The organism is Pseudomonas sp. GW823-FHT02C05 (assembly GCF_058797595.1).
The window spans coordinates 722,459-810,251 of the sequence record NZ_JBXAJU010000004.1; the positions used below are offsets into that span (position 1 = coordinate 722,459).

The 87,793-nt window shown below is 63.2% G+C and carries 90 protein-coding genes (1 of these 90 only partly in view); 43 read left to right on the forward strand and 47 right to left on the reverse strand.

Going from position 1 to position 87,793, the window contains the following annotated elements; genetic code table 11:
* Nucleotides 1-61: the start of a choline-sulfatase gene (gene betC, locus AC1RGE_RS24755; protein ID WP_011058420.1), read on the reverse strand. The gene continues 1,454 nt to the left of window position 1, outside the view; only the first 61 of its 1,515 coding nucleotides appear in the window; the start codon lies at nt 59-61; its stop codon lies beyond the left edge, outside the window.
* Between the two features lie 114 nt (nt 62-175).
* Between betC and AC1RGE_RS24760 the strand changes: the two genes are divergently transcribed.
* A complete protein-coding gene (locus tag AC1RGE_RS24760; protein ID WP_183001281.1) occupies nt 176-1,126 on the forward strand; it encodes a choline sulfate utilization transcriptional regulator in 951 nt (316 codons plus the stop codon).
* Here the strand turns inward: AC1RGE_RS24760 and AC1RGE_RS24765 are convergent.
* A complete protein-coding gene (locus AC1RGE_RS24765) occupies nt 1,123-1,788 on the reverse strand; it encodes an NAD(P)-dependent oxidoreductase (RefSeq protein ID WP_041774015.1) in 666 nt (221 codons plus the stop codon). The genes AC1RGE_RS24760 and AC1RGE_RS24765 overlap by 4 nt on opposite strands.
* Before the next feature lie 82 nt (nt 1,789-1,870).
* Here AC1RGE_RS24765 and AC1RGE_RS24770 point away from each other — a divergent pair, with 82 nt between their 5' ends.
* The gene (locus tag AC1RGE_RS24770; RefSeq protein WP_011058423.1) at nt 1,871-2,197 is read left to right on the forward strand and encodes a DOPA 4,5-dioxygenase family protein; all 327 of its coding nucleotides are present in this window, start codon (nt 1,871-1,873) and stop codon (nt 2,195-2,197) included.
* 55 nt (nt 2,198-2,252) lie between these two features.
* Here AC1RGE_RS24770 and AC1RGE_RS24775 read toward each other — a convergent pair whose 3' ends face one another.
* The 3 genes from AC1RGE_RS24775 to trpB form a co-directional block, all read right to left on the reverse strand.
* On the reverse strand, nt 2,253-2,696 hold the full coding sequence (locus AC1RGE_RS24775; protein ID WP_065364968.1) for an anti-virulence regulator CigR family protein: 444 nt from the start codon (nt 2,694-2,696) through the stop codon (nt 2,253-2,255).
* A gap of 121 nt (nt 2,697-2,817) precedes the next feature.
* On the reverse strand, nt 2,818-3,630 hold the full coding sequence (gene trpA / locus AC1RGE_RS24780; protein ID WP_047290185.1) for a tryptophan synthase subunit alpha: 813 nt from the start codon (nt 3,628-3,630) through the stop codon (nt 2,818-2,820).
* On the reverse strand, nt 3,630-4,850 hold the full coding sequence (gene trpB, locus AC1RGE_RS24785; RefSeq protein WP_011058426.1) for a tryptophan synthase subunit beta: 1,221 nt from the start codon (nt 4,848-4,850) through the stop codon (nt 3,630-3,632). Before trpB ends, trpA begins: the two co-directional genes overlap by 1 nt.
* Before the next feature lie 147 nt (nt 4,851-4,997).
* On the opposite strand from trpB, the gene AC1RGE_RS24790 reads away from it, so the two are divergent.
* A complete protein-coding gene (locus AC1RGE_RS24790) occupies nt 4,998-5,891 on the forward strand; it encodes a LysR family transcriptional regulator (RefSeq protein WP_011058427.1) in 894 nt (297 codons plus the stop codon).
* Here the strand turns inward: AC1RGE_RS24790 and AC1RGE_RS24795 are convergent.
* Nucleotides 5,888-6,214 (reverse strand): ElaB/YgaM/YqjD family protein, encoded by a 327-nt coding sequence (locus tag AC1RGE_RS24795; protein WP_011058428.1) that lies wholly within the window; start codon nt 6,212-6,214, stop codon nt 5,888-5,890. The genes AC1RGE_RS24790 and AC1RGE_RS24795 overlap by 4 nt on opposite strands.
* 158 nt (nt 6,215-6,372) lie before the next feature.
* Between AC1RGE_RS24795 and AC1RGE_RS24800 the strand changes: the two genes are divergently transcribed.
* Entirely contained in the window at nt 6,373-6,588 is a 216-nt protein-coding gene (locus AC1RGE_RS24800; RefSeq protein WP_011058429.1) for a dodecin, read from the forward strand.
* 134 nt (nt 6,589-6,722) lie between these two features.
* Entirely contained in the window at nt 6,723-6,947 is a 225-nt protein-coding gene (locus AC1RGE_RS24805) for a DUF1161 domain-containing protein (RefSeq protein WP_011058430.1), read from the forward strand.
* A gap of 60 nt (nt 6,948-7,007) precedes the next feature.
* Here the strand turns inward: AC1RGE_RS24805 and AC1RGE_RS24810 are convergent, their stop codons facing one another.
* Nucleotides 7,008-8,009 carry an LLM class flavin-dependent oxidoreductase gene (locus tag AC1RGE_RS24810; protein WP_492585184.1) on the reverse strand — a complete coding sequence of 334 codons (1,002 nt, stop codon included), beginning with the start codon at nt 8,007-8,009 and terminating at the stop codon, nt 7,008-7,010.
* Between the two features lie 240 nt (nt 8,010-8,249).
* Between AC1RGE_RS24810 and AC1RGE_RS24815 the strand changes: the two genes are divergently transcribed.
* Together AC1RGE_RS24815 and AC1RGE_RS24820 are read left to right on the forward strand one after the other, a co-directional pair.
* Nucleotides 8,250-8,681: an OsmC family protein gene (locus AC1RGE_RS24815; RefSeq protein ID WP_011058432.1), complete on the forward strand. Its 432-nt coding sequence runs from the start codon at nt 8,250-8,252 to the stop codon at nt 8,679-8,681.
* 156 nt (nt 8,682-8,837) lie between these two features.
* Nucleotides 8,838-9,071 carry a DUF1161 domain-containing protein gene (locus tag AC1RGE_RS24820; protein ID WP_011058433.1) on the forward strand — a complete coding sequence of 78 codons (234 nt, stop codon included), beginning with the start codon at nt 8,838-8,840 and terminating at the stop codon, nt 9,069-9,071.
* A gap of 6 nt (nt 9,072-9,077) precedes the next feature.
* Here the strand turns inward: AC1RGE_RS24820 and AC1RGE_RS24825 are convergent, their stop codons facing one another.
* Nucleotides 9,078-9,497, reverse strand: a complete 420-nt coding sequence (locus AC1RGE_RS24825; protein ID WP_492585186.1) for a PA0061/PA0062 family lipoprotein — start codon at nt 9,495-9,497, stop codon at nt 9,078-9,080.
* A 42-nt stretch (nt 9,498-9,539) separates the two neighbouring features.
* On the reverse strand, nt 9,540-9,953 hold the full coding sequence (locus AC1RGE_RS24830) for a PA0061/PA0062 family lipoprotein (RefSeq protein WP_011058435.1): 414 nt from the start codon (nt 9,951-9,953) through the stop codon (nt 9,540-9,542).
* Between the two features lie 59 nt (nt 9,954-10,012).
* On the opposite strand from AC1RGE_RS24830, the gene AC1RGE_RS24835 reads away from it, so the two are divergent.
* Nucleotides 10,013-11,122 carry an aminopeptidase gene (locus AC1RGE_RS24835; RefSeq protein ID WP_492585188.1) on the forward strand — a complete coding sequence of 370 codons (1,110 nt, stop codon included), beginning with the start codon at nt 10,013-10,015 and terminating at the stop codon, nt 11,120-11,122.
* 28 nt (nt 11,123-11,150) lie between these two features.
* On the opposite strand, the gene AC1RGE_RS24840 is transcribed toward AC1RGE_RS24835, so the two are convergent.
* Both AC1RGE_RS24840 and AC1RGE_RS24845 read right to left on the reverse strand, forming a co-directional pair.
* Nucleotides 11,151-11,801 (reverse strand): HAD family hydrolase, encoded by a 651-nt coding sequence (locus tag AC1RGE_RS24840; RefSeq protein WP_011058437.1) that lies wholly within the window; start codon nt 11,799-11,801, stop codon nt 11,151-11,153.
* Between the two features lie 27 nt (nt 11,802-11,828).
* The gene (locus AC1RGE_RS24845) at nt 11,829-12,374 is read right to left on the reverse strand and encodes a gamma carbonic anhydrase family protein (protein WP_019095603.1); all 546 of its coding nucleotides are present in this window, start codon (nt 12,372-12,374) and stop codon (nt 11,829-11,831) included.
* A 75-nt stretch (nt 12,375-12,449) separates the two neighbouring features.
* Here AC1RGE_RS24845 and prlC point away from each other — a divergent pair, with 75 nt between their 5' ends.
* Together prlC and AC1RGE_RS24855 are read left to right on the forward strand one after the other, a co-directional pair.
* A complete protein-coding gene (prlC, locus tag AC1RGE_RS24850) occupies nt 12,450-14,528 on the forward strand; it encodes an oligopeptidase A (protein ID WP_019095604.1) in 2,079 nt (692 codons plus the stop codon).
* A complete protein-coding gene (locus AC1RGE_RS24855) occupies nt 14,525-14,803 on the forward strand; it encodes a YheV family putative zinc ribbon protein (protein ID WP_011058440.1) in 279 nt (92 codons plus the stop codon). Before prlC ends, AC1RGE_RS24855 begins: the two co-directional genes overlap by 4 nt.
* A 119-nt stretch (nt 14,804-14,922) precedes the next feature.
* Here AC1RGE_RS24855 and AC1RGE_RS24860 read toward each other — a convergent pair whose 3' ends face one another.
* Nucleotides 14,923-15,582, reverse strand: a complete 660-nt coding sequence (locus AC1RGE_RS24860; protein ID WP_019095605.1) for a phosphatase domain-containing protein — start codon at nt 15,580-15,582, stop codon at nt 14,923-14,925.
* A 292-nt stretch (nt 15,583-15,874) separates the two neighbouring features.
* Between AC1RGE_RS24860 and AC1RGE_RS24865 the strand changes: the two genes are divergently transcribed.
* Genes AC1RGE_RS24865 through AC1RGE_RS24875 form a run of 3 tightly spaced genes read left to right on the forward strand, consistent with a single transcriptional unit; the run spans nt 15,875 to nt 19,734 of the window.
* The gene (locus AC1RGE_RS24865; RefSeq protein WP_019095606.1) at nt 15,875-16,630 is read left to right on the forward strand and encodes a gluconate 2-dehydrogenase subunit 3 family protein; all 756 of its coding nucleotides are present in this window, start codon (nt 15,875-15,877) and stop codon (nt 16,628-16,630) included.
* Between the two features lie 2 nt (nt 16,631-16,632).
* Nucleotides 16,633-18,417: a GMC family oxidoreductase gene (locus AC1RGE_RS24870; protein WP_019095987.1), complete on the forward strand. Its 1,785-nt coding sequence runs from the start codon at nt 16,633-16,635 to the stop codon at nt 18,415-18,417.
* A 12-nt stretch (nt 18,418-18,429) separates the two neighbouring features.
* Entirely contained in the window at nt 18,430-19,734 is a 1,305-nt protein-coding gene (locus tag AC1RGE_RS24875; protein ID WP_015633638.1) for a cytochrome c, read from the forward strand.
* Between the two features lie 45 nt (nt 19,735-19,779).
* Here the strand turns inward: AC1RGE_RS24875 and AC1RGE_RS24880 are convergent, their stop codons facing one another.
* A complete protein-coding gene (locus AC1RGE_RS24880) occupies nt 19,780-20,136 on the reverse strand; it encodes a hypothetical protein (protein ID WP_015633639.1) in 357 nt (118 codons plus the stop codon).
* A 199-nt stretch (nt 20,137-20,335) separates the two neighbouring features.
* On the opposite strand from AC1RGE_RS24880, the gene AC1RGE_RS24885 reads away from it, so the two are divergent.
* The 3 genes from AC1RGE_RS24885 (at nt 20,336) to AC1RGE_RS24895 (ending at nt 23,999) form a co-directional block, all read left to right on the forward strand.
* The gene (locus AC1RGE_RS24885) at nt 20,336-21,394 is read left to right on the forward strand and encodes a PA0069 family radical SAM protein (RefSeq protein ID WP_011058445.1); all 1,059 of its coding nucleotides are present in this window, start codon (nt 20,336-20,338) and stop codon (nt 21,392-21,394) included.
* Nucleotides 21,395-21,637: 243 nt separating this feature from the next.
* Nucleotides 21,638-22,372, forward strand: coding sequence for a carbonic anhydrase (locus AC1RGE_RS24890; protein ID WP_011058446.1), 735 nt, complete (start codon nt 21,638-21,640; stop codon nt 22,370-22,372).
* A gap of 91 nt (nt 22,373-22,463) precedes the next feature.
* Complete coding sequence (locus AC1RGE_RS24895) at nt 22,464-23,999, forward strand: SulP family inorganic anion transporter (protein ID WP_011058447.1); 1,536 nt, start codon at nt 22,464-22,466, stop codon at nt 23,997-23,999.
* Nucleotides 24,000-24,082: 83 nt separating this feature from the next.
* On the opposite strand, the gene AC1RGE_RS24900 is transcribed toward AC1RGE_RS24895, so the two are convergent.
* A complete protein-coding gene (locus tag AC1RGE_RS24900; RefSeq protein WP_041774019.1) occupies nt 24,083-24,733 on the reverse strand; it encodes a hypothetical protein in 651 nt (216 codons plus the stop codon).
* Nucleotides 24,734-25,106: 373 nt separating this feature from the next.
* Between AC1RGE_RS24900 and coxB the strand changes: the two genes are divergently transcribed.
* The 4 genes from coxB (at nt 25,107) to AC1RGE_RS24920 (ending at nt 29,490) form a co-directional block, all read left to right on the forward strand.
* On the forward strand, nt 25,107-26,234 hold the full coding sequence (coxB, locus tag AC1RGE_RS24905) for a cytochrome c oxidase subunit II (RefSeq protein ID WP_011058449.1): 1,128 nt from the start codon (nt 25,107-25,109) through the stop codon (nt 26,232-26,234).
* Nucleotides 26,235-26,316: 82 nt separating this feature from the next.
* On the forward strand, nt 26,317-27,912 hold the full coding sequence (gene ctaD, locus AC1RGE_RS24910; protein ID WP_011058450.1) for a cytochrome c oxidase subunit I: 1,596 nt from the start codon (nt 26,317-26,319) through the stop codon (nt 27,910-27,912).
* Nucleotides 27,913-28,011: 99 nt separating this feature from the next.
* On the forward strand, nt 28,012-28,569 hold the full coding sequence (locus tag AC1RGE_RS24915) for a cytochrome c oxidase assembly protein (RefSeq protein WP_011058451.1): 558 nt from the start codon (nt 28,012-28,014) through the stop codon (nt 28,567-28,569).
* Between the two features lie 33 nt (nt 28,570-28,602).
* Nucleotides 28,603-29,490 (forward strand): cytochrome c oxidase subunit 3, encoded by an 888-nt coding sequence (locus tag AC1RGE_RS24920; RefSeq protein ID WP_011058452.1) that lies wholly within the window; start codon nt 28,603-28,605, stop codon nt 29,488-29,490.
* A gap of 6 nt (nt 29,491-29,496) precedes the next feature.
* Here AC1RGE_RS24920 and AC1RGE_RS24925 read toward each other — a convergent pair whose 3' ends face one another.
* Nucleotides 29,497-29,700 (reverse strand): twin transmembrane helix small protein, encoded by a 204-nt coding sequence (locus AC1RGE_RS24925; protein ID WP_011058453.1) that lies wholly within the window; start codon nt 29,698-29,700, stop codon nt 29,497-29,499.
* Nucleotides 29,701-29,770: 70 nt separating this feature from the next.
* On the opposite strand from AC1RGE_RS24925, the gene AC1RGE_RS24930 reads away from it, so the two are divergent.
* Genes AC1RGE_RS24930 through AC1RGE_RS24950 form a run of 5 tightly spaced genes read left to right on the forward strand, consistent with a single transcriptional unit; the run spans nt 29,771 to nt 33,679 of the window.
* A complete protein-coding gene (locus tag AC1RGE_RS24930) occupies nt 29,771-30,511 on the forward strand; it encodes an SURF1 family protein (RefSeq protein ID WP_065364960.1) in 741 nt (246 codons plus the stop codon).
* The gene (locus tag AC1RGE_RS24935; protein WP_015633644.1) at nt 30,477-31,067 is read left to right on the forward strand and encodes a PA_0111/PP_0108 family redox-active disulfide protein; all 591 of its coding nucleotides are present in this window, start codon (nt 30,477-30,479) and stop codon (nt 31,065-31,067) included. Before AC1RGE_RS24930 ends, AC1RGE_RS24935 begins: the two co-directional genes overlap by 35 nt.
* Nucleotides 31,068-31,077: 10 nt before the next feature.
* Entirely contained in the window at nt 31,078-32,157 is a 1,080-nt protein-coding gene (locus tag AC1RGE_RS24940) for a COX15/CtaA family protein (RefSeq protein ID WP_011058456.1), read from the forward strand.
* Entirely contained in the window at nt 32,145-33,047 is a 903-nt protein-coding gene (gene cyoE / locus AC1RGE_RS24945; protein ID WP_019095616.1) for a heme o synthase, read from the forward strand. Before AC1RGE_RS24940 ends, cyoE begins: the two co-directional genes overlap by 13 nt.
* Complete coding sequence (locus AC1RGE_RS24950; protein ID WP_015633647.1) at nt 33,044-33,679, forward strand: SCO family protein; 636 nt, start codon at nt 33,044-33,046, stop codon at nt 33,677-33,679. The genes cyoE and AC1RGE_RS24950 overlap by 4 nt, the downstream gene beginning before the upstream one ends.
* A gap of 199 nt (nt 33,680-33,878) precedes the next feature.
* Here AC1RGE_RS24950 and AC1RGE_RS24955 read toward each other — a convergent pair whose 3' ends face one another.
* From AC1RGE_RS24955 to AC1RGE_RS24965, 3 genes are read right to left on the reverse strand one after another with little or no spacing between them, the layout of a single operon-like run.
* Nucleotides 33,879-34,652, reverse strand: coding sequence for a MetQ/NlpA family ABC transporter substrate-binding protein (locus AC1RGE_RS24955; protein WP_258611335.1), 774 nt, complete (start codon nt 34,650-34,652; stop codon nt 33,879-33,881).
* Nucleotides 34,653-34,711: 59 nt separating this feature from the next.
* Nucleotides 34,712-35,377, reverse strand: coding sequence for a methionine ABC transporter permease (locus tag AC1RGE_RS24960; RefSeq protein ID WP_011058460.1), 666 nt, complete (start codon nt 35,375-35,377; stop codon nt 34,712-34,714).
* Complete coding sequence (locus AC1RGE_RS24965; protein ID WP_011058461.1) at nt 35,377-36,384, reverse strand: methionine ABC transporter ATP-binding protein; 1,008 nt, start codon at nt 36,382-36,384, stop codon at nt 35,377-35,379. Before AC1RGE_RS24965 ends, AC1RGE_RS24960 begins: the two co-directional genes overlap by 1 nt.
* 215 nt (nt 36,385-36,599) lie before the next feature.
* Here AC1RGE_RS24965 and katE point away from each other — a divergent pair, with 215 nt between their 5' ends.
* Nucleotides 36,600-38,792: a catalase HPII gene (katE, locus tag AC1RGE_RS24970; RefSeq protein WP_258538613.1), complete on the forward strand. Its 2,193-nt coding sequence runs from the start codon at nt 36,600-36,602 to the stop codon at nt 38,790-38,792.
* A 56-nt stretch (nt 38,793-38,848) separates the two neighbouring features.
* Here the strand turns inward: katE and AC1RGE_RS24975 are convergent, their stop codons facing one another.
* From AC1RGE_RS24975 to zur, 4 genes are read right to left on the reverse strand one after another with little or no spacing between them, the layout of a single operon-like run.
* Entirely contained in the window at nt 38,849-39,568 is a 720-nt protein-coding gene (locus tag AC1RGE_RS24975) for a PA5502 family lipoprotein (protein WP_041114991.1), read from the reverse strand.
* A gap of 37 nt (nt 39,569-39,605) precedes the next feature.
* Nucleotides 39,606-40,394, reverse strand: a complete 789-nt coding sequence (znuB, locus tag AC1RGE_RS24980; protein ID WP_011058464.1) for a zinc ABC transporter permease subunit ZnuB — start codon at nt 40,392-40,394, stop codon at nt 39,606-39,608.
* The gene (znuC, locus tag AC1RGE_RS24985; protein ID WP_011058465.1) at nt 40,387-41,172 is read right to left on the reverse strand and encodes a zinc ABC transporter ATP-binding protein ZnuC; all 786 of its coding nucleotides are present in this window, start codon (nt 41,170-41,172) and stop codon (nt 40,387-40,389) included. Before znuC ends, znuB begins: the two co-directional genes overlap by 8 nt.
* Entirely contained in the window at nt 41,172-41,654 is a 483-nt protein-coding gene (zur, locus tag AC1RGE_RS24990) for a zinc uptake transcriptional repressor Zur (protein ID WP_011058466.1), read from the reverse strand. The genes znuC and zur overlap by 1 nt, the downstream gene beginning before the upstream one ends.
* 66 nt (nt 41,655-41,720) lie before the next feature.
* Between zur and AC1RGE_RS24995 the strand changes: the two genes are divergently transcribed.
* Nucleotides 41,721-42,641 (forward strand): zinc ABC transporter substrate-binding protein, encoded by a 921-nt coding sequence (locus tag AC1RGE_RS24995; RefSeq protein WP_204378529.1) that lies wholly within the window; start codon nt 41,721-41,723, stop codon nt 42,639-42,641.
* Between the two features lie 91 nt (nt 42,642-42,732).
* On the opposite strand, the gene AC1RGE_RS25000 is transcribed toward AC1RGE_RS24995, so the two are convergent.
* Together AC1RGE_RS25000 and AC1RGE_RS25005 are read right to left on the reverse strand one after the other, a co-directional pair.
* On the reverse strand, nt 42,733-43,683 hold the full coding sequence (locus AC1RGE_RS25000; RefSeq protein ID WP_011058468.1) for a homoserine kinase: 951 nt from the start codon (nt 43,681-43,683) through the stop codon (nt 42,733-42,735).
* A gap of 65 nt (nt 43,684-43,748) precedes the next feature.
* Nucleotides 43,749-44,036: a DUF2782 domain-containing protein gene (locus tag AC1RGE_RS25005; RefSeq protein ID WP_011058469.1), complete on the reverse strand. Its 288-nt coding sequence runs from the start codon at nt 44,034-44,036 to the stop codon at nt 43,749-43,751.
* A 74-nt stretch (nt 44,037-44,110) separates the two neighbouring features.
* Here AC1RGE_RS25005 and polA point away from each other — a divergent pair, with 74 nt between their 5' ends.
* A complete protein-coding gene (gene polA, locus AC1RGE_RS25010; RefSeq protein ID WP_072443327.1) occupies nt 44,111-46,903 on the forward strand; it encodes a DNA polymerase I in 2,793 nt (930 codons plus the stop codon).
* A gap of 415 nt (nt 46,904-47,318) precedes the next feature.
* Here the strand turns inward: polA and yihA are convergent, their stop codons facing one another.
* Nucleotides 47,319-47,960: a ribosome biogenesis GTP-binding protein YihA/YsxC gene (gene yihA / locus AC1RGE_RS25015; protein ID WP_492585190.1), complete on the reverse strand. Its 642-nt coding sequence runs from the start codon at nt 47,958-47,960 to the stop codon at nt 47,319-47,321.
* Nucleotides 47,961-48,151: 191 nt separating this feature from the next.
* Between yihA and AC1RGE_RS25020 the strand changes: the two genes are divergently transcribed.
* The 7 genes from AC1RGE_RS25020 to AC1RGE_RS25050 all read left to right on the forward strand — a co-directional run bounded on the left by AC1RGE_RS25020 (nt 48,152) and on the right by AC1RGE_RS25050 (nt 55,568).
* Nucleotides 48,152-48,442: a c-type cytochrome gene (locus AC1RGE_RS25020; protein WP_015633654.1), complete on the forward strand. Its 291-nt coding sequence runs from the start codon at nt 48,152-48,154 to the stop codon at nt 48,440-48,442.
* A gap of 45 nt (nt 48,443-48,487) precedes the next feature.
* Nucleotides 48,488-49,093, forward strand: a complete 606-nt coding sequence (locus AC1RGE_RS25025; protein ID WP_011058472.1) for a c-type cytochrome — start codon at nt 48,488-48,490, stop codon at nt 49,091-49,093.
* 197 nt (nt 49,094-49,290) lie between these two features.
* Nucleotides 49,291-49,920 (forward strand): thiol:disulfide interchange protein DsbA/DsbL, encoded by a 630-nt coding sequence (locus AC1RGE_RS25030; RefSeq protein WP_011058473.1) that lies wholly within the window; start codon nt 49,291-49,293, stop codon nt 49,918-49,920.
* A gap of 12 nt (nt 49,921-49,932) precedes the next feature.
* A complete protein-coding gene (locus tag AC1RGE_RS25035) occupies nt 49,933-50,811 on the forward strand; it encodes an endonuclease/exonuclease/phosphatase family protein (protein ID WP_011058474.1) in 879 nt (292 codons plus the stop codon).
* Nucleotides 50,808-52,991 carry a GGDEF domain-containing protein gene (locus AC1RGE_RS25040; RefSeq protein WP_492585192.1) on the forward strand — a complete coding sequence of 728 codons (2,184 nt, stop codon included), beginning with the start codon at nt 50,808-50,810 and terminating at the stop codon, nt 52,989-52,991. The genes AC1RGE_RS25035 and AC1RGE_RS25040 overlap by 4 nt, the downstream gene beginning before the upstream one ends.
* A 101-nt stretch (nt 52,992-53,092) precedes the next feature.
* Nucleotides 53,093-53,872 carry an N-acetylmuramoyl-L-alanine amidase gene (locus AC1RGE_RS25045; protein WP_011058476.1) on the forward strand — a complete coding sequence of 260 codons (780 nt, stop codon included), beginning with the start codon at nt 53,093-53,095 and terminating at the stop codon, nt 53,870-53,872.
* A gap of 73 nt (nt 53,873-53,945) precedes the next feature.
* Nucleotides 53,946-55,568 carry an EAL domain-containing protein gene (locus tag AC1RGE_RS25050; protein ID WP_492585193.1) on the forward strand — a complete coding sequence of 541 codons (1,623 nt, stop codon included), beginning with the start codon at nt 53,946-53,948 and terminating at the stop codon, nt 55,566-55,568.
* A gap of 4 nt (nt 55,569-55,572) precedes the next feature.
* Here AC1RGE_RS25050 and AC1RGE_RS25055 read toward each other — a convergent pair whose 3' ends face one another.
* Nucleotides 55,573-57,357, reverse strand: coding sequence for a KinB sensor domain-containing domain (locus AC1RGE_RS25055; RefSeq protein ID WP_210482916.1), 1,785 nt, complete (start codon nt 57,355-57,357; stop codon nt 55,573-55,575).
* Between the two features lie 10 nt (nt 57,358-57,367).
* The gene (gene algB, locus AC1RGE_RS25060; RefSeq protein ID WP_011058479.1) at nt 57,368-58,714 is read right to left on the reverse strand and encodes a sigma-54-dependent response regulator transcription factor AlgB; all 1,347 of its coding nucleotides are present in this window, start codon (nt 58,712-58,714) and stop codon (nt 57,368-57,370) included.
* 441 nt (nt 58,715-59,155) lie between these two features.
* Here algB and AC1RGE_RS25065 point away from each other — a divergent pair, with 441 nt between their 5' ends.
* The 5 genes from AC1RGE_RS25065 (at nt 59,156) to AC1RGE_RS25085 (ending at nt 63,639) form a co-directional block, all read left to right on the forward strand.
* Nucleotides 59,156-59,440 (forward strand): hypothetical protein, encoded by a 285-nt coding sequence (locus AC1RGE_RS25065; RefSeq protein ID WP_015633659.1) that lies wholly within the window; start codon nt 59,156-59,158, stop codon nt 59,438-59,440.
* Between the two features lie 81 nt (nt 59,441-59,521).
* Nucleotides 59,522-59,686: a DUF1328 domain-containing protein gene (locus AC1RGE_RS25070; RefSeq protein WP_003170804.1), complete on the forward strand. Its 165-nt coding sequence runs from the start codon at nt 59,522-59,524 to the stop codon at nt 59,684-59,686.
* 2 nt (nt 59,687-59,688) lie between these two features.
* Complete coding sequence (locus tag AC1RGE_RS25075; protein ID WP_019095623.1) at nt 59,689-60,156, forward strand: inhibitor of vertebrate lysozyme family protein; 468 nt, start codon at nt 59,689-59,691, stop codon at nt 60,154-60,156.
* 745 nt (nt 60,157-60,901) lie between these two features.
* Entirely contained in the window at nt 60,902-62,233 is a 1,332-nt protein-coding gene (gltP, locus tag AC1RGE_RS25080; RefSeq protein WP_011058482.1) for a glutamate/aspartate:proton symporter GltP, read from the forward strand.
* Nucleotides 62,234-62,409: 176 nt separating this feature from the next.
* On the forward strand, nt 62,410-63,639 hold the full coding sequence (locus AC1RGE_RS25085; RefSeq protein ID WP_019095624.1) for a nucleoside recognition domain-containing protein: 1,230 nt from the start codon (nt 62,410-62,412) through the stop codon (nt 63,637-63,639).
* Between the two features lie 72 nt (nt 63,640-63,711).
* Here the strand turns inward: AC1RGE_RS25085 and AC1RGE_RS25090 are convergent, their stop codons facing one another.
* From AC1RGE_RS25090 to AC1RGE_RS25130, 9 genes are all read right to left on the reverse strand, one after another.
* Complete coding sequence (locus tag AC1RGE_RS25090) at nt 63,712-64,341, reverse strand: ABC-type transport auxiliary lipoprotein family protein (protein WP_072451954.1); 630 nt, start codon at nt 64,339-64,341, stop codon at nt 63,712-63,714.
* Nucleotides 64,338-65,276: an MlaD family protein gene (locus AC1RGE_RS25095; protein ID WP_011058485.1), complete on the reverse strand. Its 939-nt coding sequence runs from the start codon at nt 65,274-65,276 to the stop codon at nt 64,338-64,340. Before AC1RGE_RS25095 ends, AC1RGE_RS25090 begins: the two co-directional genes overlap by 4 nt.
* Nucleotide 65,277: 1 nt before the next feature.
* Complete coding sequence (locus AC1RGE_RS25100; RefSeq protein WP_011058486.1) at nt 65,278-66,081, reverse strand: ABC transporter ATP-binding protein; 804 nt, start codon at nt 66,079-66,081, stop codon at nt 65,278-65,280.
* A complete protein-coding gene (locus tag AC1RGE_RS25105) occupies nt 66,078-67,226 on the reverse strand; it encodes an ABC transporter permease (RefSeq protein ID WP_011058487.1) in 1,149 nt (382 codons plus the stop codon). The genes AC1RGE_RS25100 and AC1RGE_RS25105 overlap by 4 nt, the downstream gene beginning before the upstream one ends.
* Before the next feature lie 54 nt (nt 67,227-67,280).
* Complete coding sequence (locus AC1RGE_RS25110) at nt 67,281-68,324, reverse strand: DUF5924 family protein (protein WP_015633662.1); 1,044 nt, start codon at nt 68,322-68,324, stop codon at nt 67,281-67,283.
* 179 nt (nt 68,325-68,503) lie between these two features.
* On the reverse strand, nt 68,504-69,886 hold the full coding sequence (locus AC1RGE_RS25115; protein WP_015633663.1) for a M16 family metallopeptidase: 1,383 nt from the start codon (nt 69,884-69,886) through the stop codon (nt 68,504-68,506).
* Nucleotides 69,887-69,942: 56 nt separating this feature from the next.
* Nucleotides 69,943-71,601 carry a Na/Pi cotransporter family protein gene (locus AC1RGE_RS25120; RefSeq protein WP_011058490.1) on the reverse strand — a complete coding sequence of 553 codons (1,659 nt, stop codon included), beginning with the start codon at nt 71,599-71,601 and terminating at the stop codon, nt 69,943-69,945.
* A gap of 216 nt (nt 71,602-71,817) precedes the next feature.
* On the reverse strand, nt 71,818-72,585 hold the full coding sequence (locus tag AC1RGE_RS25125) for a TerC family protein (RefSeq protein ID WP_011058491.1): 768 nt from the start codon (nt 72,583-72,585) through the stop codon (nt 71,818-71,820).
* A 67-nt stretch (nt 72,586-72,652) separates the two neighbouring features.
* Nucleotides 72,653-73,960: a CitMHS family transporter gene (locus tag AC1RGE_RS25130; RefSeq protein ID WP_011058492.1), complete on the reverse strand. Its 1,308-nt coding sequence runs from the start codon at nt 73,958-73,960 to the stop codon at nt 72,653-72,655.
* A 319-nt stretch (nt 73,961-74,279) separates the two neighbouring features.
* Between AC1RGE_RS25130 and AC1RGE_RS25135 the strand changes: the two genes are divergently transcribed.
* Nucleotides 74,280-74,681, forward strand: coding sequence for a GFA family protein (locus AC1RGE_RS25135; protein WP_011058493.1), 402 nt, complete (start codon nt 74,280-74,282; stop codon nt 74,679-74,681).
* A gap of 111 nt (nt 74,682-74,792) precedes the next feature.
* On the opposite strand, the gene AC1RGE_RS25140 is transcribed toward AC1RGE_RS25135, so the two are convergent.
* The 11 genes from AC1RGE_RS25140 to AC1RGE_RS25190 form a co-directional block, all read right to left on the reverse strand.
* Nucleotides 74,793-76,754, reverse strand: a complete 1,962-nt coding sequence (locus tag AC1RGE_RS25140; protein WP_258611342.1) for a DUF7844 domain-containing protein — start codon at nt 76,752-76,754, stop codon at nt 74,793-74,795.
* Nucleotides 76,751-77,071, reverse strand: a complete 321-nt coding sequence (locus AC1RGE_RS25145; RefSeq protein ID WP_011058495.1) for a DUF2388 domain-containing protein — start codon at nt 77,069-77,071, stop codon at nt 76,751-76,753. The genes AC1RGE_RS25140 and AC1RGE_RS25145 overlap by 4 nt, the downstream gene beginning before the upstream one ends.
* Nucleotides 77,072-77,098: 27 nt before the next feature.
* Nucleotides 77,099-77,407: a DUF2388 domain-containing protein gene (locus AC1RGE_RS25150; protein ID WP_011058496.1), complete on the reverse strand. Its 309-nt coding sequence runs from the start codon at nt 77,405-77,407 to the stop codon at nt 77,099-77,101.
* Between the two features lie 103 nt (nt 77,408-77,510).
* Nucleotides 77,511-77,828 carry a DUF2388 domain-containing protein gene (locus AC1RGE_RS25155; protein ID WP_011058497.1) on the reverse strand — a complete coding sequence of 106 codons (318 nt, stop codon included), beginning with the start codon at nt 77,826-77,828 and terminating at the stop codon, nt 77,511-77,513.
* 167 nt (nt 77,829-77,995) lie between these two features.
* Nucleotides 77,996-78,199 carry a DUF1127 domain-containing protein gene (locus AC1RGE_RS25160; protein WP_072451960.1) on the reverse strand — a complete coding sequence of 68 codons (204 nt, stop codon included), beginning with the start codon at nt 78,197-78,199 and terminating at the stop codon, nt 77,996-77,998.
* Nucleotides 78,200-78,467: 268 nt separating this feature from the next.
* Nucleotides 78,468-78,683, reverse strand: coding sequence for a DUF1127 domain-containing protein (locus AC1RGE_RS25165; protein ID WP_011058498.1), 216 nt, complete (start codon nt 78,681-78,683; stop codon nt 78,468-78,470).
* 319 nt (nt 78,684-79,002) lie between these two features.
* On the reverse strand, nt 79,003-80,496 hold the full coding sequence (gene scpC / locus AC1RGE_RS25170; RefSeq protein ID WP_011058499.1) for a succinyl-CoA:acetate CoA-transferase ScpC: 1,494 nt from the start codon (nt 80,494-80,496) through the stop codon (nt 79,003-79,005).
* 179 nt (nt 80,497-80,675) lie between these two features.
* Entirely contained in the window at nt 80,676-82,112 is a 1,437-nt protein-coding gene (locus tag AC1RGE_RS25175; RefSeq protein ID WP_492585195.1) for an NAD(P)(+) transhydrogenase (Re/Si-specific) subunit beta, read from the reverse strand.
* Nucleotides 82,112-82,435, reverse strand: coding sequence for an NAD(P) transhydrogenase subunit alpha part 2 (locus AC1RGE_RS25180; RefSeq protein ID WP_005783507.1), 324 nt, complete (start codon nt 82,433-82,435; stop codon nt 82,112-82,114). Before AC1RGE_RS25180 ends, AC1RGE_RS25175 begins: the two co-directional genes overlap by 1 nt.
* A gap of 15 nt (nt 82,436-82,450) precedes the next feature.
* Complete coding sequence (locus AC1RGE_RS25185) at nt 82,451-83,572, reverse strand: Re/Si-specific NAD(P)(+) transhydrogenase subunit alpha (protein WP_492585197.1); 1,122 nt, start codon at nt 83,570-83,572, stop codon at nt 82,451-82,453.
* Nucleotides 83,573-84,023: 451 nt separating this feature from the next.
* Nucleotides 84,024-84,923, reverse strand: a complete 900-nt coding sequence (locus AC1RGE_RS25190; RefSeq protein WP_011058502.1) for a LysR family transcriptional regulator — start codon at nt 84,921-84,923, stop codon at nt 84,024-84,026.
* Between the two features lie 159 nt (nt 84,924-85,082).
* Here AC1RGE_RS25190 and AC1RGE_RS25195 point away from each other — a divergent pair, with 159 nt between their 5' ends.
* Both AC1RGE_RS25195 and AC1RGE_RS25200 read left to right on the forward strand, forming a co-directional pair.
* A complete protein-coding gene (locus tag AC1RGE_RS25195; protein ID WP_011058503.1) occupies nt 85,083-86,264 on the forward strand; it encodes an acyl-CoA dehydrogenase in 1,182 nt (393 codons plus the stop codon).
* Nucleotides 86,265-86,277: 13 nt separating this feature from the next.
* Nucleotides 86,278-87,498 carry a CaiB/BaiF CoA transferase family protein gene (locus tag AC1RGE_RS25200; protein WP_492585199.1) on the forward strand — a complete coding sequence of 407 codons (1,221 nt, stop codon included), beginning with the start codon at nt 86,278-86,280 and terminating at the stop codon, nt 87,496-87,498.
* The last annotated feature ends 295 nt before the right edge of the window (nt 87,499-87,793 follow it).

Here is an 87,793-nt window from a genome sequence, read left to right on the forward strand (position 1 = left end):
ACGGCAGCAAGGGGGCGGCCATCTGATCGGCCATGATGAAAAGAATGTTCTTGCGCTTCATGGATTCGCGGCATTCCATATTCGATGGTTATGCGAAAGTGCTGCAACCGAGCATGGATCCCATGCCGTTGGTGGTAAAGCCCATGTACAGCAATGACTAGGATAAGCACAGCTTATGTATGAAGCCCTTGGCGACCTGTCCCTGGACCTGCTCCGGGTGTTCGAAGCAGCCGCGCGCCTGCGCAGCTTCACCGCCGCGGCGGTGGAACTGGGCACCACCCAGCCGGCTATCAGTCAGCAGATCAAGCGCCTGGAGGAACAGCTGGGGGTGCGCCTGTTCGACCGCATCTACCGGGGCATCGAGCTCACCGAGTCTGCAGCCTTGTTGCTGGATCAGGTCCAGGCCGGCCTGCAGAGCATCGATGCCGGCCTCAGCGCCCTCAGCCAGCAGCATCAGCATGAGGTGTTGCAGGTGGCCACGGATTTCGCTTTCGCCGCCTATTGGCTGATGCCCCGCCTGCATCGCTTTCATGAGGCCAACCCCCAGGTGGATGTGAGCCTGGTCACCAGCGAGCGCAGCCACAGCATGCTGCGCAGCGATATCGACGTGGCGGTGCTGTTCGGCGACGGGCGCTTCAGGCAGGGGGAAAGCCACTGGCTGTTCAGCGAAGAAGTGTTTCCGGTGTGCAGCCCGCTGCTGCTCAAGGACCGTGCTGCGCCGCTGCCCGCCCCTTCCCTGCTGGAACTGCCGCTGCTGCACCTGCGGGGTGAAGGCAGCAACCACTGGTTCGACTGGAGCGGGGTATTTCGCGAGCTGGGCCTTGCGGGTGCGCCGGCCCCAGGGCAATTGCGCTTCGACAATTACACCCTGCTGATCCAGGCAGCCATCGGCGGCCAGGGCGTGGCCATCGGCTGGCGTCACCTGGTGGATGACCTGCTGGAGCAGGGCCTGCTGTGCCGGCCCATCGCCGAGAGCGCGCTGTCCGCCTACGGCTATTACGTGGTGCTGCCCCAGCGCAAGCGCCGCGGCCCGCTGATCCAGCGTTTCGTCGACTGGCTGATGAGCGAGCAGGCCGGCAGCGCCCAGAGCCTCAAGGGGCTGGCGCTGCCGTCCATTGCCCGCTAGGTGGCGGCCTGGGGTTGGGTGGCGATGAAACTCACATGCTCGCGCAGGTGCAGATTCAGGCGCAGCTCGTCGCTGATGCCGATTGCCACGCCGTTGAGCCGTCGCAGCGGCTCGGCAAGCCCCGGCTCGAGGCTGTCGCCAACCTGGTTGAAATGCTCGATACCCAGCCCGGCCACGCCCCGCGGCGCGTTGATCAGGGTCCAGTCCAGCGCGCTGCTGCGCAGTGCATCGAGGATTTCCTGCGCGGCATGGTGAGGCAGGCTGGTGCTGGAGGGCGGGTTGTCGAGAACGCTGAACTCCCCCACCAGCATCAGCCGACGGATACCGGCGCCCTGCATGCCTTCGATCAGGGCATCCACCGCCCGTACCTGGTTCACCGGGTCGGGGGCCTGGCCGGGCGTGGTGCTGCCGGGCAGATCGGGGGCATCCAGCAGGCAGATCACCGCCGAGCTACCGGCTACGCTCTGCTTGACCCGGTCCGGGTCGAACAGGTCGCCGCCCTTGGCGCGCAGGCCTGGGCGCGGGGCCAGTGCGGTGAGGTCGTCGAGAATGGCGATCACCTCATGCTGGCGCCTCAGGCTCTCTGCCATCAACGCACTGCCCAGGCTGCTCATGGCACCATAGAGCACCAGTTTGACCACCGGAGTTTCGGCATTTTTCATGGCCTGGCTTCCTTATTTTCCACAGGTACCGGTTGTGACCTGTGGCGAGCCTTGAGGGTTCGTCTTGATTGCGAGGGTTTGCATGCAACGGATCAAGGGCTACCACGCCCATGTCTACTTTGACGCCAGTACCATCGACCAGGCCCGGGCCTTGTGCGAGCGGGCGGCGCAGCTGTTCGAACTGAAAATGGGCCGGGTCCACGAGCGGCCGGTGGGGCCGCATCCGGACTGGAGCTGCCAGTTGGCGTTCGGCCCCGAGGTGTTTGCCCAGGTGGTGCCGTGGCTGGCCCTCAATCGCCAGGGGCTGGTGGTGTTCCTGCATCCGGATACCGGTGATGACCTGCTGGACCACACCGACCATGCGATCTGGATGGGGGCTATGCGGCCACTGGACCTGAGGGGGTTCTGAGGGCGACGGACCGCCGGCAAGCCGGCTCCTGCAGGGGCCGGCCGGTCGGGTGAGGTCAGTAGAGCACGCCGTCGAGGATCTCGTAGACGATGCCGGTGCCCACGGCGATCAGCACGATGTCGCCCCCCATGCGTCGCCATTCGTACCCCGGGTACACCGGCAGGCGCGACAGGGCCCGGGGCTCCAGGCGTTCGCCGTAGTAGCCGCGCGGCAGTGGCTGGCCGCGCACCAGGTGGATGCCGGGAGGCGGCGGCGCGCCCCGGACGAAGTAGCCGTGGTTGTCGCGGATGGTCTGGCGCACCGGGCCGAAATCCCGTGGCGGGCCGCCGCGGCGATCATCCCCCGGGCCACGGTGCTCGTTGCCACGGTTGTCCCAATGGCCCTGTTGTGGCCCGCCACGATCATAGCCGCCGCGCTCGTCGGCCATGACCTGCAGCAACGGGCTGGCGCTGAGCATCAGCACCGCGGCACCGGCAATCAGACGTTTGGGCATTTTCATCAGGTATTCCTCGCAACACACACAGCAAAAAGGGGTTCGCCACCTTGGTCGCGAACCCCCGGGTCTTGCTGTTTAGTCTGTGTCTCGAGGCGCTAATTCCTCTGTATCAGGAACTTTACCCTCAGCTGACGCGGGCCTTACGTACGCCCTCGGACAGCGCCGCACACAGGCTCAGCACCCCATCCACCGCTTGCTCGGCAGACTCGGCGCTGGCGATGTGGTCGATCAGCGCCGAGCCCACTACCACGCCGTCGGCCAGGCGAGCGATGGCGGCTGCCTGCTCCGGAGTACGGATGCCGAAACCGATGCTGATGGGCAGGTCGGTGTGGCGACGCAGGCGGGCCACGGCTTCTTCCACGTGTTCCAGGGTGGCGGCACCGGCACCGGTGACCCCGGCCACGGAAACGTAGTAGACGAAACCGGAGCTGCCGTTGAGCACCTTGGGCAGGCGGGCGTCGTCGGTGGTCGGTGTGGTCAGGCGGATGAAGTCGATGCCGGCGGCCTGGGCCGGGTCGCACAGTTCGCTGTTATGTTCCGGCGGCATGTCCACCACGATCAGGCCATCGACACCGGCGGCCTTGGCGTCGGCGATGAAGCGCGGCACGCCGTAGTGGTGAATCGGGTTGAAGTAGCCCATGAGCACCAGCGGGGTGTCGCTGTTGCCTTCGCGGAACTCGCGAACCATCTGCAGGGTTTTCGCCAGGTTTTGCTTGGCCCCCAGGGCACGGATGTTGGCCAGCTGGATCGCCGGGCCGTCGGCCATCGGGTCGGTGAAGGGCATACCCAGTTCGATCACGTCGGCGCCCGCTGCGGGCAGGCCCTTGAGGATCGCCAGGGAGGTGTCGTAGTTCGGGTCGCCGGCGGTGACGAAGGTTACCAGGGCGGCGCGGTTTGCTTCCTTCAGCTCGGCAAAACGGGTTTGCAGGCGGCTCATCAGTGTTTCTCCTGCTGGGACTGTTGCATGTGGTGCATCACGGTCTGCATGTCTTTGTCGCCACGGCCCGAGAGGTTGACCACCATCAGGTGATCCTTGGGCAGGTTCGGTGCGCGCTTGAAGACTTCGGCCAGGGCATGGGCGCTTTCCAGGGCCGGGATGATGCCTTCCAGGCGGCAGCACTGGTGGAACGCGGCCAGGGCTTCGTCGTCGGTCACCGAGGTGTATTCGACGCGGCCGATATCGTGCAACCAGGCGTGTTCCGGGCCGATGCCGGGGTAGTCGAGGCCGGCGGAAATCGAGTGGGCGTCGATGATCTGGCCATCGTCGTCCTGCAGCAGGAAGGTGCGGTTGCCGTGCAGTACGCCGGGTACGCCGCCGTTGAGGCTGGCGGCGTGCTTGCCGGTCTCGATGCCGTAGCCGGCGGCTTCGACGCCGATGATCTCGACGCTCTTGTCGTCAAGGAACGGGTGAAACAGGCCCATGGCGTTGGAACCGCCACCGATGCACGCCACCAGGCTGTCCGGCAGGCGGCCTTCCTGGGCTTGCATCTGCTCGCGGGTTTCCTTGCCGATGACCGCCTGGAAGTCGCGGACCATGGCCGGGTACGGGTGCGGGCCGGCGACGGTGCCGATCAGGTAGAAGGTGCTGTCGACGTTGGTCACCCAGTCACGCAGGGCTTCGTTCATCGCGTCCTTCAGGGTGCCGGTGCCGGCCACCACCGGGATCACTTCGGCGCCCAGCAGCTTCATGCGAAATACGTTGGCCTGTTGGCGCTCGATGTCGGTGGTGCCCATGTAGATCACGCAATCCAGGCCAAAACGCGCGGCCACAGTGGCGGTGGCCACGCCATGCATGCCGGCGCCGGTCTCGGCGATGATGCGTTTCTTGCCCATGCGCCGCGCCAGCAGGATCTGGCCGATGCAGTTGTTGATCTTGTGCGCGCCGGTGTGGTTCAGCTCTTCACGCTTGAGGTAGATCTTGGCGCCGCCGCAGTGCTCGGTCAGGCGTTCGGCGAAGTACAGCGGGCTGGGGCGGCCCACGTAATCGCGCTGGAAGTAGGCCAGCTCCTTGAGGAATTCGGGATCTTCCTTGGCCTTTTCGTATTCGCGGGCCAGGTCGAGGATCAGCGGCATCAGGGTTTCGGCCACGTAACGGCCGCCGAATGCGCCGAACAGGCCGTTGTCGTCAGGGCCATTGCGTAATTGGGACTGGGTCATTGCAGCGCTCCCGGGGGAAGTTTGGAGAAAGAAGGCCTGGTGGAAAGACCGCTTCGTAGAAACACAATGGAGCCCACTCTACCCCTGACATCCGATGCTGAAAACCGATAAGATCGCCGCAACCTGTCAGGAAAACTCACAGATAAAATGAGCCGCGACCTGCCTCCCCTGAATGCCCTGCGGGCCTTCGAAGCCACTGCCCGGCTCAATAGCGTCAGCCAGGCGGCCGAACAGCTGCATGTCACCCACGGCGCGGTCAGCCGGCAGTTGAAGGTGCTTGAAGAACACCTGGGGCTGAGCCTTTTCGTCAAGGAGGGCCGTGGCCTTAAACTCACAGATGCCGGCATTCGCCTGCGCGATGCCAGCAGCGAGGCCTTCGAGCGCCTGCGGGATGTCTGCGCCGAGCTGACCCAGGGCAGCGCCGATGCGCCCTTTGTCCTGGGCTGTTCCGGAAGCCTGCTGGCGCGCTGGCTGATCCCGCGCCTGGGGCGCCTGAACGCCGACCTGCCGGACCTGCGCTTGCACCTTTCGGCCGGTGAAGGCGACCTCGACCCTCGGCGCCCGGGCCTGGATGCCTTGCTGGTCTTTGCCGAACCGCCCTGGCCGGCGGACATGCAGGTCTATGAACTGGCCAGCGAACGCATCGGCCCGGTGCTCAGCCCGCGCTATGCCGGTTATCCACGCCTGCGGCAGGCGCCGGCTGGCGTCCTGGCCAGCGAGGCCCTGCTGCACACCACTTCCCGCCCCCAGGCCTGGCCCAGTTGGGCACGGCGTAACGACCTGAATCCCGAAACGTTGAAGTACGGGCAGGGTTTCGAGCATCTGTATTATTTGCTGGAGGCGGCCGTGGCGGGCCTGGGGGTGGCAATTGCCCCGCAGCCGCTGGTGGCCGAGGACTTGCTGGCGGGCAGGCTGGTTGCGCCCTGGGGTTTTTCCGACACCCCGGGGCAACTGGCGCTGTGGTTACCCAAGCGCGCCGCTGATGGGCGCGCCCGGCAATTGGCGCAGTGGCTGGAAAACGAACTGCGCCAGCAGCTTTAGTCGCCGCGCTTGCACAGCAGATAGGCGGCCAGCAGGCCGATGGCACCCACGGCAACCCCGGCGGTGGTCCAGGGGTGTTCCTGGGCATAGTCGCGGGTCGCGATCCCGGTTTCACGGGTTTTCACTTTGACTTCTTCATAGGCATCGCTGAGCAGGCTGCGCGAATGCTTCAGCGCGCTTTCGGCATTGCTCTTGAGCGCCTTGAGGGTCTTGCGCGACTCGTCGGACGCATCGTCCTTCAGGCTTTCCAGCGATTTGAGCAGGCTGGAGATCTCGGCTTCCATACTTTCCAGTGAGGCTTTGCGTAACGAGGTGTTGGCCATGTCGGCTCTCCTGCAGGGTGGTGAATGGGCTGTGTAGGTTCCGACTGCGGCGTGTTGGGAAAGTGCAGAAAATCTGAACTTAGCCTTGGGCGCAGGCGCCACAAGTAATAAGAAAAATCACTGCTAGGCTGTAATTCACAGCTAAAAAGGAGAGCGCCATGACTGATCATCACACTTACAAGAAAGTCGAACTGGTGGGTTCGTCGCCGAACAGCATCGAAGATGCGATCAACAACGCGCTGGCGGAAGCGCACAAGAGCATCAAGCACCTGGAATGGTTCGAAGTGACTGAAACCCGGGGCCATATCAAGGACGGCAAAGCGGCGCATTTTCAGGTCACGCTCAAGGTGGGCTTCCGAATTGCCAATAGTTGAAGGCTTGAGCTAGGCTCTGGAACTTGTGCGCTGGCCGAGTGCCATAGGAAATGGCAAAGCGCTACAAGTGTCTTGAGCCTCTGTCAGGCAGGCGTCAATGCCGCCTCTTTTGATCCGACCAGGGAATGTGACCGATGAAAAAACTAGTATTAGCTGCTGCTTTGTTGAGTCTTGCGGGAACAGCCCTTGCCGCTGGCAAGCCGTGCGAAGAACTCAAGAGCGAGATTGCCGCCAAGATCGACGCCAACGGCGCCACGCACTACTCGCTGGAAGTGGTGGACAAGGGCGCGGCGGCGGATGGCAAGGTAGTCGGCTCCTGCGAAGCCGGTACCAAGGAAATTGTCTACAAGCGCGGTTGAGCCTTGTGGATGGTCAAAAAAAAGCCGACGCAGAACGTCGGCTTTTTCATGCCTGTCGTTTCAGCCTTTCATTACCTGTGACAGCAGCTCGTAGGAGTGCAGCCGATCGGCGTGTTCGTACAGATCGCAGGTGAAGATCAGCTCATCGGCTCCGGTCTGCTCGATCAGCACCTGCAGCTTGGCGCGGATTTTCGCCGGGCTGCCGACCATCGCCAGGCCGAGGAAGCTGGCGACCGCTTCCTTCTCATGGGGTAGCCACAGGCCGTCCATGCTTTGCACCGGTTTGCGCTGGACCAGGCTCTGGCCACGCATCAGCGCCAGGATGCGCTGGTACACCGAAGTCGCCAGGTAATCGGCCTGTTCATCGGTGTCGGCTGCCACCAGCGGCACGCCAAGCATCACATAGGGCTTGTCGAGCACCGCCGAAGGCTTGAAGTGGTTGCGGTAGACGCGAATCGCCTCGTGCAGGTAGCGCGGTGCGAAATGCGAGGCGAAGGCGTAAGGCAAGCCCCGTTCCCCGGCCAGTTGTGCACTGAACAGGCTGGAGCCCAGTAGCCATACCGGCACGTTGGTGCCGGTGCCCGGCATGGCGATCACCCGTTGTTCGGGGGTACGCGGGCCCAGGTAGGCCATCAGTTCGGCCACGTCCTCAGGGAAATCGTCGGCGCTGCCGGAACGTTCCCGGCGCAGGGCGCGGGCGGTCATCTGGTCGGAACCCGGGGCGCGGCCCAGTCCCAGGTCGATGCGCCCCGGGTACAGGCTTTCCAGGGTGCCGAACTGTTCGGCGATCACCAGGGGCGCGTGGTTGGGCAGCATGATACCGCCGGAACCGACACGAATGGTCGAAGTACCGCCCGCCAGGTAGCCGATCAGCACCGAGGTAGCGGAACTGGCGATACCGTCCATGTTGTGGTGCTCGGCGACCCAGAAGCGCGTGTAACCGAGCTTCTCCACATGCTGCGCCAAGTCCAGGGAGTTGCGCAGGGACTGCCCCGGGCTGCCGTTTTCACGCACGGGCACCAGGTCGAGGGTCGAGTATTTAACAGCGGACAGCGGTTTCATAAGCCTGCTTCTCCTTGGGGTGCGCAGGCTTTTGTCATGAGCCAAAACCTGCCGAAGTCTGTAAGTCAGATCTATGCAATGTGGGCATATACCCGAGTTTCAATAGCCTGAGTGAATTTGTCGGGTAAACGGGCATCGGCGACAACGGCTGAACTTTGCCATCGGATCTATCCTCAGAACCCTTAGGCAACAAAAAACATCAGGGTGCGAACTTTCGCACCGGTTCTTGAGGAGAAAGCGATGAGCATCAAAAAGAAAGCCTCGGCGCACTGGGAAGGTGACCTGAAAACCGGCATTGGCTCGATCTCGACCGAAACCGGCGTGTTGCGTGAGGCGCCCTACGGTTTCAAGGCGCGTTTCGAAGGCGGCAAGGGGACCAACCCGGAGGAACTGATTGGCGCGGCCCACGCGGGCTGTTTCTCCATGGCCTTTTCCATGATCCTTGGCGAGGCCGGGCTCAAGGCGGACAGCATCGACACCCAGGCAGAAGTGACCCTGGACCAGGTCGATGGCGGCTTTGCCATTACCGCGGTGCACCTGATCCTCAAGGCGAAGATCCCCGGTGCCAGCCAGCAGCAGTTCGATGAGCTGAGCAAGAAGGCCAAGGAAGGGTGCCCGGTGTCCAAGGTGCTCAACGCCAAGATCAGCCTGGATGCGACGCTGCTGAGTTGAGGCAACTGCTTGGCCGGCAAGCCGGCTCCTGCACCGGTCCGTAGGAGCGGGCATGCCAGCGAATGCGCCTGTGCGGCGGACAAGCACCTGTGGTCGAATACGCGACTGCGGCTTCAGCGCACCCCCGTGTGCACCGCAGCAAGGGAGCTTTAGATCATGAAACGTTTTGCCTTGGCGGTTGTTAGTTGTGCGCTGGCCACATCGGCCCTGGCCGCGCCCAAGCCCTGCGAGGAACTCAAGGCCGAGATCGAAGCCAAGATCCAGGCCCAGGGCGTACCTTCCTACACCCTGGAAATCGTCACCAACGACGAGGTCCACGACAACAACATGGTGGTCGGCAGCTGTGAAAACGGCACCAGGAAGATCATCTATCAGAAGAACGATCGCTGACCCGACTCAGGGCACGCAGTTGATCATGCGCTCCTCGGCGACTATTTCGCGCTGGGCGTTGTACAGCCGGGCGCTGGGGGTGAACCCCAGGTTGCGCGCCTCCAGGCGATAGCGCTGGCCGGCCTGGAAATGGTCGTAGCGCAGGCTCAGGTAGCACAGGCGCTCCTGGGGATCGTTGTTCATGCCCATGCCGCCGGCGAACACTTCGAAATCGAAGCGCACCATCAATTCGTGGCTGCCGGGGCTGACCTGGAAGAAGCGCCCGTCGTCCAGGCGCTGGTTGTCCAGGCGTTCGGTCATGACCAGCTTGCCCCCGGGCGTCGGGGTGGCCAGGTCGATCCAGGCCTGTTGCGGATCGACGCCCGGCAGGGGCGTGGTGCAGGCGCTGAGGGTGCCAAGGGCGAGAAACAGTAGAAATGGACGCATGACTGGGGCCGAGTGAGCGAGAGGCCCTCAGCATAGCGCCGTTCAACTGCGCTGGCAGCCTGCCGGCCGGGCTTTGTCGAGCAGGGTGTGCTGCTCGTCGTAGAGCCTGGCCCAGGGGTGGAAACCGATGTTCCCGGCCTGTACCTGGTAGCGCTGGCCGGCACCGAAATCCTTGAATTTCACGTTCAGCTGGCAATCGCGCCACAGCGGCTCGGCGTCTGGCCCGATGTTGCTCGGTTGCACGGCGAACTGGTAGCGCAGGGTCAGTTCATGGCTGCCGGGCTGGACCTGGAAATAGCGCGGATCATCGATGTTCTTGGCGTCCACCTCCAATGCCTGCAGGTGGGTGTCCCGGGGCGGAGCCAGGTCGACCCAGGCCTGGGCCGGGTCGGGGTCGGGCAGGCCGGCGCAACCGCCGAGGGTCAGCAGGCCGGTGGTCAACAGCAACACGCGCATGGCGAAACTCCAGGCTGGCGAGATAGTCTTGCGGACAGACTCTCTGTGGATGATTCGATTTGACTAGGCCGTGTTCAAGCCATGGGTTACTTGATCCTCTTTTACGGTTTTTGTTTCCGGCACTGATGCTTTTGCTGCTCAACGGTTGCAGCAGCGTCGGTTATTACAGCCAGCTGGCCAGTGGCCAATTGCAGCTGCTGCGAGCCCGTGTGCCGGTGGCGCAAGTCGTCGCCGACCCGAGCCGCGATGCGAGCCTGCGTGCCCATCTGGCCCAGTCGCAGCAGGCACGCCGCTTTGCCAGCGAGCACCTGCACCTGCCGGACAACCGCAGCTATCGGCTGTACGTCGACATCGGGCGGCCCTATGTGGTGTGGAACGTGTTCGCCACCCCGGAGTTTTCCCTGAACCCGCAAACCCACTGCTTTCCCATTGCCGGTTGCGTGGCTTACCGCGGCTATTACAGCCAGGGCGCGGCCCGGGGCGAGGCGGCGTTGCAGCAGTTGAAGGGCATGGACGTGGCGATCGGCGGGGTCGAGGCCTATTCCACCCTGGGCTGGTTCGACGACCCGATCATCAGTTCGATGATGCACTGGGGCGACGAGCGCCTGGCGACCCTGATCTTCCACGAGCTGGCGCACCAGCGCTTCTATGTGAAGGACGACACCGAGTTCAACGAGTCCTACGCCACCTTCGTCGAGCAGGAAGGCACCCGCCAGTGGCGCGCCTATCGCGGGCTGGTGCCATTGAGCGACGGCGAGTTGCGCCAGCGTGACCAGTTCACCCAGCTGGTGCTCGATACCCGCAAGCGCCTGGAGCAGCTGTATGCCCTGCCCTTGCCCGCCGAGCAGATGCGCCAGCGCAAGGCCGCGGAGTTCGAGCGCATGCGCAGCGAGTATCGGCAGTTGCGCGACAGCCAGTGGGCCGGTTCCAAGCGCTATGACGCCTGGATCAACGCCCCGCTGAACAACGCCCGGCTGCTGCCCTTCGGCCTGTATGACCAATGGGTGCCGGCGTTTGCCGCCTTGTTCAGGCAGGTGAAGGGGGACTGGCCGGCATTCTTCGCCGCCGTGGAGACGCTGGGACGTTTGCCGGCCGAGGAGCGCAAGGCGGCCCTGATCCGGTTGCAGGACACCGTCGCCCTGGCGCCGGCTCCTGCTTCGGGCCTGTAGCATCCGGCTTGCCGGCGAAGCCTCTGCCCTAACGCGGCAAAAACGCCTGGTGCAGCTCGCCCAGGGTCTGGAAGTGATAGGCCGGGGCTTCGGCAGTCAATTCCTCATGGCTGCCAAAGCCATACCCCACCGCCGCCGCGTCCAGCCCGTTGCGCCTGGCGCCGATCAGGTCGTGCTTGCGGTCGCCGATCATCAATGTGCTGGCAGGGTCGAGTTGCTCCTGCTCCAGCAGATGGGCGATCAGCTCCACCTTGTCGGTGCGGGTGCCGTCCAGTTCGCTGCCGTAGATCACCTTGAAGTGCTTGGCGAAGTCGAAGTGACGGGCGATCTCCCGGGCGAAGACCCAGGGCTTGGAGGTCGCGATGTACAGTTGCCGCCCTTGCCCGCCGAGGGTTTCCAGCAGCGGCGTGACGCCATCGAAGACGCGGTTTTCATACAGGCCGGTGACCTTGAAGCGTTCGCGATAGAAGTTCACCGCTTCCCAGGCCCGGGCCTCGTCGAAGCCGTAGAACTGCATGAAGGCCTGCAACAGCGGCGGGCCGATGAAGTGTTCCAGTTTGCTCAGGTCCGGCTCGTCGATGCCCAGTTTGCCCAGGGCGAACTGGATCGAACGGGTGATGCCCTCGCGAGGGTCGGTGAGGGTGCCGTCGAGGTCGAACAGTACGGTTTGGTAATGCATGGGGATTCCTGGGCTGTGCAAGGGGGGTCAGGGCCGGTCGTAGCCTTCGGCCAGGTGCAGGTCCTTGAGCTTCACGTAGTTGGCGGCGCTGTAGGTGAAGAAGGCGCGCTCCTTGTCGGTCAGCGGGCGCGCCTGCCTCACCGGGCTGCCGACATACAGGAAGCCGCTTTCCAGGCGCTTGCCCGGCGGCACCAGGCTGCCGGCGCCGACTATCACATCGTCCTCCACCACCGCGCCATCCATGACAATGCTGCCCATGCCGATCAGCACCCGGCTGCCGATGCTGCAACCGTGGAGCATGACCTTGTGGGCGATGGTCACGTCGTCGCCGATCAGCAGCGGGAAGCCGTCGGGGTTGAACGGGCCGGCGTGGGTGATGTGCAGCACGCTGGCGTCCTGCACGCTGGTGCGCGCGCCGATGCGGATGCGGTGCATGTCGCCGCGGATCACGGTCAGCGGCCAGACCGAGCTGTCGGCGCCGATTTCCACGTCGCCGATGACCACCGCCGAGTGGTCGACAAAGGCCCGCTCGCCCAGGTTCGGGGTGTGGTTCTGGTAGCTGCGAATGGCCAAGTGCGAATGCCTCTCTGAGATTTATTAATGGGGGCTATAGCTGCGGTGGGCGTCGATTGTAATTAAGATGGCTCAATGTTTCTTCCAGCCAAGGTGCCCACCGTGAGTGTGAACAACCCTCTTCTGCAGCCCTACGACCTGCCGCCGTTCTCGGCGATCCGCGCCGAGCATGTGCAACCGGCCATCGAACAGATCCTGGCTGACAACCGCGCCGCCATCGCTGACATCCTCAAGACCCAAGCCACCCAGCCGACCTGGGCTGGCCTGGTGCTGGCCATGGACGAGCTCAATGATCGCCTGGGCGCTGCCTGGAGCCCGGTCAGCCACCTCAACGCAGTGTGCAACAGCGCCGAACTGCGTGAAGCCTACGAGGCCTGCCTGCCGGCCCTGAGCGCCTATTCCACGGAAATGGGCCAGAACCGCGAGCTGTTCCAGGCCTTCGACGCCCTGGCCAAGAGCCCGGAAGCCGCCGGTTTCGACGTGGCGCAGAAGACTATCCTCGAACACTCCCTGCGGGACTTCCGCCTGTCGGGCATCGACCTGCCGCCCGAGCAGCAAAAGCGTTATGCCGAGGTGCAGAGCAAGCTTTCCGAGTTGGGCAGCCGGTTCTCCAACCAGCTGCTGGATGCCACCCAGGCCTGGACCAAGCACATCACCGACGAAGCCGCCCTGGCCGGCCTGACCGACTCGGCCAAGGCGCAAATGGCTGCCGCCGCCCAGGCCAAGGATCTGGAAGGCTGGCTGATCACCCTGGAATTCCCCAGCTACTACGCAGTGATGACCTACGCCCAGGACCGTGCCCTGCGCGAAGAAGTCTATGCCGCCTACAGCACCCGCGCGTCGGACCAGGGCCCTAACGCCGGTCAGAACGACAACGGTCCGGTGATGGAAGAAATCCTCGACCTGCGTCAGGAGTTGGCCAAGCTCCTGGGTTTCGCCAGCTTCTCCGAGTTGAGCCTGGCCACCAAGATGGCCGAGTCCAGCGACCAGGTGCTGAGTTTCCTGCGGGACCTGGCCAAGCGCAGCAAGCCGTTTGCCGCCCAGGACCTGGAGCAGCTCAAGGCCTACGCCGCCGAACAGGGTTGCCCCGACCTGCAAAGCTGGGACAGCGGTTTCTACGGCGAGAAGCTGCGTGAGCAGCGCTACAGCGTTTCCCAGGAAGCCCTGCGCGCCTATTTCCCCATCGACAAGGTGCTGAGCGGGCTGTTCGCCATTGTCCAGCGCCTGTACGGCATCGAGATCGCCGAGCAGAAAGGTTTCGATACCTGGCACCCGGACGTGCGCCTGTTCGAGATCAAGGAAAACGGCCAGCACGTCGGCCGCTTCTTCTTCGACCTCTATGCCCGCGCCAACAAGCGCGGCGGTGCCTGGATGGACGGTGCCCGCGATCGCCGTCGCACGCTGGACGGGGTATTGCAAAGCCCGGTAGCCAACCTGGTGTGCAACTTCACTCCGGCGGTCAGCGGCAAGCCGGCCTTGCTGACCCACGATGAAGTCACCACCCTGTTCCACGAATTCGGCCACGGCCTGCACCACCTGCTGACCCGGGTCGAGCACGCCGGAGTGTCCGGGATCAACGGCGTGGCCTGGGACGCCGTCGAGCTGCCGAGCCAGTTCATGGAGAACTGGTGCTGGGAGCCGGAAGGCCTGGCACTGATCTCCGGCCACTATGAAAGCGGCGAACCGCTGCCCCAGGACCTGCTGCAGAAGATGCTGGCGGCGAAGAACTTCCAGTCCGGGCTGATGATGGTGCGCCAGCTGGAATTTTCCCTGTTCGACTTCGAACTGCACGCCACCCACGGCGACGGCCGCAGCGTGCTGCAAGTGTTGGAAACCGTGCGCGACGAAGTCTCGGTGATGCGCCCGCCGGCCTACAACCGCTTCCCCAACAGCTTCGCGCACATCTTCGCCGGCGGTTACGCCGCGGGGTACTACAGCTACAAGTGGGCGGAAGTGCTGTCGGCCGACGCCTTCTCCAGGTTCGAGGAAGAGGGTGTGCTCAATTCGGCCACCGGGCGTGCGTTCCGCGAGGCGATCCTGGCCCGTGGCGGCTCCCAGGAGCCTATGGTGCTGTTCGTCGATTTCCGCGGACGGGCGCCGTCGATTGACGCACTCTTGCGCCACAGCGGCCTCAGCGAGGACGCGGCAGCATGAGTGACGCACCCGTGAAGACCAAGAAACGCTTTATCGCCGGGGCGGTATGCCCGGCGTGCAGTGAGCAGGACAAGCTGATGATGTGGAGTGAGGACGATGTGCCTCATCGCGAGTGTGTGGCCTGTGGCTACTCCGACACCCTCAACGAACAGGGGCTGTCGGTGCCCAAGGAACTCGGGACCCGGGTCAACAGCGCGACGCCCAAGGTGGCGGACATCAAGGTGCAATCGGTGCAGTTTTTCCCCAACCCCAAGTTGAAGAAAAAGACTGACTGACCCCGCAGTAAAAAGCCGGCTCCCCCGTAGGAGCCGGCTTGCCGGCGAAGCGATTCGCCCCCCTTCTTTCGATCCCTGGGTTTTCGCAAGCAGGCTCGCTCCTACACAGTGTGTGGCGCTCAGTTGCTCAGCGGCTTGGTCGCGCTCACCGTCTCGAACCAGCTCTTCACCGAACAGGTGGCGAATACGCTGGTGCTGCAATCGCCATTGGCCAGGGCGGTGCGCAGTTTGTCGACATCGGCCTGCATCATGTAGCGAATGCCATCCTTGAAGTGGGAACTGTCGCCGTACCCACCCTGGGTCATTTCATTCAGCGCTTCTTCTTTGCTCCAACCCTGGATCACCACCCGGTACATGGCCGACATCAGGCCGGTGCGGTCCGAACCATGCTTGCAGTGCATCAGCACCGGGCCCTGGGCTTCGGCGCTCTGGATCGCGCGCAGGGCCTTGAGCACATCGGCGTCGTCCACATGGTTGGTGCGATAAGGCAACTGCACCTGGTTGATGCCCGGTGCCGACAGCCAGCTGGCGTCGGATTCCGGCAGGAAGTTGATCACCGTTGCCACCTTGAGCTGCTGCAGCAGCGGCACCGCGCCTTTGTCCGGCAGGGCGCTGCGATACAGGGTCGGGGACATCTGGTACAGGTTGTACTGCTTTTCCACTGGCTGCGCCCATTGGTCCGGGCGGCTGGAGGGGGCCTCTGCGGCTTGTACCTGTGGCCCGGCCAACAGCGCCAGCAACGACAGGCAAAGGGCCGGGATGAAACGAATGCTCGACATGCGCGGGATCACCGATGAGGGGATTCAATGCCGCGCAGTATCGATTTGCCGGGGTCAAAGCCCCGTGAGCCCCCTGTCAAAGAATCGTGAAGCTGATCCGCTTTTTCCGACGGTTTCTGATCTTTTTTCCGCCTGAAACGATTCATCTGGATGCTTAGCCTGCTACCATTTGTAACTAAAGTTTGCTGATGTGTTCATAAAACCGGGTCTTCCCGGCCTTTTGCGTTGCCAAAACACAAAGTCGCGCCATGACGCGGCTGACCAATCCATCAATGCCTGATGAGGTGCACCCATGTCTGATCAAGATCGAGACAACCCGCGGCGTGAGTTCTTGCGTAAATCCCTGACCTTGATCCCTGTGGTCACCGTCGCCAGCACCGGCCTGGGCGGCTCCCTGCTGGCGGCTGCACCTGAAACGGCCGCCGCTGCCACACCAGCCACGCCGGGCAAGCAGCCCGCCGGCAGCGGCCAGGGCTATGAGCCGGGCTATTTCACCGCCGAGGAGTGGGCCTTCATCAAGGCCGCGGTGGAACGCCTGATCCCGGCCGACGAAATGGGCCCGGGAGCCCTGGAAGCCGGCGTGCCGGAATACATCGACCGGCAGATGAATACCCCCTACGCCGCTGGCGCCCTGTGGTACATGCAAGGCCCGTTCAAGGCCGACGCCGCACCGGAGATGGGCTGGCAGAGCAAACTGGTGCCCAAGGACATCTATCGCCTGGGCATTGCCGCCACGGATGCGTGGTGCAAAGAGCTCAAGGGGCAAACATTTGCCGTGCAAGACAGCGCTACCCGAGACGACTTGCTCAAGCAACTGGAGGCCGGAACCCCGCAGTTCGACGCGGTCCCGGCCAAGCTTTTCTTCAATCTGCTGTTGCAGAACACCAAGGAAGGCTTCTTCAGCGATCCGATCCACGGTGGCAATAAAGGCCTGGTGGGCTGGACCCTGATCGGCTTTCCCGGCGCTCGCGCCGATTTCATGGATTGGGTGGAACGCAACGAGCAATACCCCTTCCCGGCTGTATCGATTCGCGGCGAGAGGGCTTGAGCATGGCAACAGTGATGAAGAAGGTCGACGCAGTGATCGTCGGTTTCGGCTGGACCGGCGCGATCATGGCCAAGGAACTGACCGAGGCCGGGCTCAATGTGCTGGCGCTGGAACGCGGGCCGATGCAGGACACCTACCCGGATGGCAACTATCCCCAGGTGATCGACGAACTCACCTACAGCGTGCGCAAGAAACTCTTCCAGGACATTTCCAAAGAGACGGTGACCATCCGCCACAGCGTCAACGACGTGGCCCTGCCCAACCGGCAACTGGGGGCCTTCCTGCCGGGCAATGGCGTGGGCGGCGCCGGCCTGCACTGGTCCGGCGTGCACTTTCGGGTCGACCCCATCGAGCTGCGCATGCGCAGCCACTACGAAGAACGCTACGGTAAGAACTTCATCCCCAAGGACATGACCATCCAGGACTTCGGCGTCAGCTATGAAGAGCTGGAGCCGTTCTTCGACTACGCGGAAAAGGTCTTCGGCACCTCGGGCCAGGCCTGGACCGTGAAGGGCCAACTGGTGGGCGACGGCAAGGGCGGCAACCCTTATGCGCCGGATCGCTCGGACCACTTCCCGCTGGAATCGCAGAAGAACACCTATTCCGCACAGCTGTTTCAGAAAGCGGCCAATGAGGTGGGCTACAAGCCCTACAACCTGCCGTCGGCCAATACCTCGGGGCCTTACACCAACCCCTATGGCGCACAGATGGGGCCGTGCAACTTTTGCGGCTTCTGCAGCGGCTACGTCTGCTACATGTACTCCAAGGCCTCGCCCAACGTGAACATCCTGCCGGCCCTCAAGCCGCTGCCGAACTTCGAGCTGCGGCCCAACTCCCACGTGCTCAGGGTCAACCTCGACAGCAGCAAGACCCGCGCCACCGGCGTCACCTACGTCGATGGCCAGGGCCGCGAGATCGAGCAGCCGGCGGACCTGGTGATCCTCGGCGCCTTCCAGTTCCACAACGTGCGCCTGATGTTGCTGTCGGGCATCGGCAAGCCCTACGACCCGATCACCGGCGAAGGCGTGGTGGGCAAGAATTTCGCCTACCAGAACATGGCCACCATCAAGGCCTACTTCGACAAGGACGTGCACACCAACAACTTCATCGGCGCCGGCGGCAACGGCGTGGCGGTGGACGACTTCAACGCCGACAACTTCGACCACGGCCCCCACGGCTTTGTCGGCGGCTCGCCGATGTGGGTCAACCAGGCCGGCAGCCGGCCCATCGCCGGCACCTCCAACCCGCCGGGTACCCCGGCCTGGGGCAGTGCCTGGAAGAAAGCCACCGCCGACTACTACACCCATCAGGTCTCCATGGACGCCCACGGAGCGCATCAGTCCTACCGTGGCAACTACCTGGATCTGGACCCGGTGTACCGCGATGCCTACGGCTTGCCCCTGCTGCGGATGACCTTCGACTGGCAGGAAAACGACATCAAGATGAACCGCTTCATGGTGGAGAAAATGGGCAAGATCGCCGAGGCGATGAACCCCAAGGCCATTGCCTTGCTGGGCAAGAAGGTCGGTGAGCACTTCAACACTGCGTCCTACCAGACCACCCACTTGAACGGCGGCGCGATCATGGGCACCGACCCTAGGACCAGCGCCCTGAACCGCTACCTGCAAAGCTGGGACGTGCACAACGTCTTCGTGCCCGGGGCTTCGGCCTTCCCTCAAGGCCTGGGCTACAACCCTACCGGCCTGGTGGCGGCGTTGACCTACTGGTCGGCCCGGGCGATCCGCGAGCAGTACCTGAAAAACCCCGGCCCGCTGGTTCAGGCATAAGGAGCGATGACCATGAAAGCACTCGTTATCGCCACCCTGGCGCTGCTGGGCAGCGCAGCCGCCAATGCTGCCGAAGCGGATCAGCAAGCCCTGGTGCAACAGGGCGAATACCTGGCCCGCGCCGGTGACTGCGTGGCCTGCCATACCGCCAAGGACGGCAAGCCGTTCGCCGGCGGGCTGCCGATGGAGACCCCCATCGGCGTGATCTATTCCACCAACATCACCCCGGACAAGACCGGCATCGGCGACTACAGCTTCGAGGACTTCGACAAAGCCGTGCGCCATGGTGTGGCCAAGGGCGGCAGCACCCTGTACCCGGCCATGCCGTTTCCTTCCTACGCCCGAGTCAGCGACGCCGACATGCAGGCGCTGTATGCCTACTTCATGAAGGGCGTGGCACCGGTGGCCCGGGACAACCAGGACAGTGACATTCCCTGGCCCCTGAGCATGCGCTGGCCGTTGTCCATCTGGCGCTGGATGTTCGCCCCGAGCGTGGAGACCCCGGCACCTGCGGCTGGCAGCGATCCGGTGATCAGCCGCGGTGCCTACCTGGTGGAAGGCCTGGGCCACTGCGGCGCCTGCCACACGCCACGGGCCCTGACCATGCAGGAGAAGGCCCTGAGCGCCAGCGATGGCAGCGACTTCCTGTCTGGCAGCGCGCCGCTGGAGGGCTGGATCGCCAAAAGCCTGCGTGGCGATCACAAGGATGGCCTGGGCAGCTGGAGCGAAGAGCAACTGGTGCAGTTCCTCAAGACCGGTCGCAGTGATCGCAGCGCGGTGTTCGGCGGCATGAGCGATGTGGTGGTCCACAGCATGCAGTACATGACCGACGCAGACCTGACGGCGATTGCCCGCTATCTCAAGTCCCTGCCGGCCAATGACCCCAAGGACCAGCCGCACCAGTACGACAAGCAAGTGGCCCAGGCCCTGTGGAACGGTGACGACAGCAAGCCGGGCGCGGCGGTGTACATCGACAACTGCGCGGCCTGCCACCGCACCGACGGCCACGGCTACACCCGGGTGTTCCCGGCGCTGGCGGGCAACCCCGTGCTGCAATCGGCGGATGCCACCTCGCTGATCCATATCGTGCTCAAGGGCGGCACCTTGCCAGCGACCCACAGCGCGCCTTCGACCTTCACCATGCCGGCCTTCGCCTGGCGCCTGTCGGATCAGGAGGTGGCCGATGTGGTCAACTTCATCCGCAGCAGCTGGGGCAACCAGGCCTCGGCGGTGAAGCCCGGGGATGTGGCGGCGCTGCGCAACGGCGACTTGCAGAGCACCTCCAACGACGACCTGGGGCAGGTCACCAGCCACTAACCCCAAGGCCGGCGCTCGCTGCGGGCGCCGGCCCGGGATGGCCGTTCAGCCCTGGGTGAAGCGCTGGATGCCCAGGCGGCTTTCCAGTTGATAGCCGGCAATGCAGTCCGCCAGCCCGGCGGTCATCAGGTCTTGCCAGCTTGCGGGGAGCAGGCCGATGCCGTCGTGGCAGGGGCTCCAGCGCACCTCGGCGAACTTCGGGTCCGCTTCATCGAAAGGTTGCTGGCCGCTCACAGTGGCCTTTTCGATGTCCTGGGTGCACAGCTCGAATTCGCAGGCCACTCCCCACAACTGCCCGTCGGGGGCCCTGACAATGATCAGGTCGGCACCTTGTTCGTAGCTGGGGAGGTAGGCCTCTGCGGCGTAGAAAATCTTTTCCAGCGTGCCGGGTGTCCTGGGCATGCTTGTGCTCCTGTTCTTTGAGCCTGCCTTATACCCTAACGCCACACGCCCGCAGTAGCCGGCTTGTCGGCCAAGGATGCGGTACGCCTTGTGTCGCACTGGGGAACGTCCGCTGGCAGGGGTGGGTTTCGGTCCGACGGTGCTGGTCAGGTAAATCCGGCTCCATTACTGTATGTACATACAGTTATGGAGTACTTCCATGTTCAACCCCCTGCCTCCCCGTGGTCGCGGTACCGCGAGCAATCCGCACAACCGTTTTGCGCCCAATCGTTCGGTGGCCGAGGATGATGGCTGGTACCAGGAAGTGCCGTTGACCCAGGGCACCGAGGTGCGCTTTGAAACGGCCAAGTCGATCATCACCCGCAACAGTTCGCCGGACCTGCCCTTCGACCGCTCCATCAACCCCTATCGCGGTTGCGAGCACGGTTGCATCTATTGCTACGCGCGGCCCAGCCACGCCTATTGGGACCTGTCCCCGGGGCTGGATTTCGAAACCAAGCTGATCGCCAAGAGCAACACCGCGGCCTTGCTGGAGCAGCAACTGTCCAAGCCCGGCTATCGCTGCGCACCGATCAACCTGGGGTCCAATACCGATCCCTACCAGCCCATCGAGCGCGAACAGCAGCTGACCCGGCGCACCCTGGAGGTGCTGCTGCGCTATCGACACCCGGTGACCATCGTCACCAAGGGCTCGTTGATCCTCCGGGACCTGGACCTGCTGAGCGAGCTGGCGCGCCAGCGCCTGGTGGCGGTGATGATCAGCCTGACCACTTTGGACGATGAGTTGAAGCGCATTCTCGAGCCCCGGGCGGCGGCGCCCAAGGCGCGCTTGCGGGCCATCCGGGTGATGCGCGGGGCGGGCATCCCGGTGGGCGTGCTGTGTTCGCCGATGATTCCGATGATCAACGACAGCGAGCTGGAAAGCCTGCTCAGCGAGGCCCATGCCGCGGGGGCGCAGAGCGCGGCCTACATGATGCTGCGCCTGCCCCTGGAAGTGGCGCCGCTGTTCGAGGAGTGGCTGGCGGCGCATTACCCGCAAAGGGCGGCCCATGTGCTCAGCCTGATCCGCCAGAGCCGTGGCGGTGAGCTCTACGACAGCCGTTTTGGCGCCCGCATGCGCGGTGAAGGGCCCTTCGCCGATCTGCTGGCCCAGCGTTTTGCCAAGGCGCTCAAGCGTCTGGGGCTCAACCGTCGCGAGGGTTTCGATCTCGACTGTTCAGCCTTCTGTCCGCCGGGCGGGCAGATGTCGTTGTTGTGAGCGGCATTGGCCTATCGTTGAGTAGTGGGCGCAGCGTTCCCGAGGTACTCTGGTCGCCTTTTGCCATCGCTCATAGTGGCGTTCTAGAGCCTTCCGTTCAGTTTGAGTTAAGTATTCATGGCTACCTTGTTCATCGAGTGACCTATGGGTCGCCGCCAGCGGGTCGGTGGTTTTTTTATCGATGGCTGGCGTCGTGCCGGATATTTCTGGAAAATTCACCAAATCCGACAGAGAGGATGAATCATGAGTGACAAGGATAAACAGCCGTTGGCTGCGTCGGCTCCGGCACCCACAGAAGTCGCCGAGACCGCCGATGCAGCGCTGCAGCACATCGTTGACGGCTTTTTGCATTTTCATCATGAAGTCTTCCCGCAGCAGGAAGAGCTGTTCAAGAAACTCGCCACCGCTCAGCGGCCGCGGGCGATGTTCATTGCCTGCGCCGACTCGCGCATCGTTCCCGAGCTGATCACCCAAAGCTCCCCGGGCGATCTGTTCGTGACCCGCAACGTGGGCAACGTGGTACCGCCCTACGGGCAGATGAACGGTGGTGTTTCCACGGCGATCGAGTACGCGGTGCTGGCCCTGGGGGTGCATCACATCATCGTCTGCGGGCACTCGGATTGCGGCGCCATGCGCGCGGTACTCAACCCGCAGAGCCTGGAGAAAATGCCCACGGTCAAGGCCTGGCTGCGCCACGCCGAAGTGGCGCGGACCATGGTCCACGAGAACTGCGATTGCGCCGACGAATCCTCCAGCATGCATGTGCTGACCGAAGAGAACGTCATTGCTCAACTGCAGCACCTGCGCACCCATCCTTCCGTGGCCTCGCGCATGGCCAACGGCCAGTTGTTCATCCATGGCTGGGTCTATGACATCGAGACCAGCTCGATCAAGGCCTACGACGCCGACAAGGGTTGTTTCCTGCCTCTGGATGGCAGCCACCCGATCCCGGTAGCGACGCCTAAAGCGCGTTTCTGATCCCACCTCAATCCCCCTGAGTGGTTGTAGCCAGGGCTGCCATCTGGCGGCCCGGCTTTGCCACGCCTGAAGAAAAGTCGGGAGAACTGTCATGCGTGCAGCACAGTTGAAAAGTGTCCTGCCACGGGAGCTGCTGGCTTCGGTGGTGGTGTTTCTGGTGGCCCTGCCCCTGTGCATGGGGATCGCCATTGCCTCGGGCCTGCCGCCGGCCAAGGGCCTGATCACCGGGATCATCGGTGGCCTGGTGGTGGGCTGGCTGGCGGGCTCGCCCTTGCAGGTCAGCGGGCCGGCGGCCGGGCTGGCGGTGCTGGTGTTCGAGCTGGTGCGCCAGCATGGGGTGGCCATGCTCGGGCCGATCCTGCTGCTGGCCGGGCTGCTGCAATTGCTGGCCGGGCGCCTGCGCCTGGGTTGCTGGTTCCGGGTCACGGCGCCAGCGGTGGTCTACGGCATGCTGGCGGGCATCGGCGTGCTGATCGTGCTGTCCCAGGTGCATGTGATGCTCGATGCCGCGCCCCAGGCCTCGGGCCTGGATAACCTTGTGGGCTTTCCCCAGGCTCTGGCGCAGGCCTTGCCGAGCCTGGGGTGGCAGGCTGGCTTGCTGGGGTTGGCGACCATCGCGGTGATGTGGGGCTGGGACAAGTGGCGGCCCCAGGCGCTGCGGTTCATCCCCGGTGCCCTGCTCGGTGTCGGGCTGGCGACCCTGGCCAGCCTGCTGCTGGCGCTGCCGGTGAAGCGCGTCGAGGTGCCGGCCAACCTGGCCGAGGCCATCGACTGGCTGCGCCCCGCCGACCTGCTCAACCTGGCGGACCCCAACCTGCTGATCGCCGCCTTCGCCGTGGCCTTTATCGCCAGTGCCGAAACCCTGCTGTCCGCCGCCGCAGTGGATCGCATGCACAGCGGCCAGCGCTCGGACTTCGACCGTGAACTGTCGGCCCAGGGCGTGGGCAACATGCTCTGCGGTCTGTTGGGTGCCCTGCCCATGACCGGTGTCATCGTGCGCAGCTCGGCCAATGTCCAGGCCGGGGCCCAGACCCGTTATTCGACGATTTTCCATGGCCTGTGGCTGCTGGGTTTCGTGCTGGTGCTGTCCAGCGTGCTGCAGAGCATTCCGGTGGCGAGCCTGGCGGGGGTGCTGGTCTACACCGGCTTCAAGCTGGTGGACCTCAAGGTCTTTCGCGGCCTGGGGCGCTACGGGCGCATGCCGATGCTGACTTACGCGGTGACGGCCCTGGCGATTGTCTTCAGCGATCTGCTGACCGGGGTACTGATCGGCTTTGCCCTGACCCTGGCCAAGCTGGCGTTCAAGGCGTCGCGCTTGAAGATCAGCCTGATCGACCTGGCAGAGGAAGGCGAGATGGAGTTGCGTCTGGTCGGCGCTGCGACCTTTCTCAAGGTGCCGGCCCTGACTCGGGTGCTGGCGACGATTCCCCCGGCCACCACTGTGCATGTGCCCCTCAGCAACCTCAGTTATATCGACCATGCGTGCCTGGAGTTGCTGGAAGACTGGAATCGGGCCAACAGTGCCAAGGGCTCGCGGCTGGTGATCGAAACGCGGGGCTTGAAGCGGCGCCTGGAGGGCCGGTTGACCACCACCAGCGGCGTGGGGGCGGCTGCGGCGAGAGGTTGAATCGCCGGGTGGGCGAGAGGGGCTTGGGCGAGCCAGGCCCTTCGCCACAAGGCTCGCTGCGAGCCTTGCTGGCGAGGAGTGGGTCAGGCGGCTGGCTGGTCGAGTTCCAGTTCCACGCCCAGTTGGCGTGACAGGCAAGGCCAGCGTTTCCAGGCTGCCTCGGTGTCCGGGCTGCTGAGTTTCTCGCGGTAGGCTTCCACCGACTCCAGGGCGAAGCTTTCTTCGTCGAGCATGGCGTCGACGGCGTGGTGCACCGCTTCGTCCAGCTGGTTGGCGAAGGTTTCGCCGATCAGTTGGTGGGCGATGAGGTTGGCGACAGTCATGTCCAGGGGGATCAGCGGACGGCCGAAATGCTTGATGTACAGGTCGTTGACCTCTTCCACCAGACGGTGGGCCAGATAGGCTTCATCCAGCAGGCCGTCGAGGCCGACGTGGCCATCCATGATGGCCGGCGGCTGGAGGAAGAATTGCTCGGCGATCTTCAGCACCGGCTTGATCTGCGACTCGATGCCGGCTTCCCGGGCTACAGAGTTGGCGGCGTCCAGAAGGTCTGGAACCTGGTCGATATAGGCGCTGACAAAACGGGTCATGACGCCCTTGGCGTCGACTTCGGGCAGCTGGATGGCGGGGTGCAGGTGAGGCAATTGGCTCTCCAACTGACGGGTCAGGAGGCCGGTACTGGTTTCGTGCTGCTGGGCCAGTTTGATCTGCTCGCGCAATGCGGCGGTGTTCATGAAAACTCCAGGGAACAAGGGCAATTGAATAGGGAGAACATAAGTTAGCCTGCTTACAAAAGCGCTTAAGACGCATTTGTCATAATTATTTCATGCTTAGTCACCACGGTTATATCGTTTCGCCATCCAGGGCACTCGATCCCTTTCCCGCCGTGGCCTGCAAACCTCCTTATTAGTGTTTCAGCTGATTTACGCCCTCGCGTTGCGAGGTGGGAGTCGCTGTCTATACTCGCCCTTGTATGAAGTTAGCTGATGACGCCCGACTGCAAATGCAGCGAAGGCTCGGCCGGTTTAAGTTCGTAGTCTAGGCAGCCGCTCCCTTGCCGCAGGTGTTAAGCCGGCGGGATAACAAGAACGATAAGGGGAACCCGCAATGATGCGACATCCACATGTCTGGATGGGCCTCCTGTTGTGGTCGGTATTCAGCCAGGCGCAAGCCGCCTGGACCGTGAATATGACGCCTGGGGCGACCGAGATAAGCCACGCGGTATTCGACCTGCACATGACCATCTTCTGGATCTGTGTGGTGATCGGCGTCATCGTCTTCGGTGCGATGTTCTGGTCGATGATCGTTCACCGCCGTTCCGTCGGCCAGGTCCCGGCCAAATTCCACGAAAGCACCACGGTGGAAATCCTCTGGACCATCATTCCCTTCCTGATCCTGGTGGCCATGGCCGTGCCTGCCACGGCGACGCTGATCAAGATGTACGACACCAGCGAGCCGGACGTGGATATCCAGATCACCGGCTACCAGTGGAAGTGGCACTACAAATACCTCGGCCAGGACGTGGAGTTCTTCAGCAACCTGGCCACCCCCGCCGACCAGATCCACAACCAGAGCACCAAGGGCGAGCACTACCTGCTGGAGGTCGACCAGCCGCTGGTACTTCCGGTGGGCGCCAAGGTGCGCTTTCTGGTGACCGCCGCCGACGTCATCCACTCCTGGTGGGTGCCGGCCTTTGCGGTCAAGCGTGATGCTATCCCGGGTTTCGTCAATGAGGCCTGGACCCGGGTCGACAAGCCCGGCATCTACCGTGGCCAGTGCGCCGAGCTGTGCGGCAAGGACCACGGCTTCATGCCGATCGTGGTGGAGGTCAAGAGCCAGGCCGACTACGACACCTGGATGGGCGAGCGCAAGGCCGAGGCGGCCAAGCTCAAGGAGCTGACCAGCAAGGAATGGACCCTCGACGAGCTGGTGGCCCGCGGTGACAAGATCTACCACACCACCTGCGTTGCCTGTCACCAGGCGGAAGGCCAGGGCCTGCCGCCGATGTTCCCGGCCCTCAAGGGCTCGAAGATCGCTACCGGTCCCAAGGAGGCTCACCTGAGCCTGGTGTTCCACGGCAAGCCGGGCACCGCCATGGCCGCCTTCGGCAAGCAGCTGTCGGAAGTCGACATCGCCGCCGTCGTCACCTACGAACGCAACGCCTGGGGCAACAACAAGGGCGACATGGTGACGCCCAAGGAAGTCCTGGCGCTGAAGCAGGCGGAAAGCAAATGAGCCGGCTCATGGGGTATGTGCGCAACCGGTCGCGGCGTTTCGCCGCCGATCATCCAGTCCATTCGCTCGCAGGAGACAGGACATGAGTGCTGTGATCGATGACCACGGCCACGCCGGCCATGATGACCACGCCCATGGCCCGGCCAAGGGCCTGATGCGCTGGGTACTGACCACCAACCACAAGGACATCGGCACCCTGTACCTGTGGTTCAGCTTCTGCATGTTCCTGCTGGGCGGCTCGTTCGCCATGGTGATCCGTGCCGAACTGTTCCAGCCCGGGCTGCAGATCGTCGAGCCGGCGTTCTTCAACCAGATGACCACCATGCATGGCCTGGTGATGGTCTTCGGTGCGGTGATGCCGGCCTTCGTCGGCCTGGCCAACTGGATGATCCCGTTGATGATCGGCGCGCCGGACATGGCCCTGCCGCGGATGAACAACTTCAGCTTCTGGCTGCTGCCGGCGGCCTTCCTGTTGCTGATCTCGACCCTGTTCATGCCCGGCGGCGGGCCGAACTTCGGCTGGACCTTCTATGCCCCCCTGTCCACCACCTACGCCCCGGAAAGCGTGACCTTCTTCATCTTCGCCATCCACCTGATGGGCGTCAGCTCGATCATGGGCGCGATCAACGTGATCGCCACCATCCTCAACCTGCGAGCCCCGGGCATGACCCTGATGAAGATGCCACTGTTCGTCTGGACCTGGCTGATCACCGCCTTCCTGCTGATTGCGGTGATGCCGGTACTGGCCGGGGTGGTGACCATGATGCTGATGGACATCCATTTCGGCACCAGCTTCTTCAGTGCAGCCGGCGGCGGTGACCCGGTGTTGTTCCAGCACGTGTTCTGGTTCTTCGGCCACCCCGAGGTGTACATCATGATCCTGCCGGCCTTCGGCGCGGTCAGCTCGATCATCCCCACCTTCAGCCGCAAGCCACTGTTCGGCTACACCTCGATGGTCTATGCCACCGGAGCGATCGCCTTCCTGTCGTTCATCGTCTGGGCGCACCACATGTTCGTGGTGGGCATCCCGCTGGTGGGCGAGCTGTTCTTCATGTACGCCACCCTGCTGATCGCCGTGCCCACTGGAGTCAAGGTGTTCAACTGGGTGAGTACCATGTGGCAGGGCTCGCTGACCTTCGAGACACCGATGCTGTTCGCGGTGGCCTTCGTCATCCTGTTCACCATCGGCGGTTTCTCCGGGCTGATGCTGGCCATTGCTCCGGCGGACTTCCAGTACCAGGACACCTACTTCGTGGTGGCGCACTTCCACTACGTACTGGTGCCGGGGGCGATCTTCGGGATCTTCGCCTCGGCCTACTACTGGCTGCCCAAGTGGACCGGGCACATGTACGACGAGACCCTGGGCAAGCTGCACTTCTGGCTGTCCTTCGTCGGCATGAACATGGCGTTCTTCCCCATGCACTTCGTGGGGCTGGCGGGCATGCCGCGGCGGATCCCGGACTACAACCTGCAGTTCGCCGACTTCAACATGGTGTCCTCGATCGGTGCGTTCACCTTCGGCGCGACGCAGATCTTCTTCCTGTTCATCGTCATCAAGTGCATCCGCGGCGGCAAAGCGGCTCCGGCCAAACCCTGGGAAGGTGCCGAAGGCCTGGAGTGGAGTATTCCCTCGCCGGCGCCGTACCACACCTTTGTCACCCCGCCGGAAGTGAAATGAACATCTGTGCTGTAGGAGCGAGCTCGCTCGCGAAGGCGCCAGAGGGTGGTGCCCGCTTCGCCGGCAAGCCGGCTCCTACAGGCTTGGGAGGACGTTGAGATGGCCGAGGTAACGCTGAAGAAACTGGTGACCCGCCTGTTGCTGGTGGTGGTGGCGATGTTCGTCTTCGGTTTTGCCCTGGTGCCGATCTACGACGTGATGTGCAAGGCCCTGGGGATCAACGGCAAGACCGGTGGGCAGTATGCGGACCAGGGGCAGCAGGTGGATGTATCGCGCCAGGTGCGGGTGCAGTTCCTGTCCACCAATGCCATCGACATGGTCTGGGATTTCTATCCCAAGTCCGATGACATCGTGGTCCATCCGGGGGCGGTGAACGAGATGATCTTCATCGCCCGCAACCCCAGCGACCACCCGATGAGCGCCCAGGCGATCCCGAGCATCTCCCCCAGCAGCGCGGCCATGTATTTCCACAAGACCGAGTGCTTCTGCTTTACCCAGCAGGTGCTGCAGCCGGGCGAGAAGATCGAGATGCCGGTGCGTTTCATCGTTGACCGTGACATGCCCAAGGATGTGAAGCACCTGACGCTGGCTTACACGCTGTTCGATATCACCGCGCGTCATCCACCGGTGGCGGTTGCCGCCAAGAACGGTGGCTAGACGATCTAGCGTGCCCGATAAGGAGAACAACCCATGGCGACTCATGAGCACTATTACGTTCCCGCCCAGAGCAAGTGGCCGATCATCGCAACGGTGGGCATGTTCGTCACCGTGGTGGGCCTGGGCACCTGGTTCAACGACCTCAAGGCTGCGCGACCGGAATCCCACGGCCCGCTGATCTTTTTCGTCGGCGGCCTGCTGCTGGCCTACATGCTGTTCGGCTGGTTTGGTGCGGTGGTCAAGGAAAGCCGCGCCGGACTCTACAGCGCCCAGCTCGATCGCTCGTTCCGCTGGGGCATGAGCTGGTTCATCTTTTCCGAAGTGATGTTCTTCATGGCCTTCTTCGGCGCGCTGTTCTATGTGCGGCACATGTCCGGGCCTTGGCTCGGCGGTGAGGGGCACAAGGGCATCGCCCACATGCTGTGGCCGAACTTCGAGTTCGTCTGGCCGCTGCTCAACAACCCCGACCCGAAACTCTTTCCGTCGCCCAAGGGCACCATCAGCCCCTGGGGCCTGCCGCTGCTCAACACCATCCTGCTGGTGAGTTCCAGCGTCACCGTGACCATCGCCCACCACGCCTTGAAGAAAGGCCATCGCGGCGCGCTGAAGATCTGGCTGGCGCTGACGGTGCTGCTGGGTTGCGCCTTCCTGGGCTTTCAGGCCGAGGAATACATCCATGCCTACCACGAGCTGGGGCTGACCCTGGGTTCGGGGATCTACGGCGCCACCTTCTTCATGCTCACCGGTTTCCACGGTGCCCACGTGACCATTGGCACCCTGATCCTGTTTGTGATGCTGATGCGCATCATGCGCGGGCATTTCGACGCCGAGCACCAGTTCGGCTTCGAGGCCGCCAGCTGGTACTGGCACTTCGTCGACGTGGTCTGGATCGGCCTGTTCGTTTTCGTCTACGTGCTCTGAGGCGCCCTACCAGGGCGCGTGGGAGACCAGCTGGCCGCTGAAGAAACCCCAGGCGATCAAGCCGACGGTGACCACGGCCAGCGCGACCCGAATGCTCAGTGAGGTCACCAGGCGCTTGGATGAACTGTCGTCCTTGACCAGAAAGAACAGGCCGCTGAACAGGCTGACAACCGTGGCAATCAGCATCAGGACGATGGCTGCTTTGAGCATGGTGGGACTCCGGGGGAAACGCGATGTACAGCAGTATAGCGAGTGGATTTCTCAGCCTTGCAGGCCAGCCATGAAGGGCTTCCGGCCGGGCATCGGGCCGACCCTGGTGGTGCTTTTGCTGCTGCCGGTGCTGGTTGCCCTGGGCTTCTGGCAACTGGGCCGGGGCGAGCAGAAGCGCCAGTTGCTGGCCAGCTACGCCGAGCGCCGTGCGGCGGAGCCGGTGGCCCTGTTCGAGCTGTTGGCCAGCGAGGATCCGGCTTTTCGCCGGGTACGCCTGCACGGTCATTTCGATGCCGACCACAGCCTGTTGCTGGATAACCGCCTGCATGACGGCAAGGTCGGGGTCGAGCTGCTGCAACCCTTCCTCGACCAGGCCAGCGGTCGCTGGCTGCTGGTCAACCGCGGCTGGCTGCCCTGGCCCGACCGGCGCACGCCTCCCGTATTCAGCACCCCGCAGCAGAGCCTGAGCCTGGATGCCTGGGTCTACGTTTCGCCGGGCGCGGCATTCCAACTGCACGCCGACCCCAGCGGCGCAAGCTGGCCGCGGCTGATTACCGCCGTGGCTCCGCAGGCGCTCTGGGCCGAGCTGGGCCGCAGCGGTTTCGACCATGAAGTGCGCCTGGAGTCGGGCCCGGGTGCCTACCTGACCGAATGGCCGGTGGTCGCCATGGGCCCGGAAAAACACCAGGCCTATGCGGTGCAGTGGTTCGCCATGGCCCTGGCGCTGTTCGCTCTCTATCTCTATTTCGGCTGGCACAACACTCGGGAGAAACGCCATGGGAACGGCCATGAATCCACCCAACATCTCTGACGCCCAGGCGCCCAACCGGCGGCGCGGCCGCTGGCAACTGGTGCTGATCCTGCTGATGGTGATCGGCCCGATGATCCTTGCCACCGGCATGTACAAGCTGCAGTTCTGGGTACCGGAAAGCCGCAGCTATCACGGCGAGCTGATCGGCAATGGCCAGACCCGCGCCCAGATCGGCGTGCAGGCCGAGGAGGATCGCTGGCAGGTTCTGGTCACCGCGCCCGGGGAGTGCGCAGTGGATTGCCAGCAACTGGTGTACCTGGCGCGGCAGATCCAGATCGCCCTGGGCCGTGATGCCTCGCGGGCCAGCCATGCCCTGGCCAGCGCCCGGCCCCTGAGCGCCGAATACGAAGCCAAGCTGCAGCGTGAATACCCGCAACTGCAACGCTACCCCCTGGACCTGGCGACCTTCACCAAGGGCGCCAACGACAAGGAGGCGCCGCAGCTGTGGATCGTCGACCCCCACAGCAACCTGGTGCTGCGCTACGACGCCCGGGTCAAGGGCAAGGACCTGCTCAACGACCTGCGCCACCTGCTGAAACTGTCGAACATCGGATAAGGGCATCGTCATGGCCAAACCTGGATTTCGCCTCGCGTTGTTTGCCACCTTGCTGGCCCTGATCGTGGTGCTGCTCGGCGCCTACACCCGGCTGACCCATGCCGGCCTCGGCTGCCCGGACTGGCCCGGCTGCTACGGCTTTATCAGCGTGCCGAAAGGCGAAGCCCAGTTGGCCCATGCCGAGCTGCATTTTCCCGATACCCCGGTGGAGGCCCACAAGGGCTGGAACGAGATGATCCACCGATACTTCGCCGGCACCCTGGGGCTGCTGATCGTGCTCCTGGCGGCCCGGGCCTGGACCCATCGCCGGCATCCGGGGCAGCCCCTGAAGCTACCGCTGTTCCTCCTGGCAGTGGTGTTCGCCCAGGCGGCCTTCGGCATGTGGACAGTGACCCTCAAGCTCTGGCCGCAAGTGGTCACCGCGCACCTGCTGGGCGGTTTCGCCACCCTGAGCCTGTTGTTCCTGCTGACCTTGCGCCTGTCCGGGGTATTGCCGGCGCTGATCGTGCCGCGGCGCTTGCAGTACTGGGCCACCGCCGGGCTGGTGCTGGTGATCGGGCAGATCGCCCTGGGTGGCTGGGTCAGTTCCAACTACGCGGCGGTGGCCTGTATCGACCTGCCCACCTGCCATGGCCAGTGGTGGCCGAACATGGACTTCGCCAACGGCTTCCACCTGACCCAGCACATCGGCCCCAACTACCTGGGCGGGCAACTGGACAGCGATGCCCGCACCGCCATCCACATGACCCACCGGGTTGGCGCGGTGCTGGTGACCCTGGTGTTGCTGGGCCTGGCCTGGCAGCTGCGGCAGACCGGCATGACCCGCCTGGCCGGGCTGGTGCTGGTGGCGCTGGGGGCGCAGGTCAGCCTGGGCCTGAGCAACGTGTTCTTTCATTTGCCACTGCCGGTGGCCGTGGCCCACAACGCCGGGGGGGCGGCGCTGCTGCTGACCCTGGTGCTGGTCAACTACCACGCCCGTACCAGCCTGGTACGGGCCCGGGATCGCCTGCCCCTGGGCTGGCGGCTCAGCCCGCGTAAACAGATGGCGGGTCCCATCACCATCAAAGGAGAGATGCCATGGCGACTCTGATCGGCGAACGTCAGCACCCCCAGGCGATCTGGCGCGATTACCTGGAACTGACCAAACCCAAGGTGGTGGTGCTGATGCTGATCACCTCCCTGGTGGGCATGTTCCTCGCCACCCGCGCCGGAGTTCCGTGGACGGTGCTGGTGTTCGGCAACCTGGGCATTGCCCTGTGCGCGGGCGGGGCGGCGGCGGTCAACCATGTGGTGGACCGGCGCATCGATGCGGTAATGGCCCGGACCCACAAGCGGCCCCTGGCCGAAGGCCGGGTATCGCCACGAGCGGCGCTGGCCTTTGCCCTGCTCCTGGCGCTAGCCGGGCAGGCGCTGCTGCTGACCTTCACCAATCCACTCACGGCCTGGCTGACCCTGGCCTCGCTGCTGGGCTATGCGGTGGTCTACACCGGGTTTCTGAAGCGCGCGACGCCGCAGAACATCGTGATCGGCGGGCTGGCCGGCGCGGCTCCACCGTTGCTGGGCTGGGTCGCCGCCACCGGGCACATGAGCGCCGAACCGCTGCTGCTGGTGCTGATCATCTTCGCCTGGACCCCGCCGCACTTCTGGGCCCTGGCCATCCACCGCAAAGAGGAATACGCCAAGGCCGATATCCCGATGCTGCCGGTCACCCATGGCGAGCACTACACCAAGGTGCACATCCTGCTCTACACCTTTGCCCTGCTGGCGGTGAGCTTGCTGCCCTATGTCATCCACATGAGTGGCGTGCTGTACCTGGTGTGCGCCCTGGCCCTGGGCGGGCGCTTCCTGCAATGGGCCTGGGTGCTGTACCGTGGCACTCGGCCGCACGCGGCGATCAACACCTTCAAGTACTCTATTTATTACTTGTTCCTGCTGTTCATCGCCCTGCTCGTAGACCACTACCTATTGTTGAACCTATGACTCGAACTCAGAAAACCGTCTTTATTCTCGTTGCCCTGGTGGCCCTGGTGCTGGGGCTTACCGTCAACAAAGTACTGTCCGGCAAGGGTCAGGGCGACCCCACTGCACTGATCGATGCGGGCATCATCCTGCTGCCGCAAAGCCGTACCCTGCCTGCGGTGAAGATGGTCGACCAGGACGGCCAGCCAGTGGTGATCGACGAGCTGAAGGGCAAATGGTCGCTGCTGTTCTTCGGCTACACCTTCTGCCCGGACATCTGCCCCACCACCCTGGCGCAGTTGCGGCAGATCAAGAGCGAGCTGCCCAAGGAAGCGGTGGACAAGCTGCAGGTGGTCCTGGTCAGCGTCGACCCCAACCGTGATACCCCGCAGCAGCTCAAGCAGTACCTGGGCTACTTCGACAAGGACTTCAAGGGCCTGACCGCCTCCTCGGTGGAAGACCTGCAGAAGCTTGCCAACGCCGTGAGCATTCCCTTCATCCCGGCCGATACCAGCAAGCCCAACTACACCGTGGACCACAGCGGCAACCTGGCGGTGATCGGCCCGGACGGTACCCAGCGCGGTTTCATCCGTGCTCCGCTGAACAACCAGAAGCTGGTGGCCCAACTGCCTGTGATGCTGCAGCGCAAATAACGCTACATGCTCGAACCGCCGAACCGCCGAACCGCCGAACCGCCGAACCCTGTAGCCGCTGCCGCAGGCTGCGATCGGCCTCGAAGAGGACGTGCTCCTGATGCCCTTGGAAGACGCTGGGCGCCTTATCCCGGCCTTCGGCAGCGGCTACAACGAAACGGGGCGCCCCAAGGCGCCCCGTTTGTGTTTCTGCAACCGATCAGAACGCCGGCACGATGGCGCCTTTGTACTTCTCGAGAATGAACTGCTTCACTTCAGGGCTGTGCAGGGCCGCGACCAGCTTCTTCATGGCGTCCGAATCCTTGTCGTCAGGACGGGCCACCAGGATGTTCACGTAAGGCGAATCCTTGCCTTCGATCACCAGGGCGTCCTTGGAAGGATCCAGCTTGGCTTCCAGGGCATAGTTGGTGTTGATCAGCGCCAGGTCGACCTGGGTCAGCACGCGCGGGATGGTGGCGGCTTCCAGTTCACGGAACTTCAGGTCCTTGGGGTTCTCGGTGATGTCCTTGATGGTGGCCAGGATGTTGTTGGAATCCTTGAGCTTGATCAGGCCGGCCTTGTCCAGCAGCAACAGCGCGCGGCCGCCGTTGGTGGCGTCGTTGGGGATCACCACGGTGGCGCCGCCCGGCAGTTCGGAGAGCTGCTTGTACTTGCTGGAATAGGCACCCAGGGGCTCGACGTGAACACCGGCAACGTTCACCAGCTTGGTGCCCTTGGCCTTGTTGAACTCATCCAGGTAGGGCTGGTGCTGGAAGAAGTTGGCGTCCAGGCGCTTTTCGGCGACTTGCACGTTGGGCTGCACGTAGTCGGTGAAGACCTTGACCTTCAGTTCCACGCCTTCCTTGGCCAGGGCCGGTTTGACGAACTCCAGGATCTCGGCGTGGGGCACTGGTGTGGCGGCCACGGTCAGGGTTTCGGCGGCGTGCGCGGAGAACGCGGCAACGGCTGCGAAAGCGACGAGTAGTTTTTTCATCCAACAAGCTCCTTGTAAGTCGCCCGACCCCGGGCGCCTGCCGGCCTGGGCCGGCAATTTTATTTGCGGGAAAAGTGCACCACCAGCTTGTCGCCGACGGTTTGCAGAACCTGGACCAGCACCAGCAGCAACACCACGGTCACCACCATCACATCGGTCTGGAAGCGCTGGTAGCCGAAGCGGATCGCCAGGTCGCCCAGGCCACCGGCCCCCACCACGCCGGCCATGGCGGTGTAGGACACCAGGGTAATGGCAGTCACGGTGATAGCGGCAAAGATGCCCGGGCGGGCTTCCGGGAGCAAGGCATTGGTAATGATCTGCCGGGTGCTGGCACCCATGGACTGGGTGGCCTCGATGATGCCGCGATCCACTTCGCGCAGGGCGGTTTCCACCAGCCGGGCAAAGAACGGCGTGGCGCCGACCACCAGCGGTGGAATGGCCCCGGCAACCCCCAGCGATGTGCCGGTGATCAGTACGGTGAAGGGAATCATCACGATCAGCAGAATGATGAACGGCAGCGAACGCAGGATGTTGACCACCAGCGACAGCAGCGCATACAGCGACTTCTGCTCCAGCAGTTGGCGCGGGCTGCAGAGGAACAGCAGCACGCCCAGTGGCAGGCCCAGCAGTACGGTGAACAGCAGCGAGCCGCCGAGCATCATCAGGGTGTCGCCGGTGGCCAGCCAGATTTCCAGCCAGTCGATGTTGGCGAAGAAGGTATCCATCAGCGCAGCACCTCCATGTGGACATCGGCCGCGGTGAAGCGGGCGAAGGCCGCTTCCATGTCACCGCCGGTGATGGCCAGGGTCAGTTGCCCGTAAGGGGTGTCCTTGATGCGGTCGATGCGTCCGGCGAGGATGCTGTAGTCGACCCCGGTCTCCCGGGCCACGGTGCCCAGCAGCGGCGCGTAGGTGGAATCGCCCTGGAAGGTCAGGCGCACGATGCGCCCCGGTACGTGGGCGAAGTCGTCGCGCTGCTCGTTCTCGTCGATCTGCTCGTCTTCCTGGACGAAGCGCCGGGTGGTCGGGTGCTTGGGGTGCAGGAACACGTCGGCCACCGGGCCCTGTTCGACGATCACGCCGGCGTCCATCACCGCCACCTGGTCACAGACGCGACGGATCACGTCCATCTCGTGGGTGATCAGGACGATGGTCAGGTTCAGCTCGCGGTTGATCTCGGCCAGCAGTTGCAGGACCGAGGCGGTGGTCTGCGGGTCCAGGGCGCTGGTGGCCTCGTCGCACAGCAGGATCTTCGGCTTGGTGGCCAGGGCGCGGGCGATGCCGACGCGCTGCTTCTGGCCGCCGGACAGCTGCGCCGGGTATTTCTTCGCGTGGTCGGCCAGGCCGACCCGGTCCAGCAGCTCGGCCACCCGGCGGTCGATGTCGCTGCGCGACAGCTCGCCGGCCAGGGTCAGGGGCAGGGCGACGTTGTCGGCCACGGTCTTGGACGACAGCAGGTTGAAGTGCTGGAAGATCATGCCGACCTGCTGGCGGAAGCGGCGCAGGCCACTGGCGTCCAGGGCGGTGACGTCTTCGTCGTCGACGACGATGGTGCCGCCACTGGGGTTTTCCAGGCGATTGATCAGGCGCAGCAGAGTACTTTTACCCGCACCGGAGTGGCCGATCAGGCCGAACACCTGGCCATTCTCGACCCGAAGGCTGGTCGGGTGCAGGGCGGGAATATCCTTACCGGCGACCCGGTAGGTTTTATGGACGTTTTGAAACTCGATCACGTAGCGAACCTTGTGGGGCGCGTTAGAAAAGGATCAGCGGTTAGCCGGGCGCGCATTTTAGCCTGTCCGTATAGAGGTTCTTAGCATTTATTTCGCAATCATCCTGCCATTTGGCAATAACGCGATCAAAGGTCATAAAAAAGGAACGCTCGCACCTTCTCGTCAGTCACTAGTTAAGTCACTCGAAAGCCGCCAGGTGCCGTGCCTGGAGGCCTTTGCCCACGAAGCCCCGGCACGCCAGGGATTTCGCCAACGAGGAGTTTTGCCTGATGAGCACGAAGAAGCCCGATACCCCAAAAAGCCAGATGGCCGGGACCGACACCCTGGACCGCGGCAACAGCAACAGCAAGCTCAAGAGCCTGGAGACGTTCCGCTCCGACGCCACCGGGCAGGCCCTGCGGACCAACCAGGGGGTGAAGATCGCCGACAACCAGAACACCCTCAAAGCCGGTGCTCGTGGGCCTTCGCTGCTGGAAGACTTCATCATGCGGGAGAAGATCACCCACTTCGACCATGAGCGGATTCCCGAGCGCATCGTGCATGCCCGAGGGGTGGGAGCCCATGGTTACTTCCAGAGCTATGACAACCATTCGGCATTGACCAAGGCCGGTTTCCTGCGTGATCCGGGGAAGAAAACACCAGTGTTCGTACGCTTTTCCACGGTCCAGGGGCCAAGAGGCTCTGGCGACACCGTGCGTGACGTGCGCGGCTTTGCGGTGAAGTTCTTCACTGACGAAGGCAACTTCGACTTGGTGGGCAACAACATGCCGGTGTTCTTCATTCAGGACGCGATCAAGTTCCCCGATTTCGTACACGCCGTGAAACCCGAACCCCACAACGAAATACCCACCGGCGGCTCGGCCCATGACACCTTCTGGGACTTTGTCTCGCTGCAGCCGGAATCGGCGCACATGGTGATCTGGGCCATGTCCGACCGGGCCATTCCGAAAAGCCTGCGGGCCATGCAGGGCTTTGGCGTGCATACCTTTCGCCTGATCAACGCCCAGGGCCGGTCGAGCTTCGTCAAGTTCCACTGGCGGCCGACGGTGGGTACCTGTTCGCTGGTCTGGGATGAGGCGCAGAAGCTGGCGGGCAAGGACACCGACTTCCATCGCCGCGACCTGTGGGAATCGATCGAAGCCGGGGATTACCCGGAGTGGGAGTTCGGCGTACAGATCATCGCCGAGGAAGACGAGCACAACTTTGATTTCGACATCCTCGACCCGACCAAGCTGATCCCCGAGGAACTGGTGCCGATCACGCCCCTGGGCAAGATGGTGCTGAACCGCAACCCGGACAACTATTTTGCCGAGACCGAGCAGGTCGCCTTCTGCCCGGGGCACATAGTGCCCGGGATCGACTTCTCCAACGACCCGCTGTTGCAAGGACGGCTGTTTTCCTACACCGATACCCAGATCAGCCGCCTGGGTGGGCCGAACTTCCACGAATTGCCGATCAATCGGCCGCTGGCGCCCTTCCACAACAGCCAGCGCGACGCCATGCACCGCATCACCCTGGACAAGGGCCGGGCCTCCTATGAGCCCAATTCCATCGACGGCGGCTGGCCCCGGGAAACCCCACCGGCGGCCGAGGATGGCGGCTTCGAGAGTTACAACGAGCGTATCGATGCGCACAAGATCCGCCAGCGCAGCGAATCGTTCAGCGACCATTTCTCCCAGGCGCGGCTGTTCTACAAGAGCATGAGCAAGCACGAGCAGGAGCACATCATCGCCGCCTACAGCTTTGAGCTGGGCAAGGTGGAACGTGAATGGATCCGCGAACGCCAGGTCAACGAGATTCTGGCCAACATCGACCTGCAACTGGCCGCGCGAGTGGCCGAGAACCTCGGGCTGGCGGCGCCGAAGAAAGCCACGGTGGCGGAGCGCAAGACTTCGCTCTCGCGCTCGCCGGCCCTGAGCCAGGCGAACCTGTTGCCGGGCAATATCAAAACCCGGAAGGTGGCGATTCTGGCGGCCAACGGCGTCGATGGTGCGGCGATCGATGCGCTGAAGAAGGCTCTCAAGGCCGAAGGGGCACACGCCAAGCTACTGGGGCCGACCTCGGCGCCGGTCACCACGGCGGACGGCAAGAGCCTGCCGGTGGATGCGTCCATGGAGGGCTTGCCATCGGTGGCCTTCGATGCGGTGTTCGTGCCCGGAGGTGCGCAGTCGATCAAGGCCTTGAGCGGCAATGGCGTGGCCCTGCATTACTTGCTGGAGGCGTACAAGCACCTCAAGGCGATTGCCCTGCACGGCGATGCCCGGGAGCTGTTGCACAGCCTGCGGCTGGAGGCGGATGAAGGCTTGATCGTGGGGGGCGATGCCAAGGCGCTGAAGGCATTCATTGCCGCCATCGCTCAGCATCGGGTCTGGAGCCGAGAGGAAAAGGCCAAGGCAATCCCGGCCTGAACACACTTTCTCCGACAAGCCTGCTCCGTGTAGGAGCCGGCTTGCCGGCGAAGGCTTTACTGCGCCTTGCGCGGAGTCAGCACCATCTGCGCCGGTACATGGCGCACGATTTGCCGACTGATCTTCTGTTCAAAGTCCGGGTCGAGCTTCTTCACCCGCTTGCCGAGCAGGGTCGACAGCCAGGGGTAATCCTCGGTGCGTGGTACCTGGATGCTCACGTCGCACTGGTAATTCACCACATCGGCGGCCAGGGCATCGAGTTGATGCCGCAGCTTGCGGATATCAGTGACGTTCAAGGCGACGGTGGTGCTCTCGGCGGTCGGATCGATCAGCTTGGCCGCAGGGCGCGCTTCGGCGGCCTTCAGGGCGGCTTCGGCCTTGTCCAGCTCCGCCTTGCGGGCGTGGGCAATGGCATTGTTGACCCCACCGGTCAGCGCCGGAGCCTTGGGCATCAGTGCCCGGGCACGGCTCAGGGCCGTGGCTGCGGCGTTCACATCGCCCTTCTGCAGGACGATCTGGCTGCGCTGCAGATAGGCTTCGGCCAACTGCCGCTGGTACTGCACCAGTTGCGGGTCGTCGGGCGTCTGCGCCTGCAAGGCGCTGAGTTGATCTTCCGCGGTGGCCAGTTCGCTGCTGGCGATGTTTTGTTCCAGCTGCGCGATGGCCGTGGCCCGTGCATCAGGGACCTCGGTGGCCGCTGGTGGCGTGCTTTGGCAGGCTCCCAGTAGCAGGGAAAATGCGACAAGGAGCAGATAACGGGAGGCGAACGGCTTCATTCCTGCGACTCTCTAATTGCGCAAAAAGCGAGCAAGTCTACACCCCTCGACGGGGCAGAACAAAACTCAGCAGAAACAGTGTGGCGGCGGTGACCACGATCGACGGCCCGGCCGGTGTGTCCTTGAACCAGGACAGCGCCAGCCCGCCGCACACCGCGAGCATGCCCAGCAGGCTGGCGCCCAGGGCCATCTGCTCCGGCGAGCGGGCGTGACGCTGTGCCGCAGCGGCCGGGATGATCAGCAGCGAGGTGATCAGCAACACCCCGACAATCTTCATGGCCACGGCAATCACCACGGCGATCAGCAGCATCAGCGCCAGGCGCAGCGAGGCCACAGGCAGGCCTTCGACCCTGGCCAGTTCCTCGTGCACGGTGATCGCCAGCAAGGGGCGCCACAGCGCCACCAGCAGCAACAGCACCGCCGCGCTACCGCCGAGAATCCACGCCAGGTCGCCCGGGCTGATCGCCAGCAGGTCACCGAACAGGTAGGCCATCAGGTCGATTCGCACTTCATGCATGAAGCTTAGTACCACCAGGCCCAGAGACAGGGTGCTGGGTGCAAGAATCCCCAGCAGCGTGTCGGAAGCCAGGGGTTGGCGCTGTTGCAGGGTCACCAGCAGCACCGCCAGCAGCAGGCAGCCGACCGTGACCGCTACCGCCGGGCTGACATCCAGCAGAAAGCCCAGGGCCACGCCGAGCAGCGCGGCGTGGGACAGGGTGTCGCCGAAATAGGCCATGCGCCGCCAGACCACAAAGGACCCCAAGGGGCCGGCAACCACCGCCAGGGCCAGGCCTGCGAGCAGGGCGTAGAGCAGAAAATCAGCCATGCTTGCAGTTTTCTCCATGGACATGGGCGTGGCCCGAAGCGGGCTGGGTGACGACCGAACCATGCAGGTCGTGGGCATGGTCGTGATGGTGGTGGTAGATCGCCAGGCTCGGTGCGTTCTTGCCGAACAGCTCGACGAAGGCCGGGTCGCCGCTGACCTGCTCGGGGTGGCCAGAGCAGCAGACGTGGCGATTGAGGCAGACCACCTGATCGGTGGTGCTCATCACCAGGTGCAGGTCGTGGGAGACCATCAGCACGCCGCAGCCGTGACGGTCGCGCAGGCGGGTAATCAGGCTGTAGAGCTCGGCCTGGCCGGCCACATCGACGCCTTGCACCGGTTCATCGAGCACCAGCAGCTCCGGCTCGCGCAGCAGCGCCCGGGCCAGCAGCACGCGCTGCATCTCGCCACCGGAGATGCTCTGCACCGGGCTGTCGATCACCTGCTCGGCACCTACTTCCTTGAGCGCTGCCAGCGCCCGGGTACGGTCCACTCCCGGCACCAGGCGCAAAAAGCGCAGCACCGACAGCGGCAAGGTCGGGTCCACATGAAGCTTCTGCGGCATGTAGCCCACCCGCAGTTTGGGCTTGCGCCAGACACTGCCGGTGTCGGGCTTGAGCAGGCCGAGCACGGCGCGCACCAGCGTGGTCTTGCCGGCGCCATTGGGGCCGATCAGGGTGACGATCTGGCCGGGTTCGACGCTGAGCTGGATGTTCTCCAGCACGTTCTGCCCGGCAAAGGTCACCCCGACCTGCTCGAGGCGGATCAACGCATTGCTCATCAAGCCCCCTGGCAGCCCGAGCAGAGCCCGACCACTTCGACGGTCTGGCCCTCGACCACGAAGCCGACGTCGCGGGCGCTGCTGATGATGGCGTCGCTGATGGATTTCTGTTCCAGCTCGATGGCGGCGTGGCATTCGCGGCAGATCAGGAACTGGCCCTGGTGCGCGTGCTCGGGGTGGTTGCAGCCGACAAAGGCATTGAGCGAGGCGATGCGGTGCACCAGGCCGTTTTCCAGGAGGAAATCCAGCGCCCGGTAAACCGTTGGCGGGGCGGCGCGACGGCCGTCCTGCTCGCTGAGCACGGCCAGGATGTCGTAGGCCCCCAGGGGCTTGTGGCTTTGCCACACCAGCTCCAGCACCCGCCGGCGCAGGGCGGTCAGGCGCAGGCCTTGCCGTGCGCACAGGGCGTCGGCCTCAGACAGTGCGCTGTGCACGCAGTGAGAGTGGTCGTGTGGACGGCTGGCAAGGGGTGTTTTAGGCATGAGCGGCGACGAGGTTTGTGAGAGACGTTATTATGTTACCCGTTCTCGCCTCCTCGAGTGTCCATCGTGCCCAGACTTTTTCGCCTTTTTGTCGCTTTTACCTTCAGCCTGTTCGCGATCGGCTCGGCCCAGGCCGAAGTGCGGGTGCTGGCCAGCATCAAGCCGCTGCAACTGATTGCCGCCGCCGTGCAGGATGGCGTGGCGGTTCCCGAGGTGCTGCTGCCGCCCGGAGCTTCCCCGCACAACTACGCGCTGCGCCCTTCGGACGTGCGCAAGGTGCAGAGCGTAGACCTGCTGTACTGGATCGGCCCGGACATGGAAGGCTTCCTGCCGCGGGTGCTGAAGGGCCGTAGCCTGCCCTCGGTGGCGGTACAGGACCTGCCGGGCATGAAACTCCGGCACTTTGCCGAAGATAGTCACTCCCACGCTGAAGATGCCGACGAACATGACCATGATCATCGTCCTGGCACCCTGGACGCGCACCTCTGGCTGTCGCCGGTCAATGCCCGGGTGATCGCCACCCGCATGGCCGCTGACCTGAGTGCCGCCGACCCGGCCAATGCCGCCCGCTACCAGAACAACCTGAAGGCGTTCAGCGAGCGTCTGGATGCTATGGATGCCCGCTTGAAAACCCGCCTGGCGGGGATCGCCGGCAAGCCTTACTTCGTGTTCCACGAAGCTTTCGACTACTTCGAGGACGCCTACGGCCTCAAGCACGCCGGGGTGTTCAGCGTGGCAGCGGAAGTCCAGCCGGGGGCCCAGCACGTCGCCGCCATGCGCGCGCGCTTGCAGCAGGTGGGCAAGACCTGTGTGTTCAGCGAGCCGCCCCTGCGCCCGCGCCTGGCGGAAACCCTGGTGGCCGGCCTGCCGGTGAAACTGGCGGAGCTGGATGCGTTGGGCGGTTACACGCCGGCGACCGCTCAAGGCTATGAGCAGGTGCTGGAGAAGTTGGGGAATGATCTGGCGGGCTGCCTGGAGCAGCTTTAAGCGGGGATTGTTGCGCGATGGCTTTCGCGGGCAAGCCCGCTCCTACAGGTTGAGCGCATCTCTGTAGGAGCGGGCTTGCCCGCGAAGCGTTTTACAGGGCGAACGGCAGCGCGATGCTGACCTGTTGCCGCTGCGCCAGGCGCTGCTGGAACTCCATCGGATCGTGAATCAGCACGTCCTGCCCGGCGAAGCTCTCGGCGGCGATCAGCCGCGATAGCCAGAAGCGCACGCAGGCTACCCGCAGCAGGGTCGGCCAGAGTTCGGCCTCTGCCGCAGTGAACGGGCGCAGCGCCGCGTAGGCGCCCAGCAGGGCTCGGGCCCGTTGGCCGTCGAGTACGCCTTCATCGTCGGAGCACCAGTCATTCAGGGCGATCGCCACGTCGTAGAGCATCGGTCCCGAACAGGCGTTGTAGAAGTCGATCAGGCCGGTCAGGTGGGTGCCTTCGAACATGGCGTTGTCGCGAAACAGATCGGCGTGGATGTTGGCCCGGGGCAGGGCGAGGATCTTCACCTTCTGAGCGGCGATTTCATCCAGGGCCCGTTGCAGCAAGTCCTGGGCCGTGGGGGCCAGGTGCGACAGCAGTTGCCTGCCCTCTTCCTGCATCCAGTCCAGGCCGCGATCGGTCTTGCGCTTGATCATGTGGTCCTTGGTGGCCACGTGCAGGTGGCCGAGCAGCTCACCGACCTGGGCGCAGTGCTGGGCGTTGGCCTGCTTGATGTGCTTGCCCGCCAGCCGCGGTTGCAGCAGCGCCGGCTTGCCCGCCAGTTCGCGCAGGGCGACGCCGTCGGTGGTGCGCAGGGCATAGGGCACTGGCAGGTTGGCCTGGTGCAGCACGTCCAGCAGTTCAATGAAGAACGGCATTTCCTGGACCGGGCCACGTTCCACCAGGGTCAGGACGAACTCGCCCTGTTCCAGGCTGATGAAGAAGTTGGTGTTTTCGCTACCAGCGGCGATCCCCTGGAAATCAAGCAGGCGGCCGAGCCCATACGGGGCGAGAAAGGTTTCCAGCTCGGGCCGAGCCAGGGGGGTGAACACAGACATGGTTAAAAACTGCCAGTACGGGCGCTGCTATCCAGCCAGCGCCATTGAGTTGAAGTCAGAGTGGTTTACCACTCAAAGATTTTCCACGAAGGGATCAGCATATCCGGCTGATCCGAACGGATGAAGTTGCCGTCCGAGCCATCGGCACGCACCAGGAAGTAGGGTTTGCCGCCCTTTGGCGTGATCTTGATGGCATACAGGAAGCCATTTTGCCGGTATTCCTGGATGGTCTTGTCGCCTTCCGTGCGAATGGTTACTTCCGGGTCCGCTGATGGCGCATCTTCTGCGGCGATCGCGGCCAATGGAGCGATTGCAATCAAGCCGGTCAGCAGCAAGCGATTTAGTGTGCGCATGATAACCTTGTCCCTTTGTCGTCAACGGTCCCGCTATTCTAGCGCCGGACCCGCCGAAAAGGTTGATCCCGCTCATGAGCCAAGCCCCCCTCGTCCTGGTGGACGGTTCTTCATATCTGTACCGCGCGTTCCACGCGCTGCCACCGCTGACCACCTCCAAAGGCCTGCCTACCGGCGCGGTCAAGGGCGTGTTGAACATGCTCAAGAGCCTGCGCAAGCAGTACCCGGACAGCCCGTTCGCCGTGGTCTTCGATGCCAAGGGCGGGACCTTCCGCGATGACATGTATGCCGAATACAAGGCCAACCGTCCGAGCATGCCCGACGACATGCGGGTGCAGATCGAGCCGTTGCACGCCAGCGTGATCGCCCTGGGTTTCCCCCTGTTGTGCGTGGAAGGGGTCGAGGCCGATGACGTGATCGGCACCCTGGCCCGCAGCAGCGCGGCAGCGGACCGCCCGGTGGTGATTTCCACTGGCGACAAGGACATGGCACAGCTGGTGGACGGGCACATTACCCTGGTCAACACCATGTCCGGTAGCAGCATGGACGTGGAAGGCGTGAAGGAGAAATTCGGCGTCGCTCCCGAGCAGATCATCGATTACCTGGCGCTGATGGGCGACTCTTCCGACAATATTCCCGGGGTGCCGGGCATTGGTCCGAAGACCGCTTCCGGCCTGCTGGTCGGGGTCAATGGCGGGTTGAAGGAGCTGTACGAACAGCTCGATATCGTACCGACCCTGCCGATCCGCGGGGCCAAGACCTTGCCGGCCAAGCTCGAAGAACACAAGGAAATGGCCTTCCTCTCCTATCAGTTGGCGACCATCAAGGTCGACGTGCCGCTGGATGTCGGGCTCGACGACCTGCACCTGGGCGAGCCGGACCGCGAGAAGCTGGTGGAGCTCTACAGCCTGCTGGAGTTCAAGAGCTGGCTCGACGAGTTGCAGCGCGATGCCAAGCGTGTCGAGCTCAGCGGCGCTGAGGCGACACCCGCCGCCGTGCCGCCGCCGCAGGCTGTGGAGCAAGCTCCGCTGGAGCTGCAGTACGAAACCATCCTCGACCAGGAGCGTTTCGATGCCTGGCTGGAGAAGCTCAAGGGCGCCAAGCTGATTGCCTTCGATACCGAAACCACCGGGATCGATGCGCAGCAGGCGCAACTGGTGGGCCTTTCCTTCTCGGTCAAGGCCGGCGAAGCGGCCTATGTTCCCCTGACCCACTCCTACATGGGCGCGCCGGCACAGCTGGATCGCGACAGCGTACTGCTGGCCCTCAAGCCCTTGTTGGAAGATCCCAAGCTGCTCAAGGTCGGCCAGCACGCCAAGTTCGACATGAACATCCTGGCTAACTGCGCCATCGGCGGCGACCAGGCCAATGGCATCACTGTGCGCGGCGTGGCCTTCGATACCATGCTCGAATCCTACGTGCTCAACTCCACCGCCACCCGCCATGACATGGACAGCCTGGCGCAGAAGTACCTGGACCACAGCACTGTGAGTTTCCAGGACATCGCTGGCAAGGGTGCCAAGCAGTTGACCTTCGACCAGATTCCCCTTGAGCAGGCCGGCCCCTACGCCGCGGAAGATGCCGACGTGACCCTGCGCCTGCACCAGGTCCTGTTCGACAAGCTGTCCGCGATACCGAGCCTGGCCAGCGTGCTCACCGATATCGAAATGCCTTTGGTGCCGGTCCTGGCGCGCATCGAGCGCCAGGGAGCACTGGTGGACGACAAGCTCCTGGGAGTGCAGAGCATCGAACTGGGGGACAAGATGGTCGCCCTGGAGCGCGAAGCCTTCGAGATCGCCGGCGAGGAGTTCAACCTGGGCTCGCCCAAGCAGCTGGGCAGCATCCTCTACGACAAGCTCGGCCTGCCGGTGCTGAAAAAGACTGCCAAGGGCCAGCCATCCACGGCTGAAGAGGTGCTGGCCAAGCTGGCGGAAGACGACTATCCGCTGCCTCGGGTGCTGATGCAGTACCGCTCCATGAGCAAGTTGAAAAGCACCTATACCGACCGCCTGCCGGAGCAGATCAACCCGCGTACCGGGCGCATCCATACCTCCTATCATCAGGCGGTAGCGTCCACCGGCCGGCTGTCCTCCAGCGATCCGAACCTGCAGAACATTCCGGTACGTACCGCTGAAGGCCGGCGCATTCGCCAGGCCTTCATCGCGCCGCCAGGCTACAAGCTGCTGGCAGCGGACTATTCGCAGATCGAGTTGCGGATCATGGCGCACCTGTCCCGCGACGAAGGTTTGCTCAACGCCTTCCGCAACAACCTGGACGTGCACACCGCCACGGCGGCCGAGGTGTTCAAGGTCGAGCTCAAGGACGTCACTTCCGATCAGCGCCGCAGCGCCAAGGCCATCAACTTCGGCCTGATCTACGGTATGGGCGCGCAGAAGCTGGGCAAGGACATCGGTGTCGATACCAAGCAGGCCAAGGCCTATATCGACACCTACTTCGCGCGTTACCCGGGGGTTCGCGAGTACATGGACCGCACCCGCGCCCAGGCCGCGGACCAGGGTTATGTCGAGACCATCTTCGGTCGCCGCCTGTACCTGCCGGAGATCAACTCCAACAAGCCACAGGAGCGCGCCGGCGCCGAACGCACCGCGATCAATGCGCCGATGCAGGGCACCGCGGCAGACATCATCAAGAAAGCCATGGTGGCCGTGGACAACTGGCTGGCGTCCTCGGGGCTGGATGCCCGAGTGATTCTCCAGGTGCACGACGAACTGGTGCTGGAAGTGCGCGAGGACCTGGTGGACCAGGTTCGTGAGGAAATTCGCGGGCACATGAGCGGTGCCGCGACCCTGGATGTGCCGCTATTGGTGGAAGTGGGGGTGGGAAATAACTGGGATGAGGCCCATTAAGGGCATTTTTCAGGTGTTTTTGCCGCGGCATAGTGTCGCGGCAAAAACTAGCGAAGAGCTATTAGCACCGAAAATTTCATCGATTATTGCCAATAGTTTTTGCAACCGGCCGGAACTAAATAGGTGAACGCCCACTCAGAGTTACTGAATGGCTGGTGAAGCCCTTCTATGCTCCTATGTTGTGTTAAGTGTTGGCAGATATCTGGACCCCGCCCTAGCGGTCTAGAACTTGAACCCCGAACTTCCCCCTCCCCATACGAAGTCCGGGGTTTTTTTTGCCTGAAAACCGCCTGGGAAATGATCATGCTGCGTTAAAAACGCGGCGCGAAATGCTCATTTACAGCCAGTAAACTCCGCTTTCGTACCGCGCTTTTGCCTTGCCTGATCATCCCCCAGGCAATTTTCCCTACGTCTCTCAGGCCTCGGCTTCGGCGCCTTTGTCGGCCAGTTCCATCCAGCCCGCCAGCACGGTGTAGGCCTCTTCCAGGCCCATGCGCTTGGGGGCCGAGAACAGTTGGATGGTGATGGCTTCGCCCCAGCCCTTGCGGATCTGCGACTGCACCTTGAGCAGGGTGTTCTTGGCCGCGCCGTAGGTCAGTTTGTCGGCCTTGGTCAGCAGGATGTGCATCGGCATGCCGCTGGCGACCGCCCAGTCCAGCATCAGCAGGTCGAAGTCGGTCATGGGATGACGGATATCCATCATCAGGATCAGGCCCTTAAGGCTCTCGCGGCTGCCCAGGTAGGCTTCCAGGTGACGCTGCCAGTGTTGCTTGAGCGGGATTGGCACTTTGGCGTAACCGTAGCCCGGCAGGTCGACCAGACGGCGATCGTCGTCTAGCTTGAAGAAGTTCAACAACTGCGTGCGACCCGGAGTTTTCGAGGTGCGTGCCAGGCTGGCGTGGGTCAGGGTGTTCAGGGCGCTGGATTTGCCGGCGTTGGAACGCCCGGCAAAGGCCACTTCGAAGCCTTCATCGTCAGGGCATTGATCGACTTTGGCGGCGCTGAGCATGAACGTAGCCTGTTGGCACAGACCGAGGATGGGGTTCTTGAGTTGCATGGGATTTCCGATTGGGGCGATGCCGAGAGTGGACGCGGCGAGCGGTGTCGTTTCCGTTTCAGTAACGCCAGTATATAATGCCGCAGATTTTGTGTGCGCTTTGTCCCAGCGTAGGATGAAGTTCACGAGAGCGATAAACCTTGAATGCGCATTAGAACGCAGCACGCTCTCAACCCTGAAAAGGTCGTTTTATGACGAAATGGCTGCTAGCTGCCGGTGTCTTGATGCCGTTTTACGGCGCTCAGGCTACACAGGATCCGGAAGCTGTGTACAACCGTGTTTGTGGGGCTTGTCATTCCGGCCAACTACCCACGGCGCCCCGCAAGGGCGACCAGGAAGCTTGGGCGCCGAGGTTGGCGCAAGGTATGGAGACGCTGGTGCAACACGTGACCCAGGGTTTCAAGGCGATGCCGCCGCGTGGTTTGTGCATGGACTGCAGTGCCGAGGATTACCGAGTCATCATCCATTGGATGAGCGAGTGATCCCGGTCCATAACTCTTAACCCTTAGCCGTAGTTGGATTAGCTGATGAACAAATTACTCGTGAGTCTGCTGTTGACCTTGGGCATCACAGGTGTCGCCCATGCCGCAGGCGACGCTGCTGCCGGTCAGGCGAAAGCCGCAGTCTGTGGTGCTTGCCACGGCCCTGATGGGAACAGCATGGCGCCAAACTTTCCCAAGCTGGCGGGTCAGGGGGAAAAGTACCTGAACAAGCAGTTGCACGATATCAAGTCCGGCAAGCGCCAGGTGCTGGAGATGACAGGCCTGTTGACCAACCTGAGCGATCAGGACCTGGCTGACATCGCCGCTTACTTCGCCAGCCAGAAAGGCAGCGTCGGCGCAGCAGATCCTAAAGTCGTGGCCCGTGGTGAAGAACTGTTCCGTGGCGGCAAGCTGGACCAGGGCATGCCTGCCTGCACCGGTTGCCACTCGCCAAACGGTGCGGGTAACGCAGCAGCCGGCTTCCCCCATCTGGGCGGCCAGCACGCACAGTACGTGGCCAAGCAGCTGACCGACTTCCGCGAAGGCAACCGTACCAACGACGGCGATACCCTGGTGATGCGCAGCATCGCTGGCAAGCTGAGCAACAAAGACATCGAAGCGGTGTCCAGCTATATTCAGGGCCTGCACTGAGGCCGGCTCGATCAGCGTTGCCCAAGGTGCTAAGCCACGGCAACGTTAATGATCGATTAATCTGACGGTGCAAGCATAAAGGGTGGCTCAGGCCGCCCTTTTTTATGGCGTCTGCCGCTACACTAGCGAACTCAAGCCCGCCAAGACCTGGCCGAATTCAGGTCGAGCGAGGCGCCAAAATTGTCCAGGAGTAAAGCATGCGTAATCTGATTCTCAGCGCCGCACTCGTCACCGCCAGCCTGTTTGGCGTGACCGCTCAAGCGGCCGAACCGCTTGAAGCCGGTAAACAATATGTCGAGTTGAGCAGCGCCGTTCCGGTTGCCGTGCCAGGCAAGATCGAAGTGGTTGAGCTGTTCTGGTATGGCTGCCCGCACTGCTACGCTTTCGAACCGACCATCAATCCCTGGGCTGAAAAACTCCCGGCCGACGTCAACTTCGTCCGTATCCCGGCCATGTTCGGCGGTATCTGGAACATCCATGGCCAACTGTTCATCACCCTTGAAGCCATGGGTGTCGAGCACAAGGTGCACAAGGCCGTATTCGAAGCCATCCATGGCGGCAAGAAACTCGCTACTCCTGAAGAGATGGCCGAGTTCCTGGCGGGCGAAGGCGTCGACAAGGACAAGTTCCTGAGCACCTACAATTCCTTCGCCGTCAAAGGCAAGGTCGAAGACGCCAAGAAAAAGGCCCAGGCCTACCAGATCACCGGCGTACCGACCATGGTGGTCAACGGCAAGTATCGTTTCGACCTGGGCACCGCTGGTGGTCCTGAAGGCGCGCTGAGCGTGGCTGACCAGTTGATCGCCAAAGAGCGCGCAGCCAAGTAAGCGCCCGCCGCCATGCCGCGCTGGAGCTCGGAACGCATCGTTGGCCTGCATGATCCGCAGGTCAACGAGCACCATTTGGCGTCGTCCGGCCTGCCGGCAGACAGTCGTCTGCGCTTGCTCAGTTTCAATATCCAGGTCGGTATCAGCACCGAACGTTATCGCCATTACCTGACTCGTGGTTGGCAGCACCTGCTGCCCCATCATGGACGTGCCGACAATCTGCAGAAAATCGGCAACCTGCTTGGCGATTTCGACCTGGTGGCCCTGCAGGAGGCCGATGGCGGCAGCCTGCGCTCCGGCTACGTCAATCAGGTGGAACACCTGGCCCAACTGGGCGCCTTCCCCTACTGGTACCAACAGCTCAATCGCAACCTGGGACGCCTGGCTCAGCACAGCAATGGCGTGCTCAGCCGCCTGCGCCCCTGGGCCATCGAAGACCACCCGCTGCCTGGCCCCAAGGGGCGCGGCGCGATCCTCGTGCGTTTTGGCGAGGGTCCCGAGGCACTGGTGGTGGTGATGATGCATCTGGCGCTCGGTGCCCGCACCCGAACCCGGCAACTGGCGTACATCCGCGAGTTGATCGGCGGCTACAAGCATCAGGTGCTGATGGGGGACATGAACACCCACGCCAGCGACCTGCTGGAGCATTCCCCTCTAAGGGACCTCAGCCTCTTGGCGCCGCAACTGCAGGCGACCTTCCCCAGCTGGCGTCCGCAACGTTGCCTGGACCATATTCTGCTCAGCCCCAGCCTGACCCTGGAGCGCGTGGAGGTCCTGGCCCAACCCATATCCGATCACCTGCCGGTCGCGGTAGAGATTCGTCTGCCGGGTTCGCTCACGGCTGATGCATTGCCCGCGTTGAGTCCTGCCCCTCGCGGAACCGATGAATGAGCGACGACGCCAATCGCTGGAAAGAGAAATACCTCAAAAGTATCGAACAGCAGGAAAAGCTCGAACGCCGATGGGCGGCCCGTCTCGACTTGCTGCGTCGTGGCCTGGTACGCAGCACCCTGGCGGCGGAGGGCACCGATCGCGCGGTCGACCAGTGCATGAAGGAAATGCGCGAGGTGGTACGCACCGACGACATGGACGCCGGGCTTGCTGCCCTGCTGCCGCGCCTGGAAAAAGCCGTGCTGGACTCCGAGCAGCGGCGGGAAACCCGGGTCGAGCAGATGAGCAGCGCGCTGACGGCGCTGGTCAGCCAGTTGCAGTCCCTGCCCCTGCCCCGGGAGGTCAGCCGTCCGCTGAAAGCCTTTGCCAAGCAACTGGATGGCCGGGTTGGCCAGGCGCGGGAAATTCCCTTGCTGCTCGGCGAACTGAGCAGCCTGCAGGGCAAGGCCCTGAGCCGGCTGGAAACCCCGGCCGAACCCGACCGCCCAAGCCTGTTGCAGCGCCTGTTCGGCAGCCGCGAGGCGAGCGAGACGCCGGCCCCGGGGGAGGAAGCCGTTGCGACGAATCCGCCGCTCCCGGCAGCCGCGGCGGAGGCTCATCCGCAAGCCGAGGAAGCCCCGGCCCCGGAGGATGGCGCGCGCGAGCACTATCAGACGCCGACCCAGGCCTTGCCTGAGGCGGTTTCGGCGCCTGCCGCGCCCGCCCCGGCACAGCCCGAAGTGCAGCTCGAACCTGAGCCGGTTGCCCAGCCGGTTGCCAGCGACGAGCCGGAGGTTGCTGCAGTGCCCGCTCCGGCCCCGGTGGTGGCGTTCGTGCCTCCGGTACTGGTGCAGGAGAAGCCCGTCGAGCCTGTACCCGCTATCGAGGTCGAACCTCAAGCAACCATTTCGCCTGTCGCGGAGCCACAAGCGCCCGTCGATCCCGGGGTGGTCGCCGCTTCCGATTCGCCGCCAGCGCCTGTCGCCGAAGCCGCGCTCAATCCCGACGAGTTGTTGCCCCTGCCGACGGTTTCCCCGGCAGTGCTGCTGGACAGCCTGCCCTTGCCGGCAGTCATGGCCGAGGCCCTGGCCGCCATCGATCCGGAGCAGTCGGAGCACGATGTGCTCTACGCTCTGCCGGATTCGCCCGAGCCCTCCTACAGTTCGGTGGCCAAGCACATCGAGCACACCTTGCTGGGGTTGCTCGACGACCTGAGCCTGCCGGAGCGCCACCGGCCACAGGCCGAGGCCATGCGCGATCGTCTGCAGCATGGGTTGAACTGGTACGAATTGCTGCCGATCCTCGACGATCTGGCGGTGTTGATGCTGGCCATCACCGACTCCGGCCAGCATGAGTTCGAGACCTATCTCAAGCAGCTCAACGAGCGCCTGGAGGCCTTCCAGAGCAACCTGCAGGCGGCCAGCGACGGCCATGCCGACAGCAGTTCGGCGGCACGGGCCATGGACAGCCAGATCCGTGAACAGGTCGACGGCCTGCAAAGCAGCGTGCAGGAGGCCGCCGACCTGGATGACCTCAAGCAAGTGCTGGAAAGCCACCTGGAAGGCCTGCTGGGCACCATGGACCACCACCAGAAGCAGCGCGACGAGCGTGAACGGGAAGTGGCCGCCCGCCTGCAAAGCCTGGCGGAGCGGGTTTCGAGCATGGAGCAGGAAGCCCAGGGCTACCGTGAGCACCTGGAAGAGCAGCGGCAGAAGGCGCTGATCGATCCGCTCACCGGTCTGCCCAACCGGGCTGCCTGGAGCGAACGCCTGGAACATGAAGTCGGCCAATGGCAACAACATGGCAACAGCCTGCTGCTGGCCATGCTCGATCTCGATCATTTCAAGCGGATCAACGACAACTACGGTCACCTGGCCGGTGACAAGGTGTTGAAGATCATCGCCAACGTACTGCGCAAACGCCTGCGAGGCAGCGATTTCATCGCACGTTTCGGTGGCGAGGAGTTTGTTCTGTTGCTGCCCAACACCCCCTGGCCGGTGGGCGTGCGCATTGTGGAAGCCTTGCGCGCGGCAATCGAGGCGTGCCCGTTCCATTTCAAGGGCGAGCCGGTGACCATCACCGTGTCCGTCGGGCTGAGTGCGTTCAAGGCCGGTGATCGCAGCGATCTGGTGATCAAAAGAGCCGATCAGGCGCTGTACCGGGCCAAGGATGCCGGCCGTAACCGGGTGGAAGCTGGTTGAGGAGCCAGCACTTTGCTGAATGAAAGCGCTGTTTTGCCCATGAACGCCAGGGCAGTACGTTACACTATTGCATTATCGTCTTCAGCGTACTGCCTTTTGCCATGAAACTTCTTGCTCTTGCCCTCTCCCTGCTGATCCTCGCCGGCTGCGCCAGCGGCCCGCGCATCGACACCAGCCACCCGTCGGTCAATTACGATCAGCGCGCCCAGTTCATCATCGTCCACTACACCTCGGCATCGCTGGAGCGCTCCCTGGCCCTATTGACCCATGGCCAGGTCAGCAGCCACTACCTGATCGGCGATGACAAGTCCGCCACCATCTACAAGCTGGTGGACGAGCAATACCGTGCCTGGCATGCCGGCGACAGCCAGTGGCAGGGCCGGACCTGGCTCAACTCCAGTTCCATTGGCATCGAGATCGTCAACCCGGGGTTCCGCGATGGCCCCAGCGGGCGGCTCTGGTACCCCTACAGCGAAGCGCAGATCCAGAACCTGATCGTGCTGCTCAAGGACATCAGCAAGCGCAACAACATCTCGCCGCGCCACATCATTGGCCACAGCGATATCGCCCCCATGCGCAAGCTGGATCCGGGCCCGCTGTTTCCCTGGAAACGCCTGGCCGAGGCCGGCCTGGGACTGTGGCCCGATGCCCAGGCAGTGGCACGCCAGCAGGCGTTCTTTACCGTGAGCCCGCCGAGCATCGGTTGGTACCAGCAGCAACTGGCCCAGCTGGGTTACGCCACGCCGCAGACCGGCGAGCTGGACAAGGCGACCCGGAACGTCCTGGCCGCATTCCAGATGCACTACCGGCCGGGGCGTTTCGATGGCACGCCGGACGCAGAAAGCGCGGCCATCCTGATGGTACTCAACCAGACAAAATAATGACGCCGCCGGACGGTTGGGGCCGATTGTCCAATCAGTTGCTATAACTCATTGGTAATCCTTCGGATCTCCCATGATGCCGGCCGCTCGCGAGCCCTTGCGTACCTGGTTCCATCGCCCCTGGACGCTGGCGATGCTGGCGGCTGTGCTGAGTGCGGTGATGTTGCTGCTGGGCAGCGCCGGGCTGGCCATGCACCAGGTCCAGCAACGGGAAAGCGAGCAGATGAACGCCCAGGGGCAGCGTTTCCTGGAGCGGCTGGAGCAGTTGTTCGGGCAACTGCGCGAAGGTCTCGATGTGCTGGAGGCGCAGCCGCTGCGCGAGTGCAACGCCGATCTCATCGCAGCTCTGCAGCAGGTCAGCTACAGCTATCGCTTCATTTATGAAGCGGCCTACAGGGACGCCACCCACACCTGTTCCAACTGGCCACGACAGAACCTCCTGCCGGCGGCCAGGCCGCCGGATATCCGCGGGCCGACCTACAGCTACTGGCTCAACACCTCGACCCAGCCCAACGAGAACCTTGCTGCCCTGATGCTGGGTCGCGGCAACTTTCGCGTGGCCACTTCCCGCGGGCACCTGACCGATGTGGTCGATCTGCCTGCCGGTGGCAGCCTGATGGTGGTGGTGGATCATGGTGCCCGGGCGATACCGGTGCTCGGCCCGGCCCGTGCCTGGCCCCCCGCACAGCCTTGGCAGGCGGGCCGCGACGGGCCCTTGCAGGTCACCCCGGACCTGCTGATCTATCGCATGCCCACTCGCAACCCCGAGTACCAACTGGTGCTGATCACCCCCCGCGCCAGCCTGCAGGGCGAAGTGCTCGACGGTTGGTGGTGGTTGCTGCCCTCCAGCCTGGTGCTGGCGCTGTTCATCGGTGGGTTGGTGTATCAGTTGGTCCGCCAGCGCCAGTCCCTGGGGGCGGAGCTGCAAGGGGCCCTGCGCCGCGGCGAACTGCAGGTGCTGTACCAGCCGATCTTCGATCTCAGTAGCCGGCTCTGCGTGGGGGCCGAGGCCCTGCTGCGCTGGCGCCGCCCGGACGGCACCCTGACCAGCCCCGACCTGTTCATCCCACTGGCGGAGAACACCGGGCAGATCCGCCAGATCACCGACTTCGTTCTGCAGCGCCTGCTGGAGCAACTGGGGCATGTGCTACGGGCCAATCCCCAGCTGTACATCTCAGTCAACCTGGCGGCCTGCGACGTGATGGTCCCGCGGATCGGCATGGTCATGGCGCGGCTGCTGGCGACGCATCGGGTAGCGGCCCGGCAGATCGCCTTCGAGGTCACCGAGCGTGGGCTGATCGATGTGGTGGTGGCGCGCAACAACCTGCAGGCCCTGCGCGATGTCGGGCATCAGGTGCTGATCGACGATTTCGGCACCGGCTATTGCAGCCTGGCCTACCTGCAGGGCCTGCCGGTGGATTGCCTGAAGATCGACAAGGCGTTCATCGATGCCCTGGGGCACGATGCCGCCAGCAGCGGCGTGGCGCCGCACATCATTCGCATGGCCCACGCATTGAAACTCAAGGTGATTGCCGAGGGCATCGAGTTCGAGGACCAGGCGCTGCTGCTCAGCAGCGAGGGCGTGAGCTTCGGCCAGGGCTGGCTGTTCGCCCATGCCCTGAGTGCCTTGCAGTTCACTGAGCTGATTACCCGTGGCCGACGGCTGGTGGCCAGGCGTCTGGATGATGAAGCATGAGGCCCTAGAGCGGCAGGGCCAGATAGAACTGGGTGCCCTGCCCGGGCCTTGAGTAGACGCCCATGCGCCCGCCATGCAGCTGGACGATCTCCTTGCATAGCGCCAGCCCGAGGCCGGCACCGCCCTTCTTGCGGCCCACCTGGACGAAAGGTTCGAAGATCCGCCCTTGCTGGCCATAGGCGATACCCTCGCCATTGTCTTCGACGCTGACGATCACCCGCTCGCCATGGCGCCGCGCCTGCAGGCGGATCTGGCCCTCTCTGGCGGTGTGGCGCAAGGCGTTGTCGATCAGGTTGTCCAGCACCCGCTCCAGTTGTGCGCGGTCGGCATGCAGCCGTGGCAACGGCGCCTGGATCTCCAGCAGCAGGTCGATGCCTTGCTGTTGGGCCTGCTCGCTGAAGCGGCCCTGGGCCTGCACCAGCAGCTCTTCCAGGGGGCAGGGAGCGAGGGTGAGTTTCTGCAGGCCGTTCTGATAGCGGGAAAAATTCAGCAGGTCGTTGATCAACTGCATCAGGCGCTGCATTTCCTCGTTGACCGTATTGAGCAGGTCGGTTTCCCGGGACTCCTCGGGAAAGTGCAGGCGTTCCTGAAGCAGCCCGAAGGCCATGTGCATGCCGGTGACCGGGGTACGCAGTTCGTGGGAGGCGCGCAGCACGAACTCACTGCGCACTCGTTCGAACGCCCGTTGCTCGGTGACATCGTGCAGCACCATCACGGCGCCGAGAATATGGCCCTGGGTATGGCTGACGGGGGTCAGGCTGTAGGTCAGCAGGCGCGACTCGCCGTCGACCTCGATATCCAGGTCGTCCGGCGCCCGTTCCAGATTGCCGCCGCGCAATACCAGCTGTAGCTGCTCATCCAGCTCCGGGCGTTGCAGGGCGCTGCCCAGGCCCTGGCCGAGGCGCTCCTGGTCCCAGCCCAGCTGGCGCTGGGCCACGGGGTTGAGGTGTTCCAGACGTCCTTGGCGGTCGATCATCAGCAAGCCGTCGTCAATACTGTCGAGCACGGCCTGCAGGCGCTGCTGGCCGGCCAGCAGCTCATCGACATTGGTTGCCTGATGCTGGCGCAGGGCCTCGGCCATGATGCCGAAGCGCCGGGTCAGCAGGTTCATTTCCGCCGCCGCCGAAATGGGCAGGGTGACGTCGAAATTGCCTTCGCCAATCTTGTCCGCAGCCTTGGCCAGGGCTTCGATCGGCCCGCCAAAGCGCCGGGCGATGGCATGGGCCGTGACGAAGCCGATGATCAGCACCGCCAGGGCCACCAGGCCCAGCAGGCCGGCCACCAGCCATGCGCGGTTGCGGGCCTGCTGCTCCACCTGGCTGATGTTGTCCAGGGCGCGCTTGTGTTCGTTGATCAGCCCGCCGCGCAAGGCGTTGAAGCGCTCGGTCAGCTCGTTGTTGTCATGCAGCCCGCTTGCGGTGCTGTTGCGCTCGAAGGCCTGGTAGAAGCTCAGGTAGTCGCTACGGGCCTGCTGGAAGCCACTTTGTACCTGGGTCTGCCGATCATGGGCGATGCCTTCGTCGAGCAGTTCCAGATAGTGCTGTCGGGAGGTTTCCAGGGCGGCGCGGTCCGGCTGCTTGCCGAGCATGATGATGAGCTGGTCGCCCAGGGTCTGGCGCAGCTTGAGGCCCAGGTCCAGGGTGATGAAGTTGTTGCGGATCAGCGATTCCTGGGTGCTGGCCATCTGCATCACGCTGACCAGCCCGAGCACCAGGCCCAAGAGGGCCACGGTGATCAGGGCCGAGATGCTCAGAAACAGCCGGGTGCGCAGTTTCATCGCTAACTTCATAGGGTGTTGCTCACAGGTTGTACTGTTTGCGTTTGCGGTACAGCGTCGACGCGTCGATACCCAGGGTCTTGGCGGCTTGATCCAGGGTGTCGCTGGTGGCCAGGACCGCACCGATGTGGGCCTTTTCCAGCTCGTCCAGGCTCAGGGCGGCGCCGATCCGCGGGGCGTTGTTGGTGGGTTGCTCGGCCATGCCCAAGTGGCTGATTTCCACCCGTTCCTGCGGGCAGATGATGCTCGCCCGTTCCACCACGTTGCGCAGTTCGCGGATGTTGCCCGGCCAGCGGTAGTTGAGCAGCGCTTCCCGGGCTTCATCACTGAAGACCCGGGCCGGGCGCGAATACTCTTTGACGAAGCGGGCGAGGAAGCGGTCGGCCAGGGTCAGGATATCTTCGCTGCGCTCGCGCAGGGGCGGCAGGTGCAGGGTGATGACGTTCAGCCGGTACAGCAGGTCTTCGCGGAAACGCCCGTCGCGCACCATGTCTTCAAGGTTGAGGTTGGTGGCGGCGAGGATGCGCACATCGGCGCGGCGGGTTACCGGGTCGCCGACGCGCTCGTATTCCTTGTCCTGGATGAAGCGCAGCAGCTTGGGTTGAAGGGTCAATGGGAAGTCGCCGATCTCGTCGAGGAACAGGGTACCGCCATCGGCCTGGTTGACCCGGCCCAGGGTGCTCTCGCTGGCCCCGGTAAAGGCGCCGCGGCTGTGGCCGAAGAGTTCGCTCTCCATCAGTTCGGCAGTCAACGAGGGGCAGTTGATGGTCACGCAGGATTTCTTGGCACGTTTGCTCCAGCCGTGAATGGCCCGCGCCAACTCGCCCTTGCCGGTGCCGGACTCGCCGAGGATAAGGATGTTGGCGTCGGTGCTGGCCACCTGACGCGCGGTTTCCAGCACCACTTTCATTGCCGGGCTGTGGGAGTCCAGGCCGTCCTTGGGCTTGCGTACCTCACCTTCGAGGGCTTCCAGGCGCGCCGAGAGCTGGCGCACTTCCAGCTGCTTGGCGGTGGCCAGGCGCAACTGGTCGGGGCTGCAGGGCTTGACCAGGTAGTCTGCGGCGCCGGCCTGGATCGCATCTACTGCGGTGTCCACGGCGGAGTGAGCGGTGACGATCACTACTCGCATCCAGGGTGCCTGGGTACGCATTTGTGCCAGTACGTCAAGGCCGTTGTCTTCGCCCAGGCGCAGGTCGAGGAAGCACAGGTCGAATACTTGGCGTTGCAGCAGAGCATCGGCCTGCGCCGCGCTGTTGGCGGTGGCCACGGTGTAGCCCTCGTCTTCCAGGCAGTAGCGGAAGGTGCGAAGGATTGCGGATTCGTCATCCACCAGAAGGATGCGGCCTTGATTCTCCGGCGCTGACTCCATTTCCCGAGGCTCCTTAATGAATGATCTTTATTTAGTCCCGGAAAAATCGGGCAAGTTGCAAGGTTGATTCTGATCCATTCCAGCGCCAGCAGGTTAGATATCTCCGGCTGAAACGGCTAACAGGCTGAAATTATGCATGTTTTACCCACAGTAGCTGCTGGGTGGGTCTGTATCAGGCTATTGGCCATTCATCAAAGTTCCCCCTGTGATCAAAAAACGCTCACTGTTTTCCCGGGACATCGTGCATTTCGCACGGCCGGCATGGGGGCATCGTGCAGTATGCGTGTGGAATGCTTTTGGTAATTTTATTTAAGTATTTGATTTTATTGAGTTTAATCTCAAAGAAAAAGCTGGCATGCAGCCTGCAATATCCCTCTCATCGAGAAGCGCCGGCCGTGGCTTCCATAACAACATCACCACCAGTGTGGGAGGAGTTTCAGGATGAATCGCCAACGTCTTGCCCAATTGCGTATTGCGCCACTGCATCTCCAGCAAGGCCTCTTCGCCGTTCTGGCGTTGCTGGTCACCCTGATCGCCGGGCAACAGTTCCAGCGCTGGCAGGACAGCCAGGCACCCGCGCCGCGCGTGCCGGTTCATCACTTCACCCAGACCCATTTCAGTTCGGTGAGCAGCCAGCTCAACGACCAGGCCCCCATGCAACTGATGGCCGTCGACCAGGCACAGCCGGTCGCGGACGCGCCACGTCAGGAACGCTGGGTGTTCTAGCACCAAGGCCGGGCCCGCAATCGGCGGCGCCGGGCTGGCTCCATAGGCAGCACCACTAATAGAAGAGTAAGGAGAATCATCATGCTGAGCTGGGCAATCACATTCCTGATCATTGCCATTGTCGCTGCGGTCCTGGGCTTCGGTGGTATCGCGGGCACCGCCACGGGTATCGCCAAGATTCTCTTTGTGGTGTTCCTGGTGATGTTCATCGCTTCGTTCTTCTTTGGCCGTCGAGGCCGAGGCTGACCATGAGTCTCACGTTGAAGACATTGACTGCCGCGCTGCTGCTGGGCGCCAGCGCCCTGGCGTCGGCGGCCAATGATGGCCAGGCACGAGCCAATCAGTTGCTGGGGTCGGACCCGCAGTTTCGTGAAACCTGGCAGGGGGTCGTGCACAAGGAGGAGCGCCTGCCCGAGTGGGTGATGAACCTCTCGGGTGATGCGCCACAACAGATGAATGCCATGACCGAAGACGGCGATCAGTATCTGGTGGGCCCTCTGTGCGAAACCGCCCAGAGTTGTCAGAACCAGCGTTTGATCGTGGCCTTCAGTTTCGACAAGAAGCATGCCTACGCGATGCTGGTGGACGTGCCGGCGGGTTTGCCCGCGGACAAGTCACCGACCCGCCACGCCAATTATCGGTTCCTCGGCAAGCCCGATGACGGCATGCAAGCGCTGCTCCAGGAGCAGTTGCGCAAGGACCCGAACTGGTACTGATGTGCAAATTGCCGATATTGCATAACAGATAGACGAAAGGGCCGCCCTGGCGCTTTCGGCTGTTGCACCACCCGAGGAGGGCGAGTGCATGACCAAGGGGCCGGGATGTTCTGATCCACGGGTGATCGGAGTGACCTAGGGGTACAGGGAGTGCCTCCGCAAGGGCCGGGTCAGGAAAGAGCGGCGGCGCAAGCTCCCAGGTCGGCCACCGACCTGATGAGCTTGCGGCGTGCTTGAATGGCAAAGTCCTGTGCTAGAGCCGTCCGTCTGACAATTTCCGTGCTCGCGCGGGAAAAAATCTTCCTTTGACTCCGATCAAACGTTTCCTGGTATTTCTCTGCGACCGTATATCGAGAAACTTTGTGCGAATTGCGCAGCGTTTCCGGGCGCCCGAATCAGAGCAATCCTAAACTTTTTTAGCCTTTTTCCTGACCCCTCCGACAAGCCTGCACGCCGCCTGAAATGGCCGTTTCACGGCATTTTTGCCTGCCGAAATGTCGTATTCGAACCGGTTGGGACGCTCGTTTTGTTTGGAAAAACTCATGCCGATTCGGCATAGGGTAGGCGTTTACGGCATTAGACGTGCCTCCCTAGCATCGGAATAGTTGCGCCTTTTTTCGCCCGCAGAGAGCCGTAAATGCTCGTTCGGGATGACCTTATACGGGGGCCGATGCACAAACTTTTCCGCCATTGAGCGTTCCAGTTCGCGCATCAGCCCGAGTCCAACTGAAGTAAGGGTAATGATATGAAGAAGGCAAAATTAAGCCTCGCCTGGCAGATCCTCATCGGTCTGGTCCTGGGGATTGCGATTGGCGCGCTGCTCAATCATTTCAGTGCTGAAAAGGCCTGGTGGATCAGCAACGTCCTGCAGCCTGCGGGCGATATCTTTATCCGCTTGATCAAGATGATCGTGATCCCGATCGTCATTTCCTCGCTGATCGTCGGCATCGCCGGTGTCGGTGACGCGAAGAAACTGGGGCGCATCGGCCTCAAGACCATCATCTACTTCGAAATCGTGACCACCATCGCCATCGTCGTCGGCCTGCTGCTGGCCAACCTGTTCCATCCGGGCGCAGGCATCGACATGAGCACCCTGGGCACCGTGGACATCTCCAAGTACCAGGCCACTGCGGCCGAGGTGCAGCATGAACACGCGTTCATCGAGACCATCCTCAACCTGATTCCATCGAACATCTTCGCGGCCATGGCCCGCGGCGAGATGCTGCCGATCATCTTCTTCTCGGTGCTGTTCGGCCTGGGCCTGTCGAGCCTGCAGTCCGACCTGCGCGAACCGCTGGTGAAGATGTTCCAGGGCGTTTCGGAAAGCATGTTCAAAGTCACCCACATGATCATGAACTACGCCCCTATCGGCGTATTTGCACTGATCGCGGTGACCGTCGCCAACTTCGGTTTCGCCTCCCTGCTGCCGCTGGCCAAGCTGGTGATCCTGGTGTACGTGGCCATCGCCTTCTTCGCTTTCGTGATCCTCGGCCTGATCGCCCGCCTGTTCGGCTTCTCGGTGATCAAGCTGATGCGCATCTTCAAGGATGAGCTGGTCCTGGCCTACTCCACCGCCAGCTCGGAAACCGTGCTGCCGCGGGTGATCGAGAAGATGGAAGCCTACGGCGCGCCGAAAGCCATCTGCAGCTTCGTGGTGCCGACCGGCTACTCGTTCAACCTCGACGGTTCGACCCTGTACCAGAGCATCGCGGCGATCTTCATCGCCCAGCTGTACGGCATCGACCTGTCCATCAGCCAGCAACTGCTGCTGGTGCTGACCCTGATGGTCACCTCCAAAGGTATCGCCGGGGTTCCGGGCGTGTCCTTCGTGGTCCTGCTGGCCACCCTGGGCAGCGTCGGCATTCCTCTGGAAGGCCTGGCCTTCATCGCTGGTGTCGACCGTGTGATGGACATGGCGCGTACCGCCTTGAACGTGATCGGCAACGCCCTGGCGGTACTGGTCATCTCCCGTTGGGAAGGCATGTACGACGACGCCAAGGGCCAGCGCTACTGGAACTCCCTGCCGCACTGGCGCAGCAAGGAAAAACTGCCAGCAGGCGAAGCGTCCAAAGGCTAAGCGCCTATTGTGTAGGAGCTGGCTTGCCAGCGAAGAGGCCCCAAGCCCTTCACCTGCCTGAAGACCGCCTTCAGCGGCAATCCAGCCCCAACAGATGACAGGCCCCGGTTAATCCGGGGTTTGTCGTTTCTGCCCGCCCCGCTATCATTCGCCGCATCTTTCGAGGGGTATGACCGATGCTCAATGGCCTGTGGCTTGGCTTCTTTATCGTGGCAACCGTGTCGGCCCTGGCGCAGTGGCTGGTGGGTGGCAACGCGGGGATCTTCGCTGCCATGGTGGAAAGCATCTTCGCCATGGCCAAGCTGTCGGTGGAGGTCATGGTCCTGCTGTTCGGCACCCTGACCCTGTGGCTGGGTTTTCTGCGCATCGCCGAGAAGGCTGGAATCGTCGAGTGGCTGGCCAAGGTCCTGGGGCCGCTGTTCAAGCGCCTGATGCCGGAAGTGCCGCCGGGGCACCCGGCCCTGGGCCTGATCACCCTGAACTTCGCTGCCAACGGCCTGGGCCTGGACAACGCCGCCACGCCCATCGGCCTCAAGGCCATGCGCGCCCTGCAGGAACTCAACCCCAGCGCCACCACTGCCAGCAATGCGCAGATCCTGTTCCTGGTGCTCAACGCCTCGTCCCTGACCCTGCTGCCGGTGACCATCTTCATGTACCGCGCCCAGCAAGGCGCGGCGGACCCGACCCTGGTGTTCCTGCCGATTCTCCTGGCCACCAGCGCCTCGACCCTGGTGGGCCTGCTGTCGGTCGCGGTGATGCAGCGCCTGCGCCTGTGGGACCCGGTGGTACTGGCCTACCTGGTTCCCGGGGCCCTGGCCCTGGGCGCCTTCATGGCCTTGCTGGCCACCCTGTCGGCCACGGCCCTGGCGTCCCTGTCGTCGATTCTCGGCAACCTCACGCTGTTTGGGCTGATCATGCTGTTCCTGGTGGTCGGCGCGCTGCGCAAGGTCAAGGTCTACGAGGCCTTTGTCGAGGGCGCCAAGGAGGGTTTCGACGTCGCCAAGAGCCTCTTGCCATACCTGGTCGCGATGCTCTGCGCCATCGGCGTGCTGCGGGCGTCCGGGGCCCTGGATTTCGGCCTCGACGGCATTCGTCATCTGGTGGAGTGGGCCGGTTGGGACACACGTTTCGTCGACGCCTTGCCCACTGCCCTGGTCAAGCCGTTCTCGGGCAGTGCGGCACGGGCCATGCTCATCGAGACCATGCAGACCCAGGGCGTGGACAGCTTCCCGGCCCTGGTGGCGGCCACCATCCAGGGCAGTACCGAAACCACCTTCTATGTGCTGGCGGTGTACTTCGGCGCGGTAGGCATCCAGCGGGTGCGGCACGCCGTGGGCTGTGCCTTGCTGGCGGAATTCGCCGGTGTGGTGGCGGCGATTGCGGTTTGCTACTGGTTCTTTGGATGAGTTGAGCGAGCCTTCGCCGGCAAGCCGGCTCCTACTCCCTCTGTAGGAGCCGGCTTGCCGGCGAAAGGGCTTTCAATGTTTCAGCGCCCGATTGCCCTGCCCCACTGCCCAATCCACCACTTGCCGGGTCAGCGCATCGCCGGCCTGGCCAAATCCTGTGACCACCGCCGGCACCCCGGTTTCAGCCAGCGCTTGGCGCACTTCGAAGCGCCGGCTGGCGAGGATCTTCTGGTCATAGCCACGAATCAGCCGCGCATCCAGGCGGATCACCACCTGGGCGGCGTTGCCCTGGTATTCGGTCTGGAAGGCTTGCAGGTCGCCGCCCAGGGCCAGGTCGGTCTGCAGGTTGCTGTCATCGGTGCTCAATAGCTGGACCCGGCCATCGCGTTGGAAGCCGTCCAGCAGGCGGTTGCGCAGCAGGATCGGTGCCGGGTCGCTCCAGCGCGAGGCCTTGTAGCTGCTGATCAGGTTGCCCTGGGGAATCACCGCGATCCGTGCGCTGTTCAGCGCATCCCCGGCCTGGGGCTTGAGCAACTGCAAGGACCACGGCAGGGCCTGGTTCGGCGCCGTGGCGCCGGCCTGGCCCACCGGCAGCCGATAGATGTCCAGCGGCTCGCCCTTGGGCAGTATCGAGCAGGCTCCGGTCAGGGCCAGGGCGGCGCTCAGGCCCATGGGGGCAAGCAGGCGATAGGCACGCTTCATGGCGTGAACTCCTTGTTCTTCTCGTTACCCAGCAGGTAACCGCCGGGGTTGGCTTCCAGGCGCCGGGTGATGGCCCGCAGCGAGCTCAGGGTCTCGCGCAGCTCGCGGACCGCTGGCGCCAGGCCGTTGAGGCCCTGCATGCCGTTGTTCAGCGAGTCCTGGTTGTCGCTCAGCAGTTTGTTCAGGGTGGCGCTGCTTTGCTCCAGGGAGCGCATGGCGTGCTCGGCGCTGCCGAACATCTGCTTGCCCTGGTCGTTGAGCAGGCCGTTGGCATTGCGCATCAGCGCGGTGGTCTGTTCCAGCATGGCGCCGGTCTGCTTGCTGATGGAGCCCAGTTGCTGCATCAGCTGGCGCAGGTCGTCGCGCTGCTCGGCGATGCTGGCGGAGGTCTTCTGCAGGTTGTCCAGGGTGCTGCTGACCCGGGCCACGTTGTCCGGGGAGAACATGCGGTTGGCGTTGTGCAGCAGCAGGTTGACCCCGGTCATCAGGTCGTTGCTGTTGTTCAGCAGGCGGGCGATGGGCGACGGTGAGGCGATGATGGTGGGCAGTTCGCCGTCCTTGCCCTTGAGGGTCGGGCTTTGCGGCGTGCCGCCGCTGAGCTGGATGATCGAGGTGCCGGTGATGCCGGTCAGGGCCAGCTTGGCCTGGGTGTCCTCCTTGATCGGCGTCTCGCTGCCCAGGCGGATCTGTGCCAGCACCCGGCGCGGGTCCTTGGGGTCCAGGCGCAGGTTGACCACATCACCGACCTTGATCCCGCTGTATTGCACGGAGCTGCCCTTGGACAGGCCACTGACCGCCTCGTTGAAGACGATCTGGTAGTCCTGGAAGGCGCTGTCGACGCTGGACTTGGCCAGCCACAGGCCGAACAGCAAGGCGCCGGCCACCACGATCACGGTGAACAGGCCGATCAGTACATGATGGGCTCGGGTTTCCATGTCATCCCTCGTTGGTCTGTGTAGCGGCCTGGTAGGCCGCGCGGCCGCGAGGGCCATGGAAGTATTGGTGAATCCATTCGTCGTCGGTCTCGGCGACGATATCGATGGCATCCGCCACCAGTACCTTTTTCTGCGCCAGCACCGCCACCCGGTCGGTGATGGTGTAGAGGGTGTCCAGGTCGTGGGTGACCAGGAACACGCTGAGCCCCAGGGCATCGCGCAGGGTCAGGATCAACTGGTCAAAGGCGGCGGCGCCCACCGGGTCGAGGCCGGCGGTGGGTTCGTCGAGAAACAGGATGTCCGGGTCCAGGGCCAGCGCCCGGGCCAGGGCAGCGCGCTTGATCATCCCGCCAGAGAGCGAGGCCGGGTATTTGTCGGCCGCCGACAGCGGCAGGCCGGCCAGGGCCAGCTTGACCGCCGCCAGGTGTTCGGCATCGGCACGGGACAGGCCGGCATGCTCGATCAATGGCAGGGCGACGTTCTCGGTCACGGTCAGCGAGGTGAACAGCGCGCCCTTCTGGAACAGTACGCCGAAGCGTCGTTCGATCAGCGAACGTTGCTGTTCCGGCAGGCTTGGCAGGTCCTGGCCGAATACCCGCACCGAGCCTTCGCTGGGCTGGCGCAGGCCGACGATGCTGCGCAGCAGTACCGACTTGCCGCTGCCCGAGCCGCCGACCACGCCGAGGATCTCGCCCTGGTACACATCCAGGTCGAGGTTCTCGTGCACGCTCTGCTTGCCGAAGCGGTTGCACAGGCCACGGACCTCGATCACCGCCTTCGCCGGCGCGCGTGGCGGCCGGCTCACCAGCCCATCTCCATGAAGAACAGCGCGGCCACGGCATCGATGACGATCACCACGAAGATCGACTGGACCACGCTGGAGGTGGTGTGGGCGCCCACCGACTCGGCGCTGCCGCTGACCTTGAAGCCTTCCAGGCAGCCGATGGCGGCGATCAGGAAGGCGAAGATCGGCGCTTTCACCAGGCCCAGCAGGAAGTGCTTCACGCCGATATCCGAATGCAGCAGCGAGAGGAACATCGCCGGGGAGATATCCAGGGACAGGGCGCAGACCACCGCGCCACCGACTATCCCCGAAAGCATCGCCAGGAACGTCAGCATCGGCAGCGACACCAGCAGGGCCAGGACCCGAGGCAGCACCAGCAGTTCTACCGGGTCCAGGCCCAGGGTGCGGATGGCGTCGATCTCTTCATTGGCCTTCATCGAGCCGATCTGCGCGGTGAAGGCGCTGGCGGTGCGCCCGGCCATGAGAATCGCGGTGAGCAGTACGCCGAATTCCCGCAGGAAGGAAAATGCCACCAGGTCCACGGTGAAGATGCTGGCGCCGAAGTTGGCCAGCACGGTGGCGCCGAGAAAGGCCACCACCGCTCCCACCAGAAAGGTCAGCAGGGCGACGATGGGCGCCGCGTCGAGGCCGGTCTGTTCGATGTGTGCCACCACCGGGGTGATGCGCCAGCGCTTGGGGCGCAGCAGGCCGCGGGCCAGGGTTTCCAGGATCAGGCCGATGAAGCCCAGGACCTTCAGGGTGTCCTGCCAGACGGTATAGACCGCGCTGCCAATGCGCGAAAGCAATTGCACGCTGACCGAGATCTCCGGTTCCTTGACCGGTACGCAGAAGTCGTTCAACGAGGTGTAGACCGTGTGCAGCAGCGCGCGGTCGGCGGCGGACAAGGTGCAGTCGGGGTGTTCGGCGGACTGCCCCAGGCGTTCTGCCCCCAGCAGTTCCACCAGCAGCGACGCGCCGGCGGTGTCCAGGGCGCCCAGGCCGTTGAGGTCGATATGGGTGCTGCTGTCGTAGCGGCCGTCCAGGGATTGGCTGAGGCGCTTGAGGTCGCTGTAGTGCGCCAGCGTCCAGTCGCCGCCGATGCGCAATTGCGCCGGGGAGTGGGCAAGGTCCAGTTGAGCGGTGCCGGGCGTCACGCTGCTAGTCATAAGCTCCGAGCTTGTGTGGCCATTTCGCAGTGCTACGTAATAGCACGATCCCGGTTACTTTGCCTCGCCGGTCTTGGCCGCGTCTTGATCTGGAGCGGTGATCTCGAAGCGCAGCACGCCGATCACCTGGCCGTCTTCGGTGATCACCCGCACCTGCCAGTCGCCCGCCGGGTTGGCGGGGAAATTCTGCTTGTGGGACCAGGCACGGTAGCCTTCCTTGCGTCCGCCATGGATGTCCAGGGCGACGCGATCCACCTCGCTGCCGTTGAATTGCCAGACGTGGTAAATGCGCTCGTCCAGGCCCCGGGGGGCGTTGATCGCGGTGTAGGCGTACAGGCCGGTGCTGCTTACCTGGGCGGTGCTGATCTGCTCCAGGCTGTCGCCCGGGGTGCGATCCTGGAGCTGGGTGCTGATGGCATCCTCGGTCAGCCACAGGGTGGCCGGCGGCACCCAGGAGCGCAGCAGCCAGCCGGTGCTGCCGATGGCCAGGGTAATGGCCAGCACGGTCAGGGCGCTGCGCAGGCTGCGGATCGGCAGGATCGAGGCCAGGCTCGGAAAGGACAGGAGCATGGCGATGCCCAGGGCCAGCTTGAAGCTCTGGGCGGTGGTCAGGTGCAGGATCAGCGGCAGGGCCGTGAGCAAGGCGGCGAACAGGGTCAGGGTGTGCAGCGCCAGGAACAGCCAGCGGCGCGGGGCCAGCCATTTGTAGTACAGCGGGTCAGTGATGGAAATCAGCGCCGCGGCGCCGAGCAGGCCGGTGAACACCAGTTGGCCACTGTTCCAGCTGGTGGTGATGAAAAAGAACGGCAGGACGAAGAACAGGCTTTCCTGGTGGATCATCTGCGTCGCATAGCGCAGCAGCGGCTGCGGGATCTCGCGCTTGAAGACCTTGGTGAACAGCTGGGTCAGGCTGTTCTCCAGCATCAGCCAGACCCAGCTCACCAGCAGGATCACGGCGATCCACGAGGCCAGGCTCTGTTGCCGGTCCACCAGGATGAAGCTGCCGACCCCGGAGATGAAACCGCCGAGCGCAATGATCCCCGGATAGCGCTTCATCAGTTCGAGAATGCGCTGGATAAGGAGGGTCAGGTTCGGCATCGGGGGGATCACAGTCAGGGCAGGAAAAACCGCGACAGGATAACGTCGGCGGCGGTCCGTGGCGAGGGAGCTTGCTCAGGTGCGCACGCACTGGCGAGGTAATCCGGCCAAGGTGATCGCATTGCCCTGTCCCTGGGGCTGCTGCGCGGCCCGGCGGGAGCAAGCTCCCTGGCCATGGGTCAGCGGGCCCGGCGGCGCAGCAGGTAGACGCCGAAGCTGCCGAGCAGGACCAGGGACAGCAGGCCGCCGATCAGCCAGAGCAGTTGTTCGTCACTGAGCAGCGGTTGTTCGATGCGCAGGTAGCCCGGCTGCTGCAGCAGCTGGCGCAGGGCCAGGTTGGCCTGTTCCAGGCTCACTGCTTTCAGGCGCTTGGCCGGGTCGCTGAAGCGGCCGTTGTCGAAGTCCCCGAGGGCGCTCCAGTAATAGTCCGCCAGGGCGCTGTTGCCCTGCACGGCCCAGGCCTGGCGATCGATGGCAGCCTGTTTCAGGCGGGCGAAGGTGGCCGGGTCGAGGCCGTCCTTGAGCAGCCGTGCCTTGAGCTGCTCTACCACTTGCCGGGCTTGGGGCAGGTCGTCGCGCTCAAGGTCGGCATTGAGGCTGAGAAAGCCCACGCCACCGAAGACTTCCCGATCACTCCAGGGGCCGTAGGACAATTCGTGCTCAAGACGCAGTTGGCGATACAGCGCCCAGTCCAGGTAGTCCTTGAGCAGGTCGAAGGTCTCGTCGTGCTGCTGGTCCAGCACGGGCTCGGGAAACAGCCAGTGCAGTTGCGCGCTCTGCCCTACCCAGCCATGGACCAGGGTGCGCTCAGGGGCGGCGGTGCCCTGGATCTGCGGCAGGTCGGGGTGTTCGCTGGGCTCCACCGGCTCCAGGGCACCGTAGGTGCGCTCCAGGTAGGCCGGTAGCAGGCGATCGAGCTCGCCCACCACGATCAGGGTCATGTTGTTGGGGGCGTACCAGTCCTTGCGTACCTGCTCCAGCTGGGCCAGGGTCAGGTTTCCGACCTCGGCGCGTTCGGCGCATTTGAGCCCCAGTTCCACCGCCAGCTGGTTGCCTGCCTTGTGTCCCAGGTCCTGGCGGTCGAGCCAGCGCTGCAGGTGCGAATAGTGACCCCCGCCTTCGCGTTCCACCACTTGCTTGGCCGCGGCCACGGCGTTGTCGTCCAGGCGGGTATGGGTCAGCAGCGACAGCAAGAGGTCCAGGACCTTGCGCTGGTTGCGCGCCGGGGCCTCGATGACGAAGGTGGTGTCGGCATTGCTGGTGTAGGCATTCCATTCGCCGCCCAGGGCCTGCATGCGTTCTTCCAGGCCGCCTTCCCCGCTGTCATCCACGCCGCTGAACAGCAGGTGTTCCAGCAGGTGCGGCAACTCCTTGTCGGCACAGGCGAAGTCGTCCAGGCCCACCCCCACCACCAGGCGGATCGCCACGTGGCCGCGTTCGCTGCCGGGCTTGAGCAGCAGTTGCAGGCCATTGGGCAGGGTGTAGCCTTCGACCTGGAAACGATCCAAAGCCCATCCTTGTGCACTGCCCAGCAACAGGCAGGCGAATAACAGACAACGCATAACAAGCTTCCTTACGGCGTGCGTAAGTTCTACAGACTTCGTGGGACTGTGGACGTTCAGGGTGAATGAGTGATGTCAGCCATCTCTTCGACCTCCAGCGCGCCGGTGTCCGAGGTTTCCAGAACCACGTAGGCACTGCTGCAGAACAGGGAGTTGAGGCGCTTCATATCGGCGATCAGCTCCAGGTGCAGGGAACTGGTCTCGATGCTCTGGACGATCTTGCGTTGCAGGCGGCTGACGTGGGCGTGGGCCAGGCGCCGCTCCTGAGCGCGGAAACGGCGTTTTTCCCGCAGCAGCTGGCGCGCGCTTTCGGGGTCGGCGCTCAGGAACACCGAGAGCCCCAGGCGCAGGTTGGCGATCAGTTGCGCGTGCAGCCCGGTCAACTCTTCCAGGCCAACCTCGGAGAAGGAGCGGCGCTGGGAGGTCTTCTGCTGCTGGACCTTGCGCAGCATGCGCTCGATCAGATCGCTGGCCAGCTTGAGGTTGAACGCCAGTTCGATGATTTCGGCCCAGCGCCGGCTGTCCTGGTCGCTGAGGTCTTCCCGGGGCATCTGCGCCAGGTACAGCTTGATGGCGCTGTACAGCGCTTCGACGTCGTCGCTGAGGGCGCGCAGCTCCTGGGTGATGGCGGTCTGCTTGCCCTGCAGCGCGTCGCGCATCGCCTCCAGCATGCTGTCGATCAGGTCACCGATGCGCAGGGTTTCGCGGGCGGCGTTGGCCAGGGCCAGGCTCGGCGTGGCCAGGGCGGTAGGGTCCAGGTGCCGCGGGCGAGCGCGGCCGTTTTCCTGGGGGCGCTCCGGCAGCAGCCAGGCGCAGAGCCGGGCCATGGGGCCGACAGTGGGCAGCAGCAACAGGCAGCGGGCGGTGTTGTACAGCAGGTGGAAGCCGATCACCACTTCCTGGGGGCTGAAGTCCAGGCTGTCCATCCAGTGGGCCAGTGGGTCGAGCACCGGGATGATCAGCAGCAGGCCGATGAGCTTGTACAGCAGGCTGCCCAGCGCGACCTGGCGCCCGGCGGCGTTCTGCATGCTGGTGCTGAGGAAGGCCAGTACCCCGCTGCCGATGTTGGCGCCGATCACCAAGCCGATGGCCACCGGCAGGCTGATGACCCCGGCGCCGGCCAGGGTCGCGGTGAGCAGCACCGCCGCCAGGCTGGAATAGGACACCATGGCGAACACCGCTCCCATCAGTGCATCCAGGAGAATATCGCCGGTCAGCGAGGCGAACAGGACCTTCACGCCCTGGGCATGGGTGATGGGGGCCGCGGCTTCGACGATCAGTTGCAGGGCCAGGATGATCAGCCCCAGGCCGATGCCGACCCGGCCCAGCTGGCCGGCGCGGGTCTGCTTGCGCGAGAGAAAGAAGATCACCCCGAGGAAGATCAGCAGCGGCGACAGCCAGGACAGGTCGAAGGTCAGTACCCGGGCCATCAGCGCGGTACCGACGTCGGCGCCGAGCATGGTGGCCAGCGCCGGGGTCAGCGCCATCAGGCCCTGGCCGACAAAGGACGTCACCAGCATCGCCGTGGCGTTGCTGCTCTGGACCATGGCCGTGACCAGGATCCCGGCAATGAACGCCAGTGGCCGCCTGGCCATGTTCTGGCCGATCACGTGGCGCAGGTTGGAGCCGTAGACCCGCAGGATGCCGGTACGGACGATATGCGTACCCCAGATCAGCAGGGCCACGGCGGAAAGCAGATTGAGCAGGGTCAGCATAGAGGCCCCCCCTGGGGTGAAGTGCCCCAAGCGGGGCGAGTGGACGTTGTTGCGCGACGTTCTACGTTATGTACTTAAGCTGTAGTTGGCTAACGCACGAGGCGCCAGCATCGCATAGCCAAACCGGCGATTGAAACAAAACTGTCATGAAAACAGCTTCCTGCAGACGCAGAAAAGGGGCCCGAGAGCCCCTTTTCCATTCAGCGCATTCCCGGATTATTGACCAGGAACGTCCTTGCGCAGTTTCACCGGGTCCTGCTGTTTTTTCTTTTTCGCGATGGCGGTGCGCATCTTGATGTTGATGGCTTCCACCGCCAGGGAGAAGGCCATGGCGAAGTAGACGTAGCCTTTTGGCACGTGCACTTCGAAGGCTTCGGCGATCAGGACCGTACCCACCACCAGCAGGAAGGACAGCGCGAGCATTTTCAGCGACGGGTGCTTGTCGATGAATTCGCTGATGGTCCCGGCCGCCAGCATCATCACCAGCACCGCGACGATGATGGCCGCCACCATGACCGGCACATGGGAAACCATGCCCACGGCGGTGATTACCGAATCCAGGGAGAAGACGATGTCGATAATGGCGATCTGGATGATGGTGTAGAGGAAGTTGCCGCCCTTGCCCTTGGGCTCATCAATGGTTTCGTCCTCGCCTTCCAGGGCGTGGTACATCTCCTGGGAGCTTTTCCACAGCAGGAACAGGCCACCGAAGAACAGGATCAGGTCACGCCCGGAAATGCCCTGGCCGAAGACCACGAACAGGTCGGCCGTGAGGCGCATGACCCAGGTGATCGACAGCAGCAACAGAATGCGCGTGACCATCGCCAGCGCCAGACCGAAGATCCGCGTGCGCGCCTGCATGTGCTTGGGCATGCGGCTGACCAGGATCGAGATCATGATGATGTTGTCGATGCCCAGGACGATCTCCAGGGCAGTCAGGGTAAAGAAGGCAACCCAGATTTCCGGGTTGGTCAGCCATTCCATGTGTATTCCTTTGAGCGAGTGTTATAGCCCGGGCCGTGAGGCCGGCCCGGGCGCAGAAGCATTGCTTTTATAGAGTGCTGAACAGCGGAAAAATCCCCATCAGCAAAGCGGCGAACATTATGCACAGGCAGACCAGCACTGCCCACTTGAGGGTGAAGCGCTGGTGATCGCCGAACTCGATACCGGCCAGGGCCACCAACAGGTAGGTCGAGGGTACCAGCGGGCTGAGCAAGTGCACGGGTTGGCCGACGATCGACGCACGGGCCATTTCCACCGCGGTGATGCCGTAGTGGCTGGCGGCTTCGGCCAGTACCGGCAGCACGCCGTAGTAGAAGGCATCGTTGGACATGAAGAAGGTGAACGGCATGCTCACCAGCGCGGTAATCACCGCCAGGTACGGCCCCAGGGCTTCCGGGATCACCGCCAGCAGGCTCTTGGACATGGCATCCACCATGCCGGTGCCGGACAGGATGCCGGTGAAGATGCCCGCCGCGAAGATCAGCCCGACCACCGCCAGCACGCTGCCGGCGTGGGCCGCGACCCTATCCTTCTGCTGCTGCAGGCAGGGATAGTTGACGATCATGGCGATACTGAAGGCCACCATGAACAGCACTGGCAGCGGCAACAGGCCGGCGATCAGGGTGCACATCAGGGCGAAGGTCAGGGCGCCGTTGAACCAGATCAGCTTGGGACGACGAGCGTCGGGGTACTGCGACACGCTGATCTCGCTGTGGTCGATCTCGTCGCCCGCCAGGTGCAGTTCACCCAGGCGCGCCCTTTCCCGCTTGCCGTACATGTAGGCGATCGCCAGGATCGCCACCACGCCGGCCAGCATGGCCGGGATCATGGGCACGAAGATGTCCGACGGGTCCACGTGCAGGGCGCTGGCCGCGCGGGCGGTCGGGCCGCCCCAGGGGGTCATGTTCATCACCCCGCCGGCGAGGATGATCAGGCCGGCCATGATTCGCGGGCTCATGCCGATGCGGCTGTACAGCGGCAGCATGGCGGCCACGCAGATCATGTAGGTGGTGGCGCCGTCACCGTCCAGGGACACCACCAGGGCCAGTACCGCAGTGCCCACCGAGACCTTCAGCGGGTCGCCCTTGACCAGCTTGAGGATCTTGCGCACGGCCGGGTCGAACAGGCCGGAGTCGATCATCAAGGCAAAGTAGAGGATGGCAAACATCAGCATCACGCCGGTGGGCGCGAGCTTGGTGATGCCTTCGAGCATCATCGGGCCGATCTTCGGCGCAAAGCCACCGAACAGCGCGAACAGGATGGGCACGATGATCAGGGCGATCAGCGCCGACAGGCGCTTGGTCATGATCAGGAACATGAAGGTGATGACCATGGCAAAGCCAAGGAAAGTCAGCATGGGATTACTCCAGGCGTAGCGCGGCTAGGGAATGGCGAACCGGGTGGGATCAGCGCAGAACGGCAAGCACGAGGCGTACGGGAGGAGTTGCAGCAAACAGGCGGGTAGGAGCGGACATCAGAATCACCATTGTTGTTGTTAATAGGGCCGGGAGCGCGAGAAACGCCCGCTGTGGCCAACCGGTCTGTTGCCGGTAGTGGAGGCGATCCTAATGGGGGAAGCTTTCAGCCAGCTTTCGTCGCTGAAAGGAACGAACGGATGTTGCAGCAGGCGACCAGCGGCATAAAGTGATGGCTATCGGCGCCAGGGAGACATGCACATGAGAGAGTTGCACACCGGAGGCTGCCACTGCGGGCGGCTGCGTTACCAGTTCAGCGGCCCGTTGCGGGACATCGCCCACTGCCATTGCTCGATCTGCCGCCGGGTCAGTGGCGGTCTGGTGACCACCTGGATCACCCTGCCCGCCTCGGCTTTCGAATGGCTGGAAGGCGTTCCCGCCCGGTACGACTCATCTGGAAGTTGTGCGCGCTATTTCTGCGGCAACTGTGGTGCTCATTTGGCGCTGATCACCCACCTGAGCCCAGACAGCATCGATGTCACCATCGCCACCCTGGATCACCCGGAACGGGCGCCTGCAGACCGGCATATCTGGACCGACAGCCGCCTGCCCTGGTTGCATCTGGACGAGCACCTGCCGCAAGAACCGCAGGAAACCCTGTAGCCGCTGCCGCAGGCTGCGCACGAGCGCGCAGCGGTCGCGAGGCTCTCAAGGCCGCCCAGCAAGGCCCTTCGGTTCTTTTCGCAGCCTCGCAGCCTCGCGGGCTCGGCAGCGCTACGGCAGCTCCAGGCCGCCTGCCGCCTTGTGCAGCGTCCGCAGATGCTCGCCCACCAGCTTCAGGTTGGCCTCGTTGGCGGCGATTTCCGCCGCTCGGGCCGGTTCCAGCAGGGCTCGCACTTCCTTGTCCAGGTCACCGGTCAAGGATTGCAGTTGCTTCTGCCGCTGGCTGCTCTCGGACTCCAGGCGTTGCCATTCAGCGGGCTGAGGCAGGCCGTAGCCGCCGCTGCCCAGCAATTCTGCCGGGCGGCTGAGGAAGCCGCTGTTGGCGAGGATCTGCTGCAGGGTCTTGTTGGCCTGCTCCATACCACCATTTTTCAGCTCGCGAGCCCCCAGGTAGCGCTGCTTGACCTCGTCCTGAGCCAGCAGCAGTTGCCGGCGATAACTGGCCTGCTCCAGCAGCAGCAAGGCGGCGCTGGTGCGCAGGTCGGCCTGGTCGAACCAGTGCCGGCGTTCCTCTGCACTCAGCGACAGCCAGTCTTCGACGCTGGCCTGCTTGATCGGCAGGCGCTTCTTGATCACCTCGAACATCGCCTGGTAGCGGTCGCGGAAGGAGTCGAAGCGATACCCCAGGCGCAGCGCCTCGCGCGGGTCGTCGAGCACGCTGGTGTCCGCCAGCCCCCTGCCCTTGAGCACCTCCAGCAAGCCGTTGGGCATGATGCTGTCGAGGCCGATCAGTTGCTTGTTGTTGCTGCCGCTGCGCAGCAGCTTGAGGCTTTCCACTGCGCAGTTGTTGGACAGGAAGTAGTAGTTGCCGTCGTAGCTCCAATGCATCTCGGCGGCGTGCTCCACCACTTCCTCGATCTCGCTGCGTGACAGCTTCAACGGTACCGAGGCCAGGCTGCGCAGCTCGGTCTTGGTGTACTCGTCGATCACCTGGGACAGCGGCAGGACAAACAGCCGCGAAGGGTACTTGCCCACCAGGCCGTCCCAGCTGGAGAGCTGCACGTCACCGACAAAGGCGCGGTAGGACAGCACCAGGTGCTGGTCCAGGTCCAGCCGGCAATCCGGCCCGCGGGGGCGGCCCGGGGCGCAGATCACCAGGCGCAGCATGCTGTGGCCCCAGCGGCTGACCCAGTTCTGGTTGGCTTCGGCCAGCAGGTAGTCCACCGCGTAGACCCGCTCCGGGTCCACCTGCCCCAGGGGCGTCTTGGCGAAGTCGTTGCCGGCGTTGAGGAAGGCGAAGGACTTGGCGCAGCTGTCCTTGGCGGCCGGCGCCCAGCCGAAATGTTCCTGGTAATAGCGGTACAGCGCCGGGCGGCGGCAGGCGTAGCTCGGATCGAGAAGGAAGTACTCCATGTTCACCGCGACGAATTCCTTCGGGTTGGTGATCTCGTAGATGTCCGGGCTGCGGGCGACCTGACGGTTGTGCTGTTCGCGTTCGCCACGGCGGCCGACGTATTGCGGCCAACCGGCCAGATCCAGCAGCCGTGGATCATCGCTCAGGGTGAAGCGCCGGTCATTCTGGCCGCGACACTCATCCGGCAGGCCGATCAGTCCGGAGGTGCTGTTCTTGCGGGTGCAGCGCTGGATCAGGCTACGCTCGGCACCGGGCCACAAACGCGCGCGATCATAAATGTGGGTCAGTTCATGGAGTACCGTGGCGAGCATTTCCCGGCGCACGGTGCCATGGGGGCGGCTGGTCTTCTGGGTGGCGGCGGAGCCGTCGGTCAGGCTGGGCAGCAAGGCGCGGTTGAGGTCCAGTTCCGACACCAGGGATGCCTCGCCATAGGCGTTGTCGGGCATTCGGTCGGTCCAGCCGACATCAATGGTGCGATCCAGTTGCTGGATGAAACGCGGCGGCAACGCCTGCATCGCTTCATCCAGCAGTGCCTGGCTGGCGTGTTGCTGCGCCGGGCTCAAGCCATCGGTCTTGAGGCGCAGTTGCAGGTCGGCCTGGGCGGTGCTGCAGAGCAGCCCCAGGGTCCCGGCCAGCAGCCAGGCTAGGAGTGGTTTCACAGGGCCAGGATGGCTTCGGCAAGCACCTGGTCGCTGGCGTCGCGGGCTTCTGGCAGCTGCGTGCGCAGGGCATTGAACGCCGCTTCAAGTTGCGCGCCGCGGATATCACCGTTGCTGGCGACGAAGCTGGCGGCATCGTCGTGGGCTTCGCGCACGACTTTGGAGTCACGGATCGAAGTGGTGGTGTCCGAGGTGAAATCGATCGTGCGGCCAGAGGCGCGGACGATGATGTTACTGGTGGCCACCAGGGTGTGTGCCTGGGCCACGTCGGCCAACAACAGCAGGCCAAGGGTGGCGGCAATCAGCGGGCTACGCATGGAACGACTCCGGAAGAACAGGGATGGTTATTGGACGAGAATTGCCTGCGCCAGTTCAAGGTCGCTGGCATGAAGTTTTGCCGGGTCCTGGCGCAGGTATTCCAGCGCAGACTCCAGGCGGGCGCCGCGCAGTTGGCCGTCGGTTGCCACGAAGGCAGCGGCGTCATCCTGGGCAGCAAGCAGCAGTTTATGGTCGAAGGGCGCCGAGGTCACCTGGCCTGTCGCATAGACGGTGACAACCAGGCTTTGGGTGGTGAGGTCGAATGCCTGCACCGAACCGGCCCAACAGGCGGCGATCAATACGGGAGCGGAAAGCGAAATACGGAACAAACCCAAGAGTCTCGACAGCTGAAAACCAGCGCCAAGGCTAGCGCAATGCCCCTTGGAGGACCAGCGCAGAGGGTTTCAGGTGCGCCGGGGCACCTGAAACCGAGACGCTTCAGATTGCCAGGATGGCCTGGGCCAGCTGTGCATCAGAGGCCTGCAACTGAGGCGCTTGCTGGCGAATGTGGGCAAATGCGCTTTCCAGTTTTACCCCGCGAATGGCGCCGTCGGTGGCGACGAAACTGGCGGCATCATCCCGGGCGGCACGGACAATCTTGTTGTCACGCAGGGAAGAAGTGGCATCGGAGGTGGCGTCGGTGGTGGCCTTGAGCGCGCCGACAATGGCGTCGGTGGTCACGATCAGGCTGGTGGCGTGGGCATTGGCAGCCAGGGCCAGCAGGGCGGCGGCGCTGAGCAGGCGGAGACGGGACATGGGTAACTCCTGTGAATGAACAGACAATTTAAGGGCGCTGAGTGAGACGCCGGGCAGCCACTGCGAGGTGCTGTGTCTGATTGCTCTGACGCAGTTCGAATGAAAATCGCCACGTCGCCTCAGATATTAGGCTCAGCGGCCCCATTCGCACAGCGTTGCGGCAGGCCTCAGCGCCAAAAGGGTTTGTGCAGTTCCGCTGCCCGATCGCTGTGGCTGATGCCGCTGTCCGAGAGTTGTCGTTCATCCATTTGTGCCAGCAAGTGACGGGTGCGGTCCCGCTCCCGTGTGTTGGCGAGCGCCGTGAGCCAGCGCTTGAAGGGCGTGCAGTGAAGGTTGGAGCCAGGGGACGAGTGCATGATGCTTGCCTCCATGAGCAGCCGAGCGATGAGCTGGCTGCAACCTCATGGTGCGGCGGTTCGATGCGGTGATACAGATACACTCGAACTAAATTGTACTGGTTAATTGTTATGTTTTATAAAACTGTACCTGTCACGATGAAGCGGGCTGTATTTCAGCTGTGTAGCGCGTTTTCCGCGGCCAGAACGACAAGACCCGTCGCGGTTTCCCGCGACGGGTCTTGTTGTGTGCAATTCGGGGTGCTGGCGGTGGACCCGGTGGGTCAGGGCCAGCGACGCTGAGTTAGCGCCAGAACGGCTTGCTCAGCTCTTCGTAGCGTTGTGCTTCGCTGATCCCGGCATCGGCCAGCAGACGCGAATCCAGGCGAGCCAGTTGATGGCGGCTGGAGATGCGGCGCTGCCACAGCATCAGGTTGGCGATAACGCGCAGAGGCAGGGAAGCCTGGGTTTTTTCAGCTTTGTCTTCGAAGAACAGTTCGGAACTGAGTGTACGTTCCATGGTTGACATCCTTCCGCTTGTGGCGGGATCAGGTAGTGGTTTAACTGGTGCCCATGATCCTCTTCCCGCGCAAGACTCTGTAGATACAGTTCACCTGTATTGTGAAGGACCAGTTAACTGTTTATAGGGGCTGTACTGTTCGGAAAAGGCGCAACTGTACCTGTCAGCACCTTTATGGTGCATTTTGGTGCTTTTTGATGGGAGGCAAGTGGTTTTAGGCGGGGAAAATACCGGTACAGCAGTACAGTTTTTGGCGGACATTGGCGAGCGGCCGGCGAGCTGACGAAACTGTGTTTGCGTCAGCTGCCAACTGTATCAATTACTCGACGAGCATTTTCCCGGTTTCTTCCAGGTTGATGTGCCAGCTCAGGGCATCACGCAGGATATGCGGCGTGTGACCACCCAAGGCGCAGGCCTTGGTGAAGTAGTCATTCAGTGCGTCGCGGTAGGAAGGATGCACACAGTTGTCGATGATCACCCGGGCCCGCTCCCGCGGCGCCAGGCCGCGCAGGTCCGCCAGGCCGATCTCGGTCACCAGGATGTCGACGTCATGCTCGGTGTGGTCCACGTGGCTGACCATCGGCACCACGCTGGAAATCGCTCCGCCCTTGGCAATCGACTTGGTGACGAAGATCGCCAGGTGTGCGTTGCGGGCGAAGTCGCCGGAGCCGCCGATGCCGTTCATCATCCGCGTGCCGCAGACGTGGGTGGAGTTGACGTTGCCGTAGATATCGAACTCCAGCGCGGTGTTGATGCCGATGATACCCAGGCGGCGCACCACTTCCGGGTGGTTGGAGATCTCCTGCGGACGCAGCACCAGCTTGTCCTTGTAGCGTTCCAGGTTGCCGAACACGTCGGCGTTGCGCCGGCTCGACAGGGTGATGGAGCTGCCCGAGGCGAAGCTGAGCTTACCGGCGTCGATCAGGTCGAAGGTCGAGTCCTGCAGTACTTCGGAGTACATGGTCAGGTTCTCGAATGGCGACTCGATCAGGCCGCACATCACCGCGTTGGCGATGTTGCCGATACCGGCCTGCAGCGGGCCGAGCTTGTTGCTCATGCGCCCGGCATCCACTTCCTGCTTGAGAAAGTCGATCAGGTGGTTGGCGATGCCCTGGGTCTCGCTGTCCGGGGTGGAAACCGTGGACGGCGAATCCGACTGATTAGTGATGACGATGGCGACGATCTTGTCCGCAGGGATCGGAATCGCCGTGCTGCCGATGCGATCGTCGACCTTCACCAGGGGAATCGGTGTACGGGTCGGGCGATAGGTCGGGATATAGATGTCGTGCAGGCCTTCCAGGTTCGGGTTGTGCGCCAGGTTGATCTCGACGATCACCTGCTTGGCGAAGATCGCGAAGCTGGCGGAGTTGCCCACCGAGGTGGTCGGCACGATATGGCCCTGTTCAGTGATGGCGACAGCTTCGATCACTGCAATGTCCGGCAGCTTGAGCTGCTGGTTACGAAGTTGTTCGACGGTTTCCGACAGGTGCTGGTCGATGAACATCACTTCGCCGGCGTTGATCGCCTTGCGCAGGGTGCTGTCCACCTGGAACGGCATGCGCCGGGCCAGCACGCCAGCTTCGGTGAGCTGCTTGTCCAGGTCGTTGCCCAGGCTGGCGCCGGTCATCAGGCTGATTTTCAGTGGCGTTACCTTGGCCCGTTCGGCCAGGGCATGGGGCACGGCCTTGGCTTCACCGGCGCGGGTGAAGCCGCTCATGCCGACGGTCATGCCGTCCTCAATCAGAGCGGCAGCGTCAGCGGCGCTCATCACCTTATCCAACAACGAAGGCAAGCGGATACGATCACGGTACATGGATTGTTATCTCGGGCAACGGAAGCAAGAAGCGCAGTCTAGTGATTTCAAAAAAAAACACCGCGCGACAAAGGTCGAATGAAAGGCCCTGATCTAGAGCCTTCTGTCGGCTTTATGGTGTAAATAAAAAACCCCAGCCTACTAAAGGCTGAGGTTTTGGGTATTGCGCTACAGCAGCTTTATTCGACGGCTTTGACCATGTCTTCGATGACCTTCTTGGCGTCGCCGAAGACCATCATGGTCTTGTCCAGGTAGAACAGTTCGTTGTCCAGGCCGGCATAGCCGCTGGCCATGGAACGCTTGTTGACGATGATGGTCTTGGCCTTGAAAGCCTCGAGGATCGGCATGCCGGCAATCGGCGACTTAGGATCGTTCTTCGCCGCCGGGTTGACCACGTCGTTGGCGCCCAGCACCAGCACCACGTCGGCCTGGCCGAACTCGGAGTTGATGTCTTCCATCTCGAACACCTGGTCGTAAGGCACTTCGGCTTCGGCCAGCAAGACGTTCATGTGGCCGGGCATGCGCCCCGCTACCGGGTGGATCGCGTATTTCACGGTCACGCCGCGGTGGGTCAGCTTCTCGGTCAGCTCTTTCAGCGCGTGCTGGGCGCGTGCCACCGCCAGGCCGTAGCCGGGAACAATGATCACGGTATCGGCGTTGGTCAGCAGGAAGGTCGCATCGTCGGCTGAACCGGATTTCACTGGGCGTGCTTCCTTCGAACCTACCGGGCCGCCGGCATCGGCTGCGTTGCCGAAACCGCCGAGCAGGACGTTGAAGAACGAACGGTTCATCGCCTTGCACATGATGTAGGAGAGGATTGCGCCGCTGGAGCCCACCAGGGAGCCGGCGATGATCAGCATCGAGTTGTTCAGGGAGAAGCCGATCCCCGCTGCCGCCCAGCCCGAGTAGCTGTTGAGCATCGACACCACTACCGGCATGTCGGCGCCGCCGATCGGGATGATGATCAGCACGCCCATGACGAAGGCCAGGGCCAGCATCAGGGCAAAAGCACCGAGGTTGCCGCTGACCATGAAGGTCACGCCCAGGCCGAGGGTGGCCAGGCCCAGTACCAGGTTGAGCTTGTGCTGCCCGGCGAACTGTACCGGTGCGCCTTGGAACAGGCGGAACTTGTACTTGCCCGACAGCTTGCCGAAGGCGATCACCGAACCGGAGAAGGTGATGGCACCGATGGCTGCGCCAAGGAACAGCTCAAGGCGGTTACCGGCGGGGATCGCGTCGCCCAGGTGCTTGACGATGCCCAGGGACTGCGGCTCAACCACGGCGGCAATGGCGATGAACACCGCGGCCAGGCCGATCATGCTGTGCATGAAGGCCACCAGCTCCGGCATCTTGGTCATCTCGACGCGCTTGGCCATGATCGAGCCGGCGGTGCCGCCGATCAGCAGGCCAACGATGACGTAGCCGATGCCAGCGGTGGCCAGTTCTGCGCCGAGCTTATAAATGAGGCCAACGGTGGTCAGTACTGCCAGGGCCATGCCCAGCATGCCGAACAGGTTGCCGCGTCGGGACGTGGTCGGATGCGAAAGACCCTTGAGCGCCTGGATAAAGCACACCGAGGCGATCAGATAGAGGGTTGTTACCAGGTTCATGCTCATTACTTCTGCACCTCTTCTTTCACGGCTTTGGGCGCTTTCTTCTTAAACATTTCCAGCATGCGGCGGGTCACCAGGAAGCCACCGAACACGTTGACCGCGGCCAGGGCCACGGCCAGGGTGCCCATGGTCTTGCCCAGCGGGGTCACGGTCAGGGCGGCTGCCAGCATGGCGCCGACGATGACGATGGCGGAAATGGCGTTGGTCACTGCCATCAGGGGGGTGTGCAGTGCGGGTGTAACGTTCCAGACCACGTGGTAACCGACATAGATCGCCAGCACGAAGATGATCAGGTTGTAGATACCGGGGGAGATAAGCTCTTCCATCGTCTGAATCCCTGCTTATGCGTTTTTGCGGATGACTTGGCCGTCGCGGCACATCAGGCACGCGGCGACGATGTCGTCTTCGAGGTTGACTTCGAACTGCCCTTCTTTGGTGAAGACAAGCTTCAGGAAGTCCAGCAGGTTGCGCGCATACAGCGCCGAGGCGTCGGCAGCCACTGCCCCGGCCAGATTGGTCGGACCGACGATGGTCACGCCGTGCTCGACTACGACCTGGTCAGCCACAGTCAGTGGGCAGTTGCCACCCTGAGCGGCTGCCAGGTCGATGACCACCGAACCGGGCTTCATCTGGGCCACGGTGTCGGCGCTCAGCAGGGTCGGTGCCTTGCGGCCCGGAATCAGCGCGGTGGTGATGACGATATCGGCCTGTTTGGCGCGTTCGTGCACGGCCTGAGCCTGGCGCTGCATCCAGCTGGCCGGCATGGGGCGCGCGTAACCGCCGACACCGACGGCGCACTCGCGCTCTTCGTCAGTCTCGTAAGGCACGTCGACGAATTTGGCGCCCAGGGATTCGATCTGCTCCTTCACTGCCGGACGCACGTCCGAGGCCTCAATCACCGCACCCAGGCGCTTGGCCGTGGCGATGGCCTGCAGCCCTGCCACACCGGCGCCGAGGATCAGCACGCGGGCTGCTTTGACGGTGCCGGCGGCGGTCATCAGCATTGGCATGAAGCGCGGATAGTAGTGGGCGGCCAGCAGCACAGCCTTGTAGCCGGCGATGTTGGCCTGGGACGACAGCACGTCCAGGCTCTGGGCCCGGGAGGTGCGGGGTGCGGCCTCCAGGGCGAAGGCGGTGATCCCGCGCTCGGCCAGCTTGGCGATGGTTTCATTGCTGAACGGATTGAGCATGCCCACCAGCACGGTGCCGCTCTTGATCAGCGCCAGTTCGCTGTCGCTGGGCGCCACGACCTTGAGAATCAGCTCGGCGCCAAAGGCCTCGTTGGCGCTGCCAATGGTGGCTCCTGCCGCTTCATAGGCACTGTCGACCACGCTGGCGTTAATGCCGGCGCCGCTTTGCACAGTGACTTTATGACCCTGGCCGATCAGCTTCTTGATGGTTTCCGGGGTTGCAGCAACCCGTGTTTCACCCGTCTGGGTTTCGAGAGGAACACCAATGTGCACGTCAAATCTCCTGCTTGATCTTATTGCTTTCGATCTTTCTTAGAAGGCCAGCGCACTTCGGAGGGTGCGGCTGGGGCGGCCGATCAGCACGATCCCGCTGAAATCACAGCGGGGCGCGGCATTTTGCAGGCGAACTTTGAGGCCTTCAAGGGATTCTGACTAGTGACGGAAAATTAACTACAAGTCACCCCGTGACCGAATGTCGCAACGTACCAGGTTAAAGCCTTGTAAGCCGTGCCTTTCAAGGCTTTGCTATGGAAAATAAGATTTTTCTCATCCGTGACATGAATAGTCTTACATTGCCCTTGAATAAACCCTACAAGCCGCGTGGTTAGGCGCTTGTAGAACGATTGTTCAAGGTGTCGGTACAGTCTGTGAAAATGCGACAAATAGTTATATCTGTAGTGTTCTGATTTATTTGACTACGGGGTCAGCTATTGGTTGTGAGCCTTTATTTTTCAAGGTTGTAGCTGTTTGCCTGGTTCACCAGCCAGTCGCGAAAAGCCCGTAAAGAGGCCGATTCCACTTTGCGTTCGGGAATCATCAGGTAATACGCCTTGATGCTCGAGAGTGCCTGGGGGTTGGCAATGACCAAGCGTTTTTCGGCCAGCTCGCGCTGGATAAGGAAGGGCGGAATCAAGGCGATACCCATGTCGTGCATGGCGGCCTGGGCGAGCATGGAGAATAGCTCGTAGCGCGGGCCTGTCATGTCGCGGGGGATATTCAGCTGCTGTGAGTTGAACCATTGCCGCCAGGCATAAGGCCGCGTGGTCTGCTGCAGCAGGGGCAGTTCGGCTATGGCCTCGGCGCTCAACTCTTGCTGCTTGCCGAGCATTGCCGGGCTGCACACCGGCATCGGGTTTTCGCCCATCAGCCAGTGAGACTGGGTACCCGACCAATCGGCGTCGCCAAAGTAGATGGCGGCGTCGAAGGGGGTGTCGGCAAAGAGGAAGGGGCGCGTGCGGTTGGTCAGGTTGACCGTGACTTCGGGGTGCTGCTGCTGGAAGTCCTTCAGGCGTGGCAATAACCACTGCGTCCCGAAGGTCGGAACCACCGCCAGTTCGATGACGTTGGCCCCCTGCTGACCCATCACTGAAAGTGTGTCGCGCTCCACTGCGTCCAGTTGTGTGGCGACCCGGCGGCTGTAGGACAGCCCGGCCTCAGTGAGCTTGACTCCCCGTCGTGAACGCCGGAAAAGTTCCAGCCCGAGGAACTCTTCAAGGCTGGCGATCTGTCGGCAGACCGCACCCTGGGTCAGGGAAAGCTCTTGGGCTGCCTTGGTAAAGCTCTCATGACGTGCCGCGGCTTCGAAGCTGATTAAGGCGGTGGTACTGGGGATCTTTCTGCGCATGTACGGCAATCTCACTAATAGATGCTGTAAAAGGCGGTTTAGGCCATTACGAAGTGAGAAATTAGCACAACACTATGCGAAATCCTCGTTTGCCTGGGGGCGCACCGTAGGCCTAGGATCTGTTCCACGATAGTTGACCTACTTCACGAGGATTCACTCATGGGCGGTAAAGCAAGCTTCAACTGGATCGATCCCCTTCTGCTGGACCAGCAACTCACCGAAGAAGAACGCATGGTCCGCGACAGTGCCGAGCAGTTCGCTCAAGACAAGCTGGCACCACGGGTTCTGGAAGCTTTCCGCCATGAGAAGACCGACCCGGCCATCTTCCGGGAAATGGGTGAAGTCGGCCTGTTGGGCGCTACCATTCCTGAGCAGTACGGCGGCAGCGGCCTTAACTATGTGTGCTATGGCCTGATCGCTCGTGAAGTGGAGCGAGTGGACTCCGGCTACCGCTCGATGATGAGTGTGCAGTCGTCCTTGGTGATGGTGCCGATCAACGAGTTTGGTACCGAGGCGCAAAAGCAGAAGTACCTGCCGAAACTGGCGTCCGGCGAATGGATTGGCTGCTTTGGTCTGACCGAGCCAAACCATGGATCTGACCCGGGTGCGATGATTACTCGTGCACGCAAAGTGGACGGTGGCTACAGCCTGACTGGTAGCAAGATGTGGATCACCAACAGCCCGATTGCTGATGTATTCGTGGTTTGGGCCAAGGATGATGCCGGCGACATTCGTGGTTTTGTCCTGGAGAAAGGCTGGAAGGGCCTGAGTGCACCAGCGATTCACGGCAAGGTCGGCCTGCGGGCCTCGATCACCGGCGAAATCGTCATGGACAACGTGTTCGTGCCGGAAGAGAACATCTTCCCGGATGTGCGTGGGCTCAAAGGACCTTTTACCTGCTTGAACTCGGCGCGTTACGGCATCTCCTGGGGCGCCTTGGGGGCTGCGGAGTTCTGCTGGCACACCGCACGTCAATACACCCTTGATCGCCAGCAGTTCGGTCGTCCTCTGGCGGCAACCCAACTGATCCAGAAGAAGCTGGCGGATATGCAGACCGAAATCACCCTCGCCCTCCAGGGCTGCCTGCGCCTGGGGCGGATGAAGGATGAAGGGACTGCGGCGGTGGAAATCACCTCGATCATGAAGCGCAACTCCTGCGGCAAGTCCCTGGATATCGCGCGCATGGCCCGTGACATGCTGGGCGGCAACGGGATCTCCGATGAGTTCGGTATTGCTCGTCACCTGGTGAACCTGGAAGTGGTCAACACCTACGAAGGTACTCACGACGTGCATGCGCTGATTCTCGGGCGTGCACAAACCGGTATCCAGGCGTTCTATTAATAGGAGAGCGACCATGGGCGCGTTATCGCATCTGCGGGTACTGGATTTATCGCGGGTACTGGCCGGGCCTTGGTCCGGGCAGATCCTTGCGGACCTGGGGGCCGAGGTCATCAAGGTCGAGCGTCCGGGTAATGGTGACGATACACGTGCCTGGGGGCCGCCCTTCCTTAAAGATGCCTATGGCGAGAACACCACGGAGGCTGCCTATTACCTGTCGGCCAACCGTAACAAGCAGTCGGTGACCATCGACTTCACGTGCCCTGAGGGGCAGCAGTTGGTGCGTGAGCTGGCTGCCAAGTCGGATATCGTCATCGAGAACTTCAAGGTGGGTGGGCTGGCGGCTTACGGTCTGGACTATGAGTCGCTCAAGGCCGTCAATCCGCGGCTGATCTATTGCTCTATCACCGGTTTTGGTCAGACCGGGCCCTATGCCAAGCGCGCGGGTTATGACTTCATGATCCAGGGCTTGGGTGGTCTGATGAGCCTGACTGGGCGACCTGAGGGTGATGAGGGGGCTGGGCCGGTAAAAGTGGGGGTGGCCTTGACCGACATCCTTACCGGGCTCTACTCCACTGTGGCGATTCTGGCGGCTTTGGCTCATCGAGATCAGGGTGGCGGTGGTCAGCACATCGATATGGCATTGCTAGATGTGCAGGTCGCTTGCCTGGCCAACCAGGCCATGAACTATCTGACCACGGGGGTCGCACCCAAGCGCTTGGGTAATGCGCACCCTAATATAGTGCCCTATCAGGATTTTCCGACGGCGGATGGCGACTTCATCCTCACCGTGGGTAATGACGGGCAGTTTCGCGAGTTTGCCGAGGTGGCAGGTCAGCCGCAGTGGGCGGACGATCCTCGGTTTGCCACTAACAAGCTGCGGGTAGCCAATCGGGCGGTGCTGATCCCGCTGATTCGCCAGGCCACGGTGTTCAAGACTACGGCGGAGTGGGTGAGTCAGCTGGAGCTGGCTGGGGTGCCTTGTGGGCCGATCAATGATCTGGCGCAGGTGTTTGCTGATCCTCAGGTCGTGGCTCGAGGCCTGGCTGTGGAGCTGCCACACGCGTTGGCTGGGATGGTGCCTCAGGTGGCTAGCCCGATTCGTCTTTCGCAAACCCCCGTTGAGTACCGTAACGCCCCTCCTCTATTGGGCGAACATACTGCAGAGGTTCTGCAACGTGTATTGGGGATGCGGGTCGAGGCTGTGGACGCCTTGAGGCATTCGCGAGTGGTGTAGCGCCGCCCTTCTATATGCCGCCCTTCTATATATAGAGGCGCACCCTGTGCCTCTATATAGTCTTGTAGAAGCACCCTTAGAGGGTTCTTTTGAGCTTATTCATAGAAAATGCAAATTAAGTCTTGACGGCAGATTCTACAGGTCTATAATTCGCCCCACTTCCGGCGCAGTCGAAACGGAAAACTCCTTGAGATTCAATGAGTTACGCAGTTTTCGACAGCGGTTACGCTTCAGTTCATCGAAGCCAGGAGTAGTTGGTAAGGCAGTCAGTTTTCGCCTTATTAACGATTCGATC

Bases quoted from the DNA above. Each gene is read 5' to 3' on its own strand.
- AC1RGE_RS24760 (WP_183001281.1), top strand. From the start codon at position 176: ATGTATGAAGCCCTTGGCGACCTGTCCCTGGACCTGCTCCGGGTGTTC.
- AC1RGE_RS24765 (WP_041774015.1), bottom strand. From the start codon at position 1,788: ATGAAAAATGCCGAAACTCCGGTGGTCAAACTGGTGCTCTATGGTGCC.
- AC1RGE_RS24770 (WP_011058423.1), top strand. From the start codon at position 1,871: ATGCAACGGATCAAGGGCTACCACGCCCATGTCTACTTTGACGCCAGT.
- AC1RGE_RS24775 (WP_065364968.1), bottom strand. From the start codon at position 2,696: ATGAAAATGCCCAAACGTCTGATTGCCGGTGCCGCGGTGCTGATGCTC.
- trpA (WP_047290185.1), bottom strand. From the start codon at position 3,630: ATGAGCCGCCTGCAAACCCGTTTTGCCGAGCTGAAGGAAGCAAACCGC.
- trpB (WP_011058426.1), bottom strand. From the start codon at position 4,850: ATGACCCAGTCCCAATTACGCAATGGCCCTGACGACAACGGCCTGTTC.
- AC1RGE_RS24790 (WP_011058427.1), top strand. From the start codon at position 4,998: ATGAGCCGCGACCTGCCTCCCCTGAATGCCCTGCGGGCCTTCGAAGCC.
- AC1RGE_RS24795 (WP_011058428.1), bottom strand. From the start codon at position 6,214: ATGGCCAACACCTCGTTACGCAAAGCCTCACTGGAAAGTATGGAAGCC.
- AC1RGE_RS24800 (WP_011058429.1), top strand. From the start codon at position 6,373: ATGACTGATCATCACACTTACAAGAAAGTCGAACTGGTGGGTTCGTCG.
- AC1RGE_RS24805 (WP_011058430.1), top strand. From the start codon at position 6,723: ATGAAAAAACTAGTATTAGCTGCTGCTTTGTTGAGTCTTGCGGGAACA.
- AC1RGE_RS24810 (WP_492585184.1), bottom strand. From the start codon at position 8,009: ATGAAACCGCTGTCCGCTGTTAAATACTCGACCCTCGACCTGGTGCCC.
- AC1RGE_RS24815 (WP_011058432.1), top strand. From the start codon at position 8,250: ATGAGCATCAAAAAGAAAGCCTCGGCGCACTGGGAAGGTGACCTGAAA.
- AC1RGE_RS24820 (WP_011058433.1), top strand. From the start codon at position 8,838: ATGAAACGTTTTGCCTTGGCGGTTGTTAGTTGTGCGCTGGCCACATCG.
- AC1RGE_RS24825 (WP_492585186.1), bottom strand. From the start codon at position 9,497: ATGCGTCCATTTCTACTGTTTCTCGCCCTTGGCACCCTCAGCGCCTGC.
- AC1RGE_RS24830 (WP_011058435.1), bottom strand. From the start codon at position 9,953: ATGCGCGTGTTGCTGTTGACCACCGGCCTGCTGACCCTCGGCGGTTGC.
- AC1RGE_RS24840 (WP_011058437.1), bottom strand. From the start codon at position 11,801: ATGCATTACCAAACCGTACTGTTCGACCTCGACGGCACCCTCACCGAC.
- prlC (WP_019095604.1), top strand. From the start codon at position 12,450: ATGTTTCTTCCAGCCAAGGTGCCCACCGTGAGTGTGAACAACCCTCTT.
- AC1RGE_RS24855 (WP_011058440.1), top strand. From the start codon at position 14,525: ATGAGTGACGCACCCGTGAAGACCAAGAAACGCTTTATCGCCGGGGCG.
- AC1RGE_RS24860 (WP_019095605.1), bottom strand. From the start codon at position 15,582: ATGTCGAGCATTCGTTTCATCCCGGCCCTTTGCCTGTCGTTGCTGGCG.
- AC1RGE_RS24865 (WP_019095606.1), top strand. From the start codon at position 15,875: ATGTCTGATCAAGATCGAGACAACCCGCGGCGTGAGTTCTTGCGTAAA.
- AC1RGE_RS24870 (WP_019095987.1), top strand. From the start codon at position 16,633: ATGGCAACAGTGATGAAGAAGGTCGACGCAGTGATCGTCGGTTTCGGC.
- AC1RGE_RS24875 (WP_015633638.1), top strand. From the start codon at position 18,430: ATGAAAGCACTCGTTATCGCCACCCTGGCGCTGCTGGGCAGCGCAGCC.
- AC1RGE_RS24880 (WP_015633639.1), bottom strand. From the start codon at position 20,136: ATGCCCAGGACACCCGGCACGCTGGAAAAGATTTTCTACGCCGCAGAG.
- AC1RGE_RS24885 (WP_011058445.1), top strand. From the start codon at position 20,336: ATGTTCAACCCCCTGCCTCCCCGTGGTCGCGGTACCGCGAGCAATCCG.
- AC1RGE_RS24890 (WP_011058446.1), top strand. From the start codon at position 21,638: ATGAGTGACAAGGATAAACAGCCGTTGGCTGCGTCGGCTCCGGCACCC.
- AC1RGE_RS24895 (WP_011058447.1), top strand. From the start codon at position 22,464: ATGCGTGCAGCACAGTTGAAAAGTGTCCTGCCACGGGAGCTGCTGGCT.
- AC1RGE_RS24900 (WP_041774019.1), bottom strand. From the start codon at position 24,733: ATGAACACCGCCGCATTGCGCGAGCAGATCAAACTGGCCCAGCAGCAC.
- coxB (WP_011058449.1), top strand. From the start codon at position 25,107: ATGATGCGACATCCACATGTCTGGATGGGCCTCCTGTTGTGGTCGGTA.
- ctaD (WP_011058450.1), top strand. From the start codon at position 26,317: ATGAGTGCTGTGATCGATGACCACGGCCACGCCGGCCATGATGACCAC.
- AC1RGE_RS24915 (WP_011058451.1), top strand. From the start codon at position 28,012: ATGGCCGAGGTAACGCTGAAGAAACTGGTGACCCGCCTGTTGCTGGTG.
- AC1RGE_RS24920 (WP_011058452.1), top strand. From the start codon at position 28,603: ATGGCGACTCATGAGCACTATTACGTTCCCGCCCAGAGCAAGTGGCCG.
- AC1RGE_RS24925 (WP_011058453.1), bottom strand. From the start codon at position 29,700: ATGCTCAAAGCAGCCATCGTCCTGATGCTGATTGCCACGGTTGTCAGC.
- AC1RGE_RS24930 (WP_065364960.1), top strand. From the start codon at position 29,771: ATGAAGGGCTTCCGGCCGGGCATCGGGCCGACCCTGGTGGTGCTTTTG.
- AC1RGE_RS24935 (WP_015633644.1), top strand. From the start codon at position 30,477: ATGGGAACGGCCATGAATCCACCCAACATCTCTGACGCCCAGGCGCCC.
- AC1RGE_RS24940 (WP_011058456.1), top strand. From the start codon at position 31,078: ATGGCCAAACCTGGATTTCGCCTCGCGTTGTTTGCCACCTTGCTGGCC.
- cyoE (WP_019095616.1), top strand. From the start codon at position 32,145: ATGGCGACTCTGATCGGCGAACGTCAGCACCCCCAGGCGATCTGGCGC.
- AC1RGE_RS24950 (WP_015633647.1), top strand. From the start codon at position 33,044: ATGACTCGAACTCAGAAAACCGTCTTTATTCTCGTTGCCCTGGTGGCC.
- AC1RGE_RS24955 (WP_258611335.1), bottom strand. From the start codon at position 34,652: ATGAAAAAACTACTCGTCGCTTTCGCAGCCGTTGCCGCGTTCTCCGCG.
- AC1RGE_RS24960 (WP_011058460.1), bottom strand. From the start codon at position 35,377: ATGGATACCTTCTTCGCCAACATCGACTGGCTGGAAATCTGGCTGGCC.
- AC1RGE_RS24975 (WP_041114991.1), bottom strand. From the start codon at position 39,568: ATGAAGCCGTTCGCCTCCCGTTATCTGCTCCTTGTCGCATTTTCCCTG.
- znuB (WP_011058464.1), bottom strand. From the start codon at position 40,394: ATGGCTGATTTTCTGCTCTACGCCCTGCTCGCAGGCCTGGCCCTGGCG.
- znuC (WP_011058465.1), bottom strand. From the start codon at position 41,172: ATGAGCAATGCGTTGATCCGCCTCGAGCAGGTCGGGGTGACCTTTGCC.
- zur (WP_011058466.1), bottom strand. From the start codon at position 41,654: ATGCCTAAAACACCCCTTGCCAGCCGTCCACACGACCACTCTCACTGC.
- AC1RGE_RS25000 (WP_011058468.1), bottom strand. From the start codon at position 43,683: ATGTCTGTGTTCACCCCCCTGGCTCGGCCCGAGCTGGAAACCTTTCTC.
- AC1RGE_RS25005 (WP_011058469.1), bottom strand. From the start codon at position 44,036: ATGCGCACACTAAATCGCTTGCTGCTGACCGGCTTGATTGCAATCGCT.
- polA (WP_072443327.1), top strand. From the start codon at position 44,111: ATGAGCCAAGCCCCCCTCGTCCTGGTGGACGGTTCTTCATATCTGTAC.
- yihA (WP_492585190.1), bottom strand. From the start codon at position 47,960: ATGCAACTCAAGAACCCCATCCTCGGTCTGTGCCAACAGGCTACGTTC.
- AC1RGE_RS25020 (WP_015633654.1), top strand. From the start codon at position 48,152: ATGACGAAATGGCTGCTAGCTGCCGGTGTCTTGATGCCGTTTTACGGC.
- AC1RGE_RS25025 (WP_011058472.1), top strand. From the start codon at position 48,488: ATGAACAAATTACTCGTGAGTCTGCTGTTGACCTTGGGCATCACAGGT.
- AC1RGE_RS25030 (WP_011058473.1), top strand. From the start codon at position 49,291: ATGCGTAATCTGATTCTCAGCGCCGCACTCGTCACCGCCAGCCTGTTT.
- AC1RGE_RS25035 (WP_011058474.1), top strand. From the start codon at position 49,933: ATGCCGCGCTGGAGCTCGGAACGCATCGTTGGCCTGCATGATCCGCAG.
- AC1RGE_RS25040 (WP_492585192.1), top strand. From the start codon at position 50,808: ATGAGCGACGACGCCAATCGCTGGAAAGAGAAATACCTCAAAAGTATC.
- AC1RGE_RS25045 (WP_011058476.1), top strand. From the start codon at position 53,093: ATGAAACTTCTTGCTCTTGCCCTCTCCCTGCTGATCCTCGCCGGCTGC.
- AC1RGE_RS25050 (WP_492585193.1), top strand. From the start codon at position 53,946: ATGATGCCGGCCGCTCGCGAGCCCTTGCGTACCTGGTTCCATCGCCCC.
- AC1RGE_RS25055 (WP_210482916.1), bottom strand. From the start codon at position 57,357: ATGAAGTTAGCGATGAAACTGCGCACCCGGCTGTTTCTGAGCATCTCG.
- algB (WP_011058479.1), bottom strand. From the start codon at position 58,714: ATGGAGTCAGCGCCGGAGAATCAAGGCCGCATCCTTCTGGTGGATGAC.
- AC1RGE_RS25065 (WP_015633659.1), top strand. From the start codon at position 59,156: ATGAATCGCCAACGTCTTGCCCAATTGCGTATTGCGCCACTGCATCTC.
- AC1RGE_RS25070 (WP_003170804.1), top strand. From the start codon at position 59,522: ATGCTGAGCTGGGCAATCACATTCCTGATCATTGCCATTGTCGCTGCG.
- AC1RGE_RS25075 (WP_019095623.1), top strand. From the start codon at position 59,689: ATGAGTCTCACGTTGAAGACATTGACTGCCGCGCTGCTGCTGGGCGCC.
- gltP (WP_011058482.1), top strand. From the start codon at position 60,902: ATGAAGAAGGCAAAATTAAGCCTCGCCTGGCAGATCCTCATCGGTCTG.
- AC1RGE_RS25085 (WP_019095624.1), top strand. From the start codon at position 62,410: ATGCTCAATGGCCTGTGGCTTGGCTTCTTTATCGTGGCAACCGTGTCG.
- AC1RGE_RS25090 (WP_072451954.1), bottom strand. From the start codon at position 64,341: ATGAAGCGTGCCTATCGCCTGCTTGCCCCCATGGGCCTGAGCGCCGCC.
- AC1RGE_RS25095 (WP_011058485.1), bottom strand. From the start codon at position 65,276: ATGGAAACCCGAGCCCATCATGTACTGATCGGCCTGTTCACCGTGATC.
- AC1RGE_RS25105 (WP_011058487.1), bottom strand. From the start codon at position 67,226: ATGACTAGCAGCGTGACGCCCGGCACCGCTCAACTGGACCTTGCCCAC.
- AC1RGE_RS25110 (WP_015633662.1), bottom strand. From the start codon at position 68,324: ATGCCGAACCTGACCCTCCTTATCCAGCGCATTCTCGAACTGATGAAG.
- AC1RGE_RS25115 (WP_015633663.1), bottom strand. From the start codon at position 69,886: ATGCGTTGTCTGTTATTCGCCTGCCTGTTGCTGGGCAGTGCACAAGGA.
- AC1RGE_RS25120 (WP_011058490.1), bottom strand. From the start codon at position 71,601: ATGCTGACCCTGCTCAATCTGCTTTCCGCCGTGGCCCTGCTGATCTGG.
- AC1RGE_RS25125 (WP_011058491.1), bottom strand. From the start codon at position 72,585: ATGGAATGGCTGACCAACCCGGAAATCTGGGTTGCCTTCTTTACCCTG.
- AC1RGE_RS25130 (WP_011058492.1), bottom strand. From the start codon at position 73,960: ATGCTGACTTTCCTTGGCTTTGCCATGGTCATCACCTTCATGTTCCTG.
- AC1RGE_RS25135 (WP_011058493.1), top strand. From the start codon at position 74,280: ATGAGAGAGTTGCACACCGGAGGCTGCCACTGCGGGCGGCTGCGTTAC.
- AC1RGE_RS25145 (WP_011058495.1), bottom strand. From the start codon at position 77,071: ATGCGTAGCCCGCTGATTGCCGCCACCCTTGGCCTGCTGTTGTTGGCC.
- AC1RGE_RS25155 (WP_011058497.1), bottom strand. From the start codon at position 77,828: ATGTCCCGTCTCCGCCTGCTCAGCGCCGCCGCCCTGCTGGCCCTGGCT.
- AC1RGE_RS25160 (WP_072451960.1), bottom strand. From the start codon at position 78,199: ATGGAGGCAAGCATCATGCACTCGTCCCCTGGCTCCAACCTTCACTGC.
- AC1RGE_RS25165 (WP_011058498.1), bottom strand. From the start codon at position 78,683: ATGGAACGTACACTCAGTTCCGAACTGTTCTTCGAAGACAAAGCTGAA.
- scpC (WP_011058499.1), bottom strand. From the start codon at position 80,496: ATGTACCGTGATCGTATCCGCTTGCCTTCGTTGTTGGATAAGGTGATG.
- AC1RGE_RS25175 (WP_492585195.1), bottom strand. From the start codon at position 82,112: ATGAGCATGAACCTGGTAACAACCCTCTATCTGATCGCCTCGGTGTGC.
- AC1RGE_RS25180 (WP_005783507.1), bottom strand. From the start codon at position 82,435: ATGGAAGAGCTTATCTCCCCCGGTATCTACAACCTGATCATCTTCGTG.
- AC1RGE_RS25190 (WP_011058502.1), bottom strand. From the start codon at position 84,923: ATGCGCAGAAAGATCCCCAGTACCACCGCCTTAATCAGCTTCGAAGCC.
- AC1RGE_RS25195 (WP_011058503.1), top strand. From the start codon at position 85,083: ATGGGCGGTAAAGCAAGCTTCAACTGGATCGATCCCCTTCTGCTGGAC.
- AC1RGE_RS25200 (WP_492585199.1), top strand. From the start codon at position 86,278: ATGGGCGCGTTATCGCATCTGCGGGTACTGGATTTATCGCGGGTACTG.